The 112,551-nt window shown below is 66.3% G+C and carries 111 protein-coding genes and 3 pseudogenes (2 of these 114 only partly in view); 71 read left to right on the top strand and 43 right to left on the bottom strand.

Annotated elements, in window-relative coordinates; genetic code table 11:
* Window positions 1-216: the 3' portion of an MFS transporter gene (locus ABZ824_RS18255; RefSeq protein WP_356964290.1), read on the top strand. Its footprint begins 1,179 nt before the window's first position; the window shows 216 of its 1,395 coding nt (coding positions 1,180-1,395); its start codon lies beyond the left edge, outside the window; its stop codon occupies window positions 214-216.
* Between the two features lie 28 nt (window positions 217-244).
* On the opposite strand, the gene ABZ824_RS18250 is transcribed toward ABZ824_RS18255, so the two are convergent.
* On the bottom strand, window positions 245-649 hold the full coding sequence (locus ABZ824_RS18250; protein ID WP_356964289.1) for a hypothetical protein: 405 nt from the start codon (window positions 647-649) through the stop codon (window positions 245-247).
* A gap of 239 nt (window positions 650-888) precedes the next feature.
* Here ABZ824_RS18250 and ABZ824_RS18245 point away from each other — a divergent pair, with 239 nt between their 5' ends.
* The 7 genes from ABZ824_RS18245 to rox all read left to right on the top strand — a co-directional run bounded on the left by ABZ824_RS18245 (window position 889) and on the right by rox (window position 8,289).
* Window positions 889-1,425: a hypothetical protein gene (locus ABZ824_RS18245; protein ID WP_356964288.1), complete on the top strand. Its 537-nt coding sequence runs from the start codon at window positions 889-891 to the stop codon at window positions 1,423-1,425.
* Window positions 1,426-1,486: 61 nt separating this feature from the next.
* Entirely contained in the window at window positions 1,487-2,305 is an 819-nt protein-coding gene (locus ABZ824_RS18240; protein WP_356964287.1) for a class II glutamine amidotransferase, read from the top strand.
* A complete protein-coding gene (locus ABZ824_RS18235; RefSeq protein ID WP_356964285.1) occupies window positions 2,302-3,711 on the top strand; it encodes a DUF2252 domain-containing protein in 1,410 nt (469 codons plus the stop codon). The genes ABZ824_RS18240 and ABZ824_RS18235 overlap by 4 nt, the downstream gene beginning before the upstream one ends.
* A 128-nt stretch (window positions 3,712-3,839) precedes the next feature.
* Window positions 3,840-5,012, top strand: a complete 1,173-nt coding sequence (locus ABZ824_RS18230) for a glycosyltransferase family 87 protein (protein ID WP_356964284.1) — start codon at window positions 3,840-3,842, stop codon at window positions 5,010-5,012.
* A 151-nt stretch (window positions 5,013-5,163) separates the two neighbouring features.
* Window positions 5,164-6,000, top strand: coding sequence for a glutamate ABC transporter substrate-binding protein (locus ABZ824_RS18225; protein WP_356964283.1), 837 nt, complete (start codon window positions 5,164-5,166; stop codon window positions 5,998-6,000).
* A 201-nt stretch (window positions 6,001-6,201) separates the two neighbouring features.
* Complete coding sequence (locus tag ABZ824_RS18220) at window positions 6,202-6,411, top strand: TOBE domain-containing protein (RefSeq protein ID WP_355073881.1); 210 nt, start codon at window positions 6,202-6,204, stop codon at window positions 6,409-6,411.
* A gap of 447 nt (window positions 6,412-6,858) precedes the next feature.
* The gene (gene rox / locus ABZ824_RS18215) at window positions 6,859-8,289 is read left to right on the top strand and encodes a rifampin monooxygenase (protein WP_356964282.1); all 1,431 of its coding nucleotides are present in this window, start codon (window positions 6,859-6,861) and stop codon (window positions 8,287-8,289) included.
* 56 nt (window positions 8,290-8,345) lie between these two features.
* Here the strand turns inward: rox and ABZ824_RS18210 are convergent, their stop codons facing one another.
* Window positions 8,346-9,323 (bottom strand): AraC family transcriptional regulator, encoded by a 978-nt coding sequence (locus ABZ824_RS18210; RefSeq protein ID WP_356964280.1) that lies wholly within the window; start codon window positions 9,321-9,323, stop codon window positions 8,346-8,348.
* A gap of 83 nt (window positions 9,324-9,406) precedes the next feature.
* On the opposite strand from ABZ824_RS18210, the gene ABZ824_RS18205 reads away from it, so the two are divergent.
* From ABZ824_RS18205 to ABZ824_RS18195, 3 genes are all read left to right on the top strand, one after another.
* Window positions 9,407-10,255, top strand: a complete 849-nt coding sequence (locus ABZ824_RS18205) for an NAD(P)H-binding protein (protein WP_356964279.1) — start codon at window positions 9,407-9,409, stop codon at window positions 10,253-10,255.
* Between the two features lie 189 nt (window positions 10,256-10,444).
* Window positions 10,445-10,663, top strand: coding sequence for a DUF2945 domain-containing protein (locus ABZ824_RS18200; RefSeq protein WP_356964278.1), 219 nt, complete (start codon window positions 10,445-10,447; stop codon window positions 10,661-10,663).
* 21 nt (window positions 10,664-10,684) lie between these two features.
* On the top strand, window positions 10,685-11,014 hold the full coding sequence (locus tag ABZ824_RS18195) for a DUF3140 domain-containing protein (protein ID WP_355073873.1): 330 nt from the start codon (window positions 10,685-10,687) through the stop codon (window positions 11,012-11,014).
* A gap of 84 nt (window positions 11,015-11,098) precedes the next feature.
* Here ABZ824_RS18195 and ABZ824_RS18190 read toward each other — a convergent pair whose 3' ends face one another.
* Window positions 11,099-11,878, bottom strand: a complete 780-nt coding sequence (locus tag ABZ824_RS18190) for an enoyl-CoA hydratase-related protein (RefSeq protein ID WP_356964277.1) — start codon at window positions 11,876-11,878, stop codon at window positions 11,099-11,101.
* A 408-nt stretch (window positions 11,879-12,286) separates the two neighbouring features.
* Between ABZ824_RS18190 and ABZ824_RS18185 the strand changes: the two genes are divergently transcribed.
* Entirely contained in the window at window positions 12,287-13,849 is a 1,563-nt protein-coding gene (locus ABZ824_RS18185) for an esterase-like activity of phytase family protein (protein ID WP_356964565.1), read from the top strand.
* 110 nt (window positions 13,850-13,959) lie between these two features.
* On the opposite strand, the gene ABZ824_RS18180 is transcribed toward ABZ824_RS18185, so the two are convergent.
* The gene (locus ABZ824_RS18180; RefSeq protein ID WP_356964276.1) at window positions 13,960-14,913 is read right to left on the bottom strand and encodes a helix-turn-helix domain-containing protein; all 954 of its coding nucleotides are present in this window, start codon (window positions 14,911-14,913) and stop codon (window positions 13,960-13,962) included.
* Between the two features lie 274 nt (window positions 14,914-15,187).
* Between ABZ824_RS18180 and ABZ824_RS18175 the strand changes: the two genes are divergently transcribed.
* The 3 genes from ABZ824_RS18175 (at window position 15,188) to ABZ824_RS18165 (ending at window position 18,492) form a co-directional block, all read left to right on the top strand.
* On the top strand, window positions 15,188-16,795 hold the full coding sequence (locus tag ABZ824_RS18175) for an amidohydrolase family protein (protein WP_356964275.1): 1,608 nt from the start codon (window positions 15,188-15,190) through the stop codon (window positions 16,793-16,795).
* Between the two features lie 84 nt (window positions 16,796-16,879).
* A complete protein-coding gene (locus ABZ824_RS18170) occupies window positions 16,880-17,536 on the top strand; it encodes a TetR/AcrR family transcriptional regulator (RefSeq protein ID WP_356964274.1) in 657 nt (218 codons plus the stop codon).
* A gap of 68 nt (window positions 17,537-17,604) precedes the next feature.
* Window positions 17,605-18,492 carry a haloalkane dehalogenase gene (locus ABZ824_RS18165; protein ID WP_356964273.1) on the top strand — a complete coding sequence of 296 codons (888 nt, stop codon included), beginning with the start codon at window positions 17,605-17,607 and terminating at the stop codon, window positions 18,490-18,492.
* Window positions 18,493-18,637: 145 nt separating this feature from the next.
* On the opposite strand, the gene ABZ824_RS18160 is transcribed toward ABZ824_RS18165, so the two are convergent.
* Window positions 18,638-19,006 (bottom strand): VOC family protein, encoded by a 369-nt coding sequence (locus ABZ824_RS18160; RefSeq protein WP_356964272.1) that lies wholly within the window; start codon window positions 19,004-19,006, stop codon window positions 18,638-18,640.
* A 61-nt stretch (window positions 19,007-19,067) separates the two neighbouring features.
* On the opposite strand from ABZ824_RS18160, the gene ABZ824_RS18155 reads away from it, so the two are divergent.
* Window positions 19,068-19,526, top strand: a complete 459-nt coding sequence (locus ABZ824_RS18155) for a MarR family transcriptional regulator (RefSeq protein WP_356964270.1) — start codon at window positions 19,068-19,070, stop codon at window positions 19,524-19,526.
* 28 nt (window positions 19,527-19,554) lie between these two features.
* Here the strand turns inward: ABZ824_RS18155 and ABZ824_RS18150 are convergent, their stop codons facing one another.
* A complete protein-coding gene (locus ABZ824_RS18150) occupies window positions 19,555-20,511 on the bottom strand; it encodes a DJ-1/PfpI family protein (RefSeq protein WP_356964269.1) in 957 nt (318 codons plus the stop codon).
* Window positions 20,512-20,571: 60 nt separating this feature from the next.
* Here ABZ824_RS18150 and ABZ824_RS18145 point away from each other — a divergent pair, with 60 nt between their 5' ends.
* The 3 genes from ABZ824_RS18145 (at window position 20,572) to ABZ824_RS18135 (ending at window position 23,027) form a co-directional block, all read left to right on the top strand.
* Complete coding sequence (locus tag ABZ824_RS18145; RefSeq protein WP_356964267.1) at window positions 20,572-20,886, top strand: antibiotic biosynthesis monooxygenase; 315 nt, start codon at window positions 20,572-20,574, stop codon at window positions 20,884-20,886.
* Between the two features lie 4 nt (window positions 20,887-20,890).
* Window positions 20,891-21,928, top strand: coding sequence for an alcohol dehydrogenase catalytic domain-containing protein (locus ABZ824_RS18140; RefSeq protein ID WP_356964266.1), 1,038 nt, complete (start codon window positions 20,891-20,893; stop codon window positions 21,926-21,928).
* Window positions 21,929-22,229: 301 nt separating this feature from the next.
* Entirely contained in the window at window positions 22,230-23,027 is a 798-nt protein-coding gene (locus ABZ824_RS18135; RefSeq protein WP_356964265.1) for a crotonase/enoyl-CoA hydratase family protein, read from the top strand.
* A gap of 196 nt (window positions 23,028-23,223) precedes the next feature.
* Here the strand turns inward: ABZ824_RS18135 and ABZ824_RS18130 are convergent, their stop codons facing one another.
* From ABZ824_RS18130 to ABZ824_RS18120, 3 genes are read right to left on the bottom strand one after another with little or no spacing between them, the layout of a single operon-like run.
* On the bottom strand, window positions 23,224-23,676 hold the full coding sequence (locus tag ABZ824_RS18130) for a PaaI family thioesterase (RefSeq protein ID WP_355073856.1): 453 nt from the start codon (window positions 23,674-23,676) through the stop codon (window positions 23,224-23,226).
* A 44-nt stretch (window positions 23,677-23,720) separates the two neighbouring features.
* Entirely contained in the window at window positions 23,721-24,830 is a 1,110-nt protein-coding gene (locus ABZ824_RS18125) for an alcohol dehydrogenase catalytic domain-containing protein (RefSeq protein WP_356964264.1), read from the bottom strand.
* Window positions 24,831-24,834: 4 nt separating this feature from the next.
* Entirely contained in the window at window positions 24,835-25,926 is a 1,092-nt protein-coding gene (locus tag ABZ824_RS18120; RefSeq protein ID WP_356964263.1) for a hydroxyneurosporene dehydrogenase, read from the bottom strand.
* A gap of 471 nt (window positions 25,927-26,397) precedes the next feature.
* On the opposite strand from ABZ824_RS18120, the gene ABZ824_RS18115 reads away from it, so the two are divergent.
* Complete coding sequence (locus tag ABZ824_RS18115) at window positions 26,398-26,703, top strand: antibiotic biosynthesis monooxygenase family protein (RefSeq protein ID WP_355073852.1); 306 nt, start codon at window positions 26,398-26,400, stop codon at window positions 26,701-26,703.
* A 155-nt stretch (window positions 26,704-26,858) separates the two neighbouring features.
* Here ABZ824_RS18115 and ABZ824_RS18110 read toward each other — a convergent pair whose 3' ends face one another.
* Window positions 26,859-27,857, bottom strand: coding sequence for a nitronate monooxygenase family protein (locus ABZ824_RS18110; RefSeq protein ID WP_356964262.1), 999 nt, complete (start codon window positions 27,855-27,857; stop codon window positions 26,859-26,861).
* Between the two features lie 263 nt (window positions 27,858-28,120).
* Between ABZ824_RS18110 and ABZ824_RS18105 the strand changes: the two genes are divergently transcribed.
* The 8 genes and pseudogenes from ABZ824_RS18105 to ABZ824_RS18070 all read left to right on the top strand — a co-directional run bounded on the left by ABZ824_RS18105 (window position 28,121) and on the right by ABZ824_RS18070 (window position 34,795).
* Window positions 28,121-28,684 (top strand): PadR family transcriptional regulator, encoded by a 564-nt coding sequence (locus ABZ824_RS18105; RefSeq protein WP_356964261.1) that lies wholly within the window; start codon window positions 28,121-28,123, stop codon window positions 28,682-28,684.
* 140 nt (window positions 28,685-28,824) lie between these two features.
* A complete protein-coding gene (locus ABZ824_RS18100; RefSeq protein WP_355073848.1) occupies window positions 28,825-29,334 on the top strand; it encodes a helix-turn-helix domain-containing protein in 510 nt (169 codons plus the stop codon).
* A gap of 302 nt (window positions 29,335-29,636) precedes the next feature.
* Entirely contained in the window at window positions 29,637-30,854 is a 1,218-nt protein-coding gene (locus tag ABZ824_RS18095; protein ID WP_356964564.1) for an acetyl-CoA C-acetyltransferase, read from the top strand.
* A 74-nt stretch (window positions 30,855-30,928) separates the two neighbouring features.
* Window positions 30,929-31,063 (top strand): annotated as a pseudogene (locus ABZ824_RS18090) (SDR family oxidoreductase); the annotation flags it as partial.
* Window positions 31,064-31,190: 127 nt separating this feature from the next.
* Window positions 31,191-32,192 (top strand): NADP-dependent oxidoreductase, encoded by a 1,002-nt coding sequence (locus ABZ824_RS18085; protein ID WP_356964259.1) that lies wholly within the window; start codon window positions 31,191-31,193, stop codon window positions 32,190-32,192.
* Between the two features lie 136 nt (window positions 32,193-32,328).
* Window positions 32,329-32,916 carry a TetR/AcrR family transcriptional regulator gene (locus ABZ824_RS18080; protein ID WP_356964258.1) on the top strand — a complete coding sequence of 196 codons (588 nt, stop codon included), beginning with the start codon at window positions 32,329-32,331 and terminating at the stop codon, window positions 32,914-32,916.
* Between the two features lie 317 nt (window positions 32,917-33,233).
* Window positions 33,234-33,746 (top strand): SRPBCC family protein, encoded by a 513-nt coding sequence (locus ABZ824_RS18075; protein ID WP_356964256.1) that lies wholly within the window; start codon window positions 33,234-33,236, stop codon window positions 33,744-33,746.
* Entirely contained in the window at window positions 33,746-34,795 is a 1,050-nt protein-coding gene (locus ABZ824_RS18070) for an LLM class flavin-dependent oxidoreductase (protein ID WP_356964255.1), read from the top strand. The genes ABZ824_RS18075 and ABZ824_RS18070 overlap by 1 nt, the downstream gene beginning before the upstream one ends.
* Before the next feature lie 127 nt (window positions 34,796-34,922).
* Here ABZ824_RS18070 and ABZ824_RS18065 read toward each other — a convergent pair whose 3' ends face one another.
* Window positions 34,923-35,228, bottom strand: a complete 306-nt coding sequence (locus ABZ824_RS18065) for a hypothetical protein (RefSeq protein WP_356964253.1) — start codon at window positions 35,226-35,228, stop codon at window positions 34,923-34,925.
* A 326-nt stretch (window positions 35,229-35,554) separates the two neighbouring features.
* Window positions 35,555-36,799 (bottom strand): helix-turn-helix domain-containing protein, encoded by a 1,245-nt coding sequence (locus tag ABZ824_RS18060; protein ID WP_356964251.1) that lies wholly within the window; start codon window positions 36,797-36,799, stop codon window positions 35,555-35,557.
* Between the two features lie 177 nt (window positions 36,800-36,976).
* On the opposite strand from ABZ824_RS18060, the gene ABZ824_RS18055 reads away from it, so the two are divergent.
* From ABZ824_RS18055 to ABZ824_RS18045, 3 genes are all read left to right on the top strand, one after another.
* On the top strand, window positions 36,977-38,545 hold the full coding sequence (locus tag ABZ824_RS18055) for a GMC family oxidoreductase N-terminal domain-containing protein (RefSeq protein WP_356964250.1): 1,569 nt from the start codon (window positions 36,977-36,979) through the stop codon (window positions 38,543-38,545).
* Entirely contained in the window at window positions 38,542-40,242 is a 1,701-nt protein-coding gene (locus ABZ824_RS18050) for an aldehyde dehydrogenase family protein (protein WP_356964249.1), read from the top strand. The genes ABZ824_RS18055 and ABZ824_RS18050 overlap by 4 nt, the downstream gene beginning before the upstream one ends.
* A 122-nt stretch (window positions 40,243-40,364) precedes the next feature.
* Window positions 40,365-42,041: a long-chain fatty acid--CoA ligase gene (locus ABZ824_RS18045; RefSeq protein ID WP_356964562.1), complete on the top strand. Its 1,677-nt coding sequence runs from the start codon at window positions 40,365-40,367 to the stop codon at window positions 42,039-42,041.
* A 71-nt stretch (window positions 42,042-42,112) separates the two neighbouring features.
* On the opposite strand, the gene ABZ824_RS18040 is transcribed toward ABZ824_RS18045, so the two are convergent.
* The 3 genes from ABZ824_RS18040 to ABZ824_RS18030 all read right to left on the bottom strand — a co-directional run bounded on the left by ABZ824_RS18040 (window position 42,113) and on the right by ABZ824_RS18030 (window position 44,244).
* Window positions 42,113-42,616 (bottom strand): hypothetical protein, encoded by a 504-nt coding sequence (locus tag ABZ824_RS18040; protein WP_356964247.1) that lies wholly within the window; start codon window positions 42,614-42,616, stop codon window positions 42,113-42,115.
* A gap of 11 nt (window positions 42,617-42,627) precedes the next feature.
* Window positions 42,628-43,836, bottom strand: a complete 1,209-nt coding sequence (locus tag ABZ824_RS18035; RefSeq protein WP_356964246.1) for an alcohol dehydrogenase catalytic domain-containing protein — start codon at window positions 43,834-43,836, stop codon at window positions 42,628-42,630.
* Between the two features lie 66 nt (window positions 43,837-43,902).
* Window positions 43,903-44,244: a DUF3140 domain-containing protein gene (locus ABZ824_RS18030; RefSeq protein WP_356964245.1), complete on the bottom strand. Its 342-nt coding sequence runs from the start codon at window positions 44,242-44,244 to the stop codon at window positions 43,903-43,905.
* Between the two features lie 148 nt (window positions 44,245-44,392).
* On the opposite strand from ABZ824_RS18030, the gene ABZ824_RS18025 reads away from it, so the two are divergent.
* From ABZ824_RS18025 to ABZ824_RS18010, 4 genes are all read left to right on the top strand, one after another.
* The gene (locus ABZ824_RS18025; RefSeq protein WP_356964244.1) at window positions 44,393-45,478 is read left to right on the top strand and encodes a Vms1/Ankzf1 family peptidyl-tRNA hydrolase; all 1,086 of its coding nucleotides are present in this window, start codon (window positions 44,393-44,395) and stop codon (window positions 45,476-45,478) included.
* Window positions 45,479-45,516: 38 nt separating this feature from the next.
* Window positions 45,517-45,693, top strand: coding sequence for a hypothetical protein (locus ABZ824_RS18020; protein WP_356964243.1), 177 nt, complete (start codon window positions 45,517-45,519; stop codon window positions 45,691-45,693).
* Between the two features lie 133 nt (window positions 45,694-45,826).
* On the top strand, window positions 45,827-46,174 hold the full coding sequence (locus tag ABZ824_RS18015) for a hypothetical protein (protein WP_355073828.1): 348 nt from the start codon (window positions 45,827-45,829) through the stop codon (window positions 46,172-46,174).
* A 5-nt stretch (window positions 46,175-46,179) separates the two neighbouring features.
* Window positions 46,180-46,608 carry a MerR family transcriptional regulator gene (locus ABZ824_RS18010; RefSeq protein ID WP_356964560.1) on the top strand — a complete coding sequence of 143 codons (429 nt, stop codon included), beginning with the start codon at window positions 46,180-46,182 and terminating at the stop codon, window positions 46,606-46,608.
* 265 nt (window positions 46,609-46,873) lie between these two features.
* Here the strand turns inward: ABZ824_RS18010 and ABZ824_RS18005 are convergent, their stop codons facing one another.
* Window positions 46,874-47,896 (bottom strand): AsnC family transcriptional regulator, encoded by a 1,023-nt coding sequence (locus tag ABZ824_RS18005; RefSeq protein ID WP_356964242.1) that lies wholly within the window; start codon window positions 47,894-47,896, stop codon window positions 46,874-46,876.
* Between the two features lie 137 nt (window positions 47,897-48,033).
* On the opposite strand from ABZ824_RS18005, the gene ABZ824_RS18000 reads away from it, so the two are divergent.
* Window positions 48,034-48,888 carry an NAD(P)H-binding protein gene (locus ABZ824_RS18000; protein ID WP_356964241.1) on the top strand — a complete coding sequence of 285 codons (855 nt, stop codon included), beginning with the start codon at window positions 48,034-48,036 and terminating at the stop codon, window positions 48,886-48,888.
* A 134-nt stretch (window positions 48,889-49,022) separates the two neighbouring features.
* Window positions 49,023-50,255, top strand: a complete 1,233-nt coding sequence (locus tag ABZ824_RS17995; RefSeq protein WP_356964240.1) for a lipase family protein — start codon at window positions 49,023-49,025, stop codon at window positions 50,253-50,255.
* Window positions 50,256-50,362: 107 nt separating this feature from the next.
* On the opposite strand, the gene ABZ824_RS17990 is transcribed toward ABZ824_RS17995, so the two are convergent.
* The 5 genes from ABZ824_RS17990 to ABZ824_RS17970 all read right to left on the bottom strand — a co-directional run bounded on the left by ABZ824_RS17990 (window position 50,363) and on the right by ABZ824_RS17970 (window position 56,171).
* Window positions 50,363-51,379: a hypothetical protein gene (locus ABZ824_RS17990; RefSeq protein WP_356964239.1), complete on the bottom strand. Its 1,017-nt coding sequence runs from the start codon at window positions 51,377-51,379 to the stop codon at window positions 50,363-50,365.
* The gene (locus ABZ824_RS17985; RefSeq protein ID WP_356964237.1) at window positions 51,376-52,710 is read right to left on the bottom strand and encodes a peroxidase; all 1,335 of its coding nucleotides are present in this window, start codon (window positions 52,708-52,710) and stop codon (window positions 51,376-51,378) included. The genes ABZ824_RS17990 and ABZ824_RS17985 overlap by 4 nt, the downstream gene beginning before the upstream one ends.
* An 18-nt stretch (window positions 52,711-52,728) precedes the next feature.
* Window positions 52,729-53,289, bottom strand: a complete 561-nt coding sequence (locus tag ABZ824_RS17980; RefSeq protein ID WP_355073815.1) for a hypothetical protein — start codon at window positions 53,287-53,289, stop codon at window positions 52,729-52,731.
* Between the two features lie 71 nt (window positions 53,290-53,360).
* Window positions 53,361-55,553, bottom strand: coding sequence for a serine/threonine-protein kinase (locus tag ABZ824_RS17975; RefSeq protein ID WP_356964236.1), 2,193 nt, complete (start codon window positions 55,551-55,553; stop codon window positions 53,361-53,363).
* A gap of 171 nt (window positions 55,554-55,724) precedes the next feature.
* Window positions 55,725-56,171, bottom strand: coding sequence for a CBS domain-containing protein (locus tag ABZ824_RS17970; RefSeq protein WP_356964235.1), 447 nt, complete (start codon window positions 56,169-56,171; stop codon window positions 55,725-55,727).
* A 146-nt stretch (window positions 56,172-56,317) separates the two neighbouring features.
* Here ABZ824_RS17970 and ABZ824_RS17965 point away from each other — a divergent pair, with 146 nt between their 5' ends.
* The 12 genes from ABZ824_RS17965 to ABZ824_RS17910 all read left to right on the top strand — a co-directional run bounded on the left by ABZ824_RS17965 (window position 56,318) and on the right by ABZ824_RS17910 (window position 68,298).
* Window positions 56,318-56,884, top strand: coding sequence for a TetR/AcrR family transcriptional regulator (locus ABZ824_RS17965; RefSeq protein WP_356964234.1), 567 nt, complete (start codon window positions 56,318-56,320; stop codon window positions 56,882-56,884).
* A gap of 73 nt (window positions 56,885-56,957) precedes the next feature.
* Window positions 56,958-57,989: a medium chain dehydrogenase/reductase family protein gene (locus ABZ824_RS17960; protein WP_356964233.1), complete on the top strand. Its 1,032-nt coding sequence runs from the start codon at window positions 56,958-56,960 to the stop codon at window positions 57,987-57,989.
* A 71-nt stretch (window positions 57,990-58,060) separates the two neighbouring features.
* Entirely contained in the window at window positions 58,061-58,477 is a 417-nt protein-coding gene (locus ABZ824_RS17955; RefSeq protein WP_356964232.1) for a Dabb family protein, read from the top strand.
* Between the two features lie 228 nt (window positions 58,478-58,705).
* Window positions 58,706-59,011 (top strand): hypothetical protein, encoded by a 306-nt coding sequence (locus ABZ824_RS17950; RefSeq protein ID WP_356964230.1) that lies wholly within the window; start codon window positions 58,706-58,708, stop codon window positions 59,009-59,011.
* A gap of 76 nt (window positions 59,012-59,087) precedes the next feature.
* Window positions 59,088-59,570, top strand: coding sequence for a nucleoside deaminase (locus ABZ824_RS17945; RefSeq protein ID WP_356964228.1), 483 nt, complete (start codon window positions 59,088-59,090; stop codon window positions 59,568-59,570).
* Window positions 59,571-59,642: 72 nt separating this feature from the next.
* A complete protein-coding gene (locus ABZ824_RS17940; RefSeq protein ID WP_356964226.1) occupies window positions 59,643-59,870 on the top strand; it encodes a hypothetical protein in 228 nt (75 codons plus the stop codon).
* A 455-nt stretch (window positions 59,871-60,325) separates the two neighbouring features.
* The gene (locus ABZ824_RS17935; RefSeq protein ID WP_356964224.1) at window positions 60,326-61,711 is read left to right on the top strand and encodes a hypothetical protein; all 1,386 of its coding nucleotides are present in this window, start codon (window positions 60,326-60,328) and stop codon (window positions 61,709-61,711) included.
* Window positions 61,712-61,767: 56 nt separating this feature from the next.
* Window positions 61,768-63,009, top strand: coding sequence for a MoxR family ATPase (locus tag ABZ824_RS17930; RefSeq protein ID WP_356964222.1), 1,242 nt, complete (start codon window positions 61,768-61,770; stop codon window positions 63,007-63,009).
* Complete coding sequence (locus tag ABZ824_RS17925) at window positions 63,006-64,244, top strand: VWA-like domain-containing protein (RefSeq protein WP_356964220.1); 1,239 nt, start codon at window positions 63,006-63,008, stop codon at window positions 64,242-64,244. The genes ABZ824_RS17930 and ABZ824_RS17925 overlap by 4 nt, the downstream gene beginning before the upstream one ends.
* Window positions 64,245-64,382: 138 nt before the next feature.
* Window positions 64,383-65,873 carry a glyceraldehyde-3-phosphate dehydrogenase gene (locus ABZ824_RS17920; RefSeq protein WP_356964218.1) on the top strand — a complete coding sequence of 497 codons (1,491 nt, stop codon included), beginning with the start codon at window positions 64,383-64,385 and terminating at the stop codon, window positions 65,871-65,873.
* A 445-nt stretch (window positions 65,874-66,318) separates the two neighbouring features.
* Entirely contained in the window at window positions 66,319-67,461 is a 1,143-nt protein-coding gene (locus tag ABZ824_RS17915) for an acyl-CoA desaturase (protein WP_356964216.1), read from the top strand.
* 198 nt (window positions 67,462-67,659) lie between these two features.
* Window positions 67,660-68,298 (top strand): hypothetical protein, encoded by a 639-nt coding sequence (locus tag ABZ824_RS17910; protein WP_356964214.1) that lies wholly within the window; start codon window positions 67,660-67,662, stop codon window positions 68,296-68,298.
* Window positions 68,299-68,590: 292 nt separating this feature from the next.
* Here the strand turns inward: ABZ824_RS17910 and ABZ824_RS17905 are convergent, their stop codons facing one another.
* Window positions 68,591-68,884 (bottom strand): hypothetical protein, encoded by a 294-nt coding sequence (locus ABZ824_RS17905; protein ID WP_355073792.1) that lies wholly within the window; start codon window positions 68,882-68,884, stop codon window positions 68,591-68,593.
* A 658-nt stretch (window positions 68,885-69,542) separates the two neighbouring features.
* Window positions 69,543-69,665 (bottom strand): annotated as a pseudogene (locus ABZ824_RS17900) (alpha/beta hydrolase); the annotation flags it as partial.
* 139 nt (window positions 69,666-69,804) lie between these two features.
* Here ABZ824_RS17900 and ABZ824_RS17895 point away from each other — a divergent pair.
* Window positions 69,805-70,566: a dienelactone hydrolase family protein gene (locus ABZ824_RS17895; RefSeq protein WP_356964212.1), complete on the top strand. Its 762-nt coding sequence runs from the start codon at window positions 69,805-69,807 to the stop codon at window positions 70,564-70,566.
* 31 nt (window positions 70,567-70,597) lie between these two features.
* Here the strand turns inward: ABZ824_RS17895 and ABZ824_RS17890 are convergent, their stop codons facing one another.
* The 5 genes from ABZ824_RS17890 to ABZ824_RS17870 form a co-directional block, all read right to left on the bottom strand.
* On the bottom strand, window positions 70,598-71,143 hold the full coding sequence (locus ABZ824_RS17890) for a hypothetical protein (RefSeq protein WP_356964210.1): 546 nt from the start codon (window positions 71,141-71,143) through the stop codon (window positions 70,598-70,600).
* Window positions 71,144-71,303: 160 nt separating this feature from the next.
* Window positions 71,304-71,660 (bottom strand): DoxX family protein, encoded by a 357-nt coding sequence (locus ABZ824_RS17885; protein WP_356964208.1) that lies wholly within the window; start codon window positions 71,658-71,660, stop codon window positions 71,304-71,306.
* A gap of 312 nt (window positions 71,661-71,972) precedes the next feature.
* Window positions 71,973-73,691: a CocE/NonD family hydrolase gene (locus ABZ824_RS17880; RefSeq protein WP_356964206.1), complete on the bottom strand. Its 1,719-nt coding sequence runs from the start codon at window positions 73,689-73,691 to the stop codon at window positions 71,973-71,975.
* A gap of 139 nt (window positions 73,692-73,830) precedes the next feature.
* Window positions 73,831-74,448, bottom strand: coding sequence for a TetR family transcriptional regulator (locus ABZ824_RS17875; protein WP_356964205.1), 618 nt, complete (start codon window positions 74,446-74,448; stop codon window positions 73,831-73,833).
* 182 nt (window positions 74,449-74,630) lie between these two features.
* A complete protein-coding gene (locus ABZ824_RS17870) occupies window positions 74,631-75,407 on the bottom strand; it encodes a helix-turn-helix transcriptional regulator (protein WP_356964204.1) in 777 nt (258 codons plus the stop codon).
* A 231-nt stretch (window positions 75,408-75,638) separates the two neighbouring features.
* On the opposite strand from ABZ824_RS17870, the gene ABZ824_RS17865 reads away from it, so the two are divergent.
* On the top strand, window positions 75,639-77,516 hold the full coding sequence (locus ABZ824_RS17865) for a glycosyl hydrolase 53 family protein (protein ID WP_356964203.1): 1,878 nt from the start codon (window positions 75,639-75,641) through the stop codon (window positions 77,514-77,516).
* Window positions 77,517-77,564: 48 nt separating this feature from the next.
* On the opposite strand, the gene ABZ824_RS17860 is transcribed toward ABZ824_RS17865, so the two are convergent.
* Entirely contained in the window at window positions 77,565-77,831 is a 267-nt protein-coding gene (locus tag ABZ824_RS17860; RefSeq protein ID WP_355078183.1) for a hypothetical protein, read from the bottom strand.
* On the opposite strand from ABZ824_RS17860, the gene ABZ824_RS17855 reads away from it, so the two are divergent.
* Window positions 77,814-78,023 carry an Rv1535 domain-containing protein gene (locus tag ABZ824_RS17855; RefSeq protein WP_356964202.1) on the top strand — a complete coding sequence of 70 codons (210 nt, stop codon included), beginning with the start codon at window positions 77,814-77,816 and terminating at the stop codon, window positions 78,021-78,023. The genes ABZ824_RS17860 and ABZ824_RS17855 overlap by 18 nt on opposite strands.
* Window positions 78,024-78,136: 113 nt before the next feature.
* Here the strand turns inward: ABZ824_RS17855 and ABZ824_RS17850 are convergent, their stop codons facing one another.
* Together ABZ824_RS17850 and ABZ824_RS17845 are read right to left on the bottom strand one after the other, a co-directional pair.
* Window positions 78,137-78,565, bottom strand: coding sequence for a hypothetical protein (locus ABZ824_RS17850; protein ID WP_356964201.1), 429 nt, complete (start codon window positions 78,563-78,565; stop codon window positions 78,137-78,139).
* 95 nt (window positions 78,566-78,660) lie between these two features.
* Complete coding sequence (locus tag ABZ824_RS17845) at window positions 78,661-80,454, bottom strand: long-chain fatty acid--CoA ligase (protein WP_356964200.1); 1,794 nt, start codon at window positions 80,452-80,454, stop codon at window positions 78,661-78,663.
* A 399-nt stretch (window positions 80,455-80,853) separates the two neighbouring features.
* Here ABZ824_RS17845 and ABZ824_RS17840 point away from each other — a divergent pair, with 399 nt between their 5' ends.
* From ABZ824_RS17840 to ABZ824_RS17830, 3 genes are all read left to right on the top strand, one after another.
* The gene (locus ABZ824_RS17840) at window positions 80,854-81,843 is read left to right on the top strand and encodes a nitroreductase family protein (protein ID WP_356964199.1); all 990 of its coding nucleotides are present in this window, start codon (window positions 80,854-80,856) and stop codon (window positions 81,841-81,843) included.
* A 95-nt stretch (window positions 81,844-81,938) separates the two neighbouring features.
* On the top strand, window positions 81,939-82,475 hold the full coding sequence (locus ABZ824_RS17835; RefSeq protein ID WP_356964197.1) for a hypothetical protein: 537 nt from the start codon (window positions 81,939-81,941) through the stop codon (window positions 82,473-82,475).
* Between the two features lie 25 nt (window positions 82,476-82,500).
* Window positions 82,501-83,400: a universal stress protein gene (locus ABZ824_RS17830; protein ID WP_356964195.1), complete on the top strand. Its 900-nt coding sequence runs from the start codon at window positions 82,501-82,503 to the stop codon at window positions 83,398-83,400.
* Here ABZ824_RS17830 and ABZ824_RS17825 read toward each other — a convergent pair.
* Window positions 83,378-83,726 (bottom strand): annotated as a pseudogene (locus tag ABZ824_RS17825) (putative PEP-binding protein); the annotation flags it as partial. The gene ABZ824_RS17830 and the pseudogene ABZ824_RS17825 overlap by 23 nt on opposite strands.
* Before the next feature lie 201 nt (window positions 83,727-83,927).
* Window positions 83,928-84,209 carry a hypothetical protein gene (locus tag ABZ824_RS17820; protein ID WP_356964194.1) on the bottom strand — a complete coding sequence of 94 codons (282 nt, stop codon included), beginning with the start codon at window positions 84,207-84,209 and terminating at the stop codon, window positions 83,928-83,930.
* 193 nt (window positions 84,210-84,402) lie between these two features.
* On the opposite strand from ABZ824_RS17820, the gene ABZ824_RS17815 reads away from it, so the two are divergent.
* Together ABZ824_RS17815 and ABZ824_RS17810 are read left to right on the top strand one after the other, a co-directional pair.
* Window positions 84,403-84,672, top strand: a complete 270-nt coding sequence (locus ABZ824_RS17815; RefSeq protein ID WP_356964193.1) for a metal-sensitive transcriptional regulator — start codon at window positions 84,403-84,405, stop codon at window positions 84,670-84,672.
* 31 nt (window positions 84,673-84,703) lie between these two features.
* Window positions 84,704-85,117, top strand: coding sequence for a DUF302 domain-containing protein (locus tag ABZ824_RS17810; RefSeq protein ID WP_356964559.1), 414 nt, complete (start codon window positions 84,704-84,706; stop codon window positions 85,115-85,117).
* Between the two features lie 553 nt (window positions 85,118-85,670).
* Here ABZ824_RS17810 and ABZ824_RS17805 read toward each other — a convergent pair.
* Together ABZ824_RS17805 and ABZ824_RS17800 are read right to left on the bottom strand one after the other, a co-directional pair.
* The gene (locus ABZ824_RS17805) at window positions 85,671-86,786 is read right to left on the bottom strand and encodes a DUF4158 domain-containing protein (protein WP_356964192.1); all 1,116 of its coding nucleotides are present in this window, start codon (window positions 86,784-86,786) and stop codon (window positions 85,671-85,673) included.
* A gap of 225 nt (window positions 86,787-87,011) precedes the next feature.
* Window positions 87,012-87,206, bottom strand: a complete 195-nt coding sequence (locus ABZ824_RS17800; RefSeq protein ID WP_356964582.1) for a hypothetical protein — start codon at window positions 87,204-87,206, stop codon at window positions 87,012-87,014.
* 218 nt (window positions 87,207-87,424) lie between these two features.
* On the opposite strand from ABZ824_RS17800, the gene ABZ824_RS17795 reads away from it, so the two are divergent.
* The 4 genes from ABZ824_RS17795 to ABZ824_RS17780 all read left to right on the top strand — a co-directional run bounded on the left by ABZ824_RS17795 (window position 87,425) and on the right by ABZ824_RS17780 (window position 94,979).
* Entirely contained in the window at window positions 87,425-88,342 is a 918-nt protein-coding gene (locus tag ABZ824_RS17795; protein WP_356964190.1) for a universal stress protein, read from the top strand.
* Between the two features lie 100 nt (window positions 88,343-88,442).
* Window positions 88,443-88,928, top strand: a complete 486-nt coding sequence (locus ABZ824_RS17790; RefSeq protein WP_356964189.1) for a DoxX family protein — start codon at window positions 88,443-88,445, stop codon at window positions 88,926-88,928.
* A 289-nt stretch (window positions 88,929-89,217) separates the two neighbouring features.
* Window positions 89,218-90,675 carry an amidase gene (locus ABZ824_RS17785; RefSeq protein ID WP_356964188.1) on the top strand — a complete coding sequence of 486 codons (1,458 nt, stop codon included), beginning with the start codon at window positions 89,218-89,220 and terminating at the stop codon, window positions 90,673-90,675.
* Between the two features lie 158 nt (window positions 90,676-90,833).
* Complete coding sequence (locus ABZ824_RS17780; RefSeq protein ID WP_356964187.1) at window positions 90,834-94,979, top strand: TIR domain-containing protein; 4,146 nt, start codon at window positions 90,834-90,836, stop codon at window positions 94,977-94,979.
* 3 nt (window positions 94,980-94,982) lie between these two features.
* Here the strand turns inward: ABZ824_RS17780 and ABZ824_RS17775 are convergent, their stop codons facing one another.
* The 4 genes from ABZ824_RS17775 to ABZ824_RS17760 all read right to left on the bottom strand — a co-directional run bounded on the left by ABZ824_RS17775 (window position 94,983) and on the right by ABZ824_RS17760 (window position 98,395).
* Window positions 94,983-95,894 (bottom strand): hypothetical protein, encoded by a 912-nt coding sequence (locus ABZ824_RS17775; RefSeq protein ID WP_356964186.1) that lies wholly within the window; start codon window positions 95,892-95,894, stop codon window positions 94,983-94,985.
* Window positions 95,895-95,926: 32 nt separating this feature from the next.
* Complete coding sequence (locus ABZ824_RS17770; protein ID WP_356964185.1) at window positions 95,927-96,871, bottom strand: hypothetical protein; 945 nt, start codon at window positions 96,869-96,871, stop codon at window positions 95,927-95,929.
* Entirely contained in the window at window positions 96,852-97,454 is a 603-nt protein-coding gene (locus ABZ824_RS17765) for a hypothetical protein (RefSeq protein ID WP_356964183.1), read from the bottom strand. Before ABZ824_RS17765 ends, ABZ824_RS17770 begins: the two co-directional genes overlap by 20 nt.
* Before the next feature lie 263 nt (window positions 97,455-97,717).
* A complete protein-coding gene (locus ABZ824_RS17760) occupies window positions 97,718-98,395 on the bottom strand; it encodes a hemerythrin domain-containing protein (protein WP_356964182.1) in 678 nt (225 codons plus the stop codon).
* A 104-nt stretch (window positions 98,396-98,499) separates the two neighbouring features.
* On the opposite strand from ABZ824_RS17760, the gene ABZ824_RS17755 reads away from it, so the two are divergent.
* The 4 genes from ABZ824_RS17755 (at window position 98,500) to ABZ824_RS17740 (ending at window position 103,912) form a co-directional block, all read left to right on the top strand.
* Window positions 98,500-101,793, top strand: coding sequence for a BTAD domain-containing putative transcriptional regulator (locus ABZ824_RS17755; protein WP_356964181.1), 3,294 nt, complete (start codon window positions 98,500-98,502; stop codon window positions 101,791-101,793).
* 74 nt (window positions 101,794-101,867) lie between these two features.
* Window positions 101,868-102,323 carry a nitroreductase family deazaflavin-dependent oxidoreductase gene (locus tag ABZ824_RS17750; RefSeq protein ID WP_356964180.1) on the top strand — a complete coding sequence of 152 codons (456 nt, stop codon included), beginning with the start codon at window positions 101,868-101,870 and terminating at the stop codon, window positions 102,321-102,323.
* A 229-nt stretch (window positions 102,324-102,552) separates the two neighbouring features.
* Entirely contained in the window at window positions 102,553-103,308 is a 756-nt protein-coding gene (locus ABZ824_RS17745; protein WP_356964557.1) for an alpha/beta hydrolase, read from the top strand.
* Window positions 103,309-103,495: 187 nt separating this feature from the next.
* Window positions 103,496-103,912 carry a VOC family protein gene (locus tag ABZ824_RS17740; RefSeq protein ID WP_356964179.1) on the top strand — a complete coding sequence of 139 codons (417 nt, stop codon included), beginning with the start codon at window positions 103,496-103,498 and terminating at the stop codon, window positions 103,910-103,912.
* Between the two features lie 150 nt (window positions 103,913-104,062).
* Here the strand turns inward: ABZ824_RS17740 and ABZ824_RS17735 are convergent, their stop codons facing one another.
* Complete coding sequence (locus ABZ824_RS17735; protein WP_356964556.1) at window positions 104,063-104,665, bottom strand: DUF6461 domain-containing protein; 603 nt, start codon at window positions 104,663-104,665, stop codon at window positions 104,063-104,065.
* 205 nt (window positions 104,666-104,870) lie between these two features.
* Complete coding sequence (locus ABZ824_RS17730) at window positions 104,871-105,317, bottom strand: MarR family transcriptional regulator (RefSeq protein ID WP_356964178.1); 447 nt, start codon at window positions 105,315-105,317, stop codon at window positions 104,871-104,873.
* An 88-nt stretch (window positions 105,318-105,405) separates the two neighbouring features.
* On the opposite strand from ABZ824_RS17730, the gene ABZ824_RS17725 reads away from it, so the two are divergent.
* Window positions 105,406-106,353 carry a zinc-binding dehydrogenase gene (locus ABZ824_RS17725; RefSeq protein ID WP_356964176.1) on the top strand — a complete coding sequence of 316 codons (948 nt, stop codon included), beginning with the start codon at window positions 105,406-105,408 and terminating at the stop codon, window positions 106,351-106,353.
* A 74-nt stretch (window positions 106,354-106,427) separates the two neighbouring features.
* Here ABZ824_RS17725 and ABZ824_RS17720 read toward each other — a convergent pair whose 3' ends face one another.
* Window positions 106,428-107,624, bottom strand: coding sequence for an Ig-like domain-containing protein (locus ABZ824_RS17720; protein ID WP_356964174.1), 1,197 nt, complete (start codon window positions 107,622-107,624; stop codon window positions 106,428-106,430).
* Between the two features lie 212 nt (window positions 107,625-107,836).
* Between ABZ824_RS17720 and ABZ824_RS17715 the strand changes: the two genes are divergently transcribed.
* The 4 genes from ABZ824_RS17715 (at window position 107,837) to ABZ824_RS17700 (ending at window position 111,580) form a co-directional block, all read left to right on the top strand.
* Window positions 107,837-108,385, top strand: coding sequence for an AAA family ATPase (locus tag ABZ824_RS17715; protein ID WP_356964172.1), 549 nt, complete (start codon window positions 107,837-107,839; stop codon window positions 108,383-108,385).
* Window positions 108,386-108,409: 24 nt separating this feature from the next.
* Window positions 108,410-109,627 (top strand): FAD-dependent oxidoreductase, encoded by a 1,218-nt coding sequence (locus ABZ824_RS17710; protein ID WP_356964555.1) that lies wholly within the window; start codon window positions 108,410-108,412, stop codon window positions 109,625-109,627.
* 280 nt (window positions 109,628-109,907) lie between these two features.
* Entirely contained in the window at window positions 109,908-110,738 is an 831-nt protein-coding gene (locus ABZ824_RS17705; RefSeq protein WP_356964170.1) for a helix-turn-helix transcriptional regulator, read from the top strand.
* A 77-nt stretch (window positions 110,739-110,815) separates the two neighbouring features.
* Window positions 110,816-111,580, top strand: a complete 765-nt coding sequence (locus ABZ824_RS17700) for a glucose 1-dehydrogenase (RefSeq protein ID WP_355078155.1) — start codon at window positions 110,816-110,818, stop codon at window positions 111,578-111,580.
* A 121-nt stretch (window positions 111,581-111,701) separates the two neighbouring features.
* Here the strand turns inward: ABZ824_RS17700 and ABZ824_RS17695 are convergent, their stop codons facing one another.
* A complete protein-coding gene (locus ABZ824_RS17695) occupies window positions 111,702-112,328 on the bottom strand; it encodes an HD domain-containing protein (protein WP_356964168.1) in 627 nt (208 codons plus the stop codon).
* A 174-nt stretch (window positions 112,329-112,502) separates the two neighbouring features.
* On the opposite strand from ABZ824_RS17695, the gene ABZ824_RS17690 reads away from it, so the two are divergent.
* Window positions 112,503-112,551: the beginning of an NADP-dependent oxidoreductase gene (locus ABZ824_RS17690; protein ID WP_356964166.1), read on the top strand. 872 nt of this gene lie beyond the right edge of the window; only the first 49 of its 921 coding nucleotides appear in the window; the start codon lies at window positions 112,503-112,505; the stop codon falls past the right edge of the window.

Raw genomic sequence — 112,551 nt, 5'->3', positions numbered from 1 at the left:
GGCGAGATCTCGGGGTTGTCGCGCAGCGTGTCCAACCTCGGCTCCTCGCTCGGTACCGCGGTAGCCGGGACCATCCTGGTCGCCAATCCCGGCGGACATGCCTACGCCGCCGCGATGAGCGTTCTCGCCGCGATCGGCCTCGGCGGACTGCTCGCCGCGGCGCTGTTGCCCCGCCGCACGGTGTCGGCGCCGCCCGTGGCGTCGCGCGACACCTGACCCGCACCGGCACCGCGGCCGCTGCCGGTCACATCCGGCTCGGCTCCCAGGTCGTGACCGCCCAGATCACGACGACGTCCAAGGCGATGACGATGGTCGACCACCACGGGTAGTACGGCAGCCACAGGAAGTTCGCCAGGATCGACAGCGCGGCGAGGAACACCGCTGTGACCCTCGCCCACATAGCGCCGGCGATCAGCCCGACCGCCGCGATCACCACCAAGATGCCGAGAACGAGATGGATCCAGCCCCACGTGGTGGTACTGAACTGATAGGTGTAATTCGTACCGGAGACCAGAAGATCGTCCTTGGCGATCGCGGAGATGCCCTGGAAGATAGACAGGAGCCCAGCGGCCAACAGCAGGACCGCGGCGCCGATCGAAGTCGTGGCCGCGACCGCCTGCTTGACGGAATGCTCATTGGTTGCTGACATTTGCCGGTCACCTCTCTCATCGGCGATGCACGAAGCGATGCATCGATCTGACGGGGCGTCTTGCCCGATCCGAATGGGACGTACCGAAAACCTGGAACAACAGAGCCCGCACACGTCGCCGCGCGCCGGTGTTCAGCATAATCCCCAGCGATCCTCTGGCTACTATTTAGTAGGCCTGCCGCGGACTCGGCACGACTCGGAAAGACGGATGGCCCGGCGACGAACTCGGTGGGAGGTCGATGGAAGCCAGCAGACATGCATTCCTACACGGACCGCTGTTCTCCCGGAGCGCTCCGCTGGACCGCCGCAACGCGGCCAGCCGGATCAGCGCCTATGTCTACGGGAACGTGCTGATACTCGCGGCGCTGATACCGGTGACGACCTCCGCCGAACACGTCGGCATCTTGATCGTTCTCGGGACGGCTTTCTCGACGTTCATCGCACACTCTTTCGCCGAAGGGGTCGGCCAGAGCGTCCAGCAGAACCGTCCGATCTCCGCTCGGGAGCGCTGGATGGACATGCGGGACTCCGTGCCGATCCTCAGCTCGGCGGTGCTACCTTGCGTGATCCTCGGCATCGCCGGTCTCGGATGGCTCGAACCGCGCACTGCGCAGCTGCTCGCCGAGGTGGTCATGCTGATCCGGATCGGCGGAATCGTGTTCGTCATCGAGCGGCTCAACGGTGCGCGTCCTCGGCGTTCGACCTTGCTCGAGGCCCTGCTGCTGGCGGTTGCGGCCACCACCGTCGTGGTGGTCAAGGTGATCATGACCCACTGATCGCGCGGATGCTGTGGCCGAACCCCGCCTGCTCTGCTTCAATCGATATATGTGCAGGTGGATGGCTTATTCAGGGGAGCCGATCCGGGCCGAGGACCTTTTGTTCCGGCCGACGCATTCGTTGATCGACCAGAGCTTGCACTCCCAACTGGGTGCGACGACCACGAACGGTGACGGCTTCGGGATCGGCTGGTACGGCGATGGCCCGCGACCTTCGGTGTTCAAGAACACCGAACCGGCATGGAACGACCGCAACTTGCGGGAGATCGCGGGCGCGGTGCGCACCTCGCTGTTCTTCGCGCACGTGCGCGCGTCGACCGGGACCTCGGTGCAGCGCAGCAACTGTCACCCGTTCCGGCACGGGAACTGGTTGTGGATGCACAACGGAGCGCTGCGCGGGTTCCGGCAGTGCAAGCGTGATCTGATGACGGCGGTCGATCCGCTCCTGTTCGCCGACATCGAGGGATCTACCGATTCCGAGTTGCTCTTCTTCCTTGCCCTGACCTTCGGGCTCGTCCACGACCCGTTCGAGGCGGTCGCCCGCGCGGTCGGCCTAGTCGAAGACGTCGGCCGGGCGCACGAGGTCGAGGCTCCGGTACAGATGACCGTCGCGACCACCGACGGCGAATCCATGTGGTTCTTCCGTTATTCCACCGAGCGGCAGACGCGATCGCTGTTCTATTCCAACGATGTCGCGAAAGTGCGCGCCCTGCATCCGGAGGTGAAATCTCTCCGCGGGCTGGGGGAGGAGGCCCGATTCGTGGTCTCCGAGCCGCTGCGTGACCTGCCGGGAGCGTGGAACGAAGTCCAGGAATCGTCGGCAGGCGTCGTCCGCCTCGGTCACGATGAAACGCGACCGTTCGAGCCGGTCGCACCGTGACCCACCGGACGGTCGCGGTGAACGATCGGATCGCCACCCGCGCCGAACGTGCCGAGCAGGGTGAATCCGCTCGGCGGACCACCCCTTTCGCCGCTCTCGCCGAACACGACGCCACCGGCAGGGATCCGGTCGACCTGCTCGATCGGCAGGCTCGATCCAGGATTCCGGAACTGGTTCCGGTACGGTACGGCCGCATGGCGAACTCACCGTTCGCCTTTTATCGCGGCGCGGCCCTGGTCATGGCGGACGATCTGTCCCGAGCACCCACGACGGGGCTGCACACCCAACTGTGCGGTGATGCCCACCTGAGCAATTTCGGAATCTTCGCGACACCCGAACGCCGCCTGACCTTCGACATCAACGATTTCGACGAGACGTACCCCGGTCCGTTCGAATGGGATGTCAAACGGCTCGTCACCAGCCTGGCGGTCGCCGCCGGAGAGAACGGCTTCTCCGCGAAACAGCGGCTGAAAGTCACGCTAGCGTGTGCGGCGGAATACCGGACCACGATGCGGGACCAAGCTGAGCGGAGCACCACAGCCGTGTGGTACTCGCGCATCGATCCCACGGCCGAATTGCCCGAATTGCGCGACGAGCTGGACACCTCGACCCAGGAGCGGGTGCGCAAGGCGCTCGCGAAGTCGCGGACGCACGACAGCCACCACGCCCTGGCGAAGCTGACCACCCGTGTCGACGGCAGGCCGCGGATCATCAGCGATCCGCCACTGCTCGTCCCGCTCGAGGAACTCTTCGCCGATGTCGACGCCGAGCAGCTGTATCGCGAACTACGCCAACGTCTCAGCGATTACCGTGCGACTCTGCAGGACAATCGCCGCGCGCTGCTGGACCAATTCGAGTTCGCGCAAGCCGCGCGCAAGGTGGTCGGCGTGGGGAGCGTGGGCACCCGCGCTTGGATCGTCCTGATGCTGGGAGTCGACGGGGATCCGTTGTTTCTGCAGGCGAAAGAGGCCCAACCGTCGGTATTGGCACGGTATCTGGCGGGCCCGTCGTATCCGAACCAGGGGGAGCGGGTAGTGCGTGGGCAGCGGCTGATGCAGGCGGCGAGCGACATCCTGCTGGGCTGGCAACACGGTCCCGACATCGACGGCGAGCAGCGGGACTTCTACTTCCGGCAGCTACGCGACGGCAAGGGCTCGGCGGTGATCGAGACCATGGGTCCCAAGGGACTGCGGCTCTACGGCCGGCTGTGCGGGCGGGTGCTGGCTTACGCACACGCCCGCGCGGGCGACCGGATAGCGATCGCTTCGTACCTCGGCACGACAGACGAGTTCGACCATGCCATGGCGGAATACGCCGAAACCTACGCCGACCAGAACGCGCGCGACCATGCCGAACTCGAGCGCGCGATCCAGGAAGGCCGCATCACCGCACGAACCGGAATGTAAGACCATCGTCGTCTGCGAATACCCGTGGGCGCCTTGCTCATTGCGCAGGACGGTTAGGCTGCGACCTTGTGCGCGAGCTGTCGTCGGTGTCGAGGTTGTGGGTCGTTTGGGTGGTTACTCGATTACTGATGGTGGTGTTCACCGGTGTGACGGCGTTGCCGCACAGCGTCTGGGATGCCTCGGCGGCGGACTTGACCCTGTACGGCGCGTGGGCCGAACATATCGTGCACCAGAACGCTTTCCCGTTGGACGACGAACGCTGGCAGTACCCGCCCGGAGCGGGTGCGTTGCTGGTGGTGCCCTGGCTGATCGGCGGTGGGTTGGGCTACAACTGGTTGTTCTTCGCGCTGGTCGCGGCAGCGGATGCCGGTGTGCTCAGCTTGTTGATCAGGGCGGCGCGGGCTGACGGGCTGCGGACAGCGCAGGCCGGGCCGTGGATTTGGACGCTCGGAGTGGCCTTGCTCGGCCGGGTCTGTTACGGCCGATTCGATTTGATCGTAGCCGCGACCGCGATCGCGGCACTGTTGTGGTCAGCGCGCCGGCCGGCGGCGGCAGGCGTGGCCGCCGCCGCGGGTGTGTTGCTGAAACTGTGGCCGGTGGTGGTCGTGCTCGGGCTGCGCCGACGGACGCTGTGGCGCATGAGCGCGGCGGCGGCCTGCGCCGGTCTGGTTGCGATGGCGGGATTGACCGCGTTGGGTCCGGGCGCGTGGTCGTTTCTGGAGTTTCAGTCGAAGCGGGGATTGCAGATCGAATCCGTCGCTGCCACACCGTTGTTGGTTGCTCGGCTGATGAACGGCGGCTGGACCATCGTGCATCGTTATGGGGCAGAGGAGGTGTCCGGCCCTGCGGTATCCGCCGTGGCCAGGGGATGCGTGGCCGTCATGATCATCGGGGGCGCGGTGTTGCTGGTCACCTGGTGGCGCATGCGTCCTCCGGCGACGGATCTGGCATTGGCGGCGGTGCTCCTCGCCTTGGCGACCAGTCGGGTGCTCAGCCCGCAGTACTTGGTGTGGGCGGTCGGGGTCGCCGCGGTCTGCGCGCTCGACCCGCGCACCACGCAGCGGCCTGTGCTGGTGCTGGTACTCGCGACGGCACTGGCGAGTCAGGTGGAGTTCCCGTTCCTCTACGACCGGGTCGCCACCGCAGGCGGGCCGGGAGTAGTGGTCCTGGCAGTGCGCAACGGCCTGCTGCTCTGCGCAACCGCGTGGTCGCTTGTACGTCTGTGGCGCGACAACTTCCAACCGTCTCGTGAAAGCCCGGAAGTGCCGATAACGGTCGTCGGGGCCGCGTCGTCGGCCTGAACGACGCCGTGCACTTCCGGCGCGGGCGGCCACATCCCCGAACTTTCCACTGGCGGGAGGGACAGTCGAGCCGGGCGATCGATGTTCCGGGAAAGATGACGTGTCGTCGGCCCCCGGACCGGCAGCTCACCGTGAGAAGGAGCCGAATTCGATGAGGATCAACCGAACACTTCGCCTCGGTATCGGGGCGATCGCCGTCGCCCTCGTCGCCGCCGCCTGCGGTGGCGGCAGCGACCCCGCGACCACCGCCGATCACGTGCGGGACGGCAAGCTGACCATCGGCATCAAGTTCGACCAGCCAGGACTCGGATTCCGTGAAGCGGACGGCTCCTACCAAGGGTATGACGTCGAGATCGCCAAGTACGTAGCGAGCAAGCTCGGCGTGCGGCCCGACGGCATCACCTTCAAAGAGACGCCGTCGGCCCGGCGGGAGACGATGATCATGAACGGCGAGGTGGACTTCATCGTCGCCACCTATTCGATAACCGACGCGCGCAAGGAGAAAGTCGACTTCGCCGGACCGTATTTCGTGGCCGGGCAGGCGCTGCTGGTGAAGAAGGAGACCACCGATATCACCGGTGTCGAGTCGCTGAACGGCAACAAGAAACTTTGCTCGGTCAAAGGCTCCACCCCGGCGCAATACGTCAAGGATCACTACGCCAAAGATGTTCAGCTGGTGGAACTCGACACCTACTCGCAGTGCATCGAAGCTCTGCGCCGCGGTTCGGTCGATGTGGTGACCACCGACGACATCATCCTCGCCGGCTTCGCGGGGCAGGCGTCAGGGGAACTGAAGCTGGTCGGCAACACGTTCACCACCGAGAAGTACGGTATCGGCCTGAAGAAGGGCGACCAGGAAACCCGGAACAAGATCAACGACGCGCTCGAGCAAATGGTGGCCGACGGTTCGTGGCAGAAGGCGTTCGAGGAAACGATCGGGCCGCTGCGTGATTCGACGTTGACGCCGCCCGCCGTCGACCGATACTGATCGGAACTCACCGCTTCCGGCAGCCGCACGAACAGCATCCCGCTGCACATTTCGAGCACGCGGACGGCATATCCACCGTCGTGTCGAGCAAGCCCGGTTTCGGGCGGAGGTGAGGTAGCCGGTTGTCACGTCCGCGACGCCTACTGACACCCCCGTCGGCAATCCCCGCCACCCGGGCCGGGCGTGCGTACCATCACCGGCATGCAGCTATCTACCCGCAATCAACTCGACGGCGCCGTCGTCTCGATCACCCGCGGCGAAGCCATGGCCGTGGTCCGGGTCCGGCTCACCGGGGGTGACGAGATCACCTCCTCGATCACCCGCGACGCAGTCGAAGACCTGCGACTCACCGAAGGCACACGCGTCAAAGTCCTCATCAAGTCGACCGAGGTGGCGCTCGGCGTCGAATAGCCGGGCGCCACCGTCGCCAATTCCGCTGGGACGACCCTGTATTCGTGGGACAAATCATCTGCGGACCGGATATTGTCGGCAGATTCCGCTTCGGCCCATCTACACGGCGGACGCGCCGACCCCGCGAGGCATGCTGAGGTCGAGAAGTGTGGACCGGCCACCCGACGCGTGGGTTGATGCTTCCTGCCACACCGAAGCGAACGCACTGGCCGAATGGGGGATGGGTGCTGCCACGATGTCCATACCGGGCGCGGACGGGGAAGAACCAATTGCTCTTCCCTTTTAACATATATCGCACTGGGGGACTTGCGGCAAGGCCCGGGTCGTGCTGCAAAATCTTCGGCCGAAGCCAGAACCTGCGGAAATCGGCGATTCGCGAGGCACGTGCGCTCGCGGATTTCCGCCGGACCAGCTGGCCGAGATGCGACACCAACGGATGGGCGGTTCATGTTTGACGTGATCATTGTCGGCGGCGGACCGACCGGCTTGATGCTGGTCAGCGAGTTGCGGCTGCACGGCGTGCACACGCTGGTACTGGAGAAGGAGACGGAACCGTCCACGCTGTCCCGGGGGCAGGGCCTGCACGCGCGCAGTGTCGAGATGATGGACCAGCGCGGCCTGCTGGACCGGTTCCTCGCGGTCAGTAAAAAGTTCCAAGTCGGCGGTCTTTTCGGCGGCATCGTCAAGCCGTGGCCGGACCGGTTGGACACGGCGCACCCGTACGGCCTCGCCACTCCACAGCCCGTCACCGAACGGCTGCTCAACGAGCACGCCCTCGAGGTCGGCGCCGAGATCCGGCGCGGCTGCGAAGTGGTGGGGCTGAGTCAGGACGAGCACGGGGTGACCGTCGCGTTGGCCGAGGGCACGCAACTACGCTCGCGCTACCTCGTCGGCTGCGACGGCGGCCGCAGCACGGTGCGCAAACTGCTCGGTGTCGGCTTCCCCGGCGAACCCACCAAAGTCGAGACGTTGCTCGGTGAAATGGAGGTGACCGAGGACCCGGCGAAGGTGGCCGCGATCGTCGAGGAAGTCCACAAAACGCAGAAGCGGTTCGGCGCCGCCCGCTCCGGTGACGACGGAAGGCTGTTCCGTATCGTCGTGCCTGCCGAGGGCGTGTCGGACGATCGTGCGGCCCCGACCCTGGAGGAGTTCAAGCGGCAACTGCGGGCGTTCTCGGGCACCGACTTCGGGGTGCACTCCCCGCGCTCGCTGTCCCGCTTCGGCGACGCTACGCGGCAGGCCGAGCGTTACCGGGTCGACCGGGTGCTGCTGGCCGGCGACGCTGCGCACATCCATCCGCCGACCGGCGGGCAAGGGATGAACCTCGGCATCCAGGACGCGTTCAACCTCGGCTGGAAACTGGCCGCCGAGGTGAACGGCTGGGCGCCGGAGGGACTGCTCGACACCTATCACACCGAACGACACCCGGTGGGCGCGCGTGTGCTGGAGAACACCCGCGCGCAGATCACGCTGATGGGAACCGATCCGGGCGCGACCGCGCTGCGCGAGCTGTTCTCGAAGTTGATGGACTTCGAGGAGGTCAACCGGTATATCACCGAGATCATCACCGCGGTCGGGGTCCGCTACGACTTCGGCGAGGGGCACGACCTGCTCGGCCGGCGGATGCGGGACGTCGGGCTGAAGCGGGGTCGTCTGTACGAACTGATGCACGGCGGGCGTGGGTTGCTGCTCGACCAGACCGGCCGGCTCTCGGTAACGGGGTGGGCGGATCGGGTGGACCACGTCGTCGATGTCAGCGAGGAACTGGAGGTGCCCGCCGTGCTGCTGCGGCCGGACGGCCACGTGGCCTGGGTCGGTGCAGACCAGCAGGATCTGCTCGAGCACCTGCCCCGGTGGTTCGGCGCCGCAGCGGGCTGATCCGCCGACTGGCCGCCGGATCCCGCGAGTGCACCGGGGACAGCGGGGTAGGGCGGTCAATGGTTGTCTCGGTCTGGCGGTGGACGCATGGTCTGCCGGCGCCGCCAGGCCGAGGGCCCGGCCCCGCGGGCGCGTTTGAACGCGACGCTGAAAGCGAAGGCGTCGTGGTATCCGACATGATGAGCGATGGTCGCGATGGTGGCGTCGGTATCGCGCAGGGCGTCCGAGGCCAGAGTCATTCGCCAATCGGTGAGATAGGTCAGCGGCGGGCGTCCGAGCAGGGCGGTGAAGCGCGCGGCGAAGGAGGCTCTGGACATGTTGGCCTCCTCGGCCAACGCGGCAACGGTCCAGCGGTGGGCCGGATCGTTGTGGAGCGCGTGGAGAGCACGGCCGATCCGCGGGTCGATCATCGCGTGATACCAGCCGGGTGGCGTCGCGCCGGGCGCAGCCCACCAGGCGCGCAGCGCCAGCACGAGCACCAGATCGAGCAACCGATGCAGGACGGCGTCTTGTCCCGGCTCGTCCCGGGCGGCTTCGGTGGTGAGCAGATGCAACGCGGCGCTGGTCCGTGATCCGGCAGGTACGACCGCCACGGGTGGCAGCAGATCGAGTACTCGCTCGCCCACGTCGCCATGAAGTACGAAGGAGCCACGCAGCACTGTCGTGGCTCCTGGCAGACCGTCACCGTAGGTGCGTGGGCCCATATTCCGGAGCGCGCCCGGTTCCCGGCTGTGGTCGAGGACGACTTTGCGCCCCTCCTCGATCAAAATCTGAGGCGGGGTGGTCGGACTATCGGCAACCGTATATCCGCCGGTCGTTTTCACCACGGCGATACCACCCTCGGGCACCGGCACCTTTGTCGTGTGGGCATCGTCGAGCCGCAAGTGCGCCGGACCGCCGAGCACCGCGACGACAGCGAGCGCTGGATGTCCGGATGCGGCGAAGGTCAGCGACCACGGCGGCCGCTGGATGAGCTGGCGTACCTCGGTATTGCCCACTCGCGCTCGATGCAACAGATCACTCAGCACGTCCACAGCGACCCACGTTAGACGATCACAAAGAAATCCCGGATCTTCTCCCATGGATCGTCTGGCTGCTGCTCGATTGGATGATTGCCATGACCAACATCCTGATTCTCGGCGGCACCGGTAAGACCGGCCGACGGATCGCACGCCACCTCCGAGCCGCGGGCCATCCGGTACGGGCGGTCGCCCGCACCGGGGGCGATATGTCGTTCGACCTGGGCGACCCGACGACTTGGTCGGCAGTGCTCGACGGCGCCGCCTCCGCCTATCTCGTGGAACCGGCCCTGCAATTCACCGATGAGGGCCGAGCGCGTATTCCGAAATTCATCGAGGCGGCGGTCGGGGCCGGTGTCCGGCGACTCGTACTACTGTCCGCACCGGCCGCCGACCAGGCCGATCATCCCCTGTACGCCGCCGAGCGCGCGACCCGGGACAGCGGGCTGGAATGGACCATTCTGCGACCCAACTGGTTCGCGCAGAATTTCAGTGAAAGTTTCTGGCTGTCAGGCATTCTCAACGGCGCGCTGTATGTCCCCACCGGCGACGGCCGTACCCCGTTCGTGGACGCCGACGACATCGCCGAAGTCGCGGCGCGAGCACTGATCGATGACCGGCACAGTGGTAACACCTACGAGCTGACCGGCCCGAGGGCGATCAGCTTCGGCGAAGCCGTGGACATGATCGGAGCGACCATCGGCCGCACGATCCGCCACATCGACATCGACCCCGTGACTTTCGTCGAACAGCAAATCGGCTTCGGTGTCTCGCCCGAGGCGGCGCGGCTACTCACCGACATTCTCACCCGGCTTCCCCACGGCGGCCCGGGCACGACCCCCACCGATGACGTGCACCGAGCTCTTCACCGTCCGGCCCGGACATTCGAGAACTATGTCGCGGAATCCGCCGCCTCAGGCTGTTGGCGCCGGACCACTACCTCCTAGCGCAACAGCGCGGCCGGTGCTGACAACGGGATCGTCTGGTCGAAACCGGCACCATCGCGACCCTGCACGAGGTTCTGGCCGCAGAAAGAGTGGGTGGCGATCAGGAGGGCCGGTTCAGCTATCAGTTTTCGAGAGCGGACTGCGGGTAACACGACCTCGTTGAATGCGGGAATGGGGAAGGAATCGACTATGGGAAAGCAATCGTTCAGCAAAGGAGATGAGGTCGAATGGAACAGCCACGGCAGTACCGCCGAGGGCAAGGTGGAAGACGTCATCACGTCCGACACCGAAGCGGCGGGCCGAACTGTACGGGCCTCCGAACAGGAGCCACAGTATCGGGTGCGCAGTGCGAAGAGCGGCCGTGACGCGGTGCACAAGCCAGGCGCGCTACGTCCGCACGACGATTGACATCGAAAACGGAGCCGCGCCATGACGACGGAAGACAAAGACACGCGTACGGAATTCGACAACATCGTCAACATGACGGCGAAAGAACTGCGCCGGTGGCTCGACACCGACGAGTCGAAGTCGGTGGGGCAGAAGCCGAAAGACGGCGGCGAGTCGACCGGGCACGCGAGCGGGCGGCGCATCGCGGACATCCTCGAGAAGAAGAAACCGACCGACGATGATTACGCGCACATGCGCAAAGTCATCGGCTATGCGCACCGCCATCTCGAGCAGCGACCCTCCGGCGAAATCGAGAACACCAAATGGCGATACTCGCTGATGAACTGGGGCCACGATCCGATGAAAAGCTGACGGCGGCAGCGAATACGCGTCACATCCAGCGTCTCTTGCCGATTCGAGCCGTCTCCGGCGGGCAGGGGCAGACGCCGGGCGCCGCTAATCGCGCCAGACGGGTGGGCGCTTCGCCAGGAAGGCCGCCATTCCTTCGCGGGCGCCGGGAAGTTGGGCGGCGGCGGCCATGACTTCCAGGGCGAGGGCGTAGGCGTCTGTCTCGGGCCGGTCGAGCTGGCGGTAGAGGGTGCGTTTGCCCAGTGCTTTGCTGGCGCGGCTGCCGCGGGTAGCTCGGGCGAGCAACTCGTCGACGGCGGTGTCGAGCTCGGCGTCCGGCACCGCTCGGTTGATCAGGCCCCACTGTTCGGCGGTGCGGGCATCGATCGGGTCGCCGGTGAGGGCGAGTTCCATCAGTCGTTTGCGGCCGACGGCGCGGGCTACCGGCACCGCGGGGGTGTGGCAGAACCAGCCGCCCTTGCCGCCGGGGAGCGCGAAACCGGCCGATTCGGCGGCGATGGCCAGATCGCACGAGGCCACCAGTTGGCAGCCGGCAGCCGTGGCCAGACCTTGCACGCGGGCGATCACCACCTGCGGTACCGACTCGATGGTCGACATGAGCTCGGTGCACAGTGTGAGCAGTTCCCGCACGCCGAGCAGGTCGCGTGCGGCGACATCGGCGAAATCATGTCCCGCGGAGAACACCGGACCGGCTGCCCCGAGCACTATCCCGGTGGCGTCCGTCTCGCCCGCAGCGCGGAAGGAGGCGAGCAACTCGGCGAGATGTTCGCCGGACAGGGTATTGCGTCGTTCCGGCCGGTTCATCGTGATGCGCACTGTGTCGCCGTCCCGCGCGACCAGCACATGCTGATACTCCAAGGCGGTCATATCTCCACCGTAGAGCTATACGGGGAACGACACGACACTTCCGGGATGATCTCCGAACAGCTCGCACGGCCGGGTCCTCCGCTGGGCGGTGGTGGTGGCGGGGCCGCGTCCCGGCTGTGGCGACCTCGATGCGGATGGCCTGCTCGGCAGCTTCCTCGCCGCAGGCGCCCGATCGGACGCAGGTGCCCGTTCACCGAGCGCTAAGGCTTGTTCGGCATCGAAGTCGGTGGCGCCAAGTAGCGGCGAGAGCGCGGTAGCGACGCGGCCGACGCTCGGATACCGCAACACTCACGTTCGTCAGGATTGGCAACACTGCAAACTGATCGGATGATTGTGGGGATCGACGGCTCATGTTCAGCTCGATGCCAACTGGCGGTCGGCCTCGGACGGTACGCATCGCTGGTGAGAATGCACCGCAGTACCCGAAGCGCGCTCGTCATGGTCGCCGTGTGCGCTTCCGCCGTTCTGTCCGCTTGCTCGTCGTCGAACTCGGAGGCGGCCTTCGCCGCCGCCAAGGACCAGCCCTTGGTGATCTCGCTGGATGATCTGCTGGCCGCGACCGGCGGCAGAGCCGCGGTCGGGATCGCCGATCCGCAGCACGGCACGATCACCCGCCGCAGCGACGGTGCGGTGGTGTACACGCCTGCGGCTGGATACACCGGTTCCGACAGCATCACCGTGACCACCACCGACGCCGTGAAGCTGTTCACCACCGATATCCCGCCGCTCGGTGACTTCGGTGGCGTGAGTCTGCAGGGCAGCGGATACGGGTCGGCGTTCACCCCGGTGCCCGGATCGACCGACGAGTTCTACGGTCTCACCGACCGCGGTCCGAACGTGGACGGCAAGGGCAAGAACGAGAAGCTCACGCCGATACCGACTTTCACGCCCACCATCGCGAAATTCAAGTTGGTCGGCACCAAGGCGGTGCTGGAAAGCACCATTCCCCTGAAGAATTCAGCGGGCCAGCCGTTCAACGGCCTGGTCGACACCTCCGCAAGCACCGGCGAGACCATCCGCGACCTCAACGGCACCGTCCTGCCGCCGACCGATCACGGCATCGACAGCGAAGGCCTGGTCGCGATGCCCGACGGCAGCTTCTGGGTGTCCGACGAGTACGGGCCGTTCGTCGTGCACTTCGACGCCAACGGCACCGAGCTCGAGCGGCTCGCACCGGGACGCGGTCTGCCCAAAGAGCTTTCGCTGCGCACCCCGAACCAGGGTATGGAGGGGCTCACCATCACGCCGGACGGCAGCACATTGGTCGGCATCGTGCAGAGTGCACTGAACGAGCCAGGTGTCGCGTCGGCGCGTGAGGTGCCCATGACCCGGATCGTCACCGTGGATCTGAAGACCCGGTACGTCAAGGAATTCGTATATCCGCTGGAGAATCCGAAGCAGAAGCTCGCGGTCTCCGAGATCACGGCGCTGAGCGACACCACCTTCCTGGTCGACGAACGCGACGGCGGCAAATCGCCCAAGGCCGACAAGAAGCTGTGGACCATCGACATCACCGGCGCCACCGACATCGGCCCGCAGGCGAAAATCCAGAATGCGCACTACGATCCGCAACTCGGCCTGCTGGTCGACGGCAAGCCGCTGGAACTCCTCGTCGGTGCCGTGCCCACTGCCGAAGGCGTCGCCATGCTGCGGAAGGCGGGTGTCACCCCCGTCACCAAGAAGTCCGCCCTGGACCTCGGCGGTCTGGTGGACGGCCTGAACGCCGACGGCAAGTTCTTCGGCCACGACAAGATCGAGGGCGTCGCCACCCGCGACGGCGGCAAGACCCTCTACATCGCCGACGACAGCGACTTCGGCATCGAGGCCGCCACCGGCGACCAGCCGCCGTTCGGACTGAAAGCCAAGCTCCTCGCCAACGGCGCCCAGGACACGGGTGAGGTGCTGATGGTCGACACCACCAAGCTGCCCGCCAAGACGCAGACGCGGACGATCACGGTCACCGTGAAGTAGCGGACGTACGGCGCCCGACGCCGTCGGGAACCCTCCCGGAAGTGGCAACAGCCGTGACCGGGAGGGCGCCATTGGTCAGTGCGAAAACACGTGTTCGTCCTCTGGAGCCGCTATTCCCGGGGTGACACCGTGCCCTGCCCGCTGTCCGGCCTGTGCCCGGGAGTCGACCAGCTGGTGCGACTGGTTTCTCGGCGGCGAATGGCTCGGCGCAGGGAAGAGGCATCGGCGTAGCCGACTCGATGGGCGGCAGCCTCCGCAGTGGTTCCCGATCGGATCAGCGTCAACGCGGTGTCCGTGCGGATGTACTGGACGAAGGCTTGCGGGCTGAGGCCGGTAGCGCGCTGTAGGCGTCGTGCGAGTGTGCGGGTATGAAGTCCCACCGCGTCGGCGAGATCGGCGGTCGTGAAGGATCGGCGGAGATTGCTGACGATCCAGTCGTGGGCGTGCACCAGATCGGGGTCGTCGGCGATCAGCACGGTGAGCATCATGTAGGGACGCTGCGAGGTCCGGCGGTCGATGAGCTGATAGCGGGCGCACAGATCGGCCACGTCCGAGCCGGTGAGCATCTCGATCGCCGCGAGCATGACGTCGACATGGGCGAGTGATGCTCCGCCGGTGACCGTGCGGCCGTGCCGGACCAAGATCTTGTCGGGTTCGACGGTGATCGCGGGGTGCCGTGCCTGGAGTTCGGCTGCGAGGAACCAGGATGTGGTCGCGCGGCCACCGTCGAGCGCTCCGGTTCGCGCGAGCAGGAACACGCTCGAACAAGAGGCGGCCACCCGAGCCTGCGAGTTCACGGCCTCGGACAGAATTCGCATCGACCACGGATCGCTCGCTCGCGCCAGAACGGCGTCCAGTTCGCTCACCGATACGCACCCCATTCCCGGAATAGCGATCAGGTCGAGCGCGCCGGGCAATTGATCGCCAGGGCGCAATGCGGTGATCTCGAAAGGGCGGGGCCGGCCGAGAGCTTCCGCGGCTCGGTTGGCCGACTCGAGCATGTCGTGACTGATCGCGATTCCGGTGGCTCGCATATCCGGCAGTTCGAGCACTGCGGCTTTCACGTCTCGATCATATCCGGTTCGTGTCCGCGCAGAATTCGTGGACGATCGTGGCAGGTGATTGTCGCCTCGGTCAATTCTCGTTCACCGAGTCCCAATCATTCCCGCAGGCCGATGGTACTCATGACCCCGGACGGTAACAGTGCCCGCCGATTGCCACACGCGCTCGACCGATCATCTGTCACGAGTGGTCTCTATTTTGTCCAACTCGGCCCTGGTCCTCGATATTCGAATACTCATAGGGTCGAGTTCGTCGATTCCCGAAGGAGGACAGACTGTGACTTCCGCCCTGTCGCTCGCCACGACGTCGAACATCGCATTCGACCAGTTCTGCCGCGCCGTCATGGGCCTGGTACACGAGAGCTGTTGCGCGGCACTGAGTCTATCCGTGGTGCGATCACGTCCGGCACAGCCGATGCGGCAGAACAGCCTGTTCGAGCGGCTCGGCCGAGACGCCTGGACCGAGACGGTGTCCACACGGGACTCGATCCTGCCCACGATCCGTGGCGCCTTCGTCCTGCCGGATGTGACCATCGCCCACATGGACAGGCCGGATGCGGTGCATGTCGACGTCTATGTGGTCGACGGCCGGATCGACAGCATCACCCCGGCCGGTGCGATGCAACCTCCACCACAGGCGACGGTGTTCGAGGAAGCTCGCGGCGGCTTCGTCGCGAGCGCGCTGATCGACATGCATGTGCACATGCCCCCTGACAGCGTGCTTCGGCTGACCGATCTGTTCCTACTGCAAACCCTGCGACACGGGATCACGGTCGTTCGCGACGCGGGCGACACCGACGGGACGGCGACACCGGCGGCCCTGGCATCGGTGGTCGCCGGCGCCCTGCCCGGACCGGAGATCCACTACGCCTACGGGTTCGTGAACTCCCCACCGGCACGGTGGTCCAACTCGTTCGTCTACGCCGATCCGGAGCAGGCGCCGGGCATCATCGATCGGCTGCGGCACCTGGGGGCCACGTGGGTCAAATCCTATGAGAATCTCGATGTTCCGCGCATCGTCGCGCTCAAAGCAGCGGCACGTGCGGCCGGCATGGGAGTTCTCGGACACGTCCCGTACGGGCTCGGGCACGAGGATGCGCAACTGCCGGATGGGCAGCACCTGTTCGGCATGGCGCCGCCGGCCAGTATTCGGCGGGACCACGTCTTCAATCGCATGATCGACTGGGACGCTGTCGACGACCGCCGCATCGATCTCATCCGGCAGGTGAGCGCCGACCGCGGGCTCGCGGTCACGCCGACGCTGAACACCTCCACCGGTGTCCTCGATCTCGAGCGGCATCACCAAGCGCGCGACGAGCCCACAGCGCGAGCGCTGCCGTCGTTCTACTCGGCCATCGTGTGGCACCCTCGACACGGCATCCCTGCCTATCGCGACATCCGACGCGAGGACTTCGATCGGTGCAGGCGCGCCGTGGAGCGCAAACACCTGCTCGTCAACCGTCTCTTCGGTGACGGTGTGCCGCTGCGGTTGGGTACCGACACCCAACAACCGTTCGTCGCGCCGGGGATCGCCCTGCATCGCGAACTCGACGCCTTCGAGCAAGCCGGTATCCCACGCCGGGACTCGTGGCGGCTGGCCACCGCCACCGCGGCGAGCGCGCTCGGACTCACCGATATCGGCACCGTGGACCGCGGTGCGCGCGCCGAACTCGTCGTCACTCGATCGGATCCACGCCATCCGAGCTGGTCGGTGAGCCGGGACCTGACCGCGACGGTGGCCAAGGGAACGTTGATCACCGCAGCGGACCTCGACGTGGCCATCGGCAAAGAGCTCGCCCGCTTCGAGGGTGCCTTCGGCGAGTTCACCACGCGATTGCTCGCGCGCCTGACCATGCGGCGGCTCGCCAGGAACTTCGTCAGTTGATCCTGCGATATCCCGTGCGCGCCCCGACCGCTCGGCCGGTTGGGTGCATTGACATGACGGACATCATGCGAGAGCGTAGTTCACATGATGGTCGACATGCGAAATTCGCCCTCCGGGGAGGGGCAGCGCGCGCGACAGAAACGAGAGTCGTTGACGCGCATCCTCGACGCGAGTGCCGCTCGGCTGCGGGTGGATGGTCCCGATGGCGGCGCTATCGGGAAGGTCATGCGGGACGCGGGCCTGACGCACGGAGCCTTCTACTCACACTTCGCGAGTAAGGACGATCTGGCCATCGCGGCCTTCCGGCACGGGCTTGCCGAAAGCCGGCCGCGTTGGATCGGCAAGACGCGCGACGCGTCCTGGGGCGCCCGCGCGGCCCGCCTCGCGCGCGGCTATCTCAACCGGACCCACCGCGACGAGCGGGCGGATTCGTGCGCGTTCTCGGCGATCGGATCCGACGCCGCGCGCATGCCCGCCGAGTTCCGGTCAGCCTACGAGGAGGAACTGCGCAAGACCCTCAACGCGATGGGTGGCCGTCCGGTGGACGATCCGCAGGAGCACGAACTCTATGACGAGGCCATCGCGACCCTGGCCTTGTGTATCGGCGGACTCGTGCTGTCACGGGCTGTGGAATCCGAGTCCTTCTCGTCGCGGATTCTTCGTGTGTGCCGGAACGCGGCGGCGCGGATGGGCGCCGCGGTCGACGAGCGCGCCGAGCGCGGGCCCGGGACAGAGGTGTGAGTGATCGGACTGCCGCAGCGGCATAGACCTGCCTTCAGCGGGACACCTACACATAAGGAGACTCTGTAATGCCATACAGTACAGCGCCTTTCGCGGCGAAGAAATTCTCGGATGTTCGCGGACAGCGCATGGCCTACATCGATGAGGGGCAGGGCGACGCCATTGTCTTTCAACACGGCAACCCCACATCGTCGTATCTGTGGCGCAACGTCATGCCGCACTGTGAGGGGCTGGGACGGTTGATCGCCTGCGACCTCATCGGCATGGGTGATTCCAGCAAGCCCCCTGATTCCGGTCCCGACCGATACACCTATGCCGAGCACCGCGAGTATCTCTTCGATCTGTGGGATACGCTCGATCTCGGCGACAATATCGTGCTGGTCCTCCACGACTGGGGGTCGGCTTTGGGATTCGATTGGGCCAACCAGCACCGCGACCGCGTCCGGGCAATCGTCTACATGGAAAGCATTGTCATGCCGGTGACGTGGGAACAGTGGCCCGAAGGCGCACGGGGCGTGTTCCAGGGTTTCCGGTCGCCTGCCGGTGAGGGAATGGTGCTCGAGAAAAACATCTTCGTCGAGCGGGTTCTCCCCGGTTCGGTACTCCGGGCGCTGAGCGACGCGGAGATGGCGGAATATCGGCGGCCGTTCGCGTCACCGGGCGAGGATCGCCGGCCCACTCTGAGCTGGCCTCGCCAGATCCCGATCGAAGGGGAGCCGAAGGATGTCGTCGAGGTGGTCGAGGACTACGGACGATGGTTGAGCACCAGCGATGTCCCGAAGTTGTTCGTCAACGCGGAACCGGGCTCCATTCTCACCGGACCGCAACGCGAATTCTGCCGCACCTGGCCCAATCAGCGCGAAACGACCGTTCCGGGATCACATTTCATTCAGGAAGACAGCCCTGATGAAATCGGCACGGCCATAGCGGAATTCGTCAAGAAAGTACGCTACTGAAGGTGCGTAAGTCGCCGAGGCGACAGCGACTGGGCCGGTCGGCGAGCGTATGTCCAGCAGCCGTGCTGGTCCGGTGGAGTCACGGATCCCGGTGAGGTCGATGATCACGGCGACGTACGGTGATCGTCCGGTGGCGCTGGTCCGGTCAGACGCGGTCGTGGAGAGTGACCTGATAGCCGTCGGGGTCGGCGAAGGTGAATGTCCGACCGAAGGGGCCGTCGATCGGTGCGGAGACGATGGTGTGACCGTCGGCGACGAGAGCATCGTGAATGGCCTGGACGTCGGTGGCGTGGAGCCAGATCGCGGCGCCGATGCCGGGCTGAGCGACGGATGCGAGATCGGTGCCGGGAACGACGTCGCGGAGTGCGAACGCGATCGGCTTCGTCTCGAAGACGACGGCGTGTGGAGGTCCGGCCTGCGAGCGGACGAGGCCGAGGTACTGCTCGTAGAACGCCTGCGAAGCGGCCAGGTCGCGCGCTTGCAGCGAGATGAAGTCGGGGCCGGTAACGGGCATGATGATCTCCTCATTCTGTGTCAGTTTTCTGACACGGTGGAATCTATGTCAGAATACTGACATGAGTCAAGACCGTGCGGGCGTCGACTTGGAAACGTCACTGGGCTACCTGCTGAAAGAGGCGTCGAGCGTCCTGCGCGTAGCCATGGAGGAGGTGCTGCGGCCACTCGGGATGAGCGTGACGCACTACTCCTGCCTCGAGCTGCTGGCGCAACGACCGGGCCTGTCGAACTCCGAGCTCGCGCGGGGCGCGTTCGTGACACGGCAGACGATGAACGTGCTACTCCAGGCTCTGGAACGAGACGGCTACGTGACCAGGCCCGCGGAGGCACCCGTCGGAAAGGTTCTTCCCACACGGCTCACGCCCCGCGGACGACGGAGCCTCGAGAAGGCGACCGTGGCGGTCCGGTCCGTCGAAGTCAGAATGCTCGCCGGCCTGACCGAGACCGAGCAGTCCAGCGCGTTGCGGATCCTGCGCAGCATGATCCATTCCCTGCGCGATGGCAACGACGGTGCATAGCTCGTTCCCCGGCGCACGTCTCGTCGCGCTAATTGTGCTCGCGGCATTCGCTGGCGGTCAGTGCGTTGCGTAGTGCGGCGCTGCTTTGGTAGCCGACCATCGGCGCGATCTTGGTGAGGGGAAGGTCGGTGGTGCGCTGGAGGTGGCGGGCGCGTTCGGCGCGAATGTGTTGCACGAGGGTATTAGGGCTGGTGCCCAGTTGTTGCCGGACGTGACGCTCCAGAGTGCGACGGGTGGTCCCGATCGCGGTGGCGGCGTCGGCAATCGAGATGGGTTCGGTGAGATGTGCGCGGATCCAGTTTTCGAAGTCGGTGATGAGCCGGTCGGTGCTGGAGAGATAGCCGAGGGCGGATTCGATACTGCGGGAGGGACGTTCATCGATGAGCAGAGTCGCAGCCGTGAAGTCGGCGAGTTGTGAACTCGCCCGAGCCACGAGGTTGATCGCGAGATCGATGTGGGCGAACGCGGCGCCCGCCGTGGTGATGTGCCCGTCTTGGACGACCATGCGGGTCATGTCGAGATCGACGCGCGGGTAGCGGCGCTGGAATTCGGTGGTGAGCCACCAGCTGGTGGTGGCGCGGCGTCCGTTGAGGATGCCCGCCTCCGCCAGCAGCAGTGTGCCGGTGCAGGCGGCGGCTAGTTGACGGCCTTCGTCGGCCCAGTCGCGTAGCTGCGTGCGCAGCCGATGTATGTCGGGGCGCAGGAGGGCGTCGATTACGCCGGGTGGGCTGTTGGCGCCGATGGCGGGAATGACGAGGATGTCGAGATCGCCCATGCGGGCATCATCGAAGGTGAAGTCGATCGGGACCAGCAGGCCGCCCTGCGTGGGGATCGGTGCCGGGGTCGCCGCGATTGTGCGAACGGAAATCGCAGGAATGTTCCGGTCGACTCGTTCTCGTGCGGCTTCGGCGGTACGTAGGACGTCCAAGACGGTGGTCAGGCCGGAGTCCCAGCCGCCAGCGATCGCGGCAACCCCGATCTTCATGTCGCAAAGTGTAGCCGTTTTGTCGCAATCATTAGTTTTGTCGCCAATAGTGTCGCGGCCATGACAACGAATACAGCATTGATGGTCACCTTCACCACCGCCGAGGGCAAAGCGGACGCCTTCGCCGAACTCCTCGAACGCGCCCGTCCGTTGATCGAAGCCGAAGCCGGGACGACGGTGTGGCTGGCCGGACGGTCGGCCACGGAACCGTCGACATTCTTCCTCGTCGACGTGTTCGCCTCGCCGGAGGAGCAGAAGGCGCACATGGCGGGCGCGGCCGCCGCACTGATTCTGGGTGAGGGCAGTGATCTGCTCGCCCAGCCACCGACGGTGTCACCGCTGTCGGTGATCGCGGTCAAGAACGGCGCGGCGTAACTTCATGCGAGCCACGTATTTGTACGGCCCCGGCGACGTTCGCGTCATCGATGTCCCCGACCCGGTGATCCACGACGCCACCGACGCCATCGTCCGCGTGGTGCGCGCCTGCGTGTGCGGGACGGATCTGCACCCCTACCATTCCATGGCTCCGACACCTCAGGGCAGTTCCATGGGCCACGAGTTCGTCGGCGTAGTCGAAGACATCGGCGGCGACGTGCACACCGTGAAGATGAGGGACCTGGTCATCGCGCCGTTCGTATGGTCGGACGGCACCTGCGACTATTGCCGCGAAGGTCTGCACACCTCGTGCAGGCACGGCGGTTACTGGAACGCAGGCGGCGTCGGCGGCGGGCAGGCGGAGGCGGTGCGGGTCCCGTTCGCCGACGGCACGCTCGTTCCGGTCTCCGTTGAGGAGAACTCACCGCTGATCCCCTCACTGCTGACGCTGTCCGACGTCTACGGCACCGGCTACCACGCCGTCCGCGCAGCACGCGTCAGCGCCGAGACGACGGTCACCGTGATCGGCGACGGCGCTGTCGGGCTCTTGGCCGTGCTGTCCGCCCGACAGCTCGACGCCCGGCGCGTGGTCCTGATGGGCCGTCACAAGGACCGCACCGACCTGGGTCGCGAATTCGGCGCCACCGACGTCGTGGCCGAGCGCGGCGAGGAAGGCATCGCCGCCGTCCGTGAGCTCACCGGCGGGGACGGCACCCACGTCGTCATCGAAGCCGTCGGTCATATGCCCGCCTACCAGCAGGCCGTCGGCGTCGTCCGCCCGGGCGGTGTGATCAGCCGGGTGGGTGTCCCGCAATACAAGAACGCCCCGATCGGGTTCGGCAGTCTGTTCGGCCCCAATATCACTCTCACCGGAGGGCCCGCGCCGGTCCGCGCCTACATCGACACCCTGCTGCCGGGCGTCCTCGACGGCAGGGTGGAACCCGGCAAGGTCTTCGACCGCGAAGCCGGCCTCGACCAGATCGCCGATGCCTACCGCGCCATGGATTCCCGCGAAGCGCTCAAGGTGCTCGTCCGCCCCTGAACAGCCGGCCCCGTGCCGGACTCCGTTGTCGCCGACCATGTCGCAAACGGTGGCCGTTATGCCGCATCGGGTATGCGGGCGCTACGTAGCGTCGGCCGCGACGACGAAATCGGTCGTCGTCGATGTCCCGAACGGAGAACTTCATGAAGGCACAGGTCGATTCTCGGCCATATTGTTTCCGGCGGCTCGGAACTTTCCGCGCCGCCGGACAGTCCGCGAAGGACGGCTCGCGCACGGACTGCTCGCATTTCCGAACACACGAGTCGATGGTGAAACGGGCCGTGTCGAGGGTGGTCTCGGCATGACCGAGAATCTGCGGCCAAGTGCGGTCCTCACCGTCGAGCGGCGCGGGCATGTCTTGTTGATGGGCCTGAATCGCCCTGCCAAACGCAATGCGTTCGACATGGAGTTGCTGCGTGCGCTCGGAAATGCCTACTACGTCCTGGAAACGGACGACGACCTGCGGTGCGGTGTCCTGTACGGCCACGGCGCGAATTTCACCGGCGGGCTCGATCTGGCCGATGTGCTGCCGCAGATCACCGACAGCAGCGTCGATTGGGCCGAGGACGAGTTGAATCCGGTGTCCACCACCGGGCCGGCGCGCACGACTCCGGTCGTGGCGGCCGTGCACGGATGGTCCATGACCATCGGCATCGAACTGCTGCTCGCCGCGGACGTGCGCATCGCCGCCGCCGACGCTCAGTTCGCGCAGATGGAAGTGCAGCGCGGTATCTTTCCCCTCGGTGGCGCGACCTACCGGCTTCCGCGCGAGGCGGGATGGGGCAACGCGATGCGCTGGCTGCTCACCGGAGATCCGTTCGACGCGAACGAAGCACTGCGCCTCGGGCTCGTCCAAGAGGTGGTCGAGCCCGGCCGTCAACTCGAGCGTGCGCTCGAGCTGGCCGAACGGATCAGCGAGCAAGCGCCGCTCGGTATCGAGGCGACCATCGCTTCGGCCCGACGCGCGATAAACGACGGCGAGGTCGTCGCGGGCGAAGCCATCCGTGAGGACTTGCGGCGTCTGGTCACCAGTGAGGATGCCAGGGAAGGCATGCTGTCGTTCCTGGAGCGGCGACCGGCACGATTCACCGGGCGATAACAAGCGGATGCCGGGGCCGAGTTCGCAGTCAGGAAACGCAACGTTATGCCATCTGACAGTTGATTTCGGCCTCGGCTCACCACTGCACTTCATCGCTTCCCTGGAAGCGACGGTGATATTCGCACGTGAGTCGACTGCGAAGGGATGGGCCCGGACCGTGACACTCGATGATCGAGCCGCACGCCCGGGCTGCTGCCTACCTGGGGAGGAAGATCATGCAGGTGGTGGTGGCGTGCGCGACGAGCTTGCCGCTTTCGTCGAAGGCCTTGCCTTCTGCGGTGGCCACCGTTCGCCCGACATGGATCACTCTGCCCTCAGCGGTGATTCGCCCGGCATCGAGCGCGACGGAGCGGATGTAGTTCACCTTCAGCTCCAGAGTGGTGTAGCGAGCTCCGGCCGGAAGGGTGGTGTGCACCGCACACGCCATGACCGAGTCGAGCAACGTGGCCGCGATGCCGCCGTGGACCTGGCCGAGCGGGTTCGAAAAGTCCGGCTGCGTACGTATCGACATCGCCGCATACCCCTTCTCGACCTCATCCATGGTGATACCGATCAAGCGGCCGATGGACGGTGTGTCGGCAGGCCGATCCCGTTGGGCCCAGCGCATCAGTTCGAGTCCACTCATGCTGGTGAAGTCGACTGCGGTCATGGTTGTCTTCCTGTCGGTCTCGTCGGGGCGTTCGTCAACCGCGCTCACGTCTCCTCGATGCCGCTGCTGGATCTGCGAACGCAGACGGGTTTGTATCCGGCCGTCGGTATCGCCTGGTCGGCGCTGTCGAACGGAATCACGTCGGTGATGATCAGTTCCGGATGCAGGCGGCCGCTGGACAGCAGATTCAGCACCTCGGGCATGTGCGAGCGGGCGTTGCTGAGCGCGCTGCTGAAATGGATGCCCTTCATGTGCATCGTGGGCAGCGGCAGTTCGATGTCGTTGAAATAGAACGAGCTGCTTTCGACATAACCGCCCGGTGCTGTCGCCAGGATCGCATTGCGCAAGGCACGGCCCGATCCACTGGAGTGGTTGAGGGCTATCTGGTACTCGTGGGCGCTGGGCTCGAACTCTTCGGGAGCACTGGTCCTGGCGCCCAGTTCGGCGGCGATGCGACGCCGGTCCGGGTCGGGGTCGACATAGTGCACGACACGAGCGCCGCAGGCACGCGCGACATCGGCGCTGTAGAGGCCGATCGTGCCCCCGCTCATCACCAGGACATCGGCGCCGGGATAGCGGCGCAGATGCGGTACCACCGAGCGCCAGGCGTCCGCGAGGTTGTCGCCGACCGAAACAGATTGGATGGCAGTGACATTCGGTGGCAGCGGGAGCAGTGCATAGCTCGCGAACGGGACCCGCACGAGGTCGGAGAACAGTCCGCCGTATCCGCCGCCGAACGGGATTCCGTATGCCGCCACACCGTGGGCGGCGGTGGCTCGGCAGTAGAGCGGCAGGTCCGCGCCGCACCGGTCGCAGATCCCGCAGGACACGTGGTAGGGGATCGCGACCAGGTCACCGGGGGCGATACCGGTCACCGCGTCCCCGACCTCGACGACCTCGCCGACGCCTTCATGGCCGATGGCGAACGGGGCGTCGACACCCGGGAGGGGCACCGCGCCGCGGATCACTCGCTGATCGAGATCGCAGGTCGAGACCGCGATGGGCCGGACCAGCGCGTCGGTCCGGCTTCGGATCACCGGCTCGGGTTCGTCGCGCCATTCCAAGCCCCCGGCTCCGTTGTAGTAGAGCACTCGCATGCGTCGCAGCTTTCGTCTCGGTCCGGCGACGGCGCCGGACTGGTTGGGGTGTGTCATTCGGTCATGCTTGATGGGTGATGATCGGCGGATGCTCGGCGTCGACGGGCACCGTCGCCGTGGCGTCGTGTGTGCGCTCGCCGAAATACAGCAGTTCCCAGACGGTTCGGCCGTCGAGACTGTCGGTGTGACCGTCGCTGGTGTGCGTCAACGTCACGTCGCCGAGGAAGCGGTGGTAGGCGCCGTACTCGCCGAAGTCCAGCCGGAAGATGTCGTCGAGGTAGGTGAAGGTGACGGTGTAGGTCGTGCCCGCTTCCTCGATCGTGTACCGCAGCCGCTTGTCGAACGGCACGCCGCTGTCGGGATGTACGGCGGTGTCGTCCGCGGCGACCTCGATGCCTTCCGCGCCCACTCTGGCGGCCACGATCTCGCCGGCCTCGACGATCAGCAGTACGGGGACCGTCACGCCGCCGTACTGATCATCAGCGACGAACGTCAGCGTCACGATCGTGTAGTCGCCGAGCAATGCTCGACCCCAATACCAGTGGTCGAGGATCTTTCGTGGTGCGATGTTGCCCCAGTTGTGGTCGTGGTAGCCCAGTCCCATCGATCGCACCACCTCGCCGTCCACGGTCAGAACGGCGTCGACGGCACCCCTCGCCACCACCGGCAACCAGGCGATGTAGTGCTCTTCGTTCTCGCCGAAGAAGAGCAGCCCCGATTCGGGCCGCCACGGTGGCACCTGCGGGGTCAGCGTGAGGTCGACGGTCACTTCATCGATCTCGACATGAATGGTGTAGCCCTCGGGGCCACCGCGGAAGACGTTGGCGCCGATCCGCACGTCGCAGCCGTCGGTGGCGGCTCGGAAGGCGTCCGGTGACTCGATGCAGGTCTTCTGAATTCGTGTTCCGTCCGGGCGCGTCAACGTCAGCAACACGAACGGGGTCAGCGGCGCCTTGGGGGAGACATACGGCGGCTTGGTGTGGAACTCGACCGTGAGGGTCGAACCATCCTCCAAATGCGCGTCGCAGTACCACCATTCGAATGTCCCGTCGGCAGCGCCGGTGCGGAGGCCGTCCTCCCAGGGCTCGATCACGCCGGGCGTGAGACCCAACCGCTGGTAGTGGCTGGGGCTGTTGCCAATGACAGCTTTCATCGGTGTTCCTCACCTTTGATGACTCGAACGACTCGGTTGGCGTGGCGGTGACACTGCTGTCCGGAGTTCTTGCTTCGGACTCGACCAGCGGCAGGGACCGTGCGAGCCCTTGAGCGCACACCTCGACCGATGGTTAAGGAGTTGAGTATTTGTGTTCCCGTTGCCACGTTCGCGACGCTAGCCCTCGACCTGGTCAAGATTGCGACAATAGAACTAACCTTTGCGACATCATGGGCATCCGCACTGCGGAATCAGTGCCGCTGCATGACTGTCGAGCGTGCCCGGGCCGACTTGCGCCGGCGCGCGAAACGTTGGTCTCGACGCCATGGCCTGGGAAGCGTGTAGTAAGAATGTTGACTATGGCGCGCGTCGCGTAGACGCCTGGAACAGGCCGCCATGGCAGTGCGGCACACTACGCCGCTGAATTCGCCGCGCCCGAGAGCATCGGCCGCGATATGGAGAAGCAACCAGATGAGTCAGACTTACTTTCAGGTGATCGCCCACTACCACGTGCAGCCGGAGCAGTTGACGGCCGTCCTCGAACTGCTCGCCCGGTTGCGCGCCGCCAGTCGTGAAGAACCGGCCAACCTGTCTTACGACTATTTCCAAAATACCGACGACCCAACGCACCTGGTGATCCTCGAGCGTTACACCGATGCCGAGGGCTTCGCCGCCCACCGCGAATACGAGCACTTCCGGACTCTGGGAATCGACGGAATCATTCCGCGACTGGATCGCAGGCAGGTCGACACCTACCCGGTCGTCGCGGCCGGCTGAGACTGCTGCCGCGGGCCGGTCACCGGCGCGCCGAAACGCGGAATACCCGCCTACCTGGCAATGATCGCGTTACCAGGTAGGCGGGTGTTCCGCGTCAGCGGCCGATGAACTCCGGCTCGTCTTTGGCGAGGAAGGCCTCGACGGCCATGTGTGGGTCAGGCCGGCTGCCCGACGGTGTCGGGCCTCGGTGTCTTGCGGGCGAGAGCCTGGAGCGCTTCGTCGTACTGGGCCTTGAAGCGAGCCACCAAGTCCGCGACAGTGAGGTTTTCCTTGATCGCGCCGATGCCTTGTCCGGCGCCCCAGATGTCCCGCCATACCTTGGCGCTCGCATTGCCGCCGGAGCCGAAATTCATGATGGAAGGGTCGGAATGGGGGAGGTTGTCCGGGTCCAGGCCTGCGGCGACGATACTGCCGCGCAGATAGTTGCCATGGACGCCGGTGAACAAGTTGCTGTACACGATGTCCTTGGCCCGGGAGTCGACGATCATCTGCTTGTATTCCGCAGCCGCTATCGCCTCGACGGTCGAAAGGAATGCCGAACCGATATAGGCGAGGTCAGCGCCTGCGGCCTGAGCGGCGAGGATGGAACGGCCGTGGGCGATCGCGCCGGACAACAGCACCGGCCCGTCGAACCACTCCCGGATCTCCTCGACAAGCGCGAACGGCGACTGCGTTCCGGCGTGGCCGCCTGCGCCTGCAGCGACGGCGATGATGCCGTCCGCGCCCTTTTCGATTGCCTTCCGAGCGAACTCGTCGCTGATCACGTCGTGCAGGACGATTCCGCCGTAGGAGTGCACGGCGTCGTTGATCTCCGGGCGTGCGCCCAGAGAGGTGATCACGATAGGCACGCGGTGCCGCACGATCACGTCCATGTCGTGTTCGAGGCGGTCGTTGGTCCGGTGGACGATCTGATTGACGGCGAACGGCGCGACGGTGGCGTCCGGGTTCGCCGCCGCGAACGACGCGTTTTCCTCGGTGATGCGGTCCAGCCAGTCCGCCAGCAGTGACGCCGGACGTGCGTTCAGCGCGGGAAAGGATCCGATCACCCCGGCCTGGCACTGCGCGATCACGAGTTCAAGTCCGGAGGAGATGAACATCGGCGAGCCCATGATGGGCAGGGTGAGGCGACCGGACAGAGCGGCGGGCAAGGCCATGATGACGTCCTTCGAGGAGTTATGAAGCGTTGACTCGCGGCGATTCCGGCCGCACAGCGCTGCGTTACGACGAAGCTATCGACGCACCCCGCATTCATGCAATAAGTTGCAAAAACATGTGTGGCCGATCACATGCCCGGTGGTCACGGCTTCATAAGTGGCCGGATCCCGGGCCGCGCAAGGTCGCGCGCACAGCCTTTGCCGCGGACACTCCGGATTCAGGTCGCGGGACCAACGCGCTCGACGCTCTCTAACATGGGGCCGTGGCACTGCAGTTCGCGATCCTCACCGCGTTGACCGAACGGGCCTCGACCGGCATCGAACTCGCTCGGCGCTTCGACCGCGCGTTCGGATACTTCTGGTCGGCCACCCATCAGCAGATCTATCGCGAATTGGATCGGCTCAGCGGTGGCGGTTTGGTCGCCGAGGTTTCGCAGCCACAGGCGCCGGGGCGTGGTCAGCCGAAGCGTTTCTCCATCACACCGGCGGGCACCGCTGCGCTTCGCCGCTGGGTGTGCGAGGTCGACGAGCCGCCGCAGCAGCGAGAAACGCTGCTGATCAGGTTGCGAGCAGCGGCCGCCACCGGGGACTTCGAAGGTGTCCGCGAGGTCGTCGCGCACCACCTCGCGGTGCACGAGAAGACGTTCGCGACCTATCGGGAGATCGAGGCACGTGATTTTCCGGCTCGCGGCGACGATGCGGGCGCGATGAGGCATCTGATCCTGAAGGCCGGTCTCGGGACCGAACGTGCCTGGATCGTCTGGTGTAGGGAAGTCATCGAAGCCCTCGATGCCATGCAGACGCCGAGCGAATCGCGCTCGACCTGAGCCTCGGCTCGTGGCGGCCGCGGCCTGCCGGCGAAGTTCGGGGTCGAGGCGGGGTCCGATGGATGGCCCGCGCAGAGCGCGGGCGGCCGCGTGGCGTCATCAAGTGCATGGTCTATCTATGAAACCGATATCCTCGCTGCATGAGGCGCACATCCTTCGCACGATGGCCATGCTCCGTCGCGCGCACGATGGATCTGCTCGGTGATTGGTGGACCCCGCTGGTGATGCGTGAGGCCTTCTATGGAGTACGCCGTTTCGAGGACTTCCAGCAGCAGTTGGGCATCGCGCGCAATACCCTCAGCAACCGTTTGCGTCGTCTGGTGGACGAAGGCTTGCTCGAGAAACGGCCGTATCAGGTCGAGCCGACCTGGTACGAGTATGTGCTGACCGAGAAGGGCGCCGACTTCTGGAGTGTGTTGCTGGCGATTTCGAGCTGGGGTGATCGCTGGCTCGCCGACGAATCGGGTCCGCCGGTGCTTGTGCGGCACACCGCGTGCGGTCATGACACGCAGGTCAAGGTGGTCTGCGAGCACTGTGAACAGCCTGTCCCGATCGAGGAATCCCGCCTGCGCATGGGTCCGGGCTACCCCGAACATCTGCGCGAACGTCCCGACGTCGTGGAGCGCTTCGCGCGGCAAGAGTCGAAGTAACTGACGAAAGTTGACCGGGGCCGGTTTCAGGTCCCGAGGCGTAGCGGCACACCGAGTTGCTGGTCCACCGCCATCGTCGCTTCGGTGCTCTGCTCTGCCGAAGGACACTCCGAACGAGGCGCTACGCGCACAGTGGCCGCGTTCTTCGCGAGCTGAATTCACCTGCCTCACCAGCACTTATGTACCTGTTGTGTGGCAGATCACATCGATAAATGCGGGCCGTCGGTATTGACCGCGGCCTGTCCGAGCGCGCATCGTATGCGCTGAGTAAGCGCTTAGTAAGTAGCTGGGAGGTTGGGCACATGCCCGAAGCCGTCATCGTCTCCGTCGCCCGGTCGCCGATCGGACGCGCCGTCAAGGGCTCGCTGAAGGACATGCGCCCCGACGACTTGGCGGCGCAGATCGTCAAGGCCGCGCTGCAAAGGGTGCCCGCGCTCGATCCGGCCACGATCGACGACCTGATGCTCGGCTGCGGCCAGCCCGCGGGCGAATCGGGTTTCAATCTCGGACGGGTGGTGGCGGTACTGGCCGGGCTCGATCGGGTGCCCGGCGTCACGGTCAATCGCTATTGTTCGTCGAGTCTGCAGACGACCCGGATGGCGCTGCACGCGATTCGAGCCGGTGAAGGTGATGTGTTCGTCTCGGCGGGCGTCGAGACCGTCAGCCGCTACAACAGCGGCAATGCCGATGGCCTGCCGGGCACCCAGAACCCCCTGTTCGAGGACGCGGTCGCGCGGACGTCGAAATTCGCTGCGGGAGGGCAGGTTTGGTCGGACCCCCGCGAAGACGGAGCACTGCCCGACATCTATATCGCGATGGGGCAGACCGCCGAAAACGTCGCGCAGTTCGCGGGTGTCAGCCGCGCGGAGCAGGACGCCTTCGGCGTGCGTAGCCAGAACCTCGCCGAAATCGCGCTGTCGAACGGATTCTGGCAACGCGACATCACCCCGGTGACTCTGCCCGACGGCACGGTGGTGTCGGCCGATGACGGTCCGCGCGCGGGTGTGACGCTGGACGCGGTCGCGGCGTTGAAGCCGGTGTTCCGGCCGGACGGCACGGTCACCGCGGGCAATTGCTGCCCGCTCAACGACGGTGCCGCCGCGGTGGTCGTCATGTCGGATACCAAGGCGGCGGAACTCGGATTGACGCCACTCGCGCGCATCGTCTCCACCGGTGTCAGCGGCCTGTCGCCGGAGATCATGGGCTTGGGCCCGGTCGAGGCGTCGCGGCGGGCGCTGGCCAACGCGGGCATGACGATCGGCGACATCGACCTGGTCGAGATCAACGAAGCCTTCGCGGCGCAGGTCATCGCGTCCATGCGCGAACTGGACATCGACCTCGACAAGCTCAACGTCAACGGCGGCGCGATCGCCGTCGGCCATCCCTTCGGGATGACCGGTGCGCGGATCACCACCACCCTCGTCAATTCGTTGCAGTTCCATGACAAACAGTTCGGCCTGGAGACCATGTGCGTCGGCGGGGGCCAAGGCATGGCCATGGTGCTCGAGCGGGTGTCCTGAGCGCGCACCGCTGTCGTCCACCGGTTACGCGTGGACCGTCGAGCATCTGTCCATCCAGAAGGGGAACACCATGAGCGATCGCGCAGATTCCCGTCGCGCGAGCGGGGTCGCCCGAGGATGTCGCACACGCCGTCTCATTCCTGGCGAGCGAGGGTGCGGGATTTGTCTCGGGGCAGGTCGTGTACGTCGCCGGAGGACCGAAGAACTGACCGGCACGGTTCGCGACCGTCTGCGAGCGGGACCTGCAGTTGACCGGATTCGCTGTGGGGCAGAGTTTCCCGACGGCAACGGACGCCATCCCGGATGTATGGCCGAATCGATGAGAAGAGGAATGTCATGACGAAGACTCAGCAGATCCGTCTGGCGCGGCGTCCGTCGGGGCTGCCCGGCGACGACACCTGGAGCCTGACGACCGAGGAACTGCCCGGACCCGCCGAAGGTCAGCTGCTGGTGAAGATCGACTTCATCTCCATCGATCCCGCCATGCGTGGATGGCTGAGAGATCAGCGTTCCTATGTGCCGCCGGTCGGGATCGGCGAGGTGATGCGGTCGTTGGATATCGGCACGGTCGTGGAATCGGCGCACCCCGACTTCGCCGTCGGTGACACGGTCAGCGGCACTTTCGGGGTGACCGAATACGCGATCAGTGACGGCAGTGACGTCTCGAAGGTCGATCTGACCATCGCCCCCGGCCCCACCTGGCTCGGCACCCTCGGAATGCCCGGCATGACAGCGTATTTCGGCCTGCTCGAGGTCGGGAAGCTGCAGGCAGGCGACACCGTGGTGGTCTCGGCGGCGGCAGGCGCCGTCGGGAGCGTGGTCGGTCAGATCGCCAAAGCCAAGGGCGCGGAGGTCATCGGGATCGCGGGTGGCCCGGAGAAGGCCCGGTTGCTCACCGAGGAACTCGGCTTCGACGCGGCTGTCGACTACCGCAACGACAACGTTGCGAAGCGGTTGCGCGAACTCGCCCCGCAGGGCATCGACGTCTTCTTCGACAACGTGGGCGGTGACATCCTCGATGCCGCGCTGATGAACTTGCGCCGCGGGGCCCGCGTGGTGCTGTGCGGCGCGATCTCGGCCTACAACGCCGAGCAGCTGCCTCCCGGTCCGTCGCGCTATATGTCACTGCTGGTCTTCCGCGCCTCGATGACGGGATTCGTAGTCTTCGACTACGCCGATCGCTACGGCGAAGCCGTCGCGCAGATCGCGCAATGGCTGGCCGAGGGCAAGCTCGAGAGCCGCGAGCACGTCGTCGAGGGAGGCGTCGCGCGTTTCGGCGAGACGCTGAACATGCTGTTCAGCGGTGCCAACAACGGAAAACTCGTGCTCGCGCTCTGAGCGGCGGCCACCGCAGCGTACCCGGGATCACAGCCGTGCGACGCGCCGAAGGTCACGACAGCATCGACGCCGGTCGCGCGGGGGCCGGACCGATACCGTCCGGAAGTGTTCGATGGCAGGATGCGAGACTGTTCAAGTGACCGAATCACGTGCGGACGACACACGAACTCGGCTGCTGGAGGCCGCGGTCGCCGCCTTCGCCGAGCGGGGCTTCCACGGCTCGACCACTCGCGACATCACTTCGATCGCGGGGCTGAGCACGGCAGCCATCTATGTGCATCACCGCTCGAAAGAGGAACTTCTCTACGAGGTCTCCCGGACCGGTCACCACAACACGCTGGAGCGCATAAAGAGCGCTGTCGCTTCCGCTGACGATCCGGTCGATCAGTTGATCGCGGCGGTGAGGGCCTTCACTGTTTTCCATGCTCGGGCGCATACCGTGGCCCGGGTCATCAACTACGAACTCGCCGCGCTCAGTCCGGAGCATCAAGGCGAGATCAAGGCGATCCGTCACCTCATCGACGCGGAGATGCGGCAGCTGATCGAGCGAGGTGTGGCGGCGGGTGTGTTCGACAACCCGAATCCGCATATGGCGGCGGTCGCTCTGCTGTCGCTCGGCATCGATCTCGCTCGCTGGTACCGGGAGGACGGCTCGCTCTCGCCGGAGGAGATCGGCGACTATTACGTGGACCTCGCGCTGCGCATCGTGGGTGCGTCCAAGTAGACCGGCCTCCCGGTGAACGACCGGCTACGTATCGCCGGATTTTGCCGACGCCCTCGTCGGAGAGCCATCGATTACCCCAGCCCGTCATATCGGCGATCAATGAAGCGACGCCCCATCTAGGGGCGTCCGAGAGTCGTCCCCAGTGGATCAATCGTGCGGGGTGCCGGGACGATCACAGTTCGCCGACGATGTGCGCGGCATAGCCCCATCCCCGTGAGTCCAAATGTGAAACTCAGCTGTTGAGTGCGCTGAAGAGACCGTTGTAGTGCTTAGTCTATCTATGCAACTATGGGCGAAACAGACGGAAGGAGCTGATCGTGGAGTGGACCGGGCAGGTGTATGCCGACACCCCGACCGTGGCAGTTCAGACCTTCATCGACGCGCCACCGCGACGGGTGTGGGCATTCGTCAGCGATATCCACCTCATGCCGCGGTTGAGTGAAGAACTACAGAGCGTGGAATGGCTCGACGGCGCCACCGGACCCGCGGTCGGCGCGCGGTTCATCGGCCGCAACGCCCATGAGGCCCTGGGGAACTGGGAAACGACCAGCACGGTCGTGGAATTCGAGCCGGAGCGGCGCTTCGCCTGGGCTGTCGGCGATCCCGGATACCCATCCAGCATATGGCGTTTCACCCTCCAACCCGAGGACGCGGGCACCGTCCTGGAGCAGTGGACCCAGATGGGTCCCGCGCGTTCGGGACTCAACTTCGCGATCGATGCCATGCCCGAGAAGGAGCAGAAGATCGTTTTCGTGCGCCTGCGCGAGTTCGAGTTCGGCATGGCGGCCAATCTGTCCGCCATCAAGGACCTAGTGGAGAAGGACGCGTGATGCGCACGGCCACCACCATCGAGGCCTCGGGGGCGAACTGGCCGGACCTCGTCGAATTCGTAGTCGAAGCCGAGAAACTCGGCCTGGACATCTGCTGGATGGCCGAGGCGTGGGGGAGTGATGCGGTGACACCGCTGGGCTTCCTCGCCGCGCGCACCGAGCGAATGCGGTTGGGTACCGGCATCATTCAGCTCGGCACCCGGTCGCCGGTCCTGATCGCCCAGACTGCCATGACCCTGGCACGACTGTCCGAAGGCCGATTCCTGCTCGGTCTCGGTGCTTCCGGCCCGCAGGTCATCGAGGGTCTGCACGGCGTGCCGTTCGCCCGTCCACTGGCGCGCATGCGCGAGACCGTGCAGATAATCCGGGCGGCCTGCACCGGTGAGAAGGTCGTCTTCGAGGGCCGGCACTTCACAATCCCGCTGCCCGGTGGCGAGGGCAAACCGATGCGGCTGAGCGTGCCCGCGGTCACGGTTCCCATATACCTGGCCACGCTGTCACCGAAGATGCTGGAGTTGACCGGCGAGATCGCCGACGGGTGGTTGGGCACCAGCTTCGTCCCCGAGGGAGCGGACGCCTATTTCGAGCATCTCGACGCCGGGCTGGCCCGTTCCGGCCGGGACCGCGCGGATCTGGACATCTGCCAGGGCGCGGAGATCAATATCGTCGCCGACGAGGCCCAACTCGACGAGGTCCTCGGCAGCCGCAAGAAAGAACTCGCCTTCTCGCTGGGCGGAATGGGATCGGGCTCGACCAACTTCTACAACAACGCCTACAGCCGCCAAGGCTGGGCCGACGTCGCCGCTCGAGTGCGTGAACGGTGGCAGAGCGGTGATCGCGATGGCGCCGCCGCGCTGGTCACCGACGAAATGGTGCTGGCGACCACGCTGATCGGCACCGAGGACATGGTCCGCGAGCGGTTGCGAACCTGGCGCGACACCGGCGTGGACACGGTACGTCTCTATCCCGCGGGCGACACCCTGCACGCGCGACTGGACAATCTCGGCCGCGGCATCGATCTGGTGCGAGGGCTGGATGGTCGTTCCTGAGCTAGCCCAGCGCGCCCGGCTTCATGTCGACGACCAGATTACCGAACGGTTGATCGGGTTGTTGTCTCCGGTGAGTTGCCCCACTGAGTGTGTTCATCAGCTGTATGTAACGAGCCCAGGACGGAGTTTATGCGGGGCGCAGCTTGATGTAGCGCCGGCGTCCGAACGTTGTGTAGTAGAGCGCGGTGAGCGGGTTGGCGCCTGGCTCGCAGTAGAGCTGGCGGGTCTCGTCGGTTGCGAGGTCGACGTTGACGGTCGGCGACGTCGCCCAGTCGAGCTTGAGTTGAACCTCGTGGCTGCCAGAGTCCACGGTGGTCGTGATCGTTTCGCCACGGCCGATGCGGCCCACTTCGGTGCCGTCGATGAACACACGGTACTTGCGCAGCACGTCCATATATGGGCCGGGTCGCCGCTGGACAGTGATTTGCGCCATTGGCGCACAATAGATCGATCTTGGTGGGGACTCAACCACCGACCACGGGAAATGTTCGGCTGGGCCGAGTGTCTTCGTGGGCTACTGACCAGCTAAGAACCCGGCGCGGCCGGCTCCGGATCCGGATTCACGTATTCCGACCCGGTCCTCGATGGCGAATCCATTCGGCGGGCCGCGTTCCTCGATGACCTGACCACATTGTTCGGTCCAGAGGCCGGGGCAACCGCAGCGGTGGATCATCCGCTGCGTGAGCACCCAGTCTCCAGGCCTGCTCACCCGGTATGCCGATGCCGTCACGAAGCCGGCGGGCCCGCCCACGCTCGTGATCAGAAGCCGAGGCGTTGTGCCTGGCCACGCGACGGGGGATCGGCGGGAATCCCGGACCGGTCCAGTCCGATGAGCCGCACGGCGGTCAGGGCGACGTAGAGTTCGGCGGCCGCTTTGGGATCGGAGCAGCGGCGGTCGGTCAGGGTTTCGATGCGGCGCAGCCGGTAGTGGATGGTGTTGCGGTGGTAGTGCAGGCGTTGCGCGACTTCGGTATTGGAGCCACCGCATTCGAACCACATCGCGAGCGTGTCGAGAAGGGGATCGCACTCCTCTGGTGGCAGGTCGAGTACGGGTCCGAGGATTTCGTGCGCCATTTCGTGCGCAGCGGACGGAGCATGCGCGAGGACGAGCGGGATGGGTGTGTCGCCGTAGACGGTGACCGTGGCGGTGCCTGCCGGTGCGCAACGCCCGGCCAGTTCGGCCTCCCGCAGTGCGGCGCCTGCGTCCCCCGCGGTCGAGAACGGGCGGCTCACGCCGACCCGGCCTGTGGCGTGTTGCCGCAGTTGAGCGAGTACCTGCTGGTGCGCGCGCTCGGTGGCCGGGCTGAGCAGCCCGATGCGAGCGCCGGCTTCGGTGATCCAGATCGATTCGACGTATTCGGCGCGGAGCCGGGACTCGATGCCCATCAGTGGCGCCAGTGCTTCGGGATCGGTTTCGGCATGCACGACGACGAAGCTGCCCAGCGGGGGCAGGTGGAGGGCGCGGGCGATGTCGCGTTGTGTCGGATCGTGGGAATCGCCGTTCAGTAGACGGCGCAACAGAGCGCGGCGTTCGGAATCGTCGTGGCGGACTCGTTCGGTCAGATAGTCGCCGTACGCCTCGGCCGCTGCTCCCGAATAGTCGTCGATGATCCGCCACATCTCCGACCCGAGCTGCGGCAACACGTCGAGTCTCGTGCCGGTGGCCACGGCGAGCGCGCGTTCCCACAGCAGCCGTCCGGCCAGCCGGTATGCGTGCAGCACCGCGGGGAGGGGCACGCCGAGTTCGGCTTTGACCCGGCCCACTACGGTAGCGGGCTGCAGCCGACGCCCGACACCGCCGGAGAGCTGGCCCAGCAGCGAGACGAGGTTGTCGCGCACGACGAAGCCCAGCTCGGCGTCGGTGAGCGCGGTCGATTCCGCGTAGGCGTGGTCCCCGGTCCGGATCCGGCCGACGAGTTCGGCGGTGAGGTCGTCGACCTCCGCGAGCAGCGTGCGCGCCACCGCGGCGGAATCATTCACGGGCGGCTCCGTCAGCGTGGTCATGGATAGATGGTAGGCATTCGCCGGGAATGCGATTGTGCTCTGGCACACATATCCGCCGTCGATCGGTAGGCCCGTGCACATGGTGGTTCGAGGCATCCCCCCAGCAGTATCGACTGCGACAGTGACCGGGGTCATAGCACCCCGATTCGAGAATTGATTTCGAGAGAGGTGCCGACCGTGTACGACTATGTCGTCGTAGGCGCCGGATCCGCCGGATCCGTGCTGGCGAGTCGATTGTCCGAGGACCGGCGGGTCCAGGTGGCCGTGATCGAGGCGGGGCCGCAGGACACGGCGGACGAAATCCATCTGCCGGTCGCATTTCCCTCTCTGTTCAAAAGTCCGCTCGATTGGGATTACGACACCGAGCCCGAAGCCGGGCTGCGATTCCGCCGCGCCTATCTGCCGCGTGGGCGTGTGGTCGGCGGGAGCAGCTCCATGAACGCGATGATCTACATTCGCGGAGCACGTGCCGACTACGACGGATGGGCCGCGGGCGGCGCCGACGGATGGAGCTTCGACGAGGTCCTTCCCTATTTCATGAAGGCCGAGGACAACGAACGCGGGAAGGACGCCTACCACGGCGTCGGCGGGCCGCTGGCGGTGAGCGAAAGCCGATCGCGGCATCCACTGGGCGACGCGTTCCTGCGCGCCGCCGAGCAAGCGGGCCACCTCCGCAACGAGGACTTCAACGGGTCCACGCAGCTGGGCGTCGGTCGCTATCAGGTGACACAGCGCAATGGCATGCGGTGCAGCGCCGCCGTCGGTTATCTGCACCCGGCCGCGTCGCGCCCCAATCTGACGGTGATCACCGGCGCGCTCGCCCATCGAGTCGTCATCGAGAACGGCCGCGCGACCGGTGTGGTCATCGGCCGGGACGGGAGCACGGAAGTGATCCAGGCCCGGCGCGAGGTTGTGCTCGCCGCGGGCGCATACGGATCGGCGCATCTGCTGCTGTTGTCGGGTGTCGGCCCGGCCGAACAGCTGTCGGCGTTCGGGATCGAGACGATCCGCGACCTGCCCGTCGGGCGGAATCTGCAAGACCATCTGTCGGTGTTCCTCAACTACCGCACCGATCGCGAGTCGCTGATGACCGCACTAACCCCGGAAAACCTCGCTCTGCTGCAGGAACAAGGACGCGGCCCGCTGACCTCCAATATCGGCGAGGCAGGGGGCTTCATCGAGACCCGCGGCGGTCTCGGGGGGCCCGACATCCAGTTCCACATGGCACCGGTGCTCTTCCACGGTGAAGGCATGGGGGCCGCGACGGAGCACGGATACGCCTTCGGCCCGTGCCTGATCAACCCGACGAGCCGCGGCGAAGTCACCTTGCGTTCCGCGTCCCCCGGCACGGCGCCACGTATCCAGCACAACTATCTCCAGACCGAAGAGGACCGCCAGAGCGTGATCGCCGGGCTGCGCAGCGCCCTCGGAATCGCCGACCAACCCGCGCTCCGGGAGCTCACCACCGGTGAATTCTCTACTCCCACAGGCGATTCCGATGCCGATCTGCTCGATTTCGCGGCTCGGACGGCGCAGACCCTGTACCACCCGACGTCGACCTGCGCGATCGGCGCCGTCGTGGACCCGCGATTGCGCGTGCTGGGATTGCGCGGTCTGCGCGTGGCCGACGCGTCGGTCATGCCGTCGGTAGTGCGCGGAAACACCAACGCTCCCACGATCATGATCGGCGAGAAGGCTTCCGACATGGTCCTCGAGGACGCCGAATCGGAAGGAACCGAAGCATGACCTCGACCGTGACGGTAACCGTCGGCGCCGCGGTCTCCGCACTACGGCGTGGTGAAGTCGAATGGGCGCGCACCGCGCTGCCCGCCCGGCGCCGACTGCTGGAGCAGATTCATGTCAACACGGCGCGGCATGCGCAGGAGTGGGTCGAGACCGCGGCCCGGATCAAGAAACTGACCTCGGATTCGCCCTTGCTCGGTGAGGAGTGGGTGAGCGGACCGTATTCCCTGCTGACCGGGGCTGCCGCGCTCGCGGAATCCCTGCTGGCATTGGAGGAGGGGCGCAGCCCGGTCGACGGATACCCGATGCGTCCCGCCCCCGGTGGCCGGACTGCCGTCGAAGTGTTTCCGCACGGAGTGTTCGACGCCCTGCTGCTCAACGGATTCCGCGCCGAAGTCTGGTCGCGGCCCGGCGTCGACGCCGAAACCGTTCGCGCCCGTGCGGGCCTGGGGCAGCGCACGCCGACCAGCACCGGCGGCATCGGCGTCGTCCTGGGGGCGGGCAACATCTTCTCGATCGCCCCTCTGGACGTGTTGTACCAGCTCTACGCGGACAACAGGGTGGTGGCGCTGAAGCTCAACCCGATCACCGATCCGCTACTGCCGGTGCTGGAGAAGATCTTCGCGCCAGCGATAGAGCGCGGATTCGTGCGCCTGATCACCGGCGGCCCTGAGGTCGGCGCGGCCCTGGTGCACCACCCGGATGTCGACGCCGTCCACATGACCGGCAGCGCGGCGACCCACGACGCCATCGTGTTCGGCACCGGAGCGGAGGCCGAACGGAACAAGGCGGCAGGCACGCCCAGACTCACGAAGCCGATCACCAGCGAACTCGGCGGTGTTTCGCCCACCATCGTGGTGCCGGGCCGATGGTCCAACGCGGACCTGCGCTTCCAAGCCGAGCACCTGGCGACGCAGCGCCTGCACAACAACGGGTACAACTGCATCGCCGCACAGGTGGCGGTGATCTCCGCGGATTGGCCGCAAAAGGAGCGGTTCCTCGCCGAACTCCGTGCGGCTATCGGCCGCGCGCCGCAGCGGCCGGACTACTATCCCGGATCCTCCGACCGTGTCGAGGCCGCCCGACAGAGCTACCCGCAGGCGCAAGTGATCGGCGCACGCACCCTCATCGAGGGCCTGACCCCGAATCGGCGCGAACCCGCTCTGCACACCGAATACTTCGCCCCGGTGCTCGGCGTGATCGAATTGCCCGGCGGCGACCCGGCCGAGTTCCTGGCGCGGGCGGTGCAGGTATGCAACGACGAGTTCGAGGGCACGCTCGGCGTCAACATCATCGCCCACCCGGCCACCATCAAACAGTTGGCCGACCGATTCGACACGGCCGTCACCGAACTGCGCTACGGCACGATCGCTGTCAACGCCTGGACCGGCCTGGGCTACCTCACCGCCCGCGCGTCGTGGGGCGCCTTCCCTGGGCACTCTCTGACCGATATCCAGAGCGGCATCGGTGTGGTGCACAACGCCTTGCTGATCGCCGAACCGGAACGAACCGTCCTGCGCGGGCCGTTCCGCCCCTCGCCTCGGTCGCTGCTGCACGGCGAATTCAGCCTGTCGCCGAAGCCGCCGTGGTTCGTCACCAACCGGACGGGCGCCACGACCTTGCGGCGTTTGACCAACTTCGCGAAGAAGCCCGGCGTCGCCCCGCTCGCGCCGATTTTCGCCTCCGCGCTGCGCGGCTGAAACCCATGAGACCAGCCCGGGCCCGGCGGCAACGTCGGCCCGGGCTCACCACCGCTCCCGTCGGCCGGGCATTCTTCGAGAAAGACGAGCACGAAATGACTTACCACGAGCACGACCTGCCGATGCCGAGCACCATGCAGGATGAACCCCTTTCCTTGGCGACGCTGCTGCGCTACGCCACCACCGTCCACGCCGATGCCACGGTTCGTACCTGGACGGGCAGCGGGTCGCGGGTACTGACCTACCGCGAACTCGGTGACCGGGCAGCCCAACTCGCGCACGCCCTCACCGCGCTGGGAATCGGCCGCGGCGACCGAGTGGGCACTTTCATGTGGAACAACAACGAACACCTCCTCGCCTACTGTGCCGTACCCGCCATGGGCGCGGTGCTGCACACCCTGAATATCCGTCTCTTCCCGGAACAGATCGCCTTCGTCGCGAATCACGCGGGGGACAAGGCGGTGATCGTCGACGGTTCGCTGGTGCCCGCCTTCGCGCAGGTGCTGCCGCAGTTGCGTACGGTCCGCCACGTCATCGTCGCCAACGGTGACGCGGCGGCGTTGCGCGCACCCGAGGATGTGGCGGTACACGAACTCGACACGCTGCTGGCCGGACATTCGTCCACGTTCGACTTCCCCCTGCTCGACGAACGATCCGCCGCCGCGATGTGCTACACCTCCGGCACCACCGGTGGCCCGAAAGGCGTTGTCTATTCGCACCGTTCGAACTGGCTGCACTCCATGCACGCCTGCACCACCGACGGCATGGGCATCAGGACGGGGGATCGGGTGCTGGCCATCGTCCCCTTGTTCCACGCCAACGCGTGGGGCCTGCCCTACGCCGCGCTCATGGTGGGCGCCTCGCTGGTGATGCCGGACCGCTTCCTGCAGCCGTCGCCGCTGCTGGAACTCATGGCAGCCGAACGCCCGAGTTTCGCCGCCGCCGTACCGACGGTGTGGAACGGTGTGCTCGCCGCGGTCGACGCCGCCCCGCAGGACCTCGGCCACCTGCGAGCGGTCGTGGTCGGAGGCTCGGCCGTGCCGCCGCAACTGATGCGCGCCTTCGAGGACCGCCACGGAGTGCGCATCATCCAGGCATGGGGGATGACCGAGACCTCGCCGCTGGGCTGCGTCGCGTGGCCGCCACCCGGAACCGAGGGCGAAGACGCCTACGCCTACCGGGTCACCCAGGGACGCTTCCCCGCTCCGGTGCAAGCGCGCCTCGTCGGCGATGACGGCACGGAGCTGCCCCGCGACGGAAAAGCCGTGGGGGAGCTGGAGGTTCGGGGGCCCTGGATCACCGCGTCCTATTACTCGCCGGATGCGGGCACGGTCGGCTCCGACGCGTTCCGTGACGGCTGGCTGCGCACCGGTGACGTCGGGACCATCACCGCCGACGGCTACCTCACCCTGGTCGATCGAGCCAAGGACATCATCAAGTCCGGCGGCGAATGGATCTCGTCGGTCGCGCTCGAGAACGCGATCATGGCGCACCCGGACGTCGTCGAGGCCGCCGTGTTCGGCGTACCCGACGAGAGATGGGACGAGCGACCGGTCGTCGCCGCCGCGTTGCGGGCCGGAGCGGAGGCGGACGCGGGCGTGCTGCGTGCGTTCTTGGCCGGTAGGACAGCGAAATGGCAACTGCCCGAGCGCTGGACTTTCCTGCCCGAAGTACCCAAGACCAGTGTCGGCAAATTCGACAAGAAAGCCCTGCGCGCCCGGTACTCGTCAGGCGAACTGGATATCGTCGTCATCGATTCGACCAGCACGCAGACGAACTCGGACAGCAGGGCGGGTTGATCGGCACAGGCTCGCCGACCCGGCTCCGCGCAGTCGCGAACCCATCACGGAGATGGCCGGCACCGCTGGGGTCATGCCCACGGCCACTGCCGACGTCGCCGCGAGGTCGAACGACCGTCGGCCATGGCGGCGTAGGTGAGGGAAGTGACCAGCCCGTACGCAAGATGTGGCACGAGATCACTGAGCCAGTCGGAACGTGTCCATCGGCGCGGATCGGAAACACCCAAGTTGAGAAGCGACAGCGCCGTGACGGACATGGCCGTGGCGGTATTGACCGTGCTGGCGGCGAGAATCGACGGCTGCCATCTCATGGAACGGGCGAAACCGTAGGCACAGCCGACCGAAACGCCGGTCCCCGTGCCCAGCAGCGCCCCCGCGCCGGAAATCCGGCTGCGCCGTTGTTCCTCGTCACCGGGCACCTGCACGCCCAACCTGTCGGTCATGCGCTCGACGCTCTGTTCGGGCGTGCGACTCGGTGGTCGGCCGCGCGCGATCATGTCGAGGAAGGTGACGGCGTTCAACGCGGTCGTGCCCGCGGCTCCCGCCGCGGCGCCGCGGACGATCGACTTCAGCATCGCTACACACCTCACATCGGCACGATCGTCTTCAGCCAACCGTCCTCGCGCCGGTCGAACGTCTCGTAGGCCTCGATGATCGAGACCGGGTCGGCGCGCTGGGTGATGAAGGCGGTCGGATCGATGTCGCCCCGGGCCACCCTGCCCAGCAGGCCGGGGACGTAGCGGCGGTGGTTGCAGTTGCCGCCCTGAACGGTGAGATTGCGGTTGACCACGGCGCCGATCGGGAAAGCGTCGAAATTCGGTGGATAGACTCCGATGACGCCGACGCTACCGGCTTTGGCGACTGCCTCGAGTGCCCACCGCGCCGCCAAGCTGGGCGCGTCGCCGGCCAACCACTGCGCGCCCTCGGTCCTGCCCTGCGGGGCCGCCTTCTCGCGCTCGGCTTCCAGCGTCGAATCCGAAACCGGAAGATTCTGTGCGGCCGGTCCGGACTTCGGGCGCTGGGCATCCACACCGACCGCGTCGATCACCCTGTCCACTCCGATACCGCCGGTCAGCTCGCGCACCGTTGCCACCGGATCCTCGGCATTGAAATCGATCGGCTCGGCGTTCTGCGCGCGAGCGGTCGCCAGACGATCGGCGATACCGTCGACGACCAGCACCCGTGCCGCGCCTCGACGCTTCGCTGCGGCGATCGCGCATTGCCCGACCACGCCCGCACCGAGCACCAGTACCGTGTCGCCCTGCCCGACTTGCGCCAATCGGGCGCCGAACCAGCCGGTCGGCAGCACATCGGAGACCATGATCGCCTGTTCGTCGGACACCGAATCCGGGACTTTCACCAGCGTCGTGGCGGCGAAAGGGATGCGCGCGTAAGCGGCCTGCAGCCCCGCGACGGGGCCTGTGCTCTCCGGTCCGCCGAAGAAGCTGGTTCCCGCCTGCGGTCCGTTCGGGTTCGCGGTATCGCACTGGGCGAAGTAGCCGGCACGACAGTAGGAGCAGGTCCCGCATGCGATGGTCGAGCACACTACGACCCGATCGCCCTGGCTGAAACCGCGCACCGCCGCCCCGGTCTCCTCCACCACTCCGACAGCCTCGTGCCCGAGCACTGTTCCCGGCTGCATGCCCGGCATCGTGCCGCGCACGAGATGGAGATCGGTACCGCAGATAGCCGAGGTCGTGATCCGCACCAGCGCATCGGTCGGTTCCACAATTTTGGGATCATCGACTTCGTCGAGCCGGATATCTCCCACGTCGTGCCACACCACTGCCTTCATCGAAGCACCCTCCTCGCCGTCAACCTGCAGAGCGCACACCCATCCGCTCGACTCGCGATGCGGAGATCACGACGGCTGGAGTGGATCGTGTCCGAGTGACATCAGATGCCTGCGCCAGTCGTCTCTGCCCGCGCGCGGCTCGCGCTCTGCTTCCGCACCGCGCGCCGCGGTGATTTCGTCCACGGCCCGGCGCATCACCGCGATGTCGTCGGCATCGAGGTCGGTACGACGTTTGCCGAGAACCGCAAGGATGCGCCGGCCGATCTCCGGCCCCGCGCGATCGGGTTCCGTTTCGGTGCCGGTATCGGCGCCTTCGGTGCGCAGCCAGTCGCGCAACTGCCGGGACGACATATTGACCAGGCGGTGGAATTCCTCCCACAGCTCGTCGTCGATGACGGTTTCGGCCATGGCTTCACCTCCAGTCGGTTGTCCCAACGGACGCGTGGCGACTACCCGGGCCTGGGTCGGCCAAACCACCGTTCGGAGCGTATTCCGAACGCACTCGCGTATTCGGATTCGTGAACGCCGAACCGGGTACGCGCCGGATGTGTATGGCATGAATCTCAGAGAAATAGCGCAACGGCGGGGCCCGTTCGTCTCGCTCTGCGTCGACGCCTCGCACAACACCGAAGACGCCGAGCAGCAAAAAGCGTTACGGTGGCGCTCGATCCGCGAGCAATTGGCCGCCCAGCACGTTCCCGAGAAGACGCTGACGCTACTCGACGACGCGATCAGCAAAGTCAAAGCGGAGAAAGGGCGTGCAGGCCGCCTGCTGATCGCCGATTCGGACAGCGTCCTGGTCGATCACATGCTCGCCGAGCCGCCCGCACGCGAGACAGTGCGGGTGTCGGCGCTTCCGTATCTGTTGCCTCTCATCGAGCAGCAGTCCCGTGAGGTGCCGCATGTGATCGCGGTCGTCGACCGTGTCGGCTGCGATCTGTACGGCGTCGACGAGGACGAGAACCTGATCGAGATGACCGCCGAAGGCACCGCGCATCCGGTGCACAAGATCCATCACGGCGGAGGGTGGGCACACCTTTCGATGCAGCGCCGGGTAGAGGAAGTGGTCCGCCGGAACGTCGGGGAGGTCGCCACGGCGGTCCGCGATCTCGCGGATCGCGTCGGAGCGCAGGTCATCGTGCTGGTCGGTGAGGTCGGCGCCCGCGCAGCGCTGGCGAAGGCACTCGATTCGCCTACCGCTCGGATCGTCGAGGTCGAGGCCGGTGCCCGGGCCGCGGGTGCGGACTCCGCCGCGCTGGAAGCGCAGGTGCAGCAAGCGGTGCGGACGCAGGCACGGCAGCACCAGGGACAGGTCGTCGAGCAACTGAATACCGCGCGGGGCAGGGCCGACGGCCTGGCCGTCGAGGGGCTGCCCGAGACGGTCTCGGCGCTGCTGGCGGCGAACGCCGATACTTTGCTGATCGATCCGGACACCGTGGGGGACCGATCCGTCGAACTCGATCCGGAATTGCTTCGCGGCATCACCGCGGCGCAGTGGATCGATGATGCGACATCGTCCAGCGCCTACCGCGCGGACGAAGCGTTGCCGGTGGTCACATTGCTGCAGGGTGGCTCGATCGTGCCCGTCGAAGGTGCTGTCGTACCCCGGGAAGGCGTCGCCACCCTTTTGCGCCACCGCTAGCGCGCCGGTGTCCAGCAACCGCAACAGGAGAAGATCCCATGGAACGAGGAAATAGCAAGCACGGTCCCGTACACGACGACGAGTTGGCCCACGAGTTGGAAGGCACGATACGAGGCAATCGTTCCAGCCGAGCAGAAGAGTGGCATGATCCCGAGCCGCCGGCCGACGACGACACCCTCATCAACGAACAGGTGCAACGGACCGAACATCCGTAGCACCTCGAACTGAACCATCGAATTCGCCGGACCCGCGAACGCTGGAATCCAGCAGTGCGGAATGGTGGGCGCACGCATGTTTCCGCGGTTCGAGGTTGCATCTTGTACCTGGGTACGGGCTTACCGTGAGGGCATGATGATCACGCCTCCCGCCGGGGATTGGGTACCGGACTCGTGCACGCTGCCCACCGTTGAACAGTCGGTACGAGTCGCTGAGTTCGACCGGTTCTTCGCCGAATCGGTGCGGCGCACGGATCGGCCCGCGCGCACGCGACTGGATCTCTTACTGGCCGCCGGCGCGGAGGAGGAGGGCCGTGACCTCGCCGCACGCGAGTCCGGTTGCTGCTCGTTCTTCACCTTCGGCTTCGACGCCACCGAGGACGGTCCGGTGATGCGTATCGCCGTTCCCGACAATCAGGCCGCGGTCCTCGACGCGCTGGCCGCGCGGGCGGACGCCTGGATCGGCGGCGATCGGCGTTGACCGGATTGCGCACCGGCGAGCTGGCCGCGGCCGCCGGGGTGAACACTCAGACGTTGCGGTACTACGAGCGGCGCGGTCTGCTCGCCGAACCGCAGCGGTCTCTCGGCGGGCATCGACTGTATCCGGAGCGGTCCGTCACGGTGTTGCGTGTGATCAAGGCGGCCCAGCGGCTGGGGTTCACCCTCGACGAGGTCGCCGAGCTTTTGGCCACCACCCGATCGGGTCGCCGTACTGCTGTCGGGCTACAAGCGCGCGCGGCGGCCAAATTGGCCGAGATCGATGCGAAACTCACCGAGCTGACCGCAGTGCGCGACACCCTGCATGCCGCATTGGACGCAGGTTGTGACGACTTGCTTGCCTGCAGCGAAAGCCCTTGCTGCCCAGTACCGTTCACCTCCGACTCCGCCGGCGAAGGAGTCGAGTGTGGGTGCTGAGCGCACGCGGACGCGACGCTGGTGGGTACCGATCGGGCTGGGCGCGCTTCTGTGTGTCGGATGCTGCGCGCTTCCAGTCCTGGTCGCCGCCGGAATCTTCGGCGGCGGGGTGGCGTTGGTGAGCATTTCGTGGCTGGAGTCGCTGGGCATCGCCCTTATTGTCGCCGGTGCGATCGGTCTGCTGTGGACCCGCGCCCGGCGCGCCGGATGCACGACCACCTCTGGGCATTGCGCGGATGCGGGATGCGGCTGTGGCACGGGCGCGTCACTTCGAATTCGCCGCGCTTTTCGAACGACGGCTGGCTGTGCCGTGCCTGGTGCGTTCGGTGATGACGTGACCTGCGGCTTTGACCGTGGCGAGTACGGGTGTCACTTCCAGTGTTCGAATGGCGTCGTCGCTGCCGAGGCGGCGGGTCAGGTAACGGTGCAAGGCGCTGGGATTCGGGCACATCGCCTGGGCCACAAGGTTACTCGGACCGGTGGTGGCGAGCACGAAGGCGAGTTCGGGATGCCGCGCCAACTCGAGGCCGACCTGGTCGAGCCGTGCGGGAGCGACCGACATCCACAGCAGTGCCTGGGTGGTGGCGCCGAACAGGGTGTCGTCGGCCTGGACATCGAAGAAGATCTCGCCCTGCGCCCGTAGATCGGCCAGGCGGCGCGCGACCGTCGCCGGGGACCATCCGGTGGCTGCCACCAGCTCGGCCAGCCCGGCCCGTCCATCGGCTTGCAGCGCGGACAACAGGGCATCGTCGGCGCTGGAGAGCCCGCGTGCGGACAGCGCGTCGTGATGGGGTGGTGTGAGTTGTCGCTGCTGGCGCTCGGTGAGCGTTGCGACTTGTCCGTGCCACGGCGTCGGACCGCCCAAATAGGTGTGGAGCACATAGTGAGCCGACACGGTCGTGATGCCGGCGGTGCGGGGGATCTCCTGCAGCAGCAGCGGATGTGCCGCGTCCGCCTGGTGCGGCATGCGAAGGATGAGAAGGATTTCCGTGCCACCCGACAGGAGTTTGATCCACGAGGTGTCGGGACGTCGGGCGAGGGAATGAGCGAGTGTCCGGGCTGCCGTCGTGGTGGCGCCGAGGCGGACCAGCCAGCGGGTGTGGTCGTCGCGGTCGAGACGGCTCAGCCCGACCACCCGCAACCCGGCCTCGGCGCGCAGTCGCCGGTAGCGCCGGGCCACCGTCTGCGTCGACACACCGAGCACCGTGCCGATACGGCTGAACGGTGCGCGGCCATCGATGTGCAGCGCATGGACGATGCCCCGGTCCAGCTCATCTATCACGGTCATTTCTTTCAGCATTCCGTCTTCAATGGAAAATTTCCACCGATATCTCCCTGTGGATGGAGCCGGCGAAGGCTCCGGGCCGATGCTGGGTCCCGTCGTCGGACAGGACGCGACGACAACGATCCACTGAAGGGACTCTCATGATTCTGGTTACCGGCGCCACCGGCACTGTCGGCCGCTCGCTCGTCGACCGACTCGTCGCCGCGAAGGTGCCCGTGCGCGCGATGACCCGTCGGCCCGCCGCCGCCGGTCTTCCCGCTGCCGTCGACGTCGTCGCGGGCGACTTGGGTGATCGCGGCAGCATCGCCGCGGCGCTGCGCGGGGCGGACCGCGTGTTCCTGCTTTCCACCGGCCCCGACATCCCAACCCACGACGCGAACCTGATTCGCGAAGCCACACGCGCCGATGTCGCGCACGTCGTCAAGCTGTCCTCCGGGCGTACCGGCGACGACACCGCGACCGACCCCATCCCGAGCTGGCATCGCCGCGGTGAACAGGCACTGCGCGACAGCGGCATTCCGTGGACGATCCTCGGCCCGCTCGGGTTCATGGCCAACGCATTGCACTGGGCCGACTCGATCCGGAACCGCGACAGCGTGTTCGCCGCCTATGGTCACGGCCGCATCGCGGTCGTCGACGAACACGACATCGCCTCCGTCGCCGCCACCGTGCTCACCACCGACGGTCATGACGGGCGAACCTACCGGCTCAGCGGACCGGAGGCTTTGACCCCCGCCGAGATGACCGCCGTACTCGCCGACGTGCTGGGCAGGCCGCTACGGTTCCTGGAAGTCGAGCCCGCCGCCGCCCGTCAGGCGATCTTGGACCACGGACTTTCCGAGATCATGGCCGACGCCATCATGGCACTGCGCGCCACCGCACTGGAGTCGTTCACCTCCGTCGTGCATCCGACGGTGCAAGAAGTCACCGGCGTGCGGCCGACCTCGTTCCGCGAGTGGGCCACCCGACACCTTGCCGACTTCGCGCCTGTGTGACAGCGCGTGCACATCTCGATTCCTGGCGTTTCAGATTTTCGTGCGGCGTGTCGCGGAAGGTCAGCCCGCAGCGCCGGATTTGAATGCAGGCTGGCTGGTCGACAAATGCCGCGAACTACTGGAGGTAGAAAATCGTGATCCGGCGGTTTCTTTTGCCCGGCAGCAGGCGCAGCGGTGCGATCGGCGGTGTGGCACTCGGGCTGTTCTTGGCGACGACGGCCACCGCGCAACCGCTGTATCCACTGCCCGATCCGGACCCGTTCTATGCCGCCCCGGCGAATCTGGCGGCACACGAAGCAGGGGATGTGCTGGGTGTGCGGGCACTGCCTGCGCTGGCGATCTTCCCCGCAGCCACTGTCACGCTGGTCAAGTTCCGGTCTACCGACTCGCATGGAGCGCCGATCGCGGCGACTACGACGGTTCTGACTCCCTTCGCCCGACAGACCGGCGGGCCGCTGTTGTCGTATCAGCATTTCATCAACGCGCTCGGCACCGGCTGCGCGATATCGCACAAGCTGTACAGCGACGATCTGAACCTGGTGGCGACCACGCCGATCTTGAACGTGGCGCTGGCGCAGGGCTGGACTGTGGCGCTGCCGGACCACCTCGGACCGCAGTTCGCTCTCGGGGCAGCGCGTTTGGGTGGCCAGGTCGTATTGGACGGCATCCGTGCGGTGAAGCGGCTACCCGCACTCGCCGTGGAGCACAGCCCCGCGGTCATGGCCGGTTATTCCGGCGGTGGCCTGGCCACCGCATGGGCGGCCGCGTTGCAGCCGACATACGCACCGGAGCTGAAACTCGCGGGTGCGGCCATCGGTGGTGCCCCGATGAATCTGATGACGATGGCCGAGACACTGGGCCTGGACCGGCACCCCTCGTTCGGGTTGGCCATGGCGGCGGCGATCGGTCTGGAGCGGGAGTACCCGGACCGACTGCCGACGAGCTCGTATCTCAACCCGCGCGGCCTCGCGGTAGCTCAGGACATGGCCAACAGTTGCAGCAACGACATCCTCACCGCGGGCGTCGACGGCAGCGCTCGGGAGTACCTCGACAACACCTCGATCGTCGACAGCCGCGAAGCCCGTTCGGTGGTGGAGGAGAACAGCCTGGAACTCTATCCCGGGATGCCGGAAAACCCGATCCTCGAATGGCATTCGCCGAAGGACCAGCAGATTCCCCTCGGTGCGATCGAGAATACCGTCCGCCGCTGGTGCGCGGCCGGGGTGCGGGTGCAGACGGTGCTGGTGCCGTCGGTTGAACTGCCCTCCGCGCTGGAACATTTGGCTCCTGCGGTATTGGGTGCGCCTGCGGTGCTGCTGTGGCTCGAAGGCCGGGCCCGCGGCGAGCTCGCCCCTACCAATTGCTGACATCGACGCCCACGTAGCGAAGCGGAACTGCGGCAGATGGCCGCCGAACGCCGTGGGCGGATGGCCCCTGGCCGGCAGGAGGTAGACCGCGTCGGTGTGGTGCGCGGTCACTTCATGAGGGCGAAATTGCGCCAGAGGTTGATGAGGCTTTCGGTTCCTCCGAACAAGGTGGTGAAGTTGGTGGAGTCGATCATGACGATGTCGCCTGCGCGTCGGTCGGTGGGCGGCAGCCAGATCAGGGTGTTGAATTCGGTGTTGCCTTCGGCGGTGAAGGGGTGGGGTCGGTCGAGGTCGATGGGTTGCCGGGCGAGCAGGCGCACGGATGCGCTTGCGGGTGCGGTGAGGTGATAGTGCGGGAGGTGGGGGTGGAAGTTGAATGTGGTGACGTTGTCGAGCAGGTGCAAGTCGTCGAGGTCAGGAAATGTGGACAGGGGCGCAATGGATTTCGTGCCTTCGGCGACGGCGGGTCGGAGTCCGTACATGTTGTGCACCGGAACGTCGAGGGCTTTCATCAGTGAGCGGGTGTAGGCGCTGAAACGTTGTTGGCGCGGCACCAGCGGGTCGCCGTGGTGCTGGTATTCGACTTGGCGTTGCTGGAGGTCGTCGGTGCAACCCACGTCGTGATGAGGCGCCAAAAGCAGACAGGTGCCTTCGCGTCGCAGCCATTCGTCGAGGGCCGCGATCTCGTCGGGCGCGGCTTCTGCCTGACCGAGAACGTGGTCGAGGCCGAAGATCATGAGGGTATCGGTGTCGGCCAGAATGCGTTCGTCGAGGGGCAGTTCGAACCCGGCTTGATCGATGCGCTGGAAGACCGCTACGGGGTGACCGGTGGCCTCTCCGGCGATCTGCTGGAAGGTGAGGGTGGAGCGGTGGAACAATTCCAGCGTTCCGGCGATCCCTTGCAGAAAGTGCGCGGCGTCGTACTCGGGCGTCTCGTAGGCAGGCCAAGCCGCTTGGCGCACCTCGGTCATGGTGGAGAAACGGTTGTCGAGCGCGGCGGGATCGCGCTGGGCTTCCCAGGGATAACTCCACGTCCAGTAGATGCTCAACCGGCGTCTGCCGGGAGTGTAGGTGCGTGGCAGCTGAGATTGGTTGTAGGTGCGTGCCTGGGTGACGGTGCTCATGGTGCCACCTCGTTGTCGGTAGGGGTGCAGAGGTAGCGCAGTGCGCGAACACCGGGCATGAAGAAGTACGCGCCACCCCTGAGAGTTGTGAACGCCGGTAATCCTCTGATGGTCTTGCGGATCGGACGTTTGGGGATCTTGTATTCCAGGGTGCCGTCTTGGTTGCCGATGATCGGATCCCGCTCGTTGCCGAGTTCGTGGAACGTCTTGTCGTTGATCCACACGTTCTGGGCGAATTCGAATTGGCGCACCAGGCTGGCACACAGCACGAAGGCCGCGATTCCGCGCTCGGCGCCGTCCTCGGAAACGCCTTCGGGGAGGTGCGGTCCGTAGGTGGCGCCGCGGCGGATCATGCGCCGCCGCTGCATGTTCACCGCGGTGTCGCGCGGATTCAGCCTGCGGATGTGCGAGCCCAAAGGCACGGCGTACCCGTAGGGGTCCATCTGTTTGTAGTTGAAATCGTTGTTTCGCCGCATATCTGCCCCGAGTTCGGGATCGTCCCGCTCGGGGGCGAGCACCAGAGGGGCGCCGCTGCGCCAGCGGCCCATGAGTTTCGCGGCCAGCAACTCCTGTTCCTCCGGGGTGTCGGTGTGCTCGGCCAGGAACTCGCGGAATCGCCCGACGTGTTCTTGTAAGCGCCGGTAGGCCATGTAGCTGCCGTTGCGCGACAACACCTCCGGTTGCGGCAATCCCACCGGAGGACCGTCCTCGTCGGGATATCCCAGGATGAACTCGCCGGCCTTGATCGGGGCACCCGTGCCCGGTGTGGGCTGCTCACCGGAGCCTTCGATCACCGGCTGCGACAACCTGTCGCGGTAGCCGAAATGGTCGTGCGGATACTCCAACGGCGGAACGGCCGCGAGGTCCAGCGACGACAGCACCGTCACTCCGGTACAGCGGCCGACCAGCTGGTGGTGCTCGTGCACCCAGCGAGCGCGTTCGGCGTCGTCGTGGGCGAACAGGATCGCGATCGCGTGTAGATCGTCGCCCGCCAATCCACCGACCCAATGGTCGGGGTGATCGGTCCCGGTGTCGCCCAGGATGGCGGCCCGCGCTGCCATGCCCTGGCGGAACTCCTCGGGGAACGTTGCCAGTGACTGTTCGGGCACGCCGAGTGCGCGTAGGCCGGTCCAGGTGAACGCGAGTGTCACCCATCGGCGGTCGGTGGTCACGGAGCGTTGTGCGTCGGCAGCCGAGGCCACGCGGTCGACCATGGCCGACAGCCACGCCCGCCCACCAGCGGCACCGGCGAACGACAGGAACTCGTAGCGTCCGGTCAGCGCGGGGACGCGGGTCAGCAGAATGTGCTGGATGTCGTCGAGTTCGAGCATCAGCAAACCTCTCGGTCGCTACTGCATCTGGTCGAGCATGTCGGAAAATGCCGCCTTCACACGCAGCGCCTTCTTGACCTCGTCCGCGGTCACATAGGGGTATTCACCGTACTCCAGGAAGCTCGGGAATTGATGCTCACGAAAGAACTCGACCACCGCATCGGTATTGGTCTTCCAGTCTTCGGGGAACCCTTCGAGGTTCACGAATACGGTTGTGATGCCGGTCGACAGGAACAAGGCGATAGCATCCTCGACGTACTTGTCGAAGTCGGTATCGAAGATCCCCTGATATTGGAAACACAACCCGTCGCCGATGTCGAACAGTACCCACCGCAAGTAATGCAGCCGGAGCGGCGCCAGCACAGTGGGATCTTCGGCGACCGCGGCCTCGATTTGCTTGCCGTACTCCCGGATCGCCTCCTCGCGGCCGGGTTTGACCCGCGCGATGATCGAGAAGCCGTAATTGGCGGGTGTGCGGGGAAAGATCGGCCCGTACCGGCCTTGCTCGAGCTCGAAGAACCCCTCCTTCGGCAGGGCCATCGCCGCCGGCCTGGACCAATCAGCATCGCCTGTGGTCATGTCCGCCTCCATCTCGAGCGGTGCGGCGCGGAGCGAGCTGAAATTCCTTGGCCGAACCGCTCTCGTCGTTGTTATCTGATCGTTTGTCCGAGGTGTGGGTCTCGAAATTCATCGCTTCCCTTGGGTAAGCGGATTGCGACGATCGCTGGAGCCGGGGATGGATGGGGCTGCTGGTCCGCATCGCTGCCTGCGACAGCGGGCCGCCCGCCGGTCGAGCCGACCCGCCGCATTTCGACCGTGGCACGGCTGGTCTCGGGACAAGGATCCGATTTCTCGCGGGTCCATGTACCGGTCAAGAATTCGGTGGGGTCGGGGCCCACGTCGGACGCGAACAAATCCCAATTGAATGTCGCGATGGTGTGCGGCTCGTTCGATTCCGCGAAGCAGGGATAGGGGATGCTGTAATCGGCCCGCCAGACCCCCCCTTCGAGCCTCAACATCGGAGCGAAGACGGCGCGAGGATCTTTGCGCGGATCTGTGCCGGAATTTGTGTCCGTCGTTGCGGCGCAGCGGTCGCCCTCACGCATGCACAGGGTGTTGTATTGCTGCCGGAACTTGTTCGGCGGTGGGGGATTGGGAACGCCTGGTGTCGCGGTATATGTGATGGTTACGTCGTAGGCGCCGCTGATCGGCGCGATGGTCGGGCTGGGACCGCGGTCGGGGATGGTTTCGGGAGGGACGACGTCGACCTTCGGATCGATCTCGCCGGCGCGGGAAAGCTTCATCTCTTGTTGTTGGGTGTATGCGCAAGGGCCGCCGACGAAACTGAGGGAGTTTCCGGTCCACGCCGGGATGCCGGGTCGGAATTCGAGTCGCTGCCATGCCGGGACGTTCTGCGGCACCTTGGTGATCGGACTTTCGCAATCGGGGTCGGGGCGGGCCCGTATGTCTCTTGTGATCGTCCACGTGCCGTCGCGATAGTCCGCGCTGAACTTGGCCGGGGCTGTCTCCCGCTCGGACGTGCTCTGGCTGGTTATCGAGGCCACGCAGCGTTCGCCGTGCGACGGGCAGTCGGATCGGACTGACCATATCCTTTCTTGTGGGGGACTGTTGTCCGGCTTCCCATTGAGAGTTTTGGGCGTGTAGGTGACTTCGTATTTGCCGTCGAAAGCGACTTCGGGCTTCGATGGCCGGGTCAGCCACCAAATACCCGCTCCTAGGGCCGCGGCGATGAACGCGGCGACCACGGCCACCACTACCCGCACGACAGGCCGTTTACGTCGAGGCGGTGCGGTGCCGCCCCGTCGGATCCCGCCCGATTCGGGTCCTATGGGCTGAAGGCCGGGCAGATCCACGGAAGGTCCAGCGTTGATCGTGGACTTTTGCTCCGCGTACGGCTCTGTGGAGGGTACCGGCGGCGACGTCCCGGGCCGATCGCTGAGACCTCCGAAGCCGGGGGGCACCGAAGTGGGGCCGGCTCGGGGGGTGCTTCCGGCGGCAACCGCAGGGGCAGTGGTGAGAGCGTGTTCGGCGGCGGCTGCCAGCTCTCCGGCGGTCTGGTAGCGGTCGTCCGGGTCTTTCGCCATGCCCCGGGCGATGACATCGTCGAACCCGACCGGTAGGTCGAGCCGCCGCATGCTCGGCGCCGGGGGAGCTGCGGTCAGGTGCGCCGCGACCTGTTGTTCCGTGCTGGTGCTCGGGTAGGGCGGTATTCCGGTCAGGAATTCGCACAACACACAGGTAAGGGCATATACGTCGGACCGAGCGTCGGCGACCCCGCTGGTGAATCGCTCCGGAGCCATGTAGGCCAAGGTTCCGATCATCGTGCTGGTGCTGGTCAGCGGGGTATTGCTGGCCGAGCGCGCGATACCGAAGTCGATCAGATAGACGAAGCCGGTATCGGTGACCAACAGGTTGGACGGTTTGACGTCGCGGTGCACCAAACTTTGGGCGTGCGCCGCATCCAGTGCCGCCGCGACTTGGGAGATCACCCCAACCGCTGTCACCGGCTCCATCGCACCATCGCGGTTGAGCAGTGTTCTGGCGTCGTCGCCGTCGATCAGGCGCATATCGAGATAGAGGTGGCCTTCGATCTCGCCGTAGCCGTGGATCGGAACCACATGTGGTTCCCGCAGTTGAGCGGTGTCGTGGGCCTCGCGTCGGAATCGCTCCCGGAAGCTGGGATCAATCGCGCAGCGCTCGGGCAGCAATTTGATCGCCACAATGCGGTCGGTAGCGGTGTCGTAGGCCCGCCATACCTGGCCCATGCCGCCTTCACCGATCAACTCGTGCAACCGGTAGCGACCGAACGCTATGCCGTTCACCGACCACCTCCCGCACGGATGAATCGCGTTCGCTATGGAGGATCAGCATCGTGAAAAGGTCGCCTATCCATGATATCGACCTCGGCATTCCTACTGCATCATTCTCGCGCTGCTGCCCGCGTTGCACCTATTCGAGACAGTCTTCGACGGGCTGGCCGACGTGTCGGATCCTCACACTTTCTCGGTGGCGGGCAGGTGGGCCGCGCAGACCGCCTCGACGAATTCGCCGACGGTGCTATCGGCCAGATTGCGGGCCAGATCGGCCTCGGTGATGATGCCGACCAGCATGCCGTTGTCGGTGACCGGGAGCCGACGGATCCGCTGCTGCTCCATGAGGACCAGCACGTCGCGCACGTCGGTGTCGATATCGACGGTGTGGAGTCGGTCGGCGCCCTGCGCCAATTCGCCGGCGGTGGTGGTCTTCGGATTCGCGCCGACACCGACCACCTTCACGACGATATCCCGGTCGGTGACTATGCCGACGGGACGGCATTCGCCGTCGCAGATGGGCAGTGCGCCGATGTCGAGCTGCCGCATCCGCTGGGCGGCTGCGTCCATGGTTTCTCGAACACTGATGTGCTGTACGTCGGGCCGCATGATGGTCCGCGCGGTCGTCATGATGCATCTCCTTCTATTACGGTGGCGTGTTCGCTACTCCGATCATCATTCGACGGCGGCGAAGGTATCGACAGGGCAGAAGGTCATCTGGCGACCGCCTCGGGCGCTGTTGCACGACGTCGAGGAGTGAGTGTACAGTCACTCACATGAGCAGACGTGCCACTCTTTCCACCGCGGAACTCCGGCGCGAGGCCGTCGTCGACGCCGCGATCGACGAGTTCGCCCGCACCGGCTATCACGGCACGCCGATCACGAGCGTCGCGGCACGCGCATCGATCTCGCCCGCGTACGTCTTCAAGTTGTTCCCCGGCAAGGTATCGCTGTTCGTCGCCGCGCTCGATCGCGCCTTCGAACTGATCGAGGAAGCGCTGTCGGCCGGTGCGTCCCGGCCGGGCGAGACCGACCCGGATGCGATCCTGTATCGAATGGGTGGCGCCTACGCCGAACTCATCGCGGACAACAGACTGCTCATGGTGCAGGTGCACGCCCAATCCGCGGCCGACATCCCGGAAATCGCCGCCGCTATGCGCAGCGGGCTCGAACGGGTCACCGCGTTCGCCGCGGAGCGGTCCGGCGGCAGCGCCGAGCAGGTCCAGCGCTTCATCGCCTACGGCCAGCTCTGTCATCTGATCACCACGCTCGACATCGACGCGAGCGCAGGAGAGTGGGCGGCAATGCTCACCCAGGGGATCCGGCACCCGAACCGCATGTAATCGACGTCCTGAGCGGCGAAATCGCCGCTTACCCACAGAGTGATTGATCAATCACACACTAGGAGGTTCCGAGATGAGCACACCGAACGTGACAGTTACCGAGATCGTGTTGCCCGGCAAAGTCGAACCGAGCGGACTGCGGGTGCGGCAGCGCGAACTGCCGCCACCCGGTCGGGGGCAGGCGCTGGTGCGGGTAGAGGCCACTGGGGTCTCCTTCGCCGAGCAGCAGATGCGGCGTGGCAAGTACTACGACCAGCCGCCGTTCCCGTTCGTGCCCGGCTACGACTTGGTCGGCGAGGTCGTCGCTGTGGGTTCGGGAGTGGACGCGGCGCTGCGGAGCCGCAGGGTCGCCGCGCTCACCAAGACCGGCGGCTGGCGCAGCCACGTGCTGCTGGACGCCGCCGACTTGGTGCCGGTGCCGGACGGGCTCGACCCGGCAGAAGCGGAGACGCTGGTCGTCAACGGGATCACCGCGTGGCAGATGCTGCACCGGGTCGCCGGAACCCGGCGCGGTGCGACGATTCTGGTGCACGGCGCGAACGGCGGCGTCGGCTCCACGCTGGTGCAGCTGGCCCGCGCGGCCGGTATCGCGGTGATCGGCACCGCGTCGGCCCGCAACGCGGACGCGGTCCGGGCGCTCGGCGCGCAGTGGGTGGACTACCGCGGCGACGTGACCGCCCAGGTCCGGGCGCTGGCGCCGAACGGTGTTGACGCGGTGTTCGACCACGTCGGCGGCCCCGGCATCGTGGACTCCTTCCGGCTGCTCGCGCCCGGTGGCACCCTGGTGTCCTACGGCACCGCGGCTACCCGCGACGTCGAAGGCGATTCCCGGCTTCCCGTGCTGAAACTGCTCGCCCGGCTGCAACTGTGGAACGCGGTGCCGAACAAGCGCAGAGCGCACTTCTTCAATCTGTGGGCGGGCAAGCACGACGCCGCGGCCTTCCGCGCCCGGATCGCCGAGGACCTCGGGCAGGTGTTCGATCTCGCGGTGGCCGGGTCATTGCGGGGACAGGTCGCCGCACGGTTGCCGCTCACCGAGGTCGCCGAGGCGGTGCGGCTCGCGGAGTCGGGCACGGTGGTCGGCAAGGTTGTGCTGGAACCGTGAACCACGGCCCTTCAACCCCCGATGGTCGCCGGCTTTTTCCACGAGTTCACCCGACATAAAGGCTGAAAAACATGATCTACCATTGCAATCGACTCACCCTGAAGACCGGCGTTACGCAGGAGCAGCTGGACGAGGCGCTGGACAGCCTGCGCAATCAAGGCCGTGTCATCCCGTCCGTACGGCACTTCAGCGTCGGTCGCGACCACGGCGGCGAGTACGAATGGGGCGCCGTTTTCGCCCTCGACGACCTCGACGGTTATTGGGAGTACCTGATTCATCCGGCGCACCTGCATACCGACCGGATCGGACTGCCCTTGGTCGACAAGTTCGTCTCCTTCGATATCACCGACGAACCGGACCCCGACATGGGCGCGAGGATCGCGGCGCTGCACCGGCGCCGCTACGACGGCATGCCCGAGATCATGAAGCTCGTCTCCGGTCTCGGGGAGTACCGCGGCAGCGCCGCGCCCGGCAAGCATGCCCACTGAGCTGCTCGGCTTGCGCCCGGCTCGGCAGCCGAGACGGTCGCCACCATATCCGAATGGTCACAGCGATCGGCATTCCGCATCAGGTCGGATATCCCGGGGGTAGCGTCCTTGTCGCAGTGTGCACGTTCTCTCCTGAGCACCAAGCAGTTTCTGCTCGCTACCACTCGGACTGTTCGTCCGGGACGGTTACCGATTCAGACCGCACGGAACCAGGACAAGGAGATCGTCATGAAAGCCACACGCCTCGTTCGTTTGGGTCTTCCCCCGTTCTTCGCCGCCGCGGCGGCGCTGTTGTTCTGTCCGCCGACCGCCACGGCGCAGGAGATGTGGAACTACACCTGTTCGTCCCATTCACCGGTGTGGGAAGGCAGGGTGACCGCTATGGACTGCACGCCGTCCAACGGTGCGCCCGCGAGTGGAGAGATCACGCAGCCGTTCCAGGTGAACGGCGGCGAGGTCATGAACTGCTCGTCCGGATGGGCGCACCTCCCCGATTTGATGGGCAAGGAATGCGGACCGGCGCCGATGCGATAGCTGATCGACCGCGTCGGCGGGTGGACCTTGTCGATTCCGGCAAGGCCCACCCGCTTTCTGCTACCAGGATGATGCTATGACCATCACTGCCGAGGACCTTTCGCACCTGCGCCGCTGCGTCGAACTCGCCCGGGAGGCGCTCGACGACGGGGACGAGCCGTTCGGCTCGCTCCTGGTCTCGGCCGACGGGGAAGTGCTCTTCGAGGATCGGAACCGGATCAAGGCGGGTGACGCGACACGTCATCCCGAATTCGAGATCTCTCGCTGGTCCGCGGCACATCTGTCGCCTGACGAGCGCGCCGCGGCCACCGTCTATACCTCCGGCGAGCACTGCCCGATGTGCGCGGCGAGCCACGGATGGGTCGGTCTGGGGCGGATCGTGTACGCCGTGTCGTCCGGTCAATTGGTGTCCTGGCTGGCGGAATGGGGTGTCCCGCGTGCCCGGGTCGCGGCGCTGCCGATCACCGAGGTCGTGCCGGACGCCGTGGTCGACGGACCGGTCGCCGAACTCACCGACGCGATCGAGGCACTCCACCGTGCGCACGCTTTCCGCAGCTGAAGCGGCGCCACTCAGCCGCAATGGTGTTCAGTTCTCGGCGGTGACGGGACTCCGGTCCAGAGTGGTCCTGCTGTGCCGTTCGGCGGTCCGGACGACGGCGTGTCCAGCGCCAAGGTCTCCCCGGACGGGCGCAGTCTGTACGCGACCACCTTGTTGCCCAGAAAGTTGGTGCGCTTCGGCATTCACACCGACGGCATCCTGTCGGGAGTCGAACAGCGTATCGGCACCGACGTGAATCCGATCTTCCCCACCATCACGCCGGACGGGCGGGCACGGTCGTTGCCGACGACCGGACGATGACCTCGGTGCCCGGTCGCTGAGTTGTCGGAGCGCGAAGGCGATGGTCGTTCCGAGCGGCATAGCTCTCGCGCGGATTCAGGAGAGGTTCGCCGGCTCCTCGTCGATGAGGTGGTGGCCGCACTCGAAACCTCCCGTTCCCGAATCACATTCGCTGATTCATTGGGTAGGCGGTTGCCGTACGGCTCGAGTGGCGCATCCGGGCGACTGGATCTGCTGGTGCAGTCGTCCCCCGGGCGATGCCGCAGGGGATGTGGCGTCGATGTATCACCGGAAACTAGCTGATCATCAACTGCACCAACCGGTCTGGCGGGTGCTTGTGGGGGTGGAAGCGGTTCGGCGATGCTGCCGCCGAGCCCCTTCGGCTGGCCGGTGGCGGTTCGGGAGGTTATGATCAACGCGATGATGACTCCATCTGTTCAAAGATTGGGGGTTCCGTTCGCACAAGGTGAGTGCTGATGCTCACTCACATCGCGAACGAGGACGACTCCCGCCTTTCCTTCTGGCTGCGTGTGCGTGAATTCGCCGTGCCGCCCTCCATGATCGAGACTGCTACCGCCCGCCGTCGCGTGGGGGACTGGGCGGGCGCGTGTGCCGCGGCAGGCTTCGATGTCGATTTCACTGTCCGGTCGGTGGCGCGTAGCCACGGGCACGAACTCGCGGCTCGAATCCGGGCCGATCTCCGCCATCTGGCTCCTGACCTGTTGCGCTGGCATCTGCCGAGAGTCGCTCCGGACGGGTTGTTGCGGCCGGGTCTGACCATCGCCTTGGCGCGGTACAACACGGCACCGGACCAGCCCGGCGCACGTCCCATGCACCTTGTAGTCCGGACCGCGCCGGCTTGGGCGGACGCCGGTCAGCGGATCAGTCTCGCGCTGTGGGACGGGTCCGCCACCGGGCTCCATCCGCATCCTCGCCCACACCGGCGTTTTCGCCTGGATCTCCATCGCCATTTGTGGGACGCGCGCAGAGCCGGCGAGCTGCGCACACGGTCCGGGGCCGAGCGGCACGGGGATACTTGCGCGATGCCGGCCCCCGAACTGCTCGCCGCGGTGCCGCAGGTCCGCCGCTGCGCCGTCGACCGCTGGGCGGCCGAGGCGGAGATGCTGCGCCACGCCGAGGGACGGCGTAGCGGTACTTTCGTGGTGCGGTTCGGGGCCCGGCAACGGTTGGTTCTCGACGTGGACGGAAACGGTTCTGGACCGTCCATGGTGCGGATCGCGTCGGGATACCCGGTTGGCGGCGTCTCCGCGCTGCCCGTCCTGCCCGACGCGGCGACCTGGGTGCTGCCCGATCTGGCACTGCTTCGTGCCGGCGCGATAGCGGCCGATCGGCTGCATCCGCTGGTCGCCTCGGCACTGGTACCCGACTACTCGCCGAACGATGCGCCACGCGTCCCGGACCGGGCAGGTCAACCGCGCCTGGTGCAGTGCAGGGGAGAACAGCACAGGATCGGGCTGGTCGACGGGTTCCTGGCCGCGCTGGACCATAACCAGGCCGAGATCCGGCGGGAGGAACTGCTGGTCGCCCTGACCGGCACTCCGCTGCCTTGCCTGCAGGCCATCGATGAGGCGCACCGTCATCCGGACTGTCTGGTCGGTGTCCGTGAGCGTTTGGCCCATGGCGACACCGCCGGCGCGCTGGCCATCGTAGCGGGACTGCTCGGTCCCGACGCGGTCCTGCGCGACGGTGCTCTGCGCGACGAACTGGAAACCTTCGCGCGACAACGAATTACCTATGGACTGTTCAAGGCGGGCCTGTCCGAGCCAGGGATCGGGCGCGTTCCTCCGGTGCGCCGTCCACGCGACCGCCGCGCGCACCCACGCAACGCGACCTCGCGCTGACCCGGCGACCTCGCTGTACATCCACTCGACAACGCAACCCCTTCAGGTGATCACACATGCTTACTGCTGTCCGTACGGCCGCCGATCCGGCCCGCCCCGCCCAACTCGATGTGGCCGACGAGTTGCTGGGTCTGCTCCGCGAGGTAACCACCGAACCGCGCCCCGATAACCAACTGGAGGCCTTGGCGCTGGCCGTGGCCGCCGACCTGCCGGTTCTCCTATGGGGTGAACCAGGGATCGGGAAGACCGCGGCCCTGACCCAGCTCGCCGCCGACCTGGACCTGCCGCTGACCACGGTGATCGCGAGTGTCCATGAGCCGTCGGACTTTTCGGGCCTACCCATAATCGGGGACGATCCCGCGGAACACGGAGTCCCGATGGCTCCGCCGGATTGGGCCGTACGGCTCGTCCGGACCGGGCGCGGACTGCTGTTTCTGGACGAACTGTCCACCGCCCCGCCTGCCGTGCAAGCCGCCCTGCTCCGTCTGGTCCTGGAGCGGCGGATCGGCACCGTGCAACTGCCGCCCGGTGTCCGGATCGTCGCCGCGGCCAATCCGCGATCCTCGGCGGCCGATGGCTGGGAACTCAGCCCGCCGCTGGCCAACCGGTTCGTGCATCTGCAATGGACCCACGATCACGATGTGGTCGTTCGCGGCCTCGGCGGGACCTGGCCCCACGCGACACTACCGCGGCTGGCCTCCGAAAAATTGGGCGAGGCTGTGGCTTTCGCGCGCCGAGCGGTGTGTGCGCTCCTGGCGGCTCGTCCCGCTCTCGTGCATCAACTCCCCAGCACCGAAACCCGCCGAGGCGGTCCCTGGCCGTCGCCTCGAAGCTGGGAGATGACATTGCGGCTGATCGCCTTCGCCACCGCGGCCGGTTCATCCCGGGATGTGCTTTCCCAGCTGGTCCGAGGCACTGTTGGCGACGGGCCGGGCTTCGAGCTGCTGGCGAGCTTGGACCGGATGGACCTCCCGGACCCGGAAGTACTGCTCGCCGACCCGGCGGGAGCCGTCCTGCCCGAGCGGGGGGATCTGCGGCAGGCTGTGCTCGACGGCGTTGTGGCTGCGGTCCGCAAACGGCCGGAGAAATCCCGCTGGGATGCGGCATGGGCGCTTCTGGTCAAGGCTTCGGAAACCGGGGCGCCGGATCTGATCGTCGTTCCCGCAACCACTCTCGCGACGCTGCGCCAGGACGACTGGGACGTGCCCGCGGCCATCGAGGAACTCGCCGGAGTGGTATCGGTGTCCACGGAAGCGGATCGGGCAGCGGGCCGTGTCGCGGCGAAGGCAGGCCGATGACCGCGAACGCGCTGCGGACGCTGGACCGCGACAAGCTCTTCGCCGCCCGCTTGCACGCCGCCAGGGTCCGGCCCTACTTGGCGACCGCTCTGTTCGCGCTGTGCGTCGTCGAATCGCGCCGAGTACCGACGATGGGTGTCGACCGGCACTGGCGCTGCTACGTCTCGCCTGCGTTCGTGGACCGGACTTCGGTAGCGGATCTGGCCGGGGTGTGGGTGCACGAGGTGTCGCATCTGCTGCGCGACCATCACGGTCGCAGTGACCGCTTCGCCCGGCAACACGACGTGACCGGCCCGGCGGAACGACTGCGGATGAACATCGCCGCGGACTGCGAAATCAACGACGACGCATTCGGCGACGGGCTGACCCGCCCCGATGACGCTGTCACGCCCGAGTCGTTGGGGTTGCCCGAGGGGGAGCTCATGGAGGACTACCTGCGCAAGTTCCGGCTCGGACCCGCTACGCAGGGCATAGCGTGGCTCGACTGCGGCAGCGGCGCAGACGGATTGGAACGCGAATGGGAACTCGGGCCCGACGGTGCGGACGGACTCAGCGAACACGAACGAGACGCCGTCCGATTCCGGGTGGCGCAGGGCATCATCGGCCGTCCGGGGAACGCCTCGAAAGGGTGGCGGCGCTGGGCGGAAGAGGCGTTCCATCCGCCGCAACCGTGGCGGGATCTGCTGGGAGCGGCTCTCCGCTCCGCGGTCTGCGTCGCCGGTGCGGGTGCGGACTACACCTATGGCCGGCCGGCACGGCGCTCGGCGGGGGTGCCCGGCGTAGTGCTGCCGAGTCTGCGGCGAACGCCGCCTCGGGTCTCGGTGCTCATCGATACCTCGGGGTCGGTCAGTGATACGGAACTGGGCAGCGCGCTGCTCGAGGTGGCCGCCATCGCCCGTGCCGTGGGCGGCCGCCGCGACCTGGTCACCGTGCTGGCGTGCGACGCGGCGGCGAGGATCGTGCATCCCTTGTGCCGTGCCGAGCGGATACCACTGGTGGGCGGCGGCGGCACTGACCTGCGCACGGGCATCGCCAAGGCGATACGGGCCCACCCCCGCCCGGATGTCCTCGTGGTGCTGACCGACGGCCAGACACCCTGGCCGACCACACGGCCACCGTGCCGGACGGTGGTAGGGCTGTTCCGTCGGCAGCACGCCGCTTCGTGGCGCGAAAACGACCCCGATTACGTTCCGGACGCGCCTCCCGCATGGGCCCGAGTAGTCGATATCGGATAGGCCGCCTGCCGCTCGGACGATGGTGCTCGCTCGGGGTCGCCACCTGGCGATCTCACGAGGGGGGATCCGGCCTCGGTGAAATCGGGGCCCTGATTAGCATCGATACGCGTGTAAATCGAGGAGATCCGAGGACCTACGTTGACTACCGAACAACTCGACCGCTGGAACGCCCAGGAAGCCGCCGCCGAGGCGATGATTCCCATCATCGGCACGTTGTATCGGGGCAAGGGCGTGACGATCCTGCTGCACAGCCGGTCGCTGGTGAACAAGTCGGTGATCAGCATCCTGCGGACGCACCGCTTCGCGCGGCAGATCGAAGGCGAGGAGTTGTCGGTGGACGAGACTCTTCCCTTCCTGCGAGTGCTCAGTGAACTGGATCTCGGGCCCTGCAAGATCGATCTCGGTCAGTTGGTCATGACCTATCGCGCCGACGATCGCGGACTGTCGATCCGCGAGTTCACCGCGGCGGTGCTGGCCGAGGTGACCAACGGCAACAAGGCTCAGTCACCGGGCCCGAGGGATGTCGTCCTCTATGGCTTCGGCCGCATCGGTCGCCTGGTCACTCGCCTACTCATCGAGAAGGCCGGATCCGGCAACGGGCTGAACCTGCGTGCCGTGGTGGTGCGCAAGGGAGGCGACGACGATCTGAACAAGCGAGCGTCGCTGCTTCGCAGGGATTCGGTGCACGGCGCATTCAACGGCACGATCAAGGTCGATACCGGCAACGACACGATCACCGCGAACGGGAACACGATCAAGTTCATCTACAGCGATGATCCGACGACGATCGACTACACCGAGTACGGGATAACGAACGCGATCCTGATCGACAACACGGGCAGGTGGCGTGATCGGGACGGGCTGTCGCAGCATCTGCGCCCCGGCATCGCGAAAGTCGTTCTCACCGCGCCCGGTAAGGGCGATATCCCGAATATCGTGCACGGCGTGAACCATCGCGGCCTGGACCTGTCGCAGCAAATCTTCTCGTGCGCCTCGTGCACGACCAACGCGATCGTTCCGCCGCTCAAGGCCATGGACGACGAGTACGGCATCATCCGCGGGCACGTGGAGACGGTTCATTCGTTCACCAACGACCAGAACTTGCTGGACAACTATCACAAGGCGGACCGGCGCGGTCGTTCCGCGCCGTTCAATCTCGTGCTCACCGAAACGGGTGCCGCGTCCGCGGTCGCGAAGGCTATGCCGGATTTCAAGGCCAAGATCACCGGCAACTCGATTCGTGTTCCCACCCCCGACGTTTCGGTCGCGATTCTGAACCTGCAGCTTCAGCGGGAGACGACGAAGAGCGATGTGCTCGCTTACTTGCGCGGGGTTTCGCTCGCCGGGCCGTTGAGCCGAAACCTCGATTACACCGCCGCCACGGACGTGGTTTCCAGCGATTTCATCGGATCGCGCGCAGCGTCGATCATCGATGCCAATGCCACGATCGTCGAGGGTGACACCGCGATTCTCTATGTCTGGTACGACAACGAATTCGGCTACTCGTGCCAGGTGGTGCGGACGGTGCAGTACATCTCGGGCATCGAGTACCCGACCTATCCTCAGGCCGGCGCGCGGCTGGACGGCACCGCCGACGCCCGCGTGCTGACTACTACCGACGCTCGGTAACTCGCACAACCGAGATATCGGTCGGCACCCGGGCGCTGCACGCCGCCGCTGGTCCAGGTCCGCGCCGACTACCGCTGTGACGGCAGCTCGCCGAACCGCTCGGTATTGCCGAGCGAAGCGGCCGAGGTGGAAGAATCCCCACCGCATCGCGGTGTCACTCACGGAAGTGGCTCGGCCTTAGGACAATTCCTTATCTCGCGCCTGCCGATGTCTGTGCGACCCGATCGTCACGCGGATGTGTCGTCGATCGGCACATCCGTTCACCTCGCGGTGGTCTCATCGCGACACTCTAGTTCTCGAGGCAGGTGAGTCTTCCGCGCCGACTTCCGATAGCCTGCTGTCGTCGACGCCGGGCATGGAAGGACAACGTCCGAGCCCGGAGACCAACAGTGACAACAGGATGTGCAGGCAATCCGTGGTTCTCGAAAGTTCTACCGGTCGGACGATGCCGACCTCCTCCGTCACGACAACCGCGCTCGCGGACTATGACCCGATCGATCGGGACGGACCGCAAGCAGCGCCGGTTGCTTCGTCGCCGACCGCCGAGATCAAGGAAAACCGACCGGCGCGTGGCAGCGAGTATGCGGTGTTGCTGCGTCGAGTGCGCCAAGCCGGGCTACTGGATCGGCGGTTGCGGTATTACGTCTGGAAGAGTGCGGTCACCGCGGTGGCGTTCGCTGCCGGGTGGGCGGTGTTCGTCATGGTCGGCGACTCGTGGTGGCAGCTGGTGGTTGCCGCTTTCTTGGCGGTGGTATTCGCGCAGTTCGCGTTCCTCGGTCATGATGCCGGGCACCGACAGATCTTCGCCGGTCGGCGGGGCAACTACTTGTTCGGTGTGATCACGGGCAATCTCGGCATCGGGGTGAGCATCGGCTGGTGGGTCAGTAATCACAACCGCCACCACGCTCACCCCAACACCGAGGGTTCGGATCCGGACGTGATGGGGGTGCTGGCCCATTCCGGCGATCGAGCACGGACCGGCAAAGGCATCCGGCGGTTGATTTTCCGCTATCAAGCCTGGCTGTTCTTTCCGATGTTGTTGCTCGAGGCAGGCAGTCTGCACTATGCGAGTGTCCGGGCGGTGCTGCGCTGGGCTATACCCAACCGCGTCTGGGAGGCCGCGCTGTTGGCCGCACACGCCGCCGGGTATCTCGCCGCGGTCTTCCTGGTCTTGTCGCCGGGTAAAGCGGTCGTCTTCATCGCTGTGCACCAGGGCCTGTTCGGGTTCTATATGGGCTGCACTTTCGCGCCCAACCACAAGGGGATGGAGGTACTGGCCGAAGGCGAGTCGACAGACTTTCTGCGTCGGCAGGTGCTCACGTCCCGCAATGTCCGCGGCGGCCGAGTCGTCGACGCCGCCTTCGGCGGACTGAATTACCAGATCGAGCACCACCTGTTCCCGTCCATGCCGCGGCCCAACCTGCGCCGGGCCAAGCCGATGGTCGAACAGTTCTGCGTCGAACTCGAGGTGCCCTACTGCGAGACCAGCGTCCTGGACTCCTACCGCCAAGCGCTGAGCCACCTCCACGCCGTCGGCCGACTCGCCGGCCCGCAATCTTCTGCGGTAGCCGACAGTCGACCCGACTGACTTCTCACTCAGCTGAACCATTACAGCGCTATCTACCGGCTTCTGGCCTGGTCAGCTCGTTCCGGCGGCACAGCAGGACACTCGGACTCGATCCTGTCAGCGGACCCGAGCACCTTTCGCCCGCTCGGCGTGACATTTTCGCGACCATTTCGTAATGTATCGGTGACCTATTCTCGACTGTAATCGGTAGCCGACATCATGCCTGGTCAACACCGTAAACGAACCGCAGCCCGGAAGCTCAGTGCCCTGGCGGTATGCGGCATCGCCGCGGCCCTCGCCGTCGTGTTGTGGGCGGTATCGCGACCGGGCCTGGAGGCTCAGCATGCCGCAGCGGCCGATTCGCCGCCGTTGGCAGCCGTCGCGCCGCCGACCAGCGTGCCGTCGATCACTCGGCCGACAGCGGCGTCGTCCGCGGCCGAGCAACCACCACCATCGGCCAGGGAGGCTGCGCAGCACCTGCCACCACCGCCTCCCCCTGTACCGTGCTCGACCGAACTCGCAGGCACGCGGCCGCACGTGGCGCAGGTGGGCAACCTACTCAAGAAGACGTTCGCCGTCGCCGACATCGGCGGCGCCATCGGCCGTAGCGACGGCGACCACGGCGCAGGCTTGGCACTCGATCTCATGACACCCGATTCCGCGCGGGGCGACGCGATCGCCGAATACGTGCTGGCCAATCAGCAGCGTTTCGGTGTGACCTACGTGATCTGGCGGCAGCGGTACAACGATGGCAGCGGTTGGTCCTATCTGGAAGACCGCGGGAGCCCGACCGCCAATCACTACGACCATGTGCATGTGTCGTTCGACAAGGCCGCCCAGTGGGACGTAGCCTGCTGAACTTCATTCGGTGGGTGGCCCGAAAAAAGTTCGTGCCGTCCGGCGACTTCGCCGGGCGGCACGAACCTGTGTTCAAGGAAGCTCAGCGCTCGCAGCACTGGGAGCTGTCTCCCTAGCGGGCAAACGGAATCTCGGGGTCCACCCGCCGCATCTGCTTCGATGCGGCGAATCGACTAGTTCAGCTGTAGCGACTTCACCGCTGTAGTGCGGGCCGCGGTGTGGAGCGGAGCGGCGCAGGGAAGTCCGGCCCCGAAGGGGCAGACGGACGATGCGGTGATCTACCGAGACCGGATCAGGAGGCGGGCTTGGGCTGGGTCAGGTCCCGGATGCCGGTGATCGCATCGATGACGTTGACGACGGCGGAGGTGCCCCCGTCGAGGGCCGAGCTGCCGGAGTCCAACATGGCGGAACCGGAGGACGAGCCGGCCGAACCAGTGGACGAGCCACCGTCGGCCGAACCCGAGGCCAGGCCCGCGGAACCGGTGCCGGCGGCGGAGTGGGCGGCGGAGGCCACCGCGACCGGGCCGAAGAACAGGGCAGCGGCGGAGACGGTGCTGGCGGCGAGAAGGGCCTTACGAGAGAACATCTACGGAGCTTCCTTTCACAGTGGGATAACGACGCCATCACGGGCGCACCAGCAACGTTAAGAAAAAGAAATCTACAAATCCACTTCTCTTGCTGTGGTAATCATCACCGTTAATAGTTGGCTAACTGAATATTTTGCCGAGGTAACACAAATTGATCTTCATCCCTCGCTGAAGTCGATGATCAAATCAAGTCGATTTCTCGACACCCCGCGTATCGACGTGCGGCGGAGTCGATCTCGCGATGTGCTTCCATTCCGTTCGGCGTGAGTCGAGCCGACGGCACACTCGACGCCACCAGCCTGTGTCGTCTGGTTTGACCTGCTAGGGGACGAGTCGCACTGCGGTAGGTCGGTACAATTTCGCATCCGATGCATGTCCTGCGGCGGCTCTCCCGTGCCCAACCGATGCATTCGACTACCGAACGCCCCTCCGGTCGATCCATCCAAGTGGAAGCATGCTCTCCGGTTTCGGTCGACTATTGCGCAAATCTGCGGATCCTCGGCGTCGCGATCGCTTTATGGCGCAGAGATAAACACGTCTTCTGCAAATATGCAGACAATGCATCAGCCTGGACGGATTGTTGTTGAAGATGAAATCGGCGACTGCATCCCGTTACAGACCTGCCGGATGTGCTGGCTGGTGCCGCTGAGACTGCCCTGGGGCCTTGGCGTCGACGTGATAGACGAGCATGCCGCCTGCGCAGAGCCCGCACAGCACGATCGGCCGATTGTCCCGGGCCCGGTCGTGTGCGGTGAGGTCGACGAGACGGTCGACCCAGTCGTTGTCGATCGGGTTCGCGTCGGGCTCGGCCGCTCCGCCCCTGTCTCGGCTCGATGCTCCGACGACCGGTAGTCGAGTCGAATCGGCTGATCTTGAATGGGGTATGTTCGAAAGGCTGGCATGGCAGGAGGATTCGAGGGTGACCGCAGTGAACGGTATGTCGGTCGACGTCCGGACATCCGACGGTGTCGCTGACTCGTATGTCGCCTACCCCGACGATGGCGCCGCCCATCCGGGAGTGCTCGTGATTCAGGACGGTTTCGGACTGCGGCCCAGCCTGCGATCACTGGCCGATCGTATTGCCGCCCATGGCTACACCGTTCTGGTGCCGAACGCCTATTACCGGCACGGGCGTGCGCCTGTGATCGAGCTGCCGGACTTCATCGACCCGGGGGAGCGGCCGGAGATCTTCCAACAGGTCTTCCCGATGATCCGCGAGCTGACCCCGGAGCTCCTGCGTTCGGATGTCGGCGCATATCTCGAGTGGCTGGCAGCGTCGCCGCAGGTCATAGCGGGAAAGGTCGGCGTCACGGGTTACTGCATGGGTGCGCGGCTGGCGGTGCTGACCGCCGCCATGTTCCCCGATCGGGTTGCGGCGGTGGCAGGATTCCACGGCGGACCGCTGGTGACCGACGCCCCGGACAGTCCGCATCTCACCCTCGGAAACATCACGGCGGAACTGTATTTCGCCCACGCGGGCGAGGATCACCACATGACTCCGGAACATATCGCCCTGTTCGACAAGGCGCTGGATGCCGCCGGTGTCCGCCACCGCACCGAGGTCTACGAGGGTGCCCAACACGGCTACACCCAGGCCGATACCTCCGCGCACGACCCCGAGGCCGATGAACGGCACTACCGCGAACTGCTGGCCCTGTTCGACCGCAATTTGCGCCAGTAGCCGGGCTCGGCCGACCTCGCGGAAGCACCTGTCAGGTCGGCGGCGCGTGTCGGATGCCCCGCCACCCTAGCGGGAATCGGACCCCGGAGGCCTGGACGTCGTGAATCAGCTGCGCGTAGCCTTCGCAGACCTCACCGAGGTGATACCATGCCTCGTGCCGCACGTCGTTGTCATCGACGTGTAGCACCGTCCACCACGCGTTGGCATAGATCTTTGCGATATGGCTGATCACCTCTCCCAGGGAATGGGTGTGCCTGCGCGCTCCGGGGGCTCTCGGAACATGGACGAACGCCCACGAATCGATCTCGCTGACGATCTCGGCAATGTCGATGTGGACGCGGGCTTCATCGAATTCGGCGGGAAGACGCGTTCGATTCAGGCGCACTGGGATCAGTGCCGCGTGCAGATCGCCCAACTCCCTAGCCCACTCGATCAGCGATGATCCTTGCGTAAGGTGACCAGCGATCGCCGCCAATAACTGATCAGGCCCGAGCAACGGTGCTTTTTCTTCCTCCGGATCGCCGTCGTCGCGCGGCCGGAGTGGTTCGGCTCGGGAGCAGAAGACCGTGGCGGTCATCGTCGCACCTCATACCGAGGCGCGATGGAGGTCGGTCCCTGACCATCAGCTGCGCCGGAGGTGAATTCGACGCGTTCGTCCAAGCGTCCCACTGGAGTTCCTTCAAAACCGGGTTTGCCGTTGCTGTCGATCGCTCGTAGTCCCGCGTCGGATACGCGCCTCACGAAACTGCCTGTTGCCCAACCAAAAACAGATACGCGACCGCGACGGCAGCGATCGCTATCGCTGGGATCAGCTGCGCGAACCGGTCGCGAACGCGGAGGTGGCTGGCAGCGGCGCCGACCATCAGCGCCACGATGCCCACTGCGGCGAGGGCGCCGACGGCGGGGATCGTCAGCCCCAGGAGTGCTCCGATCGCACCGAGCAACTCCAAGGCCCCGATACGGCGGAAGGCGTTGACGCTGAATCCGAGGTGCGCCGCGGTGTCGCGTTGGAAGCTGACGGCCAGGGTCATGGTTGTACCGGCCCCTAGCAGAACGATCGCGAGCAGAGCTGCGAGGATGGTTGTTGCGGTCATGGCGATCTCCTGTTGTCGATGTCGAGAATTGGTCCCTGGATGTCAGGGCGGTGGGCATAGCTGAGTGCTGCCTGCCTCATATGAGGTTCGAATGCAGCCCCTCGGTTCGGGGGTGGGGCTGACGCCGACGATCTGGATCTCGCCGATGTCGACGGCTCCGTCCAGCGGTTCGGCGCGGGCCTGCCTTCAGGTCCGTAGCCGCCAGCCGCAGGCGATATGGGTGGCTCGAGATGCCACCCGGTACAGGTGTGCTCTTGCCGTGTCCGGTCGTAGACGAGGGGAGCGCGGGGCGAATTGTCGGGCCGTCCCTGTTCACTCTCCTTCCAGGATCGGCAGGAGCAGACGTGATCTGGAGTGCACCGTATTGATGCTCGGGCTGCCGACGGGGGCGTGACTGAACAGCAGCATGGGGCGGAAGTCCTCGCGGCTGTCGTCGCTTGTGAGGATGAGCCGGATGCGGTGCCCGCGGCGGAATCGGCGGGCGTTGGCCACCAGCGGGATGCGGTAGTCGACCGGCTCCCCCGCAGGGACGGGCTCCCACGTCCTCATCGGGAGGACGGGCCTGCCCGTCGCGCTCGCGTCCTCGTCGACGTAGCGCATGCCGGCTCGCAGCCAGCCTTGGGTGACGTCGATGGCTTTGCCGTCCGGGCCGACGTCTTGCAGGAGCAGGATCCATCCCGTGTCGGCCTCACTGCTGGTGGCGGTGAGCCGTAGCTCGGGGTGACCGACCATGTCGAGGTCGCCGAGAAGGGGATCGCTGGTCCAACTCAGTTCTGCGGGCATGGCGTTCGCGCCGTCCGTGGCGTAGCTGCGCTCGCCCGGTTGCTCGTCGCCGGTGAGGGAGCCGTCGGAGTTGAGCGACAAGGCCATGTGTTTCGCAGGCGGGGGCCAGGAGTCGGCGGTGAGCCACCGTTCGGCCCCGGGCAGCCAGTAGCGGATGGCGGGGCCTTCGAGAATGCCGGTGTCCCGCCCCTTGAGCCAGTGGTCGAACCAGGCGAGGGCCTCGATGTGCATGCTCTCCCATGGCCAGGGCAAGCTGTGCTCCCCGAGCATGGTCATGCGCACGTGCGGGTTGTGGTCGAGGGCCTTCCAGGCTTGGAAGAGGCCGGGTAGATGCAGGGGGACGTTGGACCACTCGCCGCCGAGGTAGACGGGGATGTCGACGCGGGACAGCGATTCGGTCAGGTCACGGTCGTCCCACCACGCATCCCGGGTGGGGTGTTCGGCGGTCACCGCGTTCAACAGGGCCTCCCATGGGTGGGCATCGTGGCGGAAGCGGCTGACCAGCCGCAGGCCGAGAGTCGCCTGTACGCCGTCGGTGTGCCTGAACCGGCGGTGGACGGCGGGAATCGCGAGAATTCTGCGCAGGAGGCGGGACAGGCCCTTGCGGTAGAGAGAGTCGCCGTGGGCGGACAGGACGCCTAGCGCACGGAACCACGGGGTGATGAAAGCCCGGCTCAACAGGCCGTTGTGGTAAGCGGCTTCCCAGGCCTGGACGGTGACATTGAACGGGAACAGGGCCTCGAGATGAGGTGGGCGCTGGGTGGCCGCCGCCATCTGGGTCATGGCGTAGTAGCTGATGCCGATCATGCCCACCTTGCCGTCGCACCACGGCTGCCCCGCGACCCACTCGACCAGGTCGAACAGGTCCTGGCGCTCCTGCTCGTCGAAAAAGGTGTACGTGCCGTCCGAGCCCACTGTGCCACGAAGGTTGGCGATGACATGGGCGTAGCCGCGTGGAACCCAGAAGTCGGTGGTGCCGGCCTCGATGACCGCCGCGGGGGCACCGAGGTCCTGGAGTTGGCGGGGATAGGGTGCCGCCGCGATGAGCGCGGGAAATCTGCCGTCGGCGTCGGGGCGGTGAATGTCGGCCAGCAGCCGGGTGCCGTCACGGACCGGGACAGGCACATTGTTCTCGCGGGTCGTCCCGTGGAGAGCGGGGGACAGGTCGCGATACTCGCGACCTGTGGTCTGCGGTCCGTTCAACTGACGCTGACCGGGCTCCGCACCGGCTGCTCTTACCCGAGACACGGCATCCTCATTTCCACATATACAGAAATTAATGGGCTCACGGTACGCCCGGCGCCCCGCTACAGGCAAGAGCAATTTCCATACATGCTGAAATATCTGTCGTCGGCGGTCCGAGCGCCGCGCTCGGTTCATCCGCCGCTCAGGCGCTCTCCGAGACATCGGCGCCCAAGGGACCGGTGAGGTAGTGCTGCACGGTCGGCCCGATCAGGCGGACGACCTGCTCCGTGTGCAGGTCGGCGATGCTGTCGAGGGCCCAGACATAACGCGTCATGGCCAGTCCCACGATCTGAGTGGCCACCAAGTCCGCCCGCAGGCCGGCCTCGTCGTCGGGAAGGCTCGCCGACACCACCTGCAAGACAAGATCGGAGAAGACGGCGCGGAGGCGCTCCATGGCGAAGGGCTCGTGACTCGCGGCGAGGATGATCGACCGCAGAATCTCCGAGGTGGCCGGATCCTCCCACATGCGCAGCGCCGCCTCGACAAAGGCTCGTCCGCGCTCCTCCAGTGGCACCCGAGCGGCCTCCCCGATTGCCGCACCAAAGGATTCCGGCGGCTCCAGCGCCGCCTTCAGCAGTCCCATCTTGTTGGAGAAGTAGTAGTTCACCAGGGTGGGGTCCACTTCGGCTGCCTTCGCCACGGCTCGCAACGACGTTCCGCTGTAACCTCGCTCGGCGAAGGACTTACGCGCCGTTGCGAGGATGCGGTCCGCCTGCGCGCCACGTTCCCCCCGAGGCCCCCGCCCCGCTCGTGCCACCATGTTCCACCGTCTCCTCTGCCGGTTCCGCGCTGCCCGACTGCGTGCGACCAAGTTTCCACACACACTGAAATCTGTTTCAGCCTACCGGGCAATTCAGCTCCCGGTCCCGCGGGAGGCTTCGCAAGCACCGCGAGAGAAAGTGACCCGTATGGCCGCGACGGCCTTCGAAGGGTGTCCTACCGCTATCGCTGCTGTCCAGGCGTAGGGGGAATGAGGGAGAGGGCTTGGGCCTTTCGCAGCGCTGCGATGCGATCGTGCACACCGAGCTTGCGGTAGAGGTTCTCGGTATGTTTCGTCACCGTCGCCGCCTTGATCCCGAGTCGGGTGCCGATGGCATGCGCGGTAAGGCCGTCGCACAGGAGCGCGAGCACCGCCGACTCCCGGGGAGTGATCTTGTACTCCGCGGGATCCGCGCGCATCGTGTGGTGTGCGAAGGCTGCCGCCTCGTGCGCTTCGACCGTGTCGAGCAGCGACCTGGCGAGCACGGCGTATTCGAGATCGCGGTCGCTGAACCCGCCACCGCTGCGGCTCATGATGACGCCGCGGATCCGGCCGGGTTCGGAACTCAACGGCAACGCCAGCTGGCGGTCGATGCCGATGGCATCCTTTCCTGCCCGGTATGCCTCACCCTTCCACCAGCGATCGTCGGCTACCTCATCCATCGTCAGCGGGGTTTTGTCTCGCGTCAGCGCATAATGCCGAAGCAGGGGGTGAGACCGCATGTGCGCGTGGATCAGTGCGTCGAGCGGTGCCTCGTGTAGCCAGTCCGGCGATCCGGTGAGCGCATGGCCGGTTCCTGCCCGCCAGTTCAGGTCGATGAGAACCGCCAAGTCGCACGGTAGATCGGCGGTCAAGCGTTCCATCAGCAGCGGCCAGACCCGCACCGGCTCCTTCTCTGTGATGATCTGCAACGCGAGATCGTGGATGCGTTTGGCGTCTCCCCCTGGCACAGCGTCCATTCCAGCATTGTGCAGCACCGGTTCCCGGAGATCGGCTCGAGCTGAGAACGATATACGAAGTTCTTCGTATATCCGCCTTCGAGCGCCGAAATTATCGTTGGTCTCCGTAAGTATCCGGCGGACCGCCCCTTTGGATCGACACGGCGTCGGCCGCATCGAAGGATGGTTCGCCCGGGAAGTGGACCAGGAAGCATGTTGCGCCGGAAGCGCGCAAGTTTGCCGGGGGAATGCATGCGAACATTTGTCGTCAATCTCGATCGTGACACCGAGCGACTGACCGTGATCTCCGAGAATCTGGCGCGCCACGGGATGCTCTTCGAGCGGTGGCCTGCCACCGACGGGCGGACGCTGGATTTCGATCATCCGGAGCAGGGCGAAGTTGTCCAGGACTTCGGCCGCTGGGCGTCGCTGGAGGCTGCCTGCGGGATCAGTCATATCAGGCTCTGGCGCCATATCGTCGACCACAGGATTCCGTGGGCGATCGTGCTCGAGGACGACGCCGAGCTGATCTCTCCGCTACCCCACGACGTCGACGAGTGGGGACTCCCTCCGGACTGTGATCTCGTCTTTCTGAGCAGCAGGGCCACACCGGGCCGGATTCGTTCGACCAGCGGCAGGTTCTCCTACGCTGACCTGATCGGCGGGGCCGGTACCGAGGGGTATCTCGTCGGACTCGCGGGTGCGGTCAAACTCCTGCAGATCATGACTCCACTCAAGGATCCGCTCGACTTCCAGATGTACGCCCATGCGGAGTCCGTACAGCGACACGATGCGTTCCCTTACTTCTGGAAACTGCCCATCAATCCGGCCGCGGCGCATGTGCGGCTCGACGCCTACCGCCTCGTTCCCGATGTCGTACGCCATACCGGAGCGGAATCCAGTATCGGGAACAGCCGCCATCCCAGAGCCAGATTCTACTGTCGGCTGCTTCTCGGGCTGGACTTCGCCGACGGAGGATACGGATCGGGCGGCTACACGAATATTCGAGCCGAGTCGGCCCGGCACACTGGCGATTTCGCCGCACGACGACCATCTCGGCACGTCACCGACTTCTTTCACGGAGTCGACTTGTCGCATTGCCCGGGTGGGCGCGCGTACGAGGTCGCGACGACACTCGCCGACCACGGAGTGAACAGCGTTCGCCTGAGCGTATGGGTCGACGACAACTCGCCGATGAACCTCGAGCACGCCATCGGCTTGGCTCAGGCCGCTCGATCCGCCGGACTCGCGATATGTCTCACGCTGCACTATTCCGACACCTGGGCGGATCCGGGTAAACAGTGCAAGCCACGGGCGTGGGCATCGCTGCCGATCCGGACGCTGATCGAGGAAGTTCGCCGCTACACCGCGCACACCCTCACCGAGTTCCGCCGTCATGACATCCAGCCCGCCATGGTGCAAGTCGGCAACGAAATCACCAACGGGATGTTGTGGGCGGAGCCGGGACAGGATCCACGCAGCGGCGCGCGGCTACACCCGGAAGACGGCGTCGAGAGCGACTGGAATTCAGCCGATCAATGGGTGATTCTGTCCGAACTCCTGCGCGCGGCGACGATGGGCGTGCGGGAAACCGCCGATGCCACCCTCATCTCTGTTCATCTCGACCGCGGCGCCGACGTCGAGGGCGCCGAGTGGTGGTTGCGGTACGCGGACCATTTCGACGTCGACTACGACGCAGTGTCGCTGTCGTTCTATCCACTGGCACATCACGACGCTACGATTTCGCGGCTGCGCCGAATCGAATCCCTCTGCGCATCGCGACCGCACAAGAGCGTGTTGATCGGCGAGACGGCGTATCCCTTCAGACCGATCGCGGGGAACGACCGTACCTACACCGACATCGAGCGGGAGTTCTCCTTCGATGCGCGCGGGCAGCACGAATACCTCAGATCCGCTCTGCGAACCATTGGAAACCTGTCGACGGGATGCGGACTGTTCTGGTGGGGAGCATGTTTCATCGACGACAGCGTCGAGCAGTCCGTCGACTACTTCCGCGCCCACGCCCTCTTCGATGCCGATTGGCGCCCTCTTTCTGCGCTCTCGGCCTTCAAGGAGAATCCGGGGTCGAGGGCCAACACACTCGTAGCCGAAGCCGCCGGGCCACGTTAGTGTCGTACGCCACGCTCGACCGGACAGCCCCGGGCCCGAGCGCTGGATCTAGGCCTCTTCAAGGGCTTCGCCGATTTGGTGAGCGACGCGATTGTGCTGGTCCTGCGCCAGCCAGTGACCGGCCGCGAGGACCACCGCAACGGGCCATTCGATGATCTCCGCCGCAGCCAGCGCGCCGAGTGCACCGTAGTACGCCAACTGTTCGGGTCGAGGGATACGGACCCGGCCCACTACCGGCAGTTCTACCGCGAAACCCTGCGCGGCCAGCACGCGATCTACGGCATTCCGGTGGCCGGTATGCGACTTTTCGGCCATTTTTTACCTTCCGGTAACAGTGTGTTGGATAGGTCGATGCCTGGCATCCGCACGGTGTCCAGTGTGATGACAAATGGTGCAGGCGGCGGCTCGGATCAGCTGACGGGCGCGCTGACGCAGGTTCTGGCCGTGCCGTTGCGTGAGCTGTACGCAGTGCTGTGGCGCCTCGGCGTCGTCGAGATCGTCGACTGATCGTTCTGTTGCCGACCGCCGGCGGCTAACAGCCACGGGGGCATGTCGGCGACGGCGGTCGACAACGCCTGCCGCCGACCCACCGGGGCGTACCGCAGGTCCACGTGCGACGACTAATGCATGCTCGGCGAGCGCTGCGCCCGGCCCGCGCTCTCCGGCGCGGGAATCGCACGCTCGTCGTCTCGGCGGGCGGACTGGCCGCTCTGCGCGTGCGGCTCGGGGCGCCCGGCGCGATCGTCGGCCTCGGGCGGCGGCAGCCTGCCCGATCGCTGCCCGAGCTTCTGAACCACCAAGGTAGCGCCGCCGACACCCAGCAGCACCGGCCAGTCCACCAGACCCGTGGCACCGATCGCCACCAAAGTCAGTGCCGCCGCCGGTGTCGAGTGGCTGCCGCTGCCGAGCCCCTTCTTCACGCCGATCGCGGCACCCTGGATGCCGCCGATCACACCGTTGACAGCGGCGCCGCCCACGGCGCCTGCCGCGGCCGTCGTCGCGCCGGCCGTCCGGGCGATCATGTCCACCACGCCTTCGGAAATCTTCATGGGTCACTCCGTTGCGTTCACCATTTGGACACCTACGAGCAAACCAAAGTTTACCTCTGGCGAGAAGTTGGAGCGGGTGTTGCGTCAGTCCGCGATCACTCGCCGTATATCGCGCTGACCTCTGCGGCGAAATCGCGGAGTACGAGGTTGCGTTTGAGCTTCAACGATGGGGTGACATATCCGCTGTCCTCGGTCAGCTGGGTGTGCAGCAGGCGGAATTTGCGGACGGCCTCGGCGCGGGACACGGCGCGGTTGCCGTCGTCGACAGCGGCCTGGACAGCGGCCAGTAGATCGGGGTCCGCGGCGAGATCGTCGACACTGGCGTCCTGGGGTTTGTCATGCAGCTGTTTCCACAGGGGAAAGTGCTCATCGTCGATGGTCACCAGGCAACCCACGAACGGTTTGCCGTCGCCCACGACGATCACCTCACCGATGATGGCGTGGGCGCGGATGCGGTCTTCGATCACCGCGGGAGCCACGTTCTTACCGGCGGCGGTCACGATGATCTCCTTCTTGCGCCCGATGATGGTGAGGTACCCGTCGTCATCGAGAGTGCCGAGGTCGCCTGTGGCGAACCAACCGTCGCGGAACGACTCGGCGGTGGCACGCGGATTGTTCCAATACCCGGTGAACACGTTCGGTCCGCGCAACAGGATCTCGCCGTCCTCATCGATCCGGATCGAGGAGCCCGGGAGCGGTTGGCCGACCGTGCCTATCTTCGGCCGGTCGTCCGGATTGAACGTGGCGGCGGCGCATGTCTCGGTCAGCCCGTAGCCCTCCAACACGGTGAATCCCACTCCACGGTAGAAATTGCCGAGGCGTTCGCCGAGTGGCGCTCCGCCGGATATGGCGTGCGTGGCGCGGCCGCCCAGCGCGGCGCGCAGCCGCCGGTAGACCAGCCGGTCGAACAGCGCATGCCGGATCCGCAGCGGGAGCGGTATGTGCCCGGCGCCCCGGGCCCGGCCGTAGTCGATGGCGGTCGTGGCTGCCAGATCGAAGACGCGCTCGCGGTGGGCGAGTTCCGCTCGAGCGCGTGCGGTGTTGTACACCTTCTCGAAGACACGTGGCACGCCCAGGATCAACGTCGGCCGGAATGCGCCGAGTTCGGCGGTGACATCTTTGACATCGCTGACGTTCGCGATGTCGACCGGGACGTAGGCCGCCGCGACTTCGGCGATTCGGCCGAGCACATGTGCCAGCGGCAGGAACAACAGCACCGAGGACTCTCCGGTGCGGAACAGCGTCGGCATCCGGGCGGTGATGTTGCCGAGTTCGGCGAGGAAGTTGCCGTGGGTCAGCTGACACCCTTTCGGGCGGCCGGTGGTACCGGAGGTGTACACGATCGTCGCAGGCACGTCGGCCGCTACGGCGGCCCGGCGCTCCACGACGGTGGCGTCGCTGATCCGTGCGCCCTCCGCCGTCAGGTTCGCTATGGCGTCGGCCTCGATCTGCCAGCTGTGCGTCAATTTCGGCAATTGGTCGCGTACTGCGGCGACCACGGCCGTGTGGTGATCGGTCTCTGTGACGATGGCGGACGCGCCGGAGTCGGACACGATCCACTGCACCTGTTCGGACGAGGAAGTTTCATAGACGGGGACCGAAATCGCGCTCGCGTACCAGATCGCGAAGTCCAGCAACGTCCACTCGTACCGCGTGCGGGACATGATGGCCACGCGATCGCCTGCCTGGATGCCGTTGGCGATCAGTCCTTTCGCCGTCGCCCACGCCGCGGCGCGGAACTGGGCGGCGGTCACATCCTGCCAGCGGCCGCCTACCTTGCGGGAGATGACGGTCAGATCGGGGTACCGCTCGGCGTTACGTTCGATCAAGTCGGTGAGGTTCGCCTCGGCGGGCACCTGGTACAGAGCCGGCAGTCCGAATTCCCGCATGATCGGTCCTCCTCGGCGCTGCCGGAGGGCGCACGATGCGCTCGACCTAGGTGAGCCGCGCACTACCGAGTATGGTCCGCGGCGCATCGATGCGGCGATGGACGTTGGCAGTCGCGCGTAAGGACATAGGTCCTCTCCAGTGCTGAGTGGTAGGCCCACGACGCCGCACGCCCAGGTTCTGGGTAGCCGGTGACGTGCCAGAGTGCCCGCTGTTCGGTGACCTTCGGCCGTCACCTGCGCCACTGGTTCGCGCGATGCTGAATCCAGGCGAAAGCGGGCCTACCGGTTCCTGGTCACCGAGGCCACTTGCCGGACCGGCTCGGAGTTCGTCCTGGACGGTGGCGAGGCCGCGGATCCGGGTTTCGCGCCTGCCGGACGAATCTCGATGAGAGGCAAGCGATGCCGAGAACACACCCCGATTCCGAGACACTGCGATCCGCGTTGGCGCTGGCATCTCGTGCGCCATCGGTGCACAACACCCAGCCCTGGCGGTGGCGGCTGGGGCGCGAGACCGTCCACCTGTACGCCGACGAGAGCCGAAGACTCCCGCACACGGACCCTGACGGACGTGACCTGCTGCTGAGTTGTGGTGCGGCGTTGCATCATCTGCGCGTCGCCGCTCGTGCGGAGGGGTGGGAGACGGTAATCCATCGGCTACCGAACCCTGCCGCGCCCGAGCATCTCGCCGTCGTGGAATTCCGTCCGACCACATGCACACCCGAGCACGTCGAGTTGGCGCGCGCCATCGGCAAACGCAGCACGGATCGCCGCCGCTTCAGCTCGTGGGAGGTGCCGCCCGCGTATATCGAGGCCATTGTCGCCGCCGGGGTGGCGACCGGAGTGCTCGTGCGCGATGTCGAGGCCGAACCGGCGCGGACCCAGCTGCTGCGAGCGTTCGAACAGGCGGCCTGGCAGCACGCCCGTGACGTCTCGTACGGCGCCGAACTCGCCCAGTGGAGCGGCAGGCACGCGGCGCCGCAAGGGGTGCCGGCGCGCAACGCGGTGTCGACCGAGGCCGACCCCAGGGTGCGTCCGTTCTCGAACCCGGGATTGCCGCAGGCGGTGGTGCGTGACATCGATGCCGCCGACCGGATGATCCTGCTGAGCACCAGCAGTGACGATCGGTTGTCCCAGCTGCGGGCCGGTGAGGCCACGAGCGCGGTGCTGTTGACCGCCACGTCGCTCGGGCTGGCCACTTGCCCGTTGACGGAGCCGATGGAGTTGGCCGACACCAGGGAACGCATCCGTGCCCACGTTCTCGACGACAGCGCGCATCCGCAGATGATCGTGCGGATCGGTTGGGCGGTTCCGAGCGCGGATCCGGTCCCGCCGACGCCGCGCCGCCCGCTCGACGAGGTGGTGCATCCGCTGGATCGTTCGGGTTCATGACGAGGCGTGCCCCGGAGGGGTGATCCAAGGTGGCGCGGTATCCGTCGCGGACGGTTCGCCTGTGGCGATGCCGGCCGTGGAACGGCAATCCACTGATGCGCGCTTCGGACCGGTGGGAGGCACTGGTGCGGCTGTTCGCCGCGATGGCAGTGCTGATCGCCGTGCCGCTCGCCGTCGTCGCGGGCACGGCAGGCAGCACGAAGGCCGCGCAGCGGATCCGGGTGGAGAACTCCGCCAAGGTGGCCGTGACGGCGACGGTGGCAGGCGCACCGGAACCGGTGCTGACAGTCGCTGGACAGGACGACGCACGGGCACGGTTCCAAGCGCCGGTGCGGTGGAGCCGGGACGGCCGCGAAGGCAGCGCGACCGTCCCGGTCCCCGGCGCGGCGGAACCCGGCAGCCACGTCACGGTGTGGTGCGATTCGGCCGGGAAGACAACCACACCGCCGCGGCCGTACTCGGACGCGCTGTGGGCCGGAGTCGCGCTCGGCTCGGTCACCTTTGTCGGAATGTGTTTCGGTGCGATGGTTTCGGCTTCATCTACCGCACGGTTGCTCGACCGAATGCGTGGCGCTCGCTTGGCGGCCGAATGGCGGCGTCTGAGCGGACCGATCGGAACGGACATGGAATGACGGACCTGGGATCGAGGAGAGCGCCATGACGGAGAACTCGACCGCGCACATGGAACGGCCGGATCGGCCGATCGTCGTCGCCGTCGATGGTTCGGCCAGCTCGTATCACGCGGCGGCGTGGGCCGCGGCCGACGCCGCGCTGCATCGTTCCCGACTGCACATCGTGACGTCCGTCGCTGTGCCGCCCGGGTTCGGCCTCGGCGCCACACTGACCGAATCCGATATCGAATGGCTGCGCAAGGACGGGGAACGGGTGCTCACCGAGGCTGCCCGCGTCGCCAGGACCACGGCAACGGGGGAGGCGCTGGCGATCAGCACCGAGTCGACGCTCGAGCCGATAATCCCGGACCTACTGGCCCGGTCCGAGCACGCGAGAATGCTTGTCGTCGGCAGCCGCGGGCTCGGTGCGTATCGGCGCGAGTTGCTCGGATCGGTGAGCACGGCGATGACGCGGCACGCACACTGCCCGGTCGCGGTCGTGCGCTCGACTTCGGCGACCGACGCCTTCTCCGCGGGAAAGCCCGTGCTGGTCGGGGTGGACGGAACCGACAACAGCGTGCCCGCTATCGAAGTCGCCTTCGAGGAGGCCGCGCGCCGTAAGGTCGGGCTGATCGCGCTGCACGCGTGGAGCGATTCGAGCGGTATCGATCTCGTGCCCGGCTGGGATGCGGTGGGGGAACGGGAGGACGCGTTGCTCGCCGAGAATCTCGCCGGATTCGGCGAGCGCTATCCGGAGGTGCCGGTGCGGCGTGTGCTGGTGCGTGACCGGCCGGTTCGTTCTCTCGTCGATCAATCGGACGAGGCCCAATTGCTCGTGGTGGGTAGCCACGGCCGCGGCGGGTTCACCGGCATGCTGCTCGGTTCCACCAGCGCGGCGTTGCTGCATACGGCGGAGTGCCCCGTCATCGTGGTGCGTCAGAGCTGACGCGGGCGTCGTTTCGCACCGAGAGCGCCTGCTCGAGCAGCACGCGCCGTTCGGCGGCGGCGATCGCCCGACGGGCCGCGGGCACCGCGTCCGGCGTCACCGAGATCGAGGTGATGCCCATCCGTACCAGGTGTTCGGCGAATTCGGGGCGTGTCGAGGGGTCTGCTCACATAGCGAAGCGGTGATCTTCAGCCGTCGCGCCGTCTCGACGATCCTGCCGATCGCGTCGAGGCGGGATCGGATTCGTCGAACAGCTCGGCGCAGGTGGCGGAGTCGCGGTCCACGCCGAGCATCAGCTGAGTGAGGTCGTTGCTGCCGATCATGAGACGTTTCTTGTCCACGGCCGGCTGAAGATCAGCGGAACCACCGGCGACGGGAAGTTCGTACGGGAGCGCGGGAGGTCCGATCGTCATCGTGTCCGGGACACCACTGGTCCGGTGGGGTAGCCCTGCGGACGGCGTCGATATGCGCGCCGCAGCCGGCCCAGGTGATCTTCCCGCACTCACGACACTTGACGGGTGAGCACATCAGCGCTGTTCCCCGGCAGCGGTGAAGCTGGGCGGGCCTTGGTAAGGGCGCTGCATGGCGGCGAAGCCAGGAGCTTTGGCTGCGACGACGATGGCGGCCAGCAGTTCGGCGGCGTGTTCCGGCCGGGGCGGCTCGGTCAAGACGGGACCGCTGAAGACATGACCGTCGACGCTGATGATGGGGCTGCCGCTGCGCCCGCCGAGCGCTGTTCGGCCGGCGTGATGGGCGAGGGCGACCGCGGCGTCGTGGCCGATGTCATCGAGCAGCCACTGTGCGGCCACCCCAGGCGAATGGGCATACAGGGTCCACATACAGGCCGATATCGGCCACGAGATCCTCCTATCGCTAGGTTCCGATACCCAAGGGGGTATATTACGTATCAATCACTATACGCAAGGGGGTATGCATCCCGACGATCCGATAGATACCCCTAGGGGTATTATGAACTGGCACTGAAAGAGAAAGGGCGCACCCATGGTCGGCGACGAAACCGCTATCGCCGAAACACTCAACAGGCTGAGGCGCGCACACGGTCAGCTCGCCGGCGTCATCGCCATGATCGAGCAGGGCCGGGACTGCAAAGACGTGGTCACCCAGCTCGCCGAGGTCTCTCGCGCGCTCGACCGCGCCGGATTCAAGATCGTCGCGACAGGATTGCGCGAATGCCTGAGCGGGAGCTCCGGCGACGGTCAGCAGCCGATGACCGTCGAAGGGCTGGAGAAGCTGTTCCTCGCTCTGGCCTGACTACGATCGCCCCGCACGGAAGGACCGCATGATGAACCTGGGACTGTCCACCACTTTGCACACCGATTTCGGCGATGCCGTCGACCGGACCCGGGCCGCTCTGAGCGAGCAGGGATTCGGCGTTCTGACCGAGATCGACGTGCGAGCCACACTCGCGGCCAAACTCGACGCGCACATGGAGGATTACCTCATCCTCGGGGCCTGCAATCCGCCCCTGGCGCACGAAGCGGTCGGCATCGATCGGCAGATCGGGCTCCTGCTGCCCTGTAATGTCGTCGTGCGCCGCAACCCCGACTCCGACAGTGAGGTCATCGTCGAAGCGATGAATCCGCAACTGATGGTTCAGGTGTCGAACGAACCGGCGTTGCAACCCATCGCCACTCGGGCTGCCGCCAAACTGCAGGCGGCCATCGACTCCCTGAACTCCGCGAGCCGTGGTGTCTGACTGCGCGGTCGGTCCCGCGTCCCGCTAGAAACCAGGTCACCTCTGTTCGGTTCGTCGCGCTTCCCGCACAACCGCCTCCGCCGCGCGTGGGACGGCTGCCGCGACGGGCTCGGACAGGGGTCCCGGTAGTAACCGCCGAAAAACCAACGGATATGGCGGAGCTGCTGGTCAGCGGCGGCGGTCGGCTCCCGGCCTCAGGATCGAGGTCAACTCGCGCATGGCTTGGGGGACGGTTCGAAGTAGCGGCGCAGGTTCTCGGCCTTGCGGTGCCGCGACTTCGCCATGAGTTCGAGCAGGCTCGCGCCGGACTCGCCGATACTACGGCTACCCCTGCGACCAGGGGGTGCTGGAGGTGAACACGGGCGCCGGCGGTGACGGTGTCGCCGCCGCGTACCGGCTCCTGGGCGCACGAGGCCTGCACCCGTACATGGATGTGTGCCTGTGGTTCGCACTCGATGGCACAACGAGAACCGGCCAGAGTATCTGGCCGGTTCTCACGTTCCAGGCTCGCACGCTGCGCAGCGGTCCGGTGCGGACCGCTGCGGGCCGAGGACTATTCCTGAGTCAGAGTCAGGGCCCGGTTCTCGGTGGTGTCCTTATGAATCTCGACCTGGCTCATGTCCTCGGCGTCAGGCGGCAGGTAGGCGAACGCGGCGGTGATCTCGACCGCACGGTCATCGTAGTAATACGTCATGAGTTCATTGCCGTCGCCGTCGTGAGCATCTGCGCGATTCGGGCCCTCGCCGTAGTCGTAGCCCAATGGCACCCTGACCTTCGTCTGCCGAGATTCGCCGTCACAGGTCACCCGATCCAGCCCCTCGTCTTTCATACGGACGGGTCGGCCTTCCGGGCTTTTGAACCATTCGGACTCGACCTTGACCCACAGGGCGTTGGCCTGGCCGGGTTCGCAGACGTAGGTGATCTCGGCGACGACCCACCAGCTGTAGTCGCCGTGTGCGTCTGGGAACGCTCTCCCGATCCATATGCTGGTCGTTGCGCTGGCCGGTCCGGCCGCGTTGACCAGTACAGCGGCGGTCAACGCGAGTGTCGAAGCGAAAAGTCTTCCACGAACCACTATGTGCGCCTTTCGGTGTCGGTAGGTGGTGGAAAAGATCCGTCGAGCGGACAGCAGCCTAGACCATGCCACACGGCAGTTATGCACGAGTCCTATAAGTGACACCAGAGGGGTTTGCGCGAGTCCCGGGGTAAGCGAACCCCAGGTCGGCGACATGGTGGGGATCGGCCCGGGATCCGCGGCGCGGTGCCGCGGTTGGTTCTTCGCGGTCAGTTCCGGAAGGTACTTATAGAGCGTGGTCCGCGATATCCCCAGCAGCCGCGCGATCGAGGACACCGACTCATCCGGCCGGGTCTGCGCCCGCCGGCCGTAGGAACCGATAGGGGTCGCATCCACCTTCAACTGCTCGGCCAGTCGTGCCACCGCCACCGGCGGCGCAGTCACCACCCGATCCGGCACGAAGCCCAGCCACGGCAACGTGCACAACGCAATCGCCAGACCCAACCGATCCACCGGACCCCGGCCCCGGCCCGGGTCAACAAACGCCAGATCCGCCGGAGTCAACGTGAAATACCGGAACAACTCCTCGCGACTGATCTCCGGGAACCCCCGCAGACGCTCCAACTCCTCGTCCGCGAACACCCGCGTCGCCACGAACCCTCAACCTCCACCCGCGCCGACCAACATCATCGGCAGCCAAGCCGAGCATCAACCACGCACACCCGCACCCAGAACGCGAAAACTCCCTCCCACCAGGGCGTTACGCCATATCCGTTGTTTTACGCGCCGTTTCTACCGGAACCCCGGACAGACCGACGCCCGGCTCGGGGCGCACCACATCCACCGCGACTACGACGGCTCCCGTCGTGTCCGCGGTATTCATTGCCCACGCCGACGGCCACGGCCCACGGCGCGATCATCGGCGCACACCATGTCGCGGTCCAGGAAGTGGGCCGAGCAGGATATGCACGGATCGTAGTTCCGGACCGCGCGTTCGCACATCGTGGCCAGCGCGGCGTCATCGAGGTCGAGGTGGTCGGAGACGACGCGCCGCGGATCGTCCAGTCTGGTCAACCGGGAGATGCGCCGCGAGGGACCAAGGTCCCGAATCGCGATTGCCGACGGCATCGGGCCCAGCGGCGACGGTCCAGAGGACCGGCCTGCCTCGCTCGAGTGGTCTTTGGTCCCTTCTCCCGGGGACGATCAGCCGCATTCGAGCCTGTGCCGCGGCTCATACCGTTGAGGTCGGCGCCCGGCTGGGTGCTACGCGACCACAGGCTCGGGAGGTCCCCATGACAGAGCAGCGATTCGACGACCCGCATCACCTCGTCACGGCGAAAATCCTTGTCGGCGTGGATGGTTCGGACGGGTCGTGGACCGCCCTCCGGTGGGCGGCGCGGTTCGCGGCCGATCGCGGACGCGAACTCGAGATCCTCCACGGCATGGACGCGGTGGGCAACGACTGGGTACTCGGCGACTACGAGGTCGTGATTCCCTCGGTCCTCGACGTCATCCGGCAACAGGGACAGGATGTGGTCGCCCGGGCCGAACGCGTGGCCCGGTCGGTCGCACCCGAGTTGCGTATCTCGTCTCGCGCGACCACCGATACCGGGAAGCAATTGCTGATCGAGCACAGCGCGGAGGCGTACGCGGTCGTGCTCGGTGCGACCGGAAACGCGGGGACGTTCACCCATCTGGGCTCCACGCTGCTGGCCGTGACCGCCCACGCGCGCGGCGCCGTGGTCGTCGTGCGCCCCGACCCTGATGCCGACGGCGCGGTACACACATCCGGCCCGGTGGTGGTCGGCGTGGACGGCAGCCCCGTCGGCGACGCGGCTATCGAGGCAGCCTTCACCGAAGCGGCCGAACGCGATGTCGAACTCGTCGCTGTCCATGTGTGGAGCGACTGGGACTCCGGGCGCTTCGCCGGTCACGCCCACCGGGCCGAGGCCGAACTCGACAACATCGAGCGGGCGGTTCTCGCCGAGCGTGTCGCGGGGTGGCAGGAGAAGTTCCCCGAGGTTCGCGTCGCACGGAAAGTCGAGGTTTCCGCGCCGGCGTCGCACCTGCAGTCCTGGTCGAACGTGGCGCAGTTGCTGGTCGTTGGCAGTCGCGGACGGGGCGGTTTCGCGGGCATGTTGCTCGGTTCCACCGCGAACACTCTGGTACAGCATGCCTCGTGCCCGGTCATGGTCGTCCACCCGCGATGACCGAGATCGGGCAGAGGGCGGTGTACCTTCGACGTACACGGCGGTAGCCGCCACGGTGCTGCTCGTCGGCGGACCATGTGATATCGGGAGGCGAGTGCCGATGGCGGCGACGGATCGGTGGTCGTGGCCGCGCATCCTCGGCGCGGACGGCCCGGCGGCAGTGATCTGTATCCGGTTGGCTGTGGGGCTGGTGTTCCTCAGTGAGGGTATTCAGAAGTACCTGTATCCGGACAAACTGGGGCCGGGCCGCTTCGAGAAGATCGGCATCCCCGCACCGACGTTCTTCGCGAACTTCGACGGTGTCATCGAAATCGTCTGCGGCGTCTTGATCGTCATCGGACTGCTGACCCGCTTCGCCGCGCTGCCGTTGCTGGTCGATATCAGCTTGGCGATCGTCTTCACCAAGTTGCGTGAGCTGCGGCCGGGCGGGTTCCAAGGAGTGGAAGGCTTCTGGGGAATGGCCCACGACGCGCGGACCGATGTCGCGATGTTGCTCGGATTGATCTTCCTGATCTGGGCCGGGCCCGGCCGCTGGTCACTGGATGCGTGGCTCACCCGCCGTGCTCAGCACGACGTCCTTGCGTAGTCCCGTCGTAGGAGTGCCCGCGATGGTCACTGTCATGCCCCCCGACATGGCGGGTCTGGCTGCGCCGTGTGGACCATCCATTGCCATCTTGATTCGTGGTGTTTCGACATTGCGTCCTGTTGGCAAAAGTTGCCCGATGTGGCCTGCCTCGTGCATGAATCACCTTCTGTCGGAACGACTTTCGAACCTCGCCGAAGCATGTATAGAATCCGATCCGGTACAGCGAGTCCCGGCTGAACTTCGGTGAGGAACCGCCGAGCGCGAACCCTAGGGGTGAAAAGGAGACATCATGTCCGGACTGGAGTTCGCGACTCTCCGTGATCAGGTGGCCGCGCTGCGGACGAAAACCATCTCGGCCACCGAACTGCTCGAGCTGACCATCGCGCGGATCGAAAAGTTCGACGACAAGATCAACGCCGTCGTGGTGCGGGATTTCGACCGCGCCCGCGCCGCAGCGAAGCAGGCGGACGCGGCGCTGGCGCGCGGTGAGTACGCACCGTTACTGGGCGTGCCGGTGGCGGTGAAGGAATCGTTCAATGTCGCGGGTCTGCCGACGACGTGGGGATTTCCCGATGCGAAGGATTGGCAGCCTGCCGAGGACGCGGCGTTGGTGACGCGGGTGAAGGGTGCGGGCGGTGTCGTCATCGGCAAGACCAATGTGCCGCGCGCCCTGCACGACTGGCAGTCCTACAACGACATCTACGGCACCACGAACAACCCGTGGGACCTGACACGCTCGCCCGGCGGCTCCTCGGGCGGCTCGTCCGCCGCACTCGCGGCAGGGTATGTCTCGCTGGCACTCGGCTCCGACATCGGCGGCTCGCTGCGGGTACCAGCGCATTTCTGCGGCATATACGCCCACAAGCCGTCACGGACGCTGCTGCCGGGTCGGGGAAATACGCCGCCTCGGACGCCTGCGCTGCCGGCCCCGCAAGACCTCGCCGTGGTCGGGCCCATGACGCGCAGTGCCGCCGACCTGACGTTGGCGACCCTGTTGCTCGCCGGTCCCGACGAGGTGGAGGCGGTCGCATACAAGCTCGCGCTGCCACCGCCGCGCAGCGCCGAGTTCGACGACTTCCGGGTGCTGGTCATCGACACTCATCCGTTGTTGCCGACGTCGACCGTCATCCGCGACGGGTTCGACCGGATCGCTCGAGGGCTCGAAAAGGCTGGTGCCGCGGTCGCCCGGCACAGCGCGCTGCTGCCCGACCTCACATTGACGGCGAACACCTATCTGACACTGCTGATGTCGCAGTTCGGCGCGGATGCGCCGGTCGATACCTACCGAGCGCTCCAAGCCGCCGTCGCCGACATTCCGCCGAACTCCGACCGTCCGGAGGATGTCATCCGCCGCGCGTTCGTGGCCGGACACGGCGACTGGATCAGGGCGGACCGTGTCCGTATGGTCCTGGCCGACCAGTGGCGACGCCTGTTCGACGAATTCGACGTGGTGCTGTGCCCGATCACGCCGACGCCTGCCTTCCCGCATGACCATTCGGACATGGACACTCGCACTATCGATATCGACGGCACCACGCACCCCTATAACTACCACCTGGTGTGGGCGAGTATCGCGACACTGCTCGGGCTACCGTCTACCGCAACGCCGATCGGGCGCTCGCCCGAGGGGCTGCCCTACGGCATGCAGATCATCGGCCCCTATCTCGAAGACCACACCACGTTGCGGTTCGCGGAGTTGATCGAGCAGGAGTTCGGCGGATTCAGCCCGCCGCCCGGTTTCGTATGAGGGAGGTCGACTCGCTTCGCTCTTGTCGCGGGCCCGAAGGGTGCGCTGATCGGATCCGGTGACGAACCGGTAAAACCGCTGTGCGGCTCAGCTGGACCGGTAGCGTTGTTCCGGCACTCGGCTTTGTGTCTGCGTCCGGCTTTCGCCGGGACGACGGTATGGCGATCGCTGGAGGAGTGGTGGCCCGGGTATTCATCAGCCACGCCGGCACAGACCGGGCGTGGGCCGACGAGATCCACGGCTGGCTGGTCGCGGAGCGGCACGAGGTGTTCTTGGACCAGCATCCGGTCGACGGCCTTGCCGCAGGGGAGGAATGGGAGCAGCGGCTCTACGAGCGTTTGCGATGGGCCGACGCGGTGGTCTGCGTCATCACCCCGACCTACCTTCGATCTACCTGGTGCGCAATCGAAATCGGCATCGCAAAAACCCTCGGCAGCAGATTGCTTCCAGTGCGTGCGGCGGCGGGCGCGACACATCCGCTGCTGAAATCGATCCAGCAGCCCGACGCCGTGGCCGATGCCGACGCGGCGCGGGCTGGACTGGCGCGATCGTTGCGCACGCTGGACGCGGGCGGAGGATCGGGCTGGCCGGACGACCAGTCGCCGTACCCCGGCTTGGCGTCGTTCGAGACCGCCCAGCACCGGGTCTTCTTCGGGCGCGCACGGGAGGCGAGCGCGATCGCTGAGCGGTTGCGCGCCCCCGCCTTCCGATCCACCCCCTCGGTCTTGCTGGTCATCGGACCATCAGGATGCGGCAAATCCTCCCTGGTGCGCGCCGGTGTCATCCCGTTGATCGCGGAGGAAAACTACTGGCTGCCAATGGAACCGATGACGCCCGGCGTGGACCCTGTGGGTGCGCTTGCCCGGACGCTGGCGATCACCAGACGACGGACCGGACTCGACTGGCAACTGTCATCGGTGCGCGACCGCCTGGCGAAAGACGGCTTGCGAGAAGTCTCGGATGAGATATTGATCGCGGACGAGTCGAGCCGCCGGCGCAAACTGCTGTTGGTGGTCGACCAATTCGAGGAATTATTCCGACGCGCCGAGCCCGCGCAGCGCGCGGAGTTCACCGAACTGCTCGCCCCGGCGATCGGCGGGCCCGTGCAAGTGCTGGCCACCTTGCGGACGGAATTCCTCGACCAAATGATCGTCGATCCTGCGATGAGCTCATTGTCGACCGAAACGTATCCTTTGCGCCCACTGCGGAAAGGCGGACTCCGCGAGGTCATCGAACGACCTGCGCGGGTGGCCGGTTTCCGCATCGACGACGGCCTCGTCACCGAGCTGCTCGCCGACACCGACAGCGGTGAGGCGCTGCCCTTGCTGGCATTCGCACTGGAGCGACTGGCCGACGGTGTGCACCGCGGTGGGACGCTCTCATTACAACGTTACGACGAAACCGGCGGTGTACGAGGCGCGCTGGTACGTCAGGCCGAAGTGGCGCTGGCGGAAGCCCGCGCGGCCACCACCCTCACCGACAACCAGATCATCGACGTGATGCTGCGCCTGGTGACCGTCGACGAACGGGGCGTGCCCACCCGCGCCCGGATACCGCGCGACGAGCTGACCGAAACCGACGCCACGGTCGTCGACGCGTTCGTCACGCAACGACTGCTCACCATCGATGAAGAAGACAGACGAATCGTCGTCTCGGCGGCACACGAAGCGTTTCTGCAACACTGGCCGCTACTGCGAGACGCGATCGAGAAGGAGGGCAAGGCGCTGCGCGCCCGCCGCGCGATCGAGGAAGCCGCCGCTGACTGGAAGCAGGACCGCGCGGCGACCAGGCTCTGGGAGCGTGGACGACTGGAGTCAGCGATGGACGACACCGGCGCACGCATGCGCGTCCAACGGAGGCCGAATCTGCGCACGTGGCCACCGCGCCTACGTCGACTGGCGACCAACCGTGTCGACCTCAGCTCCAGCGCGAAGGAATTTCTCGAGCGTAGCTATCGCAGAGATCGCTTCCGGCGTGGGCGCGCGACGGTCGTGCTGTCCACTCTGCTCGTCGCGGCGCTGGTCGCCGCGACAATCGCGGTGATCCAGCAGCGCAAAGCTGTCGACCAGCAGCGCACGACTGTCGCACGCGCGCTGCTCACGGATGCGCGAGACGTGTTCGACGGCGAACCGCGCACCACGATCCGACTCGCGCTGGCGGCCGACGCCATCCACCCGAGTGTCGAAACCCGCAACTGGCTGGTGAAGCGGCTCGCCAGCACCTACTACGGCGGAACGCTCGACGGCAACGGACGAGAGGTGAGCCATACCGTGTTCTCCCCGGACGGTCACATGCTCGCGGTACAGACCTATGACGGCGTCATCGCGCTGTGGGATCTCACAGATCCGCGCGGACCGCGCCGGTACGGCGATCCGTTGACCGGCCCGAGTACCCTCGCGGAGCCTGTGTTTTCACCGGACGGACGCCGACTACTGACCGGTGCGGGGATCGATATCGATGCCAGGAACGCCAGACTCGGTATGGTCTCGCACGATCACACCTTCGACGGAAACGGCCTGGAAGGCGTGCTGGAGTGGGATGTCAGCGATCCGAGCCATCGGCTGGTCGGCAAACGCCTGCTGCCGGACATCGATGAGAAGACACAAATGGTGCTGGACTCCGGTGGGGCCTTCGGGGTCACTTTCGGCTGGACCCAGCCAACGCGGCTGTGGGACTTCACTGGTCCGCCGCGAGCGGTGCCGCTGGCACCCCCGGAGCAACACGCCGACGCGGTCGCGATTTCGCCCGATCGGCGGACACTCGCCACCGGTGTTCCCGGAGGTGTCGTGCTGTGGGACGTTTCGGATCTCGGCACACCACACCAGATCGGGAGAATCGAAGTCCAATTGCCCGGACGATCGCCACTCGGCCCCGACGCGCTTGCCTTCTCACCACGCGGGGGAATCTTGGCGGTTTATCTGGACTTCGCCGGGCTCACCCGCTGGGACGTGGGCGATCCCACCCGCCCGCAACAGCTGGGTGCGGCTATGCGAGCGACCCGCCATTTCGCATTCGCACCGGCGACGGGTCGACTCGCCGTTGCGTATGGCAACGCGGCATACCTTTACGATCTCGACGATCCAGCAAACCCGCGACAGTGGCGCGGGGCGTGGGTCGGCCAGCCGAGCGATGTCAGCGCCGTAGGGGTCGCCAGCACCGGCCGAGTTGCCACCGGTGCTCGGGATGGTCGCGTCACGCTGTGGGACAGCGAATTTCGCGTTCAGCCCAAGCCTGCCGGTCCGTCGTTGTACGGAAGTTTCGATAGGAAGAGGCCACCCTGCTGTGTCACCACGGTCGGTGACTTGATGGCGATCGGCGGCGCCAACGGCAACGTCGACCTCTGGGATATCTCGAACTCGCGAGTCCCGCTCCGACTCGCCACCTGGAATGCCGAGCACGTCGATTTCTCGAGGAACGATCACCGACTGTCGGCGGTCGCCTTGTCCGCTGACGGCAAGACGGTGGCCACAGGCGGGCCGGACCGGACGGTATCGCTGTGGGACATCAGCGATCGCGCCCATCCTCGTCGTCTCGGACCACCTCTGACCGGGCTCGGCGGAATCGTGCGGGCGATAGTGTTCACACCTGACGGCAATCGCCTCGCCGCGGGCTCCGACAAGAACTCGCTGGTGTGGGACATCAGCAAGCGGGAAACGCCGCGCCGGATCGGGCGCGGCTTGCGCGACCGTCAGATAACAGGACTGACATTTACCGATGGCCGCCTACTCGCCCTCGGCTGGAACGGCGGGAATGCCGCGTTATGGGACCTCACGAATCCCGACGAACCGTCGTTGGCCGGCATGGCACCCACCAGAGTGATGGTCGGTAGGCTCGCATACTCGCCCGCCGCGCGAGTCCTGGTCACGAGCAGCACGGACAAGACCGTACAGCTCTGGGACATGAAGGATCTCGCACATCCGCGTCGGCTCGGCGACCCGCTGCGGGACACGATGGGCGGCGATGTAGACGTGATCTTCGATCAGACCGGCCGCCTGCTCGCGGAACTGGGGTTGGATGGAAGGATCCTTCTGTGGGATATCACTGATCCAGCACGTCCAGTACAAGTCGGCGACCCGATCGACGCCAGGGCCGATGCGGTGGCCGGTGCTCAATTGAGCACGGACGGTGACACACTGGTCGCGGTGTACAGCGACGGCCCAGCGGTCATCTGGGATTTGAGCGCGCTGAACGCATTACGTCGGCGGACCGTCGAAATCGCGTGCGCGACAGTGGGTACGGGACTCGATCCCGCTGGCTGGCAGCAATACATCCCGACGATCGAATACCGCCGGACCTGCCCGTGACGTTCACGGCTTGCGCGTCAGCCGTACCGCTCGGCCCCCGCTTTCGTCGGTGATGAGGATCTCGCCGTGCGGATCGACGGCGATCCCGCTGATCGCGCCGAGTTCGCCGTACGGCAACCGAATCGGCGTCGTCGATCCGGCCGGAATCCGCCACAATCTCCCGTCTCGCGTGGACGCACCCGTCGTACTGGCCGGGTCCGGAATCCAGGCGTTGTCGGCCAGCAGCAGCGCTCCATCGTGATCGAAGGCGAGCGCGGCGACCGCTTCGCCGGCAGGCAGCGGAGTTTCGGTGGGCGTCACCGAACCCGGCGGGATACGCAGCAGTCGACTGACCGGGGCGGTGCTCGTCACCACCAACTCGCCGGCGTCGGAAACCGTGATCGGCGCACCGAGGTGATCGACCGTCAACAGCACAACCTGCGTACTGGAGCCTGCCGGGAACTTCAGGATTCGGGCGTTGTCCGGGTCGGTGATGTACACATTCCCCGTACGGTCGACCGCGACGCCGGCTCCGTTCGCGCGTTCGGAACTATTCAGGTCGGCCGCGCCGAACCCCACTAGCGGCAACAGCGCGACATTTTTCGGGTCGGCCGCCACCTTCAGCACCTGACCGTGCTGATAGTCGCAGACATAGAGCTGAGCGTCCTGTCCGATGGCGAAACCCGAGGGCCAGTGCAGATCCGGCAGACCGATGCGCTCCGGAGTGTATCGCCCGGAGGGCAGCCGCTGGATGCCCTCGTTCTCGGACACGTAGACGTCTCCGCTCGCGGAGACCGCGATACCACTCGGCCCCGAAACCGGCATCGGCAGCTCGGTTTGCGCCGCCCAGCCCCACATGTCCCGGTTCGAACGTTGAGCCGGCCACCACACCCAAACCGCCACACCCACCGCCACCACCACGACAACCCCCGCCACGATCCACCCTCCCCTCGACCGCAGCCTCATATTCAGCATTTGGCCGGTACCGTGTCGCCCGCCAGGCGGAACTCGAACCGGATCGCGCCCGGGCTCTGCGCGGGCAGGACGATGGCCGCGCCGTGCCCAGGCCTCCAGGTCCGGGGGACCAGGACGTAGTGGTCACCGATGCGGCTCAGTGGCGCCAGCCCGTCGTAGCGGAACCGGTAGGCGGATCCGGTGCCGGGGTCGGGGTCGCAGGGCGTCGTTCGGACATCCGGCCCGGAAAGGTGCAATTCCTTTTCGCTGTAGATGATGACTTGGGAACTGGTGGGCAGTTGCGCGGCCCATTCCCGAGCTCGGGTCTGACCGACCGCGACCGAGTAATCGGTGGCGATCCAGAACAAATTGATGCCGACCATGAGAAACAGGATCACCCACTCCGCGACCGCTGCCGCCTGCGACGGTGGCGGCGCTGTCGCAGGCAGGCTTTCACGCAGACGCTTACGACGCAGCACGACCAGCAGCCAGAACACCAGCACCCCAGCGATGATCGACACCGGTGCCACGCACAAACCCTTGTTGATCGGGGTCACTACATATATCCGAGACAGCCCGTTGACGAGGACCGCCCCGGCGATCAGCACGATCGCGGCGGTGGTCCACCGCCCCGGTCGACGGGTGCGGATCGAATCCGGAAGCGCGACGTATCCCCACAGCACCGCCATACCGATGAGACCGACGAGTGTCAGCGGCACGAACAGTGCGTCGACGGTGCGCATCAGGTACTCACGGATGCTCGGATTCAGCGTCGTCGAGTCGACACCGAAGTAGTTGAAGTACCAGTAGACATGCGCCCATCCGAAGTAGAACAGGACGGCGGTGAGCAACGTAGTCGGCGCGACCAGTTGCCCGATGGATCGCGCGACGTGACCGAACCCGTCGAATGCCGAACCCGTTGCTGGTGTCGACGCCTGCTCATCTGGTGGTGGTGACACGTGGCTTGCTCGTCGCCGTCTCGGTGGGCGTTTGGGTTCGGGTGGTCGAGTCGGTTCCGGTAGGGGAGACGGTTCTCGTGGGGGAGGTGGTGTCGGATGTCTTCGGTTCGAAGCCTTCTGTGCCGCAAGGAAGTTTCTGCGGGGACAGTGTTCCCGTGAGCAGCGTCAGTGTCGAGCCGGACATCAGAATCAACGACCCGTTCACCGACTCTCCGGTCGGGGTCGAATCCTGCTTCGCGCCGGAGAATCCGGAGTACTGGCAAATGCTGCGGTAGGTGTCGGCCTTGTCCTGTGCAACGGCAACGCTCGCGCAGCCGCCGCACGCCGCGGCTATGCGCTGCACTGCCAACTCTTTGACCGCGACGATCGGTGCGCCCTGGAGTTCGGTGAACGCCGGAATCCGGAAGGGCGCCCCGGCCGCCTTACCGGCATCGGTTTTGCCTGGTCGCCCCGGCGCTTCATCACCCGGCGGGGCATCGGTTCCGGACAACAGTTGGGTCGTCGTCGCAGTGCCCGCTTGCGGGTCGGGTATCGACGTGGCGCATGCCGATAACGCGAGCGCCGCCCCACCCACGACCATCATTCGCCGAGCGAACATTCTTTCCCTCCCCGCATTCCGGAACACGATTACGTCGGTGCTCAGTCAACGCGCACGTGACCGACCGTGTCGCACCACTGATCATCTCTCAAAAGATCAGACGACAGAGTGGATTTCCCTACCCTGCCCAGGTGACGAAGCACCATTTCTGTCACTCATGACGCTGTGTGCGGCATGCGAATGCGCCGAATCTCGGCGGCTGGGCATTTCCGCGACGAGGTGCAGCGACTTCGATTGTCGTTTCGCGGTCACCACTCCGGATCGGCGTGGTAGATCTCGCGGTATTCCTTGGCGAAGACGCGGCGGCCGAGCAGACGCCACGCGAGCCGGGCGGGAAGTGGCATCTCGGCGAGGATTTTCCGGCGGTCGTCGTCGGAGACGCCCTGCAGAATGAAGCCGAGGAAGACCAGCTGGCGGTCCTTCGGCATGTGCTCGCGTCCGCGTTCGCCGAGAGCCTGCCATTCGAGCGCGGTCATGACGTTCTCGACCACGGGCAGGACGTGCCGCTCCTCCTCGGCCATGTGCTCGTCGAGGGTATCGGACAGCGCCCGCAGCGTGGCCGCGAGCCGGTCCCGAACCGACGGGTCGGCGGCGGTGGCGAACTCGGTCCCGTCGCGGTGGGCGCGGTCGGTGAGTTCGGCGATCCGCTCGTGCTGTTCCTCCATGCGCAGCACCAGAGCGGCGTCCGCGGAGGCGCGCTCGAGCAGGATCGGCCACATGAGCTCGTCCTCGCCGGTGTGATGGTGGTGCAGGCCGTCGCCGAGTTCGCCGAGGAAGGTGATCAGGCGCCGGGCGCGCTCGACGTCTCCGGGCGCCACCGCAGCGACGAGGCCGGGCAGAGCGCTGAAGTGTCTGCGGAAGGCGTTGTGCAGGACGACCATGTCGTAGGTGTCGGGGCGGCTGGGCGCGGTGCGGGTGGTGTTCATGCGGTGCTCCTGTCGCGGCGGTGAACTGCGACGACTGTGCGGCCCGCCGCTTGCAGCCCACTTGTGAGGCACTGCATGGGGGTCGGTCTTAGACTTGGCGCGTCATGGTTCGGATCCGGGTGCTCGGCGCGCTGACCGCGGCGGACGAGCGGGGCGAACTCGATCTCGGCGGTCCGCGGCAACGTGGCGTGCTGGCGCGGCTGCTGGTCGCACGGGGCGAGGTCGTGCCGGTCGATCGCCTCATCGATGACCTGTGGCGGGGTGAACCGCCGCCGCGGGCACTCGGCGCACTGCAAGCCTACGTCTCCAACCTGCGGCGGTTGCTGGAGCCGCAGCGGGCACCGCGCACACCCGCCACCGTTCTGATCAGCCGGACCCCCGGCTACGCGGTCCGATTCGCCACCGAGGACGTGGACGCGTGGCACTTCGGCGCGGAACTCGACGCCGCTGGGCAGCAGGGCGATCCGCGCGAGCGACGGCGCACGCTGGAACGCGCGCTCGCCCGCTGGCAGGGCCCCGCCTACGCCGCCTACGCGGCGGAGCCGTGGGCGACCGCGGAAGCGGCGCGGCTGGAGGAATTACGGCTGGGCGCACGCGAGCAACTCGCGGCCGCCCTGCTCGACCTCGACGAGCCGGCGCTCGCCGCTGCCGAGGCCGAGGTCTTGAGCAAGGAGCACCCGCTGCGGGAAGAGGCGTGGCGACTGACAGCGCTGGCCCGATATCGGGCGGGCCGCCAAGCCGACGCGCTGAGCGCCCTGCGCCAGGCCCGCAACGTTCTCGCGGACGAACTCGGCATAGATCCGGGTCCGGCTTTGACCCGGCTGGAGGCGGACATCCTCGCGCAACGAATCCCGCTGCCCGAGCGCGCGATTCCACTCCCGCAGACACCGTCCACATCCGCAGCGGCCGCGAGCGCCCCGCAGGCCGAGCCGAATCCGGGATTGTTCGGCCGAACCGGAGAACTCGCCGCGCTGCGCGACGCGGCCGCCGGTGCCGACCCTCGGTCGGCGACTGTGGCGGGTGAAGCCGGCAGTGGGAAATCGACTCTGCTGCAGCACTTCGGCGCGGCCTTGCGCGCGAACGGGCATCGGGTGGTGATCGGACGCTGCCCGGAGGACGACGCCGCTCCGTCGGCTTGGCCATGGGTCGAGATCCTGCGCGCCCTGGCCCGCGAGCACGATCCCGGCGGCTTCGCGCCCGCCCTGGCGCCGCTGCTCACCGACGGCGCCGGTGCACAGGACGCCGACCGCGACCATGGCCGTTTCCTGCTACATCGGGCGGTGTGCGGCTACCTGAGCGCCGTCGCCGCCGTCGCCCCGTTGGCGATCCTGCTCGATGACGTACATCGGGGCGACACCGAGACAGCGGCGCTGCTCACCGCGGTGGCGACGGAGGTACCCGGGCTCGTCGTGATCGGCTACCGCCCCGACGAGGTGCCGCCTGCGTTGGCAGACGCGCTCGCGGCCCTTGCCACCACCGTGCGCGCCCGGGTTCGCCTGCGCGGCCTCGGCGTCGAGGACAGCGGTCGCCTGATCACCGCCCTGACCGGCAGCACACCGGCGGCCGCTGTGGTCCGGACGTTGCACGAGCGCACCGGCGGGAATCCGTTCTATCTCATCGAGGTCGCACGTCTGCTGCAGAGCGAGGGCGAGCTGGTCGCCGCGTCGGACGTTCCGGAGGGTGTGCGGGACGTACTGCGCCGCAGGCTTTCCCGGCTTCCCGAGACCGGGGTGGCGCTGCTGCGTCTGGCCGCGGTGATCGGCCGGGAGTTCGATGTCGCGGTGCTGGTGCGCGCGGCCGAGGTGCCCGAGGACGACGTGCTCGACGCGGTGGAAGCGGGGGTGCTCTCCGGGCTCCTGGACGAACCGGCCAGCGGCCGAGCGCGTTTCACGCACGTTTTGGTTCGGGACACGCTGCTCGGCGACCTCTCCCGGATCCGTCGTGACCGATGGCATCGGCGGGTCGCCGCCGCGATCGAGGAGATCGATCCTGGCGATCTCGCGGCTTTGGCCCACCACTACGGCGAGTCGGTGAACCCGGAGACGGCACGACGAGCCGCCGACTACGCCGTGGCGGCAGCCGAACGGGCCGAGCGGCGCTACGCCCACGACGTCGCCGCGGCCGGGTATGAACGCGCGGCCGCCGCGCTCGAGCGTCACACCGGCGCCGACACCGTCGAGGAACGGGTCGCGATGCTGTGCCGGGCGGGTCGCAGTCATCTCGCCGGTGGCGCCGGGCTGGCCGCTCGAACCGCTCGGCACCGGGCCGCGGCGCTGGCGGAGGAGGCCGGCCGGGTCGATCTGCTGGTACGGGCCTTCACCGCCTGGGACACACCCACCCCGTGGATGAATCGACAGTACGGCGTGGTCGAGCACCAGGTCGTCGGTTGGATAGAGGACGCACTGCGTTCCCCCGGCCTCGCTCCCGCCGACCGGTGCCGACTGCTGGTGACGCTTGTCGACGAGATCGGCGGCGAGGCCGGCGAACGCGCGGCGGTGGCCGCCGCCGAGGCCGAAACTCTGGCCCGCGAGCTCGGCGACGACGCCCTGCTCGCTCCCGCGCTGCAAGCGCAGGCCTCGCTGTACGACTCGCCGGAGCGCGGCCCGCTCGGAGCCGAGTTGATCGAGGTCGGGCGACGCACCGACCGGAGCGATTACCTGCTCCTCGGCCACACGGTCGCGGTTCAGGCCGCCGCGTCCGCGGCTGACATCGCCGCCGTCCGCGAGCATCTCCAGGCGGCCACCGCGCTGGCAGACCGCTACCAGTGGCGGCAGGCGCAGGTGGCGAACGCTATGGCGTGCGGGCTGGTGGCGCTCATGACCGGTGATCCCGACACGGCCGAGCAGCACTATCTGCGAGCCAACGAACTGCTGACCCGCGCGGGCATTTTCAATGCGGGCGGAATCCTGGCCATGGCGCTGTTCGTGGTGCGGCTGCACCAGGGCCGCGCCGGTGAACTGGCCGAGATGGCAGGCGCATTCGCCGACAGCGCCGTCCCCGCGTCCGTCGACGCCATGGTGGATTTCCTGGTGCTGGCCCTGCTCTCGGCCGGCGATCGGGCGGAAGCGGCGCGGATCCGGCGCCGGGGCCGGCCGATCCGCGACGACGTGTTCCGATCGCTGTTCCTCACACTGCGCGGCATGGCGGTCGCGACACTGGGCACGCCCACCGAGGCCGCCGCGCTCTACCGCGATCTGCTTCCCTACCGTGACCGGCTCGGTGGCGCCGACACCGGTTCCTACGCGGTCGGTCCGGTCGACACCGTTCTCGGTGACCTGGCGGCCCGGCGCGGCGATGCCGAACTCGCCGCCGCGCACTACCGGGCCGCGCTCCACGTCGCCCAACGCTGCGGCAACCCCACTTGGATCGCGGCCGCGGCCGAACGCCTCGAGCGCTGACGCTTCACTGGTCGCTCACAAGTCGGAGCCGGACCATCGTTCCCGACGATCCGGACCGACCGAGGAGTACCCCGATGCCGAATACCCGCCGCTTTCGCGCGGCCACCGATCTGTACCTCAAGACCGTGACCACCGCGCACCGCAAGCTGCTCGACATCAGCGGCGGCCGTGCCGGCACTCGATTCAAGAAGATGCCCACCCTGGCTCTCACCACGACCGGACGGCGAACAGGGTTGCCGCGCATCGTGATCCTCACCGTTCCCGTCGTGGAGGGCGACAGTTATCTGATCGTCGCTTCGCGGGGCGGAGACGACATCTCCCCGGATTGGTTCCACAACCTGTGTGCCGATCCCGCGGTCGAGGTGTCGTTCCAGCACGGCGCGAAGCAACCGATGACTGCCCGCGTGCTCCCCCCGCAGGAACGCGACCGGCGGTGGCCAGAGGTCGTCGCAGCGTACCCGGGGTACCAGACCTACCAGAAGCGGACCACCCGTCAGATACCCTTGGTCCTTCTCAGCCCACGCCGGTGAGTGGCGTCGCCGCGGGGAGACCGGCCTCGCGGTACTGGAAATGGGTTGGCCGAGATGACTCTCGAGCTGCTAGCGTCCGGGAGCCCGTGACATCGCCCGAGGAGGTGAGACCCATCAACGCTGTATCCAGTGGGTGCTCCACATCTTCTTCACGGTTGGGCGATTGACGTAGGTGTCGCCGGGAGCGCCGCGAACGTGGCAATCCCGAAAGGCAATACCTATGCATTCTGTGAATTTCACTGCGGAGACATCGTTGAACGGTGTCATCGAACGCGACTTCACTGTGGGTGAGGTACCCGGCGTGCTCTTCTCGCCCCCATCCGGCTCCCGCCCCGCACCCTTGGTGCTCATGGCGCACAGCGGCGGCCAGCATAAGAGGGCGCCGGGCATCGTGGGCCGGGCGCACCACTTCGTGACCGGCTACGGTTTCCACGCCGCCGCCATCGACGCACCCGGACACGGCGACCGGCCGCGAACGACGGAGGACGAGCAGCGGATCGCAGTCCTCCGGCGTGCTCAGGCTGCGGGCGAGCCGATCGGCCCTATCATCGTCGAATTGCACACCTACCTGGCCGAGCGCGCCGTGCCGGAGTGGCAGGTGACGCTGGACGCCCTGCAGGAACTGCCGCAGATCGGCGCCGACGGGCGGGTCGGATTCTGGGGCATCATGCAGGGTACCGGGATCGGGGTGCCGTTGACGGCCGTCGAACCCAGGATCATCGCGGCGGTCTTCGGCTGCCTGGGGCATGAATCCCTGGTCGAGGCGGCGGCACAGATCACCGTCCCGATCGAGTTCCTGCTCCAGTGGGACGATGAACTGCTCGACCGTCGATCCGGTCTCGCGTTGTTCGACGCCTTCGCCTCGAAGGAAAAGACGTTGCACGCCAACGCGGGCGGTCATTTCGAGGTACCGAGGTTCGAGGTCGACAGCGCGGCACGGTTCTTCGCGCGGCATCTCGGCCAGGTCGACACGTCACCGGCCTGACGGGACAGGTATCGGCGGCCGAGCGCGAGCCGGCTGCCGATACCTCAGCCGTAGACGGCTCGCCTGCCGGCTGCGGACCTCGCTCGGGGCGTCACGGTGGATGCGCGAGATCGCCAGCGGCGGAGTGACAAGATCGCGCGGTCTGGTCGCCTGAACCGAGCCGGGTGATCATGACATGATCTCGATCATGCCGATCTCCACCAGTTCGTTCGACCATGTCCGCTTGACAGTGACCGACATCGACAGATCCCGGGCCTTCTATGACGCTGTCTTCGGATGGCCGATCGCTTGGGAGTGTCCCGCGGACGCGGACGAGGCCACCCGGGCACGATATGGGTTCCTCTTCGGCGGTGTGATCTACCAGATGGGTGATGCACTGCTCGGACTTCGCCCGGTCGCCAGTGACGAGTTCGACGAAGATCGAGTAGGACTCGACCACCTCGCCTTCGCCCTCGCCACTCGGTCGGATCTCGATTCGGCGGCTGCCTCGCTCGACGAACTCGGTATCGCGCACGCGGGAGTGAAAGACCTGGGCCCCATGTACATTCTGGAATTCCGCGATCCGGACAACATCGCGCTGGAATTGGTTGTGCGCAAACAGTGATCGCTTGCCCGCCGACATGCCGGTCGGCGGCAATGGGATTCCCGCCAAGATCACGATCGGTGACCTGTGGGACCTGGTCATCGGCGCCTGCTGACCGTCCTGTGCTTCCGAGGCGAGGAACGGCCGCGCGCGTGTTGAGCGACTCGGCAGCTACCGCGAGGCTGGAGGCAGGAGCCGGCCGCTGAGAACGGGACGTTCGTTGAGGTCATCCAGAGGCACCCCGACGCCGAGGTTCTCTGCAAGCCTGTAGAACATTCCGCGGGACCCCAAGGGACCGTATTCGTGTTCTTCGGGTCGGGCGCCGAGGGCCTGCATCTCGGTGTCGAAGCGGTGCATGTCGCTGCCTGTCCGCTCGGCTGGGACGAGGCTGGTCATGGTGTCGAGTCCGGTGATGAGGCGGCCGTTCTCGGCGTACCGGAACACCACTCCCGGTTTCTCGCTGGCGTTCAGCACCAATGCCGCGGTTCCGACTGAGGCGCGCAGCACCAGTCCTCGGTCTTCGATGCATTTCCAACTACCGTGCTCCCACACCCAGGCCCAGCTTCCGTAATGCCCTGCGCTGACCACATATCCGTCGGATGCGTAGAGATGGCCGCCCAGCTCGTAGTGGAAGTCATCCTGCTCGCGCACTGCCACGGTGTTCTGGTCGACGCCCATCCGCTCCAATAGCTCCCGGGCGTTGATCTGACGCGCGAAGGTGATGCTGAGCAGCGGCAGATCCCGGCCGTACATCCACCCAAGGCCACCGGTCATGGCGTTCACGACGCCCCCGGTTCGTTGATCCCGATCGAGGTCGGGAAACGCAGTCCATGATCATCAACCCAGGCGTCGTCATCAGCTGAAGCAGTCATGCGGCTGACGCTGCCATGAGCCACCGACATCCATGGCCGGGTCCGGATTCTGGGTCTATCTCGCACCTTAGATCCGCAGTCCCTCCAGGGGCGGCGGGAGCGGATGTTCAGGTGGTGTGGGTCTGCTCGATGAGGGTCGCGGTGGCGCGGTCGAGGAATTCGCAGAACTGTTTGTGCTCGTCGGGGGTGAATCGATCGGTGAGGGCGCGTTCGAGCACGATGACTTCCCGATAGGCGCGGTCGAGCAGGTCGCGGCCGGTCGGGGTGAGGGTGGCGATCATGACTTTGGCGTGGACGGGCGACGGTTGCCGGTCGATGAGCTCTTTGTTCTGCATGCCGGTCAAGACAGTCGCCATGCTCTGCTGCGTGACCCCGCACGCACGGGCCAGTTGGGCGCCGGACATGGCGTCGTCGCGGGACAAGATCAACAGCACCGTGTATTGGGTCATGGTCAGTCCGTAACCGCGTAGCACCGCCTCATGGTGGGCCATGAGCGCCTGCTCGGCTCGGCGAATGCGCGTGCACACGTATTCCTCGACGGGCACGTCGACCATGTCACAACTCCCTAAGTTGACTCAGTATCCTGATACTGCTTAAGTGCTCAGTATCAGGATACTGAGTCAACACAGAAAGTTGTATGTGATGAAGGCTGTTGTGCTGGACACCGATGACACCTGCCGGATCTCGGAGATCGACGAGCCCGTGGCCGGGCCGGGCGAGGTCGTGATCCGCGTCGCCTATGCGGGGGTGCAGTACGGTGACGTGCTGGTGCGTGGCGGGCACTTTCCGGTGCCGCGCCCGTTCGTGCCGGGCTTCGAAGCCGCAGGCCAGATCATCGCGGTGGGCGAGGGCGTGGACGAAGGCCGGATCGGTGAGCAGGTCGTCGCGCTGGTCGGCGGGGGCGGTTACGCCGAGGTCGCGATCGCGCCTTCGGTGCTGGCGATCAATGCCTCGCGCGTCGACGCACGCACCGCGGCGGGGTTCGGATGGGTGACTCCGACCGCCTACGACCTGATCGATTCCGTCGGCGGGGTCCGGGCCGGGGACCGTGTGCTGATCCACGCCGCAGCCGGTGGTGTCGGATCACTGGCCGGGCAGTTCGCCGCTGCCGCCGGCGCGGAACGGATAGTCGGCGTGGTCGGCAACTCCGGTCAGCTCGATTACGCGCGTCAGTTCGGTTACCACGAGGTGCTGACGCGAGAACAGTTCCCCGATGGCATCGGTGCGGAAACCTTCGACGTGATCCTCGACCCGATCGGCGGACCGACGCGGGTCGCGAGCCTGGCCCGGCTGGCCGCCCATGGCCGGATCGTGGTCTACGGCAACATCGCCACCTTCGAACCGGTCACCGTCTCGGCCAACGACCTGCTGATGCACGGCCAGTCGCTGATGACCTACAACAGCAATCTGGGCAGCCAGACCCACCCGCAGCGACTCGCCGACAGCGCCACTCGCGCGATGGCGCTGGTCGCCGACGGGTCGGTGCGCATCGATATCACCGCCGAATACGCCCTCGCCGACGTCGAGACCGCGATCGCGAACCTGGCCGGCGGAGTGACCCGCGGCAAGAGCGTCGTCCGCATCGGATGAATCACCGTCGGCGATCCGGCCGCGGCACCTGCTCGCGTGTCGTGCGCCGGATCAGCCGTCTTTTCTCGTTCGGGTCACGTGTGGCCGCCACCGCGGAGCCAGTCGGTCCACGGGATGCTCCAATCGCCGTTGTGCCAGATATCGAGGGGTTCGCCGCCGGTGTTGCGGACCTCGACCACGTCGCCGGGGATGACGAAGTCGTAGAACCACGTGGCGTCGGCGGGGGAGAGGTTCAGGCAGCCGTGTGAGACGTTGGTGTTTCCTTGCGCCCACATGCTCGCGGCCAATTCGTGCACGAAGATTCCGTCGTGGCTGATGCGGACCGCGTGGTTGATGCTCGTGCGGTAGCCGAGCGCGGAGTTGGTGGGCAGGCCGTAGGTGGCGGAGTCCATGATCACCGGGTCGTTTCGGTCCAGCACGGTGTAGATGCCGGGGCGAGTCCAGAACGACATGACTCTGCCGCCGACGACCGCGGTGCCGCCCATGCCCATCGATGTGGGCATGGTGCGCACGAGGTTTCCGTTGTCGAAGACCTCGATCTGTTTGGTGTCGTCGTCGGCGACCGCGACGTGCGCAGGTCCGATGGTCACTGAAACTTGTTGGTCACGCGAGCCGTAACGGCCGTCGCCGAGCGCGCGGCCGAAGAACTCGGCCGCGATCGTGATCCTGGTTCCCGGTGCGTGATAGTGCTCCGGCCGCCAGTGTGCGTTCTGATCGTCGAGCCAGTACCAGGCGCCGGCGACGGCAGGCTGGGTGGTGACCTTCAGGTAGCGTTCCGCGGCGGTCCGGTCCACGGGTTCGTCGAAATGGGCGACGAGCACGAAACCTACTCCGTAGGTGTCGTTTTCGGCCAGCTCGACGAGATTGGACGAGCGTAGTGAGACGTCGATGATCTGTTGCGGTCGCACCGTGGTGCAGGTTGTCGTCGCGGCGACGTCGCCGGTTTCGCCCTGAGCGACGGCTTTCGCGGTGTAGGTGTGTCCGTAGCCGAGTGGTTCGGCACTGGTCCAGGTTCGATGATCGGGTGCCGATACGCCCGGCAGCGATCTGCCCGTTTCATCGATCCATTCGACCGATCGCAGCGTCCCGTCGGTGACGGTGACCGTGCCGAGACTGCGCGGTTCGACATCGTGGGTGCCGGGGATGGGGTCGAATCGGATTGTGGCAGGTGTGGGTGGCGGCGCGAGTTCTCGCGCCCACCCCCATCCGGCCAAGGCGAGACCACCCGCACCGGCGAAGCCGATCAACAGCCGACGACGTCCCAATGCCACCGTCTATCTCCCTTCTCCGGGGTGCTGGGGCCGACCTCTGTCCGCCAGCATGCGACAGCTACGCGCCGCCCGTGAGACCGACGACCAGCATCTCCACCGATCCGCCGCACAACCGATACCGTTCCTCGATTGATCGGGGTTCTCCCGAGTGTGGATCGGTATCGATTGTCGGCAGCTCAGGTCGGCTGTGGGCCGCTGGCAGGATGGGTCGCATGCTCATCGTCATCGGCGGACTTCCGGGGGCAGGTAAGACCACGTTGGCGCGCTTGTTGGCGGCGCGGATCGGTGGCGTGCATCTGCGGGTCGACACCATCGAGCAGGCGATCGTTCGATCAGGTCTGGCCGAGCATCCCGTGGGGCCTGCCGGTTATGTAGTGGGGTACGCGCTGGCCGGGGAGCATCTTCGGCAGGGGTTGACCGTGATCGCCGAATCCGTGAACCCACTGCCGATCACTCGCGACAGCTGGCTGGGCGCTGCCCGAGATGCCGGTGTCGCCGCGGTGGAAATCGAGGTGATCTGCTCGGATCCGGCCGAGCATCGGCGCCGTGTCGTTTCGCGATCGGTCGACATCCCTGACCTGCCGCTGCCGGAATGGCAGCAGGTGCTCGACCGCGAATATCAGCCGTGGGATCGGGACCACATCATCCTCGACACGGCTGGCGAGAGACCCGACCAGTCGTTGCGCCGCCTGCTCGGGCGCCTCCGTCACCTCGGGGCTTCCAGCGTCCTGACCAGCGGCAGCAACGATCACGAAGTTTAGAATGACGATGTGCAGCGCGCTGCAGTGACCGATCCGTCGCGTGTCGTGGTCCTCGGGTCCGGGTTCGCGGGTCTGTGGGCGGCGCTCGCGGCGGCCCGGCGGCTCGACGAGCTCGGTGTGGCGGGCGGGACCGTCGATATCACGATGATCAGTTCTACGCCGTACCACGACATCCGCGTACGTGACTATGAGACCGATCTGAGCACATCCCGCATCCCGCTCGGCGTTCTTCTCGATCCGGTCGGAATCGAGCACATCGTCGGCGAAGTGACGGCGATCGACGCTGCGGCGCGAATCGTGGAATCCACCGCGGGCGCTCACGGCTACGACCGGCTGGTGCTCGCGTTGGGCAGCCAGGTGGTCAAGCCCGATATCCCTGGCCTGCGGGAGTTCGGGTTCGACATCGATACCCACGACGCAGCGACGAGACTGCAGGCTCACTTGCGCCGGCTCGCCGAGGGTCCCGCTGACCCGGCGGCCGCCACCGTAGTCGTGGTCGGGGCAGGTTTGACGGGGATCGAAGAGGCGACCGGGCTGCCCGCGATGCTCGCCGACGTCTTTGCCCCGCGTGCCGTCGCAGCGCGGGTCATCCTGGTCGACCGCAACCCGTTCGTCGGCTCGGACATGGGTGTATCGGCCCGACCGGTCATCGAGGCGGCGTTGGCCTCCAGCGGGATCGAGACCAAGTTGGGCGTCGGGGTGATGTCCATCGATGAACGCGGCGTGACGCTTTCCTCGGGTGAAATGGTGCCCGCCGCCACTGTCGTCTGGTGTGCGGGCATGCGGGCCAGCCTGCTGACCGCGGACTTCGGCGTCGACCGTGACCGGCTGGGGCGACTGCCCGTCGACGATTATCTGCGTGTCTGCGGTGTGCCCGGGGTATTCGCCGCAGGTGACGTCGCTGCCGCGAAAATGGACGACGAGCATATGTCGGTGATGTCCTGCCAGCACAGCCGCCCGATGGGCCGATGGGCGGGATACAACGTCATCGGCGATCTTCTGGGCGAGCCCATGAAGCCGTTGCGGATCCCTTGGTATGTAACGGTTCTCGATCTGGGACCGGCAGGAGCGGTGTATACCGAGGGCTGGGACCGCCATGTGGTCGCATGCGGCGAGGCAGCCAAAGACACCAAGCGCGCCATCAACACTCGCCGTATCTACCCTCCGCTGAACCGCGACCGCGACGCGTTGCTGGCCGCCGCCGCACCCGACCTGCAGGCCGCACCCGAGTACGGACACTAAGGTTCGGTATCCCGATCGAGAGAAAGGTCAAGCCGCGATATCGGGGTCCAGCGAATAGAGCCGACCCGCAGCAGTTCGGGGACAACGGCAACAATCCCAATTCGTAGGAGTCCGCACATGCTGCATGAGTGCACCGATATTCGCTGCTGAGCCGGTCATCGGTGATTGCAGATGGACGTGTATCCGGCCGGGGTCTGGCAGCCCACGGCGGAATATCTGCGGTGGTGGTCTGACGCGACGCCGGGGGCGCTTGTTACCGTGGCTTATGACGAGCGAAGCCGTGCCACGACGCCGCGAGTTGCTACGTGACTTTTTGCGTGCCAGGCGGGCGCGGGTGCGGCCCGAGGATGTCGGGATTCCGGCGACGGGCCGGCGGCGCACGCCTGGATTGCGGCGAGAGGAACTCGCCGTGCTGGCCGGAGTCGGGGTGTCCTGGTACACCTGGTTGGAGCAGGGGCGCGACATCACCGTCTCCGACGAGGTGCTCGATGCGATCGCCCGAGTCCTGATGCTGAGCGAACCGGAACGAATCCATCTGTACCTGCTGGCAGGACTCAATCCGCCCACCCTGGAGTGCGCGCCCGTAACAGCCGTCACGCCGGAAGTGCAGCAGTTGATCGATGCTTGGGACGGGCGGCCCGCGGTACTGCGCGATCGGTACTGGAATGTGCTGAGGTTCAACGACACCGCTCGGATGGTGTTCGGCTACGGCGACGGCGAACACAATTGCCTCCTCACGTATTTCACCAATCCTCGCTATCGCGCCATGGAGGAGCTGTGGGCGGCGAACGCACCCGCCATCGTTGCCGCGTATCGCGCAAGCGCGGGCATTTGCCCTGGCGACACCGATTTCCGCAGGGTGGTCGACAATCTCCGGTTGATGAGCCCGGAATTCACCGAACTGTGGGAGCGGCAGGAAGTCGGAGTTCCGGAGCAAGCGGTGAACGCGCTGCGTCATCCCGACGTCGGTGAATTGTTCTTCGACGCGACGACGTTGACGGTCGCGGACCATCCCGAATGGCAACTCGTGCTGTACAACCCGAGGCCGGGCACCGCGACCGGCGAGCGCCTGGAACGGCTACACCGCGGGCGCGTCGCCTCGCCCGCCTGACGGCCGCAAGGTGGTGGTGCCACACCCACCATAAATGCGCACTGTTTGCTTCGGGGCTGGGTCGGCACGCTGGAGTCATGACGCACGACAGTTCCCGATACAACGGCAAGATCGCACTCGTCACCGGCGGCACCAGCGGCATGGGGGCGGCCACCGCGCGGCGGCTCATCGCCGAAGGAGCGAAGGTGATCGTCACCGGGCGCGACAAGGCCCGGCTCGACGCGGCGGTCGACGAACTCGGGCATCGGGCGATCGGGATTGCCGGTGACGCAGCCGACCTCAGCGATCTGGACACCTTGGTGACGACTATCCGCGACCGGTTCGGCCGGTTGGACGTGGTGTTCGCGAACGCGGGCATCGGCGCGTTCCAGACCATCGAGGAGGTCACCGAAGACGAGTTCTACCGTGTCCTCGACACCAATCTCAAGGCCGCGTTCTTCACCATCCAGAAGACGCTGCCCCTCCTGCCGGACGGTGCGGCGATCGTTATCAACGCGTCCTTCGCCGCGTATCGCGGCGCGCCCGCCGCCGCCCTCTACACCGCGAGCAAAGCCGCGGTGCAGAGCCTGGCCCGGACCCTCGCCGCCGATCTGACAACCCGGCGCATCCGCGTCAACTCCGTGAGCCCTGGGTACATCGACACCCCAGCCTTCCAAGCCGAAGCATCCGCCGAGATCAAATCCACGATCGCCACCACGGTTGCCGCCGGCCGGGTCGGCACGCCGGAGGATGTCGCGGCGGCGGTCGCTTTCCTCGCGTCGGACGAAGCGTCCTACATCAACGGACAGGACATCCTCGTCGACGGCGGACTGATCTCGGTCATCCCGGCAGCGGTGCTGTAGCCGAGCTTCGGCAGGAAAAGCTTGTCCGAAGACGGCCGTGCTGACCGCGGGCGCGTTCGAGGGCGGCGTATCACGTATGCCCTCGAAGATCGCCGCGCTGAGTCGACGACCTCAGCCGACACTAGTTCTCATCGGGCGTGTGCTCGGAACCGGCGTCGAGCGGGTTCTCGGCCATTCTGACCGCGAGGCCCCACTGTATTGCGCGTGCGGCGGAGCTGCCGGGCTTACGGTCGGCCTGAGCCTGGAAGCAGGCAAGGAACTCGTCGGCGAGCCCGAGCCGGGGGTACCGCTGGAGTACCTCGGCACGGAAGGCGGGGCTGAAATCGTCGATGTTCTTTCCCACGATGTCCAGCGCCGCGGCCCGCGACAGCAAGTGCCCTTCGGGATCATCGGCCACGTCCACGTCAGGCCCCATATGCCCGGCGATGACTTCGCCGAGGCGTTCGCGGCGCTCGCTCGGCCAACCGGCGCCGGCGGCGAACACCCGGGCGACATGGCCGCCGGCCTCCTCGAAGGAGACGGTGTGACTGTCGAACTCCGGCACGAGGCTGATGTCGTGGAACATGGCAGCCGTGAACAGCAGTTCGGTGTCGTACCGGATGCCCTGCTGTCTGCCGTAGGCAGCCGCCCAGATGTAGACGCGGTGCGAGTGGTTCAGCAGGGCGGCGGAGTGGTAAGCGGCGGCTACCTCCAGGGCGGCCGATGAAGCCGCCGTGTCAGGAATTACGAGGTCCTCCAGAACGCTCATGCGTCGACAGTACGGCGTGGCGGCCCGTGCTCCTGATCCATTCCGACGGCCCGATCGTCGGCCATCACTACTGAAGGCGGGCCATCGGCTGCACCTTCAACTGGACCGCCGATTGTGGACCTGAAGTGCGTAACGTCGAAGCCGACCAGTACTCCGACGACCGGAAGGACCTTCATGCGAGCCATCACAGTCCGGGATCGCGAAGCTGGCATGGGCGGATTGA

This window comes from Nocardia sp. NPDC047038, from assembly GCF_040644075.1.
Classification (GTDB): Bacteria; Actinomycetota; Actinomycetes; order Mycobacteriales; family Mycobacteriaceae; genus Nocardia; species Nocardia sichangensis.
Note: the sequence above shows the minus strand (reverse complement) of the source record. Positions and strands in the feature narration are given on the sequence as shown.

Bases quoted from the DNA above. Each gene is read 5' to 3' on its own strand.
- ABZ824_RS18250 (WP_356964289.1), bottom strand. From the start codon at position 649: ATGTCAGCAACCAATGAGCATTCCGTCAAGCAGGCGGTCGCGGCCACG.
- ABZ824_RS18245 (WP_356964288.1), top strand. From the start codon at position 889: ATGGAAGCCAGCAGACATGCATTCCTACACGGACCGCTGTTCTCCCGG.
- ABZ824_RS18240 (WP_356964287.1), top strand. From the start codon at position 1,487: ATGGCTTATTCAGGGGAGCCGATCCGGGCCGAGGACCTTTTGTTCCGG.
- ABZ824_RS18230 (WP_356964284.1), top strand. From the start codon at position 3,840: ATGGTGGTGTTCACCGGTGTGACGGCGTTGCCGCACAGCGTCTGGGAT.
- ABZ824_RS18225 (WP_356964283.1), top strand. From the start codon at position 5,164: ATGAGGATCAACCGAACACTTCGCCTCGGTATCGGGGCGATCGCCGTC.
- ABZ824_RS18220 (WP_355073881.1), top strand. From the start codon at position 6,202: ATGCAGCTATCTACCCGCAATCAACTCGACGGCGCCGTCGTCTCGATC.
- rox (WP_356964282.1), top strand. From the start codon at position 6,859: ATGTTTGACGTGATCATTGTCGGCGGCGGACCGACCGGCTTGATGCTG.
- ABZ824_RS18205 (WP_356964279.1), top strand. From the start codon at position 9,407: ATGACCAACATCCTGATTCTCGGCGGCACCGGTAAGACCGGCCGACGG.
- ABZ824_RS18200 (WP_356964278.1), top strand. From the start codon at position 10,445: ATGGGAAAGCAATCGTTCAGCAAAGGAGATGAGGTCGAATGGAACAGC.
- ABZ824_RS18195 (WP_355073873.1), top strand. From the start codon at position 10,685: ATGACGACGGAAGACAAAGACACGCGTACGGAATTCGACAACATCGTC.
- ABZ824_RS18190 (WP_356964277.1), bottom strand. From the start codon at position 11,878: ATGACCGCCTTGGAGTATCAGCATGTGCTGGTCGCGCGGGACGGCGAC.
- ABZ824_RS18185 (WP_356964565.1), top strand. From the start codon at position 12,287: ATGCACCGCAGTACCCGAAGCGCGCTCGTCATGGTCGCCGTGTGCGCT.
- ABZ824_RS18170 (WP_356964274.1), top strand. From the start codon at position 16,880: ATGATGGTCGACATGCGAAATTCGCCCTCCGGGGAGGGGCAGCGCGCG.
- ABZ824_RS18165 (WP_356964273.1), top strand. From the start codon at position 17,605: ATGCCATACAGTACAGCGCCTTTCGCGGCGAAGAAATTCTCGGATGTT.
- ABZ824_RS18160 (WP_356964272.1), bottom strand. From the start codon at position 19,006: ATGCCCGTTACCGGCCCCGACTTCATCTCGCTGCAAGCGCGCGACCTG.
- ABZ824_RS18155 (WP_356964270.1), top strand. From the start codon at position 19,068: ATGAGTCAAGACCGTGCGGGCGTCGACTTGGAAACGTCACTGGGCTAC.
- ABZ824_RS18150 (WP_356964269.1), bottom strand. From the start codon at position 20,511: ATGAAGATCGGGGTTGCCGCGATCGCTGGCGGCTGGGACTCCGGCCTG.
- ABZ824_RS18145 (WP_356964267.1), top strand. From the start codon at position 20,572: ATGACAACGAATACAGCATTGATGGTCACCTTCACCACCGCCGAGGGC.
- ABZ824_RS18140 (WP_356964266.1), top strand. From the start codon at position 20,891: ATGCGAGCCACGTATTTGTACGGCCCCGGCGACGTTCGCGTCATCGAT.
- ABZ824_RS18135 (WP_356964265.1), top strand. From the start codon at position 22,230: ATGACCGAGAATCTGCGGCCAAGTGCGGTCCTCACCGTCGAGCGGCGC.
- ABZ824_RS18130 (WP_355073856.1), bottom strand. From the start codon at position 23,676: ATGACCGCAGTCGACTTCACCAGCATGAGTGGACTCGAACTGATGCGC.
- ABZ824_RS18125 (WP_356964264.1), bottom strand. From the start codon at position 24,830: ATGACACACCCCAACCAGTCCGGCGCCGTCGCCGGACCGAGACGAAAG.
- ABZ824_RS18120 (WP_356964263.1), bottom strand. From the start codon at position 25,926: ATGAAAGCTGTCATTGGCAACAGCCCCAGCCACTACCAGCGGTTGGGT.
- ABZ824_RS18115 (WP_355073852.1), top strand. From the start codon at position 26,398: ATGAGTCAGACTTACTTTCAGGTGATCGCCCACTACCACGTGCAGCCG.
- ABZ824_RS18110 (WP_356964262.1), bottom strand. From the start codon at position 27,857: ATGGCCTTGCCCGCCGCTCTGTCCGGTCGCCTCACCCTGCCCATCATG.
- ABZ824_RS18100 (WP_355073848.1), top strand. From the start codon at position 28,825: ATGAGGCGCACATCCTTCGCACGATGGCCATGCTCCGTCGCGCGCACG.
- ABZ824_RS18095 (WP_356964564.1), top strand. From the start codon at position 29,637: ATGCCCGAAGCCGTCATCGTCTCCGTCGCCCGGTCGCCGATCGGACGC.
- ABZ824_RS18085 (WP_356964259.1), top strand. From the start codon at position 31,191: ATGACGAAGACTCAGCAGATCCGTCTGGCGCGGCGTCCGTCGGGGCTG.
- ABZ824_RS18070 (WP_356964255.1), top strand. From the start codon at position 33,746: ATGCGCACGGCCACCACCATCGAGGCCTCGGGGGCGAACTGGCCGGAC.
- ABZ824_RS18065 (WP_356964253.1), bottom strand. From the start codon at position 35,228: ATGGCGCAAATCACTGTCCAGCGGCGACCCGGCCCATATATGGACGTG.
- ABZ824_RS18060 (WP_356964251.1), bottom strand. From the start codon at position 36,799: ATGACCACGCTGACGGAGCCGCCCGTGAATGATTCCGCCGCGGTGGCG.
- ABZ824_RS18050 (WP_356964249.1), top strand. From the start codon at position 38,542: ATGACCTCGACCGTGACGGTAACCGTCGGCGCCGCGGTCTCCGCACTA.
- ABZ824_RS18045 (WP_356964562.1), top strand. From the start codon at position 40,365: ATGCCGAGCACCATGCAGGATGAACCCCTTTCCTTGGCGACGCTGCTG.
- ABZ824_RS18040 (WP_356964247.1), bottom strand. From the start codon at position 42,616: ATGCTGAAGTCGATCGTCCGCGGCGCCGCGGCGGGAGCCGCGGGCACG.
- ABZ824_RS18035 (WP_356964246.1), bottom strand. From the start codon at position 43,836: ATGAAGGCAGTGGTGTGGCACGACGTGGGAGATATCCGGCTCGACGAA.
- ABZ824_RS18030 (WP_356964245.1), bottom strand. From the start codon at position 44,244: ATGGCCGAAACCGTCATCGACGACGAGCTGTGGGAGGAATTCCACCGC.
- ABZ824_RS18025 (WP_356964244.1), top strand. From the start codon at position 44,393: ATGAATCTCAGAGAAATAGCGCAACGGCGGGGCCCGTTCGTCTCGCTC.
- ABZ824_RS18020 (WP_356964243.1), top strand. From the start codon at position 45,517: ATGGAACGAGGAAATAGCAAGCACGGTCCCGTACACGACGACGAGTTG.
- ABZ824_RS18015 (WP_355073828.1), top strand. From the start codon at position 45,827: ATGATGATCACGCCTCCCGCCGGGGATTGGGTACCGGACTCGTGCACG.
- ABZ824_RS18005 (WP_356964242.1), bottom strand. From the start codon at position 47,896: ATGACCGTGATAGATGAGCTGGACCGGGGCATCGTCCATGCGCTGCAC.
- ABZ824_RS18000 (WP_356964241.1), top strand. From the start codon at position 48,034: ATGATTCTGGTTACCGGCGCCACCGGCACTGTCGGCCGCTCGCTCGTC.
- ABZ824_RS17990 (WP_356964239.1), bottom strand. From the start codon at position 51,379: ATGAGCACCGTCACCCAGGCACGCACCTACAACCAATCTCAGCTGCCA.
- ABZ824_RS17985 (WP_356964237.1), bottom strand. From the start codon at position 52,710: ATGCTCGAACTCGACGACATCCAGCACATTCTGCTGACCCGCGTCCCC.
- ABZ824_RS17980 (WP_355073815.1), bottom strand. From the start codon at position 53,289: ATGACCACAGGCGATGCTGATTGGTCCAGGCCGGCGGCGATGGCCCTG.
- ABZ824_RS17970 (WP_356964235.1), bottom strand. From the start codon at position 56,171: ATGACGACCGCGCGGACCATCATGCGGCCCGACGTACAGCACATCAGT.
- ABZ824_RS17965 (WP_356964234.1), top strand. From the start codon at position 56,318: ATGAGCAGACGTGCCACTCTTTCCACCGCGGAACTCCGGCGCGAGGCC.
- ABZ824_RS17960 (WP_356964233.1), top strand. From the start codon at position 56,958: ATGAGCACACCGAACGTGACAGTTACCGAGATCGTGTTGCCCGGCAAA.
- ABZ824_RS17955 (WP_356964232.1), top strand. From the start codon at position 58,061: ATGATCTACCATTGCAATCGACTCACCCTGAAGACCGGCGTTACGCAG.
- ABZ824_RS17950 (WP_356964230.1), top strand. From the start codon at position 58,706: ATGAAAGCCACACGCCTCGTTCGTTTGGGTCTTCCCCCGTTCTTCGCC.
- ABZ824_RS17945 (WP_356964228.1), top strand. From the start codon at position 59,088: ATGACCATCACTGCCGAGGACCTTTCGCACCTGCGCCGCTGCGTCGAA.
- ABZ824_RS17935 (WP_356964224.1), top strand. From the start codon at position 60,326: ATGCTCACTCACATCGCGAACGAGGACGACTCCCGCCTTTCCTTCTGG.
- ABZ824_RS17930 (WP_356964222.1), top strand. From the start codon at position 61,768: ATGCTTACTGCTGTCCGTACGGCCGCCGATCCGGCCCGCCCCGCCCAA.
- ABZ824_RS17925 (WP_356964220.1), top strand. From the start codon at position 63,006: ATGACCGCGAACGCGCTGCGGACGCTGGACCGCGACAAGCTCTTCGCC.
- ABZ824_RS17915 (WP_356964216.1), top strand. From the start codon at position 66,319: ATGCCGACCTCCTCCGTCACGACAACCGCGCTCGCGGACTATGACCCG.
- ABZ824_RS17910 (WP_356964214.1), top strand. From the start codon at position 67,660: ATGCCTGGTCAACACCGTAAACGAACCGCAGCCCGGAAGCTCAGTGCC.
- ABZ824_RS17905 (WP_355073792.1), bottom strand. From the start codon at position 68,884: ATGTTCTCTCGTAAGGCCCTTCTCGCCGCCAGCACCGTCTCCGCCGCT.
- ABZ824_RS17890 (WP_356964210.1), bottom strand. From the start codon at position 71,143: ATGACCGCCACGGTCTTCTGCTCCCGAGCCGAACCACTCCGGCCGCGC.
- ABZ824_RS17885 (WP_356964208.1), bottom strand. From the start codon at position 71,660: ATGACCGCAACAACCATCCTCGCAGCTCTGCTCGCGATCGTTCTGCTA.
- ABZ824_RS17875 (WP_356964205.1), bottom strand. From the start codon at position 74,448: ATGGTGGCACGAGCGGGGCGGGGGCCTCGGGGGGAACGTGGCGCGCAG.
- ABZ824_RS17870 (WP_356964204.1), bottom strand. From the start codon at position 75,407: ATGGACGCTGTGCCAGGGGGAGACGCCAAACGCATCCACGATCTCGCG.
- ABZ824_RS17865 (WP_356964203.1), top strand. From the start codon at position 75,639: ATGCGAACATTTGTCGTCAATCTCGATCGTGACACCGAGCGACTGACC.
- ABZ824_RS17855 (WP_356964202.1), top strand. From the start codon at position 77,814: ATGCGACTTTTCGGCCATTTTTTACCTTCCGGTAACAGTGTGTTGGAT.
- ABZ824_RS17860 (WP_355078183.1), bottom strand. From the start codon at position 77,831: ATGGCCGAAAAGTCGCATACCGGCCACCGGAATGCCGTAGATCGCGTG.
- ABZ824_RS17850 (WP_356964201.1), bottom strand. From the start codon at position 78,565: ATGAAGATTTCCGAAGGCGTGGTGGACATGATCGCCCGGACGGCCGGC.
- ABZ824_RS17845 (WP_356964200.1), bottom strand. From the start codon at position 80,454: ATGCGGGAATTCGGACTGCCGGCTCTGTACCAGGTGCCCGCCGAGGCG.
- ABZ824_RS17840 (WP_356964199.1), top strand. From the start codon at position 80,854: ATGCCGAGAACACACCCCGATTCCGAGACACTGCGATCCGCGTTGGCG.
- ABZ824_RS17835 (WP_356964197.1), top strand. From the start codon at position 81,939: ATGCGCGCTTCGGACCGGTGGGAGGCACTGGTGCGGCTGTTCGCCGCG.
- ABZ824_RS17830 (WP_356964195.1), top strand. From the start codon at position 82,501: ATGACGGAGAACTCGACCGCGCACATGGAACGGCCGGATCGGCCGATC.
- ABZ824_RS17815 (WP_356964193.1), top strand. From the start codon at position 84,403: ATGGTCGGCGACGAAACCGCTATCGCCGAAACACTCAACAGGCTGAGG.
- ABZ824_RS17810 (WP_356964559.1), top strand. From the start codon at position 84,704: ATGAACCTGGGACTGTCCACCACTTTGCACACCGATTTCGGCGATGCC.
- ABZ824_RS17795 (WP_356964190.1), top strand. From the start codon at position 87,425: ATGACAGAGCAGCGATTCGACGACCCGCATCACCTCGTCACGGCGAAA.
- ABZ824_RS17790 (WP_356964189.1), top strand. From the start codon at position 88,443: ATGGCGGCGACGGATCGGTGGTCGTGGCCGCGCATCCTCGGCGCGGAC.
- ABZ824_RS17785 (WP_356964188.1), top strand. From the start codon at position 89,218: ATGTCCGGACTGGAGTTCGCGACTCTCCGTGATCAGGTGGCCGCGCTG.
- ABZ824_RS17780 (WP_356964187.1), top strand. From the start codon at position 90,834: ATGGCGATCGCTGGAGGAGTGGTGGCCCGGGTATTCATCAGCCACGCC.
- ABZ824_RS17765 (WP_356964183.1), bottom strand. From the start codon at position 97,454: ATGATGGTCGTGGGTGGGGCGGCGCTCGCGTTATCGGCATGCGCCACG.
- ABZ824_RS17760 (WP_356964182.1), bottom strand. From the start codon at position 98,395: ATGAACACCACCCGCACCGCGCCCAGCCGCCCCGACACCTACGACATG.
- ABZ824_RS17755 (WP_356964181.1), top strand. From the start codon at position 98,500: ATGGTTCGGATCCGGGTGCTCGGCGCGCTGACCGCGGCGGACGAGCGG.
- ABZ824_RS17750 (WP_356964180.1), top strand. From the start codon at position 101,868: ATGCCGAATACCCGCCGCTTTCGCGCGGCCACCGATCTGTACCTCAAG.
- ABZ824_RS17740 (WP_356964179.1), top strand. From the start codon at position 103,496: ATGCCGATCTCCACCAGTTCGTTCGACCATGTCCGCTTGACAGTGACC.
- ABZ824_RS17735 (WP_356964556.1), bottom strand. From the start codon at position 104,665: ATGACCGGTGGCCTTGGGTGGATGTACGGCCGGGATCTGCCGCTGCTC.
- ABZ824_RS17730 (WP_356964178.1), bottom strand. From the start codon at position 105,317: ATGGTCGACGTGCCCGTCGAGGAATACGTGTGCACGCGCATTCGCCGA.
- ABZ824_RS17725 (WP_356964176.1), top strand. From the start codon at position 105,406: ATGAAGGCTGTTGTGCTGGACACCGATGACACCTGCCGGATCTCGGAG.
- ABZ824_RS17715 (WP_356964172.1), top strand. From the start codon at position 107,837: ATGCTCATCGTCATCGGCGGACTTCCGGGGGCAGGTAAGACCACGTTG.
- ABZ824_RS17700 (WP_355078155.1), top strand. From the start codon at position 110,816: ATGACGCACGACAGTTCCCGATACAACGGCAAGATCGCACTCGTCACC.
- ABZ824_RS17695 (WP_356964168.1), bottom strand. From the start codon at position 112,328: ATGAGCGTTCTGGAGGACCTCGTAATTCCTGACACGGCGGCTTCATCG.